The 112379-nt window shown below is 71.5% G+C and carries 102 protein-coding genes (2 of these 102 running past the window's edge); 39 read left to right on the forward strand and 63 right to left on the reverse strand.

Annotation, left to right across the window (positions count from 1 at the left end):
* Positions 1-2298: the 5' portion of an ATP-dependent helicase gene (locus ACK8N7_RS11210; RefSeq protein WP_500442099.1), read on the reverse strand. The gene continues 1098 nt to the left of window position 1, outside the view; 2298 of the gene's 3396 nt are visible here — the first part of the coding sequence; its start codon is at positions 2296-2298; its stop codon lies beyond the left edge, outside the window.
* 232 nt (positions 2299-2530) lie between these two features.
* Positions 2531-2956: an MGMT family protein gene (locus ACK8N7_RS11215; protein ID WP_403209536.1), complete on the reverse strand. Its 426-nt coding sequence runs from the start codon at positions 2954-2956 to the stop codon at positions 2531-2533.
* Positions 2957-3177: 221 nt separating this feature from the next.
* On the opposite strand from ACK8N7_RS11215, the gene ACK8N7_RS11220 reads away from it, so the two are divergent.
* The 3 genes from ACK8N7_RS11220 (at position 3178) to ACK8N7_RS11230 (ending at position 9427) form a co-directional block, all read left to right on the forward strand.
* Positions 3178-6054, forward strand: a complete 2877-nt coding sequence (locus ACK8N7_RS11220) for a lysylphosphatidylglycerol synthase transmembrane domain-containing protein (protein WP_403209534.1) — start codon at positions 3178-3180, stop codon at positions 6052-6054.
* Between the two features lie 76 nt (positions 6055-6130).
* On the forward strand, positions 6131-7729 hold the full coding sequence (locus ACK8N7_RS11225) for an alpha/beta hydrolase (RefSeq protein WP_403209532.1): 1599 nt from the start codon (positions 6131-6133) through the stop codon (positions 7727-7729).
* A gap of 117 nt (positions 7730-7846) precedes the next feature.
* The gene (locus ACK8N7_RS11230; protein ID WP_403209530.1) at positions 7847-9427 is read left to right on the forward strand and encodes an alpha/beta hydrolase; all 1581 of its coding nucleotides are present in this window, start codon (positions 7847-7849) and stop codon (positions 9425-9427) included.
* A gap of 77 nt (positions 9428-9504) precedes the next feature.
* Here the strand turns inward: ACK8N7_RS11230 and moeZ are convergent, their stop codons facing one another.
* The 12 genes from moeZ to ACK8N7_RS11290 all read right to left on the reverse strand — a co-directional run bounded on the left by moeZ (position 9505) and on the right by ACK8N7_RS11290 (position 24546).
* Positions 9505-10683 (reverse strand): adenylyltransferase/sulfurtransferase MoeZ, encoded by a 1179-nt coding sequence (gene moeZ / locus ACK8N7_RS11235; RefSeq protein ID WP_015611204.1) that lies wholly within the window; start codon positions 10681-10683, stop codon positions 9505-9507.
* Positions 10684-10768: 85 nt separating this feature from the next.
* Positions 10769-11593, reverse strand: a complete 825-nt coding sequence (locus ACK8N7_RS11240) for a spherulation-specific family 4 protein (RefSeq protein WP_403209528.1) — start codon at positions 11591-11593, stop codon at positions 10769-10771.
* Positions 11581-12546 carry an NAD-dependent epimerase/dehydratase family protein gene (locus tag ACK8N7_RS11245; protein WP_031123076.1) on the reverse strand — a complete coding sequence of 322 codons (966 nt, stop codon included), beginning with the start codon at positions 12544-12546 and terminating at the stop codon, positions 11581-11583. The genes ACK8N7_RS11240 and ACK8N7_RS11245 overlap by 13 nt, the downstream gene beginning before the upstream one ends.
* 187 nt (positions 12547-12733) lie before the next feature.
* Positions 12734-14188, reverse strand: coding sequence for a hypothetical protein (locus ACK8N7_RS11250; protein WP_403209525.1), 1455 nt, complete (start codon positions 14186-14188; stop codon positions 12734-12736).
* Positions 14181-16115, reverse strand: coding sequence for a DUF3492 domain-containing protein (locus ACK8N7_RS11255; RefSeq protein ID WP_403209523.1), 1935 nt, complete (start codon positions 16113-16115; stop codon positions 14181-14183). Before ACK8N7_RS11255 ends, ACK8N7_RS11250 begins: the two co-directional genes overlap by 8 nt.
* A gap of 175 nt (positions 16116-16290) precedes the next feature.
* Positions 16291-17970, reverse strand: coding sequence for a dipeptide ABC transporter ATP-binding protein (locus ACK8N7_RS11260; RefSeq protein WP_403209521.1), 1680 nt, complete (start codon positions 17968-17970; stop codon positions 16291-16293).
* Entirely contained in the window at positions 17967-18956 is a 990-nt protein-coding gene (locus ACK8N7_RS11265; RefSeq protein WP_403209519.1) for an ABC transporter permease, read from the reverse strand. The genes ACK8N7_RS11260 and ACK8N7_RS11265 overlap by 4 nt, the downstream gene beginning before the upstream one ends.
* Positions 18953-19942: an ABC transporter permease gene (locus tag ACK8N7_RS11270; RefSeq protein WP_403209518.1), complete on the reverse strand. Its 990-nt coding sequence runs from the start codon at positions 19940-19942 to the stop codon at positions 18953-18955. The genes ACK8N7_RS11265 and ACK8N7_RS11270 overlap by 4 nt, the downstream gene beginning before the upstream one ends.
* Positions 19943-19944: 2 nt before the next feature.
* Complete coding sequence (locus ACK8N7_RS11275) at positions 19945-21669, reverse strand: ABC transporter substrate-binding protein (protein ID WP_500442103.1); 1725 nt, start codon at positions 21667-21669, stop codon at positions 19945-19947.
* 220 nt (positions 21670-21889) lie between these two features.
* Positions 21890-21985 (reverse strand): Ms4533A family Cys-rich leader peptide, encoded by a 96-nt coding sequence (locus ACK8N7_RS11280; protein WP_309544399.1) that lies wholly within the window; start codon positions 21983-21985, stop codon positions 21890-21892.
* A 78-nt stretch (positions 21986-22063) separates the two neighbouring features.
* The gene (locus tag ACK8N7_RS11285; RefSeq protein ID WP_500442104.1) at positions 22064-23572 is read right to left on the reverse strand and encodes a DUF3152 domain-containing protein; all 1509 of its coding nucleotides are present in this window, start codon (positions 23570-23572) and stop codon (positions 22064-22066) included.
* Positions 23573-23580: 8 nt separating this feature from the next.
* On the reverse strand, positions 23581-24546 hold the full coding sequence (locus ACK8N7_RS11290) for an alpha/beta fold hydrolase (protein ID WP_403209512.1): 966 nt from the start codon (positions 24544-24546) through the stop codon (positions 23581-23583).
* A 110-nt stretch (positions 24547-24656) separates the two neighbouring features.
* On the opposite strand from ACK8N7_RS11290, the gene ACK8N7_RS11295 reads away from it, so the two are divergent.
* The 4 genes from ACK8N7_RS11295 to ACK8N7_RS11310 all read left to right on the forward strand — a co-directional run bounded on the left by ACK8N7_RS11295 (position 24657) and on the right by ACK8N7_RS11310 (position 26577).
* Positions 24657-24872 (forward strand): Rv3202a family protein, encoded by a 216-nt coding sequence (locus tag ACK8N7_RS11295; protein WP_403209510.1) that lies wholly within the window; start codon positions 24657-24659, stop codon positions 24870-24872.
* A gap of 167 nt (positions 24873-25039) precedes the next feature.
* Positions 25040-25681 carry a TetR/AcrR family transcriptional regulator gene (locus ACK8N7_RS11300; RefSeq protein WP_403209508.1) on the forward strand — a complete coding sequence of 214 codons (642 nt, stop codon included), beginning with the start codon at positions 25040-25042 and terminating at the stop codon, positions 25679-25681.
* Positions 25682-25821: 140 nt separating this feature from the next.
* Positions 25822-26049, forward strand: a complete 228-nt coding sequence (locus ACK8N7_RS11305; protein ID WP_015611191.1) for a DUF3107 domain-containing protein — start codon at positions 25822-25824, stop codon at positions 26047-26049.
* A gap of 255 nt (positions 26050-26304) precedes the next feature.
* Positions 26305-26577, forward strand: coding sequence for a hypothetical protein (locus ACK8N7_RS11310; protein WP_403209506.1), 273 nt, complete (start codon positions 26305-26307; stop codon positions 26575-26577).
* A 14-nt stretch (positions 26578-26591) separates the two neighbouring features.
* Here the strand turns inward: ACK8N7_RS11310 and ACK8N7_RS11315 are convergent, their stop codons facing one another.
* Positions 26592-27338 (reverse strand): ferritin-like fold-containing protein, encoded by a 747-nt coding sequence (locus tag ACK8N7_RS11315; protein WP_500442106.1) that lies wholly within the window; start codon positions 27336-27338, stop codon positions 26592-26594.
* A gap of 450 nt (positions 27339-27788) precedes the next feature.
* Between ACK8N7_RS11315 and ACK8N7_RS11320 the strand changes: the two genes are divergently transcribed.
* On the forward strand, positions 27789-30008 hold the full coding sequence (locus ACK8N7_RS11320) for a DEAD/DEAH box helicase (RefSeq protein WP_403209502.1): 2220 nt from the start codon (positions 27789-27791) through the stop codon (positions 30006-30008).
* A gap of 137 nt (positions 30009-30145) precedes the next feature.
* Positions 30146-31003, forward strand: a complete 858-nt coding sequence (locus ACK8N7_RS11325; protein ID WP_500442108.1) for an alpha/beta fold hydrolase — start codon at positions 30146-30148, stop codon at positions 31001-31003.
* A gap of 64 nt (positions 31004-31067) precedes the next feature.
* Here ACK8N7_RS11325 and ACK8N7_RS11330 read toward each other — a convergent pair whose 3' ends face one another.
* A complete protein-coding gene (locus ACK8N7_RS11330; protein WP_403209498.1) occupies positions 31068-31979 on the reverse strand; it encodes an NYN domain-containing protein in 912 nt (303 codons plus the stop codon).
* Positions 31980-32186: 207 nt separating this feature from the next.
* Between ACK8N7_RS11330 and ACK8N7_RS11335 the strand changes: the two genes are divergently transcribed.
* Positions 32187-32339, forward strand: a complete 153-nt coding sequence (locus tag ACK8N7_RS11335; RefSeq protein WP_015611185.1) for a DUF8834 family protein — start codon at positions 32187-32189, stop codon at positions 32337-32339.
* Positions 32340-32453: 114 nt separating this feature from the next.
* Here ACK8N7_RS11335 and ACK8N7_RS11340 read toward each other — a convergent pair whose 3' ends face one another.
* The 3 genes from ACK8N7_RS11340 to ACK8N7_RS11350 form a co-directional block, all read right to left on the reverse strand.
* A complete protein-coding gene (locus ACK8N7_RS11340) occupies positions 32454-33059 on the reverse strand; it encodes a MarC family protein (protein ID WP_015611184.1) in 606 nt (201 codons plus the stop codon).
* A gap of 128 nt (positions 33060-33187) precedes the next feature.
* A complete protein-coding gene (locus ACK8N7_RS11345; protein ID WP_403209496.1) occupies positions 33188-34054 on the reverse strand; it encodes a PHP domain-containing protein in 867 nt (288 codons plus the stop codon).
* Between the two features lie 159 nt (positions 34055-34213).
* On the reverse strand, positions 34214-34891 hold the full coding sequence (locus ACK8N7_RS11350; protein WP_403209494.1) for a DUF6758 family protein: 678 nt from the start codon (positions 34889-34891) through the stop codon (positions 34214-34216).
* Positions 34892-35050: 159 nt separating this feature from the next.
* Between ACK8N7_RS11350 and ACK8N7_RS11355 the strand changes: the two genes are divergently transcribed.
* Positions 35051-36313: an MFS transporter gene (locus tag ACK8N7_RS11355; RefSeq protein WP_403209492.1), complete on the forward strand. Its 1263-nt coding sequence runs from the start codon at positions 35051-35053 to the stop codon at positions 36311-36313.
* A 17-nt stretch (positions 36314-36330) separates the two neighbouring features.
* On the opposite strand, the gene ACK8N7_RS11360 is transcribed toward ACK8N7_RS11355, so the two are convergent.
* Positions 36331-36915, reverse strand: coding sequence for a suppressor of fused domain protein (locus ACK8N7_RS11360; protein WP_403209490.1), 585 nt, complete (start codon positions 36913-36915; stop codon positions 36331-36333).
* 456 nt (positions 36916-37371) lie between these two features.
* Between ACK8N7_RS11360 and ACK8N7_RS11365 the strand changes: the two genes are divergently transcribed.
* Entirely contained in the window at positions 37372-38499 is a 1128-nt protein-coding gene (locus ACK8N7_RS11365) for a magnesium and cobalt transport protein CorA (protein ID WP_403209488.1), read from the forward strand.
* A 64-nt stretch (positions 38500-38563) separates the two neighbouring features.
* Positions 38564-39085: a hypothetical protein gene (locus ACK8N7_RS11370; protein WP_403209486.1), complete on the forward strand. Its 522-nt coding sequence runs from the start codon at positions 38564-38566 to the stop codon at positions 39083-39085.
* A 9-nt stretch (positions 39086-39094) separates the two neighbouring features.
* Here the strand turns inward: ACK8N7_RS11370 and ACK8N7_RS11375 are convergent, their stop codons facing one another.
* Positions 39095-39856: a hypothetical protein gene (locus tag ACK8N7_RS11375; RefSeq protein WP_403209484.1), complete on the reverse strand. Its 762-nt coding sequence runs from the start codon at positions 39854-39856 to the stop codon at positions 39095-39097.
* A gap of 163 nt (positions 39857-40019) precedes the next feature.
* Here ACK8N7_RS11375 and ACK8N7_RS11380 point away from each other — a divergent pair, with 163 nt between their 5' ends.
* Genes ACK8N7_RS11380 through ACK8N7_RS11390 form a run of 3 tightly spaced genes read left to right on the forward strand, consistent with a single transcriptional unit; the run spans position 40020 to position 43024 of the window.
* Positions 40020-41297, forward strand: coding sequence for a magnesium transporter MgtE N-terminal domain-containing protein (locus tag ACK8N7_RS11380; RefSeq protein WP_403209482.1), 1278 nt, complete (start codon positions 40020-40022; stop codon positions 41295-41297).
* Positions 41284-41847 (forward strand): DUF1003 domain-containing protein, encoded by a 564-nt coding sequence (locus ACK8N7_RS11385; protein WP_403209480.1) that lies wholly within the window; start codon positions 41284-41286, stop codon positions 41845-41847. The genes ACK8N7_RS11380 and ACK8N7_RS11385 overlap by 14 nt, the downstream gene beginning before the upstream one ends.
* Before the next feature lie 43 nt (positions 41848-41890).
* On the forward strand, positions 41891-43024 hold the full coding sequence (locus ACK8N7_RS11390; RefSeq protein ID WP_403209478.1) for an Mrp/NBP35 family ATP-binding protein: 1134 nt from the start codon (positions 41891-41893) through the stop codon (positions 43022-43024).
* 72 nt (positions 43025-43096) lie between these two features.
* Here the strand turns inward: ACK8N7_RS11390 and ACK8N7_RS11395 are convergent, their stop codons facing one another.
* The 5 genes from ACK8N7_RS11395 to sigE all read right to left on the reverse strand — a co-directional run bounded on the left by ACK8N7_RS11395 (position 43097) and on the right by sigE (position 48190).
* Positions 43097-43762 (reverse strand): hypothetical protein, encoded by a 666-nt coding sequence (locus ACK8N7_RS11395; protein ID WP_403209476.1) that lies wholly within the window; start codon positions 43760-43762, stop codon positions 43097-43099.
* A 125-nt stretch (positions 43763-43887) separates the two neighbouring features.
* A complete protein-coding gene (locus ACK8N7_RS11400) occupies positions 43888-44385 on the reverse strand; it encodes a sec-independent translocase (protein WP_015611172.1) in 498 nt (165 codons plus the stop codon).
* 126 nt (positions 44386-44511) lie between these two features.
* Complete coding sequence (locus ACK8N7_RS11405) at positions 44512-46245, reverse strand: S1C family serine protease (protein ID WP_500442115.1); 1734 nt, start codon at positions 46243-46245, stop codon at positions 44512-44514.
* A gap of 122 nt (positions 46246-46367) precedes the next feature.
* On the reverse strand, positions 46368-47435 hold the full coding sequence (locus ACK8N7_RS11410) for an anti-sigma factor family protein (protein ID WP_403209470.1): 1068 nt from the start codon (positions 47433-47435) through the stop codon (positions 46368-46370).
* Entirely contained in the window at positions 47432-48190 is a 759-nt protein-coding gene (sigE, locus tag ACK8N7_RS11415; RefSeq protein WP_380961552.1) for an RNA polymerase sigma factor SigE, read from the reverse strand. The genes ACK8N7_RS11410 and sigE overlap by 4 nt, the downstream gene beginning before the upstream one ends.
* A gap of 177 nt (positions 48191-48367) precedes the next feature.
* On the opposite strand from sigE, the gene ACK8N7_RS11420 reads away from it, so the two are divergent.
* The gene (locus tag ACK8N7_RS11420; protein ID WP_403209468.1) at positions 48368-49042 is read left to right on the forward strand and encodes an O-methyltransferase; all 675 of its coding nucleotides are present in this window, start codon (positions 48368-48370) and stop codon (positions 49040-49042) included.
* Between the two features lie 80 nt (positions 49043-49122).
* Here the strand turns inward: ACK8N7_RS11420 and ACK8N7_RS11425 are convergent, their stop codons facing one another.
* A complete protein-coding gene (locus ACK8N7_RS11425) occupies positions 49123-49290 on the reverse strand; it encodes a DUF3117 domain-containing protein (RefSeq protein ID WP_003966491.1) in 168 nt (55 codons plus the stop codon).
* 317 nt (positions 49291-49607) lie between these two features.
* Between ACK8N7_RS11425 and chcB the strand changes: the two genes are divergently transcribed.
* Positions 49608-50420 carry a 2-cyclohexenylcarbonyl CoA isomerase gene (gene chcB / locus ACK8N7_RS11430; protein ID WP_403209466.1) on the forward strand — a complete coding sequence of 271 codons (813 nt, stop codon included), beginning with the start codon at positions 49608-49610 and terminating at the stop codon, positions 50418-50420.
* 9 nt (positions 50421-50429) lie between these two features.
* Here the strand turns inward: chcB and ACK8N7_RS11435 are convergent, their stop codons facing one another.
* Entirely contained in the window at positions 50430-51026 is a 597-nt protein-coding gene (locus ACK8N7_RS11435) for a DNA-3-methyladenine glycosylase I (RefSeq protein ID WP_403209464.1), read from the reverse strand.
* Entirely contained in the window at positions 51023-51475 is a 453-nt protein-coding gene (locus ACK8N7_RS11440; protein ID WP_051821857.1) for a cell division protein DivIVA, read from the reverse strand. Before ACK8N7_RS11440 ends, ACK8N7_RS11435 begins: the two co-directional genes overlap by 4 nt.
* Before the next feature lie 64 nt (positions 51476-51539).
* Here ACK8N7_RS11440 and folP point away from each other — a divergent pair, with 64 nt between their 5' ends.
* Positions 51540-52412 (forward strand): dihydropteroate synthase, encoded by an 873-nt coding sequence (folP, locus tag ACK8N7_RS11445; RefSeq protein ID WP_403209462.1) that lies wholly within the window; start codon positions 51540-51542, stop codon positions 52410-52412.
* A 76-nt stretch (positions 52413-52488) separates the two neighbouring features.
* On the opposite strand, the gene ACK8N7_RS11450 is transcribed toward folP, so the two are convergent.
* A complete protein-coding gene (locus ACK8N7_RS11450; protein WP_403209460.1) occupies positions 52489-53274 on the reverse strand; it encodes an LOG family protein in 786 nt (261 codons plus the stop codon).
* Positions 53275-53394: 120 nt separating this feature from the next.
* A complete protein-coding gene (gene dapE / locus ACK8N7_RS11455) occupies positions 53395-54474 on the reverse strand; it encodes a succinyl-diaminopimelate desuccinylase (protein WP_500442119.1) in 1080 nt (359 codons plus the stop codon).
* 131 nt (positions 54475-54605) lie between these two features.
* On the opposite strand from dapE, the gene ACK8N7_RS11460 reads away from it, so the two are divergent.
* Both ACK8N7_RS11460 and ACK8N7_RS11465 read left to right on the forward strand, forming a co-directional pair.
* Entirely contained in the window at positions 54606-55526 is a 921-nt protein-coding gene (locus ACK8N7_RS11460; RefSeq protein ID WP_500442121.1) for a hypothetical protein, read from the forward strand.
* A 286-nt stretch (positions 55527-55812) separates the two neighbouring features.
* Entirely contained in the window at positions 55813-56250 is a 438-nt protein-coding gene (locus ACK8N7_RS11465) for an ATP-binding protein (protein WP_403209454.1), read from the forward strand.
* A 73-nt stretch (positions 56251-56323) separates the two neighbouring features.
* Here ACK8N7_RS11465 and dapC read toward each other — a convergent pair whose 3' ends face one another.
* Together dapC and fdxA are read right to left on the reverse strand one after the other, a co-directional pair.
* Complete coding sequence (gene dapC / locus ACK8N7_RS11470) at positions 56324-57418, reverse strand: succinyldiaminopimelate transaminase (RefSeq protein ID WP_403209452.1); 1095 nt, start codon at positions 57416-57418, stop codon at positions 56324-56326.
* Positions 57419-57533: 115 nt separating this feature from the next.
* Positions 57534-57854, reverse strand: a complete 321-nt coding sequence (gene fdxA, locus ACK8N7_RS11475; RefSeq protein WP_403209450.1) for a ferredoxin — start codon at positions 57852-57854, stop codon at positions 57534-57536.
* A 117-nt stretch (positions 57855-57971) separates the two neighbouring features.
* On the opposite strand from fdxA, the gene ACK8N7_RS11480 reads away from it, so the two are divergent.
* The 3 genes from ACK8N7_RS11480 (at position 57972) to ACK8N7_RS11490 (ending at position 60782) form a co-directional block, all read left to right on the forward strand.
* Positions 57972-58973 carry a GNAT family N-acetyltransferase gene (locus ACK8N7_RS11480; protein ID WP_500442123.1) on the forward strand — a complete coding sequence of 334 codons (1002 nt, stop codon included), beginning with the start codon at positions 57972-57974 and terminating at the stop codon, positions 58971-58973.
* Between the two features lie 71 nt (positions 58974-59044).
* Positions 59045-59926, forward strand: coding sequence for a transglutaminase-like and tetratricopeptide repeat-containing protein (locus ACK8N7_RS11485; RefSeq protein ID WP_403209446.1), 882 nt, complete (start codon positions 59045-59047; stop codon positions 59924-59926).
* A gap of 250 nt (positions 59927-60176) precedes the next feature.
* Positions 60177-60782, forward strand: a complete 606-nt coding sequence (locus ACK8N7_RS11490; RefSeq protein WP_403209444.1) for a LuxR C-terminal-related transcriptional regulator — start codon at positions 60177-60179, stop codon at positions 60780-60782.
* Here ACK8N7_RS11490 and ACK8N7_RS11495 read toward each other — a convergent pair.
* From ACK8N7_RS11495 to ACK8N7_RS11515, 5 genes are all read right to left on the reverse strand, one after another.
* Entirely contained in the window at positions 60751-62580 is a 1830-nt protein-coding gene (locus tag ACK8N7_RS11495) for an ATP-binding cassette domain-containing protein (protein WP_500442126.1), read from the reverse strand. The two genes, ACK8N7_RS11490 and ACK8N7_RS11495, sit on opposite strands and share 32 nt — an antisense overlap.
* A complete protein-coding gene (locus ACK8N7_RS11500) occupies positions 62577-64361 on the reverse strand; it encodes an ABC transporter ATP-binding protein (protein WP_403209440.1) in 1785 nt (594 codons plus the stop codon). Before ACK8N7_RS11500 ends, ACK8N7_RS11495 begins: the two co-directional genes overlap by 4 nt.
* Before the next feature lie 135 nt (positions 64362-64496).
* Entirely contained in the window at positions 64497-64628 is a 132-nt protein-coding gene (locus tag ACK8N7_RS11505; RefSeq protein WP_031123116.1) for a SapB/AmfS family lanthipeptide, read from the reverse strand.
* Positions 64629-64697: 69 nt separating this feature from the next.
* On the reverse strand, positions 64698-67331 hold the full coding sequence (gene lanKC, locus ACK8N7_RS11510) for a class III lanthionine synthetase LanKC (protein ID WP_500442128.1): 2634 nt from the start codon (positions 67329-67331) through the stop codon (positions 64698-64700).
* A 165-nt stretch (positions 67332-67496) separates the two neighbouring features.
* Positions 67497-68474 (reverse strand): ArsR/SmtB family transcription factor, encoded by a 978-nt coding sequence (locus ACK8N7_RS11515; RefSeq protein WP_500442130.1) that lies wholly within the window; start codon positions 68472-68474, stop codon positions 67497-67499.
* An 85-nt stretch (positions 68475-68559) separates the two neighbouring features.
* Here ACK8N7_RS11515 and ACK8N7_RS11520 point away from each other — a divergent pair, with 85 nt between their 5' ends.
* Both ACK8N7_RS11520 and ACK8N7_RS11525 read left to right on the forward strand, forming a co-directional pair.
* A complete protein-coding gene (locus ACK8N7_RS11520; protein ID WP_500442132.1) occupies positions 68560-69795 on the forward strand; it encodes an MFS transporter in 1236 nt (411 codons plus the stop codon).
* 83 nt (positions 69796-69878) lie between these two features.
* Positions 69879-70448 (forward strand): sugar O-acetyltransferase, encoded by a 570-nt coding sequence (locus tag ACK8N7_RS11525; RefSeq protein ID WP_403210066.1) that lies wholly within the window; start codon positions 69879-69881, stop codon positions 70446-70448.
* Between the two features lie 114 nt (positions 70449-70562).
* On the opposite strand, the gene ACK8N7_RS11530 is transcribed toward ACK8N7_RS11525, so the two are convergent.
* On the reverse strand, positions 70563-71087 hold the full coding sequence (locus tag ACK8N7_RS11530; protein WP_403209432.1) for a DUF4265 domain-containing protein: 525 nt from the start codon (positions 71085-71087) through the stop codon (positions 70563-70565).
* 322 nt (positions 71088-71409) lie between these two features.
* Between ACK8N7_RS11530 and ACK8N7_RS11535 the strand changes: the two genes are divergently transcribed.
* Positions 71410-73206, forward strand: coding sequence for a pectate lyase-like domain-containing protein (locus ACK8N7_RS11535; RefSeq protein ID WP_500442134.1), 1797 nt, complete (start codon positions 71410-71412; stop codon positions 73204-73206).
* Positions 73207-73280: 74 nt separating this feature from the next.
* Here the strand turns inward: ACK8N7_RS11535 and ACK8N7_RS11540 are convergent, their stop codons facing one another.
* From ACK8N7_RS11540 to ACK8N7_RS11570, 7 genes are all read right to left on the reverse strand, one after another.
* On the reverse strand, positions 73281-74072 hold the full coding sequence (locus ACK8N7_RS11540) for a GNAT family N-acetyltransferase (RefSeq protein ID WP_500442136.1): 792 nt from the start codon (positions 74070-74072) through the stop codon (positions 73281-73283).
* Between the two features lie 105 nt (positions 74073-74177).
* The gene (locus tag ACK8N7_RS11545; protein WP_500442138.1) at positions 74178-74516 is read right to left on the reverse strand and encodes an XRE family transcriptional regulator; all 339 of its coding nucleotides are present in this window, start codon (positions 74514-74516) and stop codon (positions 74178-74180) included.
* A 6-nt stretch (positions 74517-74522) separates the two neighbouring features.
* A complete protein-coding gene (locus ACK8N7_RS11550; RefSeq protein WP_500442140.1) occupies positions 74523-74861 on the reverse strand; it encodes a type II toxin-antitoxin system RelE/ParE family toxin in 339 nt (112 codons plus the stop codon).
* Positions 74862-75030: 169 nt separating this feature from the next.
* Complete coding sequence (locus tag ACK8N7_RS11555) at positions 75031-77235, reverse strand: hypothetical protein (protein WP_500442141.1); 2205 nt, start codon at positions 77233-77235, stop codon at positions 75031-75033.
* Positions 77236-77410: 175 nt separating this feature from the next.
* Positions 77411-77905: a DUF6113 family protein gene (locus tag ACK8N7_RS11560; RefSeq protein WP_500442143.1), complete on the reverse strand. Its 495-nt coding sequence runs from the start codon at positions 77903-77905 to the stop codon at positions 77411-77413.
* Entirely contained in the window at positions 77902-78897 is a 996-nt protein-coding gene (mshB, locus tag ACK8N7_RS11565; RefSeq protein ID WP_500442145.1) for an N-acetyl-1-D-myo-inositol-2-amino-2-deoxy-alpha-D-glucopyranoside deacetylase, read from the reverse strand. Before mshB ends, ACK8N7_RS11560 begins: the two co-directional genes overlap by 4 nt.
* Before the next feature lie 119 nt (positions 78898-79016).
* Positions 79017-79211 (reverse strand): hypothetical protein, encoded by a 195-nt coding sequence (locus tag ACK8N7_RS11570; protein WP_015611142.1) that lies wholly within the window; start codon positions 79209-79211, stop codon positions 79017-79019.
* Between the two features lie 171 nt (positions 79212-79382).
* Between ACK8N7_RS11570 and ACK8N7_RS11575 the strand changes: the two genes are divergently transcribed.
* The gene (locus tag ACK8N7_RS11575) at positions 79383-81509 is read left to right on the forward strand and encodes a S9 family peptidase (RefSeq protein ID WP_500442147.1); all 2127 of its coding nucleotides are present in this window, start codon (positions 79383-79385) and stop codon (positions 81507-81509) included.
* Positions 81510-81664: 155 nt separating this feature from the next.
* Here the strand turns inward: ACK8N7_RS11575 and ACK8N7_RS11580 are convergent, their stop codons facing one another.
* The 13 genes from ACK8N7_RS11580 to ACK8N7_RS11640 form a co-directional block, all read right to left on the reverse strand.
* Positions 81665-82900 (reverse strand): ABC transporter ATP-binding protein, encoded by a 1236-nt coding sequence (locus tag ACK8N7_RS11580; protein ID WP_500442149.1) that lies wholly within the window; start codon positions 82898-82900, stop codon positions 81665-81667.
* A complete protein-coding gene (locus ACK8N7_RS11585) occupies positions 82890-83867 on the reverse strand; it encodes an ABC transporter ATP-binding protein (RefSeq protein WP_403209412.1) in 978 nt (325 codons plus the stop codon). The genes ACK8N7_RS11580 and ACK8N7_RS11585 overlap by 11 nt, the downstream gene beginning before the upstream one ends.
* Before the next feature lie 13 nt (positions 83868-83880).
* Positions 83881-84858: an ABC transporter permease gene (locus ACK8N7_RS11590; protein ID WP_403209410.1), complete on the reverse strand. Its 978-nt coding sequence runs from the start codon at positions 84856-84858 to the stop codon at positions 83881-83883.
* Positions 84851-85774 (reverse strand): ABC transporter permease, encoded by a 924-nt coding sequence (locus tag ACK8N7_RS11595; RefSeq protein WP_015611137.1) that lies wholly within the window; start codon positions 85772-85774, stop codon positions 84851-84853. The genes ACK8N7_RS11590 and ACK8N7_RS11595 overlap by 8 nt, the downstream gene beginning before the upstream one ends.
* Before the next feature lie 153 nt (positions 85775-85927).
* The gene (locus ACK8N7_RS11600) at positions 85928-87559 is read right to left on the reverse strand and encodes a peptide ABC transporter substrate-binding protein (RefSeq protein ID WP_403209408.1); all 1632 of its coding nucleotides are present in this window, start codon (positions 87557-87559) and stop codon (positions 85928-85930) included.
* A gap of 176 nt (positions 87560-87735) precedes the next feature.
* Positions 87736-88878, reverse strand: a complete 1143-nt coding sequence (locus ACK8N7_RS11605) for an ABC transporter ATP-binding protein (protein WP_500442152.1) — start codon at positions 88876-88878, stop codon at positions 87736-87738.
* Positions 88871-89929 carry an ABC transporter ATP-binding protein gene (locus ACK8N7_RS11610; protein WP_403209406.1) on the reverse strand — a complete coding sequence of 353 codons (1059 nt, stop codon included), beginning with the start codon at positions 89927-89929 and terminating at the stop codon, positions 88871-88873. Before ACK8N7_RS11610 ends, ACK8N7_RS11605 begins: the two co-directional genes overlap by 8 nt.
* A gap of 11 nt (positions 89930-89940) precedes the next feature.
* Entirely contained in the window at positions 89941-90900 is a 960-nt protein-coding gene (locus ACK8N7_RS11615; RefSeq protein WP_403209404.1) for an ABC transporter permease, read from the reverse strand.
* On the reverse strand, positions 90893-91819 hold the full coding sequence (locus tag ACK8N7_RS11620; RefSeq protein ID WP_015611132.1) for an ABC transporter permease: 927 nt from the start codon (positions 91817-91819) through the stop codon (positions 90893-90895). Before ACK8N7_RS11620 ends, ACK8N7_RS11615 begins: the two co-directional genes overlap by 8 nt.
* Positions 91820-91911: 92 nt before the next feature.
* Complete coding sequence (locus ACK8N7_RS11625; protein WP_403209402.1) at positions 91912-93534, reverse strand: peptide ABC transporter substrate-binding protein; 1623 nt, start codon at positions 93532-93534, stop codon at positions 91912-91914.
* A 505-nt stretch (positions 93535-94039) separates the two neighbouring features.
* Positions 94040-94408 carry an SH3 domain-containing protein gene (locus tag ACK8N7_RS11630; RefSeq protein ID WP_403209400.1) on the reverse strand — a complete coding sequence of 123 codons (369 nt, stop codon included), beginning with the start codon at positions 94406-94408 and terminating at the stop codon, positions 94040-94042.
* A 229-nt stretch (positions 94409-94637) separates the two neighbouring features.
* Complete coding sequence (gene typA, locus ACK8N7_RS11635; protein ID WP_403209398.1) at positions 94638-96509, reverse strand: translational GTPase TypA; 1872 nt, start codon at positions 96507-96509, stop codon at positions 94638-94640.
* Between the two features lie 357 nt (positions 96510-96866).
* Positions 96867-99326 carry an ABC transporter family substrate-binding protein gene (locus ACK8N7_RS11640; RefSeq protein WP_500442156.1) on the reverse strand — a complete coding sequence of 820 codons (2460 nt, stop codon included), beginning with the start codon at positions 99324-99326 and terminating at the stop codon, positions 96867-96869.
* A 389-nt stretch (positions 99327-99715) separates the two neighbouring features.
* Here ACK8N7_RS11640 and ACK8N7_RS11645 point away from each other — a divergent pair, with 389 nt between their 5' ends.
* Both ACK8N7_RS11645 and ACK8N7_RS11650 read left to right on the forward strand, forming a co-directional pair.
* The gene (locus ACK8N7_RS11645) at positions 99716-100786 is read left to right on the forward strand and encodes a LacI family DNA-binding transcriptional regulator (RefSeq protein WP_403209394.1); all 1071 of its coding nucleotides are present in this window, start codon (positions 99716-99718) and stop codon (positions 100784-100786) included.
* 16 nt (positions 100787-100802) lie between these two features.
* Complete coding sequence (locus tag ACK8N7_RS11650) at positions 100803-101264, forward strand: PaaI family thioesterase (protein WP_500442158.1); 462 nt, start codon at positions 100803-100805, stop codon at positions 101262-101264.
* 145 nt (positions 101265-101409) lie between these two features.
* Here the strand turns inward: ACK8N7_RS11650 and ACK8N7_RS11655 are convergent, their stop codons facing one another.
* Complete coding sequence (locus ACK8N7_RS11655; RefSeq protein WP_500442159.1) at positions 101410-102420, reverse strand: acetylxylan esterase; 1011 nt, start codon at positions 102418-102420, stop codon at positions 101410-101412.
* Positions 102421-102773: 353 nt separating this feature from the next.
* On the opposite strand from ACK8N7_RS11655, the gene ACK8N7_RS11660 reads away from it, so the two are divergent.
* The 5 genes from ACK8N7_RS11660 (at position 102774) to ACK8N7_RS11680 (ending at position 108829) form a co-directional block, all read left to right on the forward strand.
* Positions 102774-104018, forward strand: coding sequence for a sugar ABC transporter substrate-binding protein (locus tag ACK8N7_RS11660; RefSeq protein ID WP_500442161.1), 1245 nt, complete (start codon positions 102774-102776; stop codon positions 104016-104018).
* Between the two features lie 2 nt (positions 104019-104020).
* Complete coding sequence (locus ACK8N7_RS11665; protein WP_403209386.1) at positions 104021-104992, forward strand: carbohydrate ABC transporter permease; 972 nt, start codon at positions 104021-104023, stop codon at positions 104990-104992.
* Entirely contained in the window at positions 104989-105870 is an 882-nt protein-coding gene (locus tag ACK8N7_RS11670; RefSeq protein WP_500442163.1) for a carbohydrate ABC transporter permease, read from the forward strand. The genes ACK8N7_RS11665 and ACK8N7_RS11670 overlap by 4 nt, the downstream gene beginning before the upstream one ends.
* A gap of 101 nt (positions 105871-105971) precedes the next feature.
* On the forward strand, positions 105972-107177 hold the full coding sequence (locus tag ACK8N7_RS11675; protein WP_403209382.1) for a glycoside hydrolase family 1 protein: 1206 nt from the start codon (positions 105972-105974) through the stop codon (positions 107175-107177).
* 188 nt (positions 107178-107365) lie between these two features.
* Positions 107366-108829: a glucoamylase family protein gene (locus ACK8N7_RS11680; RefSeq protein WP_500442165.1), complete on the forward strand. Its 1464-nt coding sequence runs from the start codon at positions 107366-107368 to the stop codon at positions 108827-108829.
* 87 nt (positions 108830-108916) lie between these two features.
* Here ACK8N7_RS11680 and ACK8N7_RS11685 read toward each other — a convergent pair whose 3' ends face one another.
* The gene (locus ACK8N7_RS11685; protein WP_403209379.1) at positions 108917-109246 is read right to left on the reverse strand and encodes a DUF3027 domain-containing protein; all 330 of its coding nucleotides are present in this window, start codon (positions 109244-109246) and stop codon (positions 108917-108919) included.
* Positions 109236-109622 carry a hypothetical protein gene (locus tag ACK8N7_RS11690; protein WP_403209377.1) on the reverse strand — a complete coding sequence of 129 codons (387 nt, stop codon included), beginning with the start codon at positions 109620-109622 and terminating at the stop codon, positions 109236-109238. Before ACK8N7_RS11690 ends, ACK8N7_RS11685 begins: the two co-directional genes overlap by 11 nt.
* A gap of 155 nt (positions 109623-109777) precedes the next feature.
* Here ACK8N7_RS11690 and ACK8N7_RS11695 point away from each other — a divergent pair, with 155 nt between their 5' ends.
* The 4 genes from ACK8N7_RS11695 to ACK8N7_RS11710 all read left to right on the forward strand — a co-directional run bounded on the left by ACK8N7_RS11695 (position 109778) and on the right by ACK8N7_RS11710 (position 111994).
* The gene (locus ACK8N7_RS11695) at positions 109778-109984 is read left to right on the forward strand and encodes a hypothetical protein (RefSeq protein WP_403209375.1); all 207 of its coding nucleotides are present in this window, start codon (positions 109778-109780) and stop codon (positions 109982-109984) included.
* A 263-nt stretch (positions 109985-110247) separates the two neighbouring features.
* On the forward strand, positions 110248-110517 hold the full coding sequence (locus tag ACK8N7_RS11700) for a hypothetical protein (protein ID WP_403209373.1): 270 nt from the start codon (positions 110248-110250) through the stop codon (positions 110515-110517).
* The gene (locus tag ACK8N7_RS11705; RefSeq protein ID WP_403209371.1) at positions 110510-111133 is read left to right on the forward strand and encodes a DUF6879 family protein; all 624 of its coding nucleotides are present in this window, start codon (positions 110510-110512) and stop codon (positions 111131-111133) included. Before ACK8N7_RS11700 ends, ACK8N7_RS11705 begins: the two co-directional genes overlap by 8 nt.
* A 9-nt stretch (positions 111134-111142) precedes the next feature.
* Positions 111143-111994, forward strand: coding sequence for a methionyl-tRNA formyltransferase (locus tag ACK8N7_RS11710; RefSeq protein ID WP_500442168.1), 852 nt, complete (start codon positions 111143-111145; stop codon positions 111992-111994).
* A 22-nt stretch (positions 111995-112016) separates the two neighbouring features.
* Here ACK8N7_RS11710 and ACK8N7_RS11715 read toward each other — a convergent pair whose 3' ends face one another.
* Positions 112017-112379 carry the final stretch of a tetratricopeptide repeat protein gene (locus ACK8N7_RS11715; RefSeq protein ID WP_403209368.1) on the reverse strand. It continues 1794 nt past the right edge of the window, so the window shows 363 of its 2157 coding nt (coding positions 1795-2157); its start codon lies beyond the right edge, outside the window; it ends in the stop codon at positions 112017-112019.

Below are 112379 nucleotides of genomic sequence, written 5' to 3' on the forward strand. Positions count from 1 at the left end.
GTCGGCGGGGGCCTTCACGGCGGTGACGACCAGGCGCTCGCGGGCGCGGGTGGCGGCGACGTAGAAGAGGCGGCGCTCCTCGGCGAGCAGGGCGCCGGGCGTGAGGGGTTCGGCGAGCCCGTCGCGGCCGATCCGGTCCGCCTCCAGGAGGGAGCCCCGGCGGCGCAGGTCGGGCCAGAGCCCTTCCTGGACCCCGGCGACGACGACGAGCCGCCACTCCAGGCCCTTGGAGCGGTGGGCGGTCATCAGGCGTACGGCGTCGGGGCGGGCGGTCCGCCGCGAGAGGGTGTCGGCGGCGATGTCCTGGGCGTCGACCTCCTCCAGGAAGTTGAGCGCCCCGCGTCCGCCGGTGCGCTCCTCGGCGCGCGCGGCGGTGTCGAAGAGGGCGCACACCGCGTCGAGGTCGCGGTCGGCGTTGCGCCCGCCCGCCCCTCCGCGCAGCGCGGCCCGCTCCAGCCTGGCCGGCCAGGGGGTGCCGTTCCACAGGGCCCACAGGGCCTCCTCGGCAGTGGAGCCGCCCTCCAGCAGCTCGCGCGCCTTGCGCAGGAGCGCGCCGAGGCGCTGTGCGCCATGGGCGAACGCAGGATCGTGGGTGGCGAGGCGTTCGGGCTCGGCAAGGGCGCGGGCCAGCAGCTCGTCGGAGGGGGCGGGGACCCGGATTCCGGCGGCGCGCTCCTCGTCGCGCAGGGCCCGGCCGAGGCGGCGCAGGTCGGCGGCGTCCATGGAGCCGAGGGGGGAGGTGAGGAGGGTGAGGGCGGTCTCGGTGTCGAGCCAGGGGGCGGGCCCTTCCTGCGGCCGGTCCTCCGCCTCTGCCTCTGCCTCTTGCGCTTCCGTCCCCGCTTCTGCTTGCGGTTCTGCTTCTGCGGGACGGTGGTGCAGTGCGGCCGTCGCCACCGTCCGCAGGGCCGTCAGCAGCGGGGCGACGGCCGGTTCGTGGCGGAGGGGGAGGTCGTTGCCGTCGACCTCCAGAGGAACGCCGGCGGAGGTGAGGGCGCGGCGGACGGCGGGCAGCGAGCGGCCTCCGGCCCGTACCAGCACGGCCATCTCCCGCCACGGAACCCCGTCCTCCAGGTGGGCGCGGCGCAGCAGGTCCGCGATGTTCTCCAGCTCCGTGGAGGCGGTCGGGTAGGTGTACGTCTCCACCCGGCCGCCCTCCCGGACGGCGTGCAGCTCGCGGTGGGCGCGGACGGTGTCGGCGGGCAGCCGGGTCAGCGGCATCCGGCGGGTGAGCAGCCGGGTCGCGGCGAGCAGCTCGGAGCCGGAGCGGCGCGAGGTGGTGAGGACGCCCACGGGGGCGGGGGTTCCGTCTCCCCGCCGGAAGGTGTCGGGGAATTCGAGGATGCCGTTCACATCGGCGCCCCGGAAGGTGTAGATCGACTGGTCCGGGTCGCCGAAGGCCACCAGCGTCCGGCCGCCGCCCGCGTCCGCCCCGCGCCCCCGGTTCCCCGCCAGCGCGTGCAGCAGGCGCACCTGCGCCGGGTCGGTGTCCTGGTACTCGTCGACGTACACGGCGTCGTACGCCCCGGCCAGCTGCGCGGAGACCTCGGGGCGCTCGGCGAGCAGGACCGCGCGGTGCACCAGCTCGGCGTAGTCCAGGACGCCCTGGGCGTCGAGGATGTCGAGGTACTCGGCGAGGAACTGGGCCGCCGCCGTCCAGTCCGGGCGGCCGGTGCGGCGGGCGAAGGCGGCGAGCGCGTCCGGGCCGAGGCCCAGTTCGCGGCTGCGGGCGAGCACGGCCCGCACCTCGTCGGCGAAGCCGCGGGTGGTCAGGCAGGCGCGCAGTTCGTCGGGCCAGCCGACATGGTCCAGGCCCGCCTTCTCCAGGTCGAGCTGGCCCGCGAGGAGTTCGCGGACGGTGACGTCCTGCTCGGGCCCGGAGAGCAGCCGCAGCGGATCGGCGAAGAGGTCGGCGTCCTGGTGGGCGCGGACCAGGGCGTAGCAGTAGGAGTGGAAGGTGGTGGCCTGCGGGCCGCGCGCCGCGCCGAGCCGGGCCGCCATCCGGTCGCGCAGTTCGACGGCGGCTTTGCGGCTGAAGGTGAGGACGAGGATGCGGGCGGGGTCGGCGCCCGCGTTCACCCGGGCCGCCACGGACTCCACGAGCGTGGTGGTCTTGCCGGTGCCGGGGCCCGCGAGGACGAGCAGCGGTCCCGCGACGTGATCAACCACAGCGCGCTGGCCTGCGTCCAGGAGAGGAGGCTCCACCGAACCGGGCGGGGTGCGCACCAGGCGGTACGCGCCCGTGGTCCGCGGCCGTGACTCACGGTGCGGACTGTGCCGGGTGGAAGAGGAGGAGCTCACGTGGATCGCCGGTCCTGGTGGGTTTACGGGTCGTACAGGTCATACGGGTACAGGTCATACGCGTCATACGGGTCACGGAGACCGAGCAGGTCATGAGGGACGAGGAGAGGGGGCGCGCGTGGAGCGCGTTGACGACGCTACGCCAGCGGGGGCGCCGGAGGCGGCGGGTGCGCTGCGTCTCTCGTCACGCGCTCGGCCGCGCCCTGCCGGAGGCGGGCGCCTGCGTCGGCCGTCAGGTGTGAGTTTCCTCGCCCTGATCGCCGGTGGGACCGCCATCACCGCCTCCGCTCCCCCTCCCGTCCCAGCGCGCGTTGCGCATGTCGAGCCGCGGAAGGTGCCCGTCCGCCCGGCGCGAAGCCTCCCGCAGCGGGGTGCCCTCCGCGCGGTAGTGGTCCAGCGCCCGCAGCTCGTGGCCCGGGAGCAGTGCCCCGTCCGCCCGCACGACCCGCCACCACGGCACGGCGGAGCCGTACAGCGCCATGACCCGGCCGACCTGCCGGGGGCCGCCGTCGCCCAGCCACTCCGCGACATCGCCGTACGTCATGACCCGGCCCGGCGGGATCAGGTCGGCGACGTCGAGGACCCGCTCCGCGTACTCCGGCAGCTCGGCCGCCGGGGCGGCACCGGGCCCGCCCCCGCCCGTCTCGTCCTGGCTCATCCGTCCCATCCTGCCGTACGCCACCGACAGCGCGGCCGGAACGGTATCGGTACGGACACCGAGCGTGCGCGCAGGTGCAAAGGGGCGTATGTTGCGCATCCCTCGCCCGTGCGACGCACCCTGATGCCCCCCTCCGTCTCCGGGCCGTGCCACCATCATCCGGGCGGTGACCGGTGATACGAGATCACGAAGACGAACCAGAGGCGACGAAGGAGCAGGGCGTGCAGCCACCGAAGGCGGCGGACGCCTCCGATGCCGGAGAGCGCCCGTCGAGTGCGCCGGAGCGCGCTGAGAGTGCGCCGGAGCCTGCCGGTGAGGTGCGGGCCGACGGTCCCACCGCCACCACCAGCGGTCACCTGACCGGCTCCACGCTCGCCTCCGCCGAGGCCGCCCTGACCGACCGGGTCTCCGGTGACGAGCCGCTGCTCCCCGCCCGGGTGCACCGCCCCTCCGACCTGATGCGGCTGCTCATCGGCGTCGCCGCGATCGCCGTGCTGTTCGCGATCGCCGCGTTCGCCCAGGGCACCACCACCGGCCTCGAGGACGACATCTCCAAGGGCACCGAGCAGGCGCCCGATCTGCTGATCAAGATGGCCGGTCTGGTCTCCAGCATCGCTGTGCTGCTCGTACCGGTCGCCTTCGCCATCGAGCGCCTGATCAAGCGTGACGGGCTGCGCATCGCCGACGGCGTGCTCGCCGCCGTCCTCGCCCACGGCGTCACCCTCGCCACCGACCTCTGGGTCTCCCGGTCCGCGCCCGGCACCATCCAGGAGGCGCTGACCCAGCCGCAGCCGGGCGCCGGGCTGACCGACCCGGTGCACGGCTACCTCGCCCCGGTGATCGCGTACATGACCGCGGTCGGGATGGCGAGACGGCCGCGCTGGCGGGTCGTGCTCTGGGCGGTGCTGCTGCTCGACGCGTTCGCGATGCTCGTCGGCGGGTACACCACCCCCTTCTCGATCATCCTGACCGTCCTGATCGGCTGGACCGTGGCGTACGGAACGCTGTACGCGGTCGGCTCCCCGAACGTCCGCCCCACCGGCCAGCATCTGATGGCGGGTCTGCGGCACGTGGGCTTTCGGCCGGTCGCCGCGATGCGCACCGAGGACGCCCCCGACAACGACAACACCGACCAGAACGACCGGGGCCGGCGGTATCTGGTCACCCTGGAGGACGGGCCGCCGCTGGACGTGACGGTCGTCGACCGGGAGCAGCAGGCCCAGGGGTTCTTCTACCGGGCCTGGCGCCGGCTGACGCTGCGCGGGATCACCCAGCGGCGCTCGATCCAGTCACTGCGGCAGGCGCTGGAGCAGGAGGCGCTGCTCGCGTACGCGGCGATCGCCGCCGGGGCCAACGCGCCCAAGCTGATCGCCACCTCCGAGCTCGGCCCGGACGCGGTGATGCTCGTCTACGAGCACATCGGCGGCCGGTCGCTGGACCAGATGGAGGACGAGGAGATCACCGACGACCTGGTGCGCAGCGCCTGGCGCCAGGTGAAGGCCCTGCAGTCGCGCCGGATCGCGCACCGCAGGCTGACCGGTGACGCGCTGCTGGTGGATCGTTCCGGCAAGGCGTTCGTGACGGACCTGCGCGGCGGTGAGATCGCCGCCGGTGACCTGGTGCTGCGGATGGACGTGGCGCAGCTGCTGACCACCCTGGGGCTGCGGGTGGGGGCCGAGCGTTCCGTCTCCGGCGCCCTGGCCGTGCTCGGGCCGGACGCCGTCGCGGACTGTCTGCCGCTGCTCCAGCCGATCGCGCTGAGCCGCTCCACCCGGGCGACGCTGCGCCGGCTCGCGCGGGAGCGTTCGCAGCAGGAGCGCGATGCGGTGCTGGAGGCCTCACGGGCGGCCAAGGAGGCGCGGGCCCAGGACGCGGCGGAGGCCGCCGCGGAGCGCACGCCGGAGCACGAGGCGGATCGGACGTCCCTGCGGAAGCCGGACGACACGTCCGACCGGACGTCCGAGCCCAAGGCCGGTCAGCGGGCCGGGCACAAGGCCGAGCGCAAGTCGCTGCGGACCGAGAAGCAGGCCGAGAAGCAGGCCGAGAAGCGTGCCGTGGACGATGCGCTGGAGGAGGCCAGGGAGGGGGATCTGCTGGCCCAGATCCGCCGCCAGGTGCTGCTGATCCGGCCGCAGGCACCGGTCGAGCCGGTCCGCCTGGAGCGGATCAAGCCCCGTACCCTCTTCAGCTTCATCGCCGGGGCCATCGCCGCGTACTTCCTGATCTCCCAGGTCACCCAGGCCGACTTCGGGGTGCTCGTGGAGCAGGCGGAGTGGGGCTGGGTGGCCGCGGCGCTCGGCTTCTCGGCGCTCAGTTACGTGGCGGCGGCGATGAGCCTGCTGGGCTTCGTGCCCGAGCGGGTGCCGTTCCGCAAGACCGTGCTGGCGCAGGTGGCCGGTTCGTTCGTGAAGATCGTCGCCCCGGCCGCCATCGGAGGCGTGGCGCTCAATACCCGCTTCCTGCAGCGCGCCGGAGTGCGCCCCGGTCTGGCCGTGGCGAGCGTCGGGGCCTCCCAGCTCTTCGGGCTGGGCTGTCACATCCTGCTGCTGGGTCTGTTCGGCTATCTCACCGGCACGGAGAAGACCCCGGACTCGCTCACCCCCTCCCGTACGGTGATCGCAGGTCTGCTGACGGTCGCGGTGCTGGTGCTGGTGGTGACGGCCATTCCGTTCCTGCGGAAGTTCGTGGTGACGCGGGTGCGCTCCCTGTTCGCCGGGGTCGTGCCGCGCATGCTGGACGTGGTGCAGCGGCCGCAGAAGCTGGTCACCGGGATCGGCGGGATGCTCCTGCTGACCGGCCTGTTCGTGCTCTGCCTGGACGCGTCGATCCGGGCGTTCAGCGGCCCGGACGTGACCCAGCTGAGCTACGCGAGCATCGCGGTGGTCTTCCTCGCGGGCAACGCGATCGGCTCCGCGGCGCCCACCCCGGGCGGGATGGGCGCGGTCGAGGGCGCCCTGACGCTGGGCCTGATCGCGGTCGGGCTGCCGATGGAGGTCGCGGCGCCCGCGGTGCTGCTGTACCGCGTGATGACGCTGTGGCTGCCGGTGCTGCCAGGGTGGATCTGCTTCAACCAGCTGACCCGGAAGGGCGAGCTGTAGGCATCCGGCAGGGCGCACCACCCGCATGGACCGCGCCCCAGCGCGCTCCCCGCCGCCCCGCCGCACGATGGAACGCATGAGGACTTCCCCCGCTCTGCGTGCCGCCGCCCTCGCCGCCACCGCCACGGTGCTCCTGCCCCTGGCCGGCTGCTCGGACGGCGACGACTCGGGCGGAGAGGGCTCGACGCCCACCGGGGCCTCCACCGCCTCCCCCACCGCCACCTCGAAGGAGCTGGCGTCGCAGAAGCTGGACTGGTCTCCCTGCCCGGCGCCGAACGTGGCGCAGGGCGGTGGTGAGTCGCCGTCACCGCTGCCCGGCGGCGCGGTCTGGGAGTGCTCCTTCATGGACGTACCGCTGGATTACGCGGAGCCGGACGGCCGGACGATCGAGCTGGCCCTGATCCGGGGCAAGGCCAAGGACCAGAAGCGGCGGATCGGGTCGCTCCTGTTCAACTTCGGCGGGCCCGGCGCGTCCGGTGTCGCGACCCTGCCGGCCTTCGGCGCGGACTACGACAAGCTCCGCACCCGGTACGACCTGGTGAGCTTCGACCCGCGCGGGGTGGGGCGCAGCGAGGGCGTGGAGTGCGCGGACGACGCCCAGCTGGACGCCCTCTACCAGGAGGACTCCACACCCGACGACGCGGTGGAGGAGAAGGAGTTCGTCCAGGGCCAGAAGGACTTCATCGCCACGTGCAAGAAGAACTCGGGCCCCGAACTCCCCTATGTGGGCACGCCGAACGCCGCCCGCGACATGGACCTGATGCGCTCGGTGCTCGGCGACGACAAGCTGCACTACTTCGGCATCTCCTACGGCACCGAGCTCGGCGGCGTCTACGCCCACCTCTTCCCGGACAAGGTCGGCCGGGCGGTCTTCGACGCGGTGGTCGACCCCACGAAGGACGCCGAGCAGTCCTCCCTCGGCCAGGCCCAGGGGTTCCAGCTCGCCTTCGACAACTTCACGAAGGACTGCGCGGACCGCGGTGACACGTGCGCCCTGCCCGGCGCCACCGGCGAGGAGGTCGAGGAGTGGATCGCCGACTTGCTGGCGAAGCTGGAGAAGGAGCCGGTCGACGGGCTCGGCGACCGGGTCCTGACCCAGACGCTGGCCACCACCGGCATCGCCTCCGCGCTCTACTCCAAGGAGACCTGGCCGCTGCTGGAGCAGGGGCTGGACGAGGCCGACGGCGGTGAAGGCGCCCTGCTGCTCGCCCTGGCCGACTCGCTGAACGGCCGCTCCGACGACGGGCGGTACGACAACTCCAACGCCGCCAACATCGCGATCAACTGTGCCGACAACAAGCAGCGCTTCAGCCTGGAGCAGACGAAGGCGGCCCTGCCCGCCTTCCGCAAGGCGTCACCGATGTTCGGGGAGTACCTGGGCTGGGGCCTGATGGGCTGCACCGGCTGGCCGGTCGCGGGCGCCTGGGTGACCCCGGACGTCAGCGCCCCCGGCTCCGCGCCGATCCTGGTCATCGGCAACACCGGTGACCCGGCGACCCCGTACGCGGGCGCGAAGGCCATGGTGGAGAAACTCGGCAAGGGAGTGGGCGTCGAGCTGACGTACAAGGGCGAGGGCCACGGCGCGTACAACAGTAAGAACACGTGCGTGCAGGGGGCCGTCGACGGCTATCTCCTGAACGGTACGGTGCCGAAGTCCGGCACCGTCTGCGAGTGATCCCTTCTTGTGACCCAGCTCCCGACGCCCTGTCAGAGGCGCCGATTAGCATGGCGGAACATCACAAGTGCCCGACGCATACCACCGGCTTCGGGCCACGGGGAGGGAAGCCGGATCATGCGTGCGCACCGACGGGCCGTACGGGCGGGAGCGGGTCTGCTGGCGGCGGGGCTGCTCGCCGGCTGCGGCCTGCTGTCCACGGAGCCAGAACCTTCCGCGACCGCGGACGGCCGCCCCGGTGAAGTGTCCGCCTCGCCCTCGCCGGACCTGAAGGAGACGCCGAAGACCCCGCCCCTGCCCGCCGCCCTGACCTCCCAGCGCCCCGACTGGCAGCGCTGCGAGGCCCCGCGCGGCGGCAGCGCACCCGGCTCCGCCTGGCGCTGTACGAGCGTCGAAGTGCCCCTGGACTACGCGAAGCCGTCCGGCGAGACCATCTCCATCGCGCTGATCCGCAAGCAGGCCCGCGACACGGACCGCCGGATCGGCTCGATGCTGTTCAACTTCGGCGGCCCGGGCGGTTCGGGCGTGGACATACTGCCGCGCGCGGCCTCCTCGTACGGGAAGCTCAACTCCCGCTACGACCTCGTGGGCTTCGATCCGCGCGGGGTGGCGGCCAGCTCCGGGGTGAACTGCCGCACCGACGAGGAACAGGAACAGGCAGCCCGGAGCGTCGACCTGACCCCGGACACCGCGACCGAGGAGGCGGCGTTCGTCAAGGACGGCGCGGACTTCGGCGCGGGCTGCCAGCGCCGGTCGGGCAAGGTCCTCCCGCACGTCGGCACGTCCGACGCGGCCCGCGACCTGGACCTGATCCGCCAGGTGCTCGGCGACGGCAAGCTGTCGTATTTCGGCTTCTCCTACGGTACGGAGCTGGGCGGGACGTACGCGCACCTCTTCCCGCAGAACGTGGGGCGCACCGTGCTGGACGCGGTGGTCGACCCCACGGCCGACGGCATCGGGCACGCCCGCAACCAGGCGACGGGCTTCCAGCGGGCACTGGAGAACTACCTCAAGGACCGCGGCCAGGACCCGAAGGCGGGCTCGGAGCGCATCGCCCGGCTGCTGGTCCGGATCGACAGGAAGCCGCTGCCGACCGCATCGGGCCGTGAGCTGACCGAGTCCCTCGCCATCACCGGCATCGTCACCCCGCTCTACTCGAAGTCCGGCTGGCCCACGCTGACGGCCGCTCTGGACGAGGCGGAGAACAAGGGCACGGGCGACGGCCTCCTCCGGCTCGCCGACTCGTACAACGGGCGGGACGAGCAGGGGCGGTACGACACCCAGAGCCACTCCCAGCGGGCCATCTCCTGCGCCGACTCCAAGGCCCGCCCCACGGTGGACGAGGCCCGCGCGCTGCTGCCGGAGTTCCGCAGGCTCTCCCCCGTGTTCGGGCCGTTCCTGGCCTGGGACACGGCGGGCTGGTGCGCCCAGTGGCCGGTCGACGGGGAGCACGAGACGCCGGAGACCAGTGCACCGGGCGCGGGCCCGATCCTGGTCATCGGGACGACAGGCGACCCGGCCACCCCGTACGAGGGCGCGCAGCGGATGGCGGACGAGCTGGGCAAGGGCGTCGGCATCATGCTGACCAACAAGGGCGAGGGGCACGGGGCTTACGGCCAGGGCGACTGTGTGACCTCGACGGTGGACGACTACTTCCTGGACGGGAAGGTTCCGGAGGACGGCACGACCTGCTCGTAACCGGGCCCCGTGCATGGAGAAGGGGCCGGTCCACACCAGGTGGACCGGCCCCTTCTCCGTATGTACTGCGCGGGGTTCTAGTAGATCGGCTTCTCGGGCTCGATCTGGTTGACCCAGCCGATCACGCCGCCGCCGACGTGCACCGAGTCGGCGAAGCCCGCCGACTTGAGGACCGCGAGGACCTCGGCGCTGCGGACGCCCGTCTTGCAGTGCAGGACGATACGGCGGTCCTGCGGGAGGTCCTGGAGGGCGTTGCCCATGAGGAACTCGTTCTTCGGGATCAGCTTCGCGCCGGGGATCGAGACGATCTCGTACTCGTTCGGCTCGCGGACGTCGATGATCTCGATCTTCTCGTCCGCGTCGATCCACTCCTTGAGCTGCTTGGGAGTGATCGTGGAGCCGGCCGCCGCCTCCTGGGCCTCCTCGGACACGACGCCGCAGAAGGCCTCGTAGTCGATGAGCTCGGTGACGGTCGGGTTCTCGCCGCAGACCGCGCAGTCGGGGTCCTTGCGGACCTTGACCTGGCGGTACTGCATCTCCAGGGCGTCGTAGATCATCAGGCGGCCGACCAGCGGGTCACCGATGCCGGCGAGCAGCTTGATCGCCTCGGTCACCTGGATCGAGCCGACCGATGCGCACAGGACACCCAGCACGCCGCCCTCGGCGCAGGAGGGGACCATGCCCGGCGGCGGGGGCTCCGGGTAGAGGCAGCGGTAGCAGGGGCCGTGCTCGGACCAGAACACGGAGGCCTGGCCGTCGAAGCGGTAGATGGAGCCCCACACGTACGGCTTGTTCAGCAGCACCGCCGCGTCGTTGACCAGATAGCGGGTGGCGAAGTTGTCCGTGCCGTCCACGATCAGGTCGTACTGCGCGAAGATCTCCTTCACGTTCTCGGCTTCGAGCCGCTCTTCGTGAAGGACCACGTTGACGTACGGGTTGATGCCCAGCACGGAGTCCTTGGCGGACTGCGCCTTGGACCGGCCGATGTCGGCCTGGCTGTGGATGATCTGGCGCTGCAGGTTCGACTCGTCGACCTCGTCGAACTCCACGATGCCCAGCGTGCCGACACCGGCCGCGGCCAGGTACATCAGGGCCGGCGAGCCGAGACCGCCGGCGCCCACACAGAGCACCTTGGCGTTCTTCAGGCGCTTCTGCCCGTCCATCCCGACATCCGGGATGATCAGGTGGCGGGAGTACCTGCGGACCTCGTCGACGGTGAGCTCAGCAGCTGGCTCGACCAGGGGTGGCAGCGACACAGGAACCTCAACAATGCAGGTGGTCGGATTTTACGTACTTCGACTACGTACGGTTGTTCTTCCGGTAACACTGCCACGCCCGCTCTCATTCCGAGATACCGGGTCCGATCCGCGAGACGATTTCGTCCCAGTACCTGGGCAGCGCCGCGAATGGATCGGTTTGTCCGCTCCGTCCGTCCCGGTCCGTGAAGAAGATCGTCCCGGCGCCCTGCCAGCGGGCGATGCGCATCGCCTCGACGAGATGGGTGCGTGGCACCCCGTGGACGAAGTGCGCGAACCGCTCCGGCGGGTAGTCCGCCGTCCACTCGGCCACCTGTGACCAGCGGTAGTCGGTCCACGGGCCCTGGAAGGTGACCAGTTGGTCGGCCGCCTCCGCATAGCCGGGATGCGGGTGGACGCCGTGGCCCAGGACCAGGCGGCCGCCGTCGTCCGCGCTGTCGCTCTCCGCCAGCAGGGCGTGGAGTGTGCCGGTGAGACGGCGGACGGCGGGCAGTTCCGCCCGCTCGGCGGGGCAGCGGGCCAGATAGAAGCCGCCGACCCGGTACCAGTCGATGAAGGCCCGGGCGTCGGAGATCAGCTCGTCGAACGGCCGCCCGCCGTAGCCCAGATCGAGGTGGCCCAGGAGCCGGCCGCCGCAGGCGCGTACGGAGTCGTCCGGGGCCTCGCCGTGCAGGGCACGCTCCCGGGCGTTGCGGAGTCTGCCCGCGGCCTCCAGGCAGTGCGGGTCGGGCCGGGTGCCGGGGCCGTCCGCGATGTTCAGGACGGCCCAGTGCAGCGGGGTGCCGGGGCGGACCAGCTCGGCCCACTCGGCGGGGGCGAGCAGCGGGTGGGCGTAGCCGGGGACGCCGAAGCCGAACTGTTCGCCGCCCGCGGTCCTGCGGGCGTCGGCGGGGGCGGTCAGATACGGCATGCCGCCTCCATCCAGATGTCCGCGAGGGACTCCTCCAGGTTGATCCGGGGGCGCCAGCCGAGCCGGTCCCGCGCGGTGCGGACGTCGGCCTGCTGCCAGGCCCCGCAGCCGTCCGGGTAGGGGGACGGGGTGGCGGAAAGGTGCTCCATCACCGATTCGGCGGAGGTGCGCGGGGCGCCGATCGGCAGGCGCGCGGGGGGCGTGTCCAACTCGTGGAGTGCGCCCGCGTACCCGGCGACTCTCGCGAGTACGGCGGCGGCGTCGCGGAGGCGGACGGCGCGCCCGGTGCCGATGTTGACGACACCCTGGGCGGCGGAGAGCGAGGCGGCGTGGACGGCCCGCGCCACATCCCGTACGTCGACGAAGTCCCGCTGCACGCCGAGGCCGCTGAGCTTGAGCTCACCGTCGCCGGACTGCATGGCCCGGCGCATCGCCTCGGCGAGCCGGCCGAGCGGGGAGCCGGCCGGGGTGCCGGGGCCGACGGGCGAGAAGACCCGGAGCACGACGGCGTCGAGGCCGGAGCCCAGTACCAGTTCGGTGGCGGCGAGCTTGCTGACACCGTACGGGCCGCCGGGGCGCGGGATGGCGTCCTCGGCGGTGGAGGAGCCGGGCTGCGAGGGGCCGTACTCGGAGGCGCAGCCGACCTGGACGAGCCGGGCGCCGCAGCCGCTGCGGCGCAGGGCCTCGCAGACGGTGGCGACGGCGACGGTGTTGTGGCGGGTGAGGTCCCGGGCGCCGCCGCGGGTGGCGCCCGCGCAGTTGACGACGACTCCGGGGTGGACGGCGTCCAGGAAGCGGGTGAGGGCTCCCGGGCTGCCGCCCGCGAGGTCGAACCGGACGTCGGCGTCGTCGCCGCGGCCGAGGGCCGTGAGGTGGACAGCGGGGTCGGCGAGCAGACGGTCGGCGACGAAGCGGCCGAGGAATCCGTTGGCTCCGAGCAGCAGCACCCTCATCGCGCACCGCCTCGGTGCCGACGGCGGGCTGCCGGTGCGGGGGACTGGGGGGTCATGGCGGGTTACTCCTTGGTCGGTCAGTCGGTCAGTCGGTTCGTGCGGTGTCGGACAGGGCCCGCGGCGTCGGCTCCGCGGGATTTGTGCGGTGGTGGGTGGTGCGGTGGTGGGTGGTACGTCGGTGGGGCGGTCACGCCCTGGTGTGGGTGTGGGCGGAAGCCCGGGAGAGGGCGGCGGAGGCGTGGAGCAGGAGCCCCAGGGCCGCCGCGCCGCAGGCGAGGGCGGGTACGGCTCCGGGGCCGCCCGCCGCGACGAGGGCGTGCACGGGCCGGGCCAGCGGTTCGAGGCCGGGCAGCCGTCCGGCGAGGACGAGCGCGGGGGCGGCGGCCTCCACGGCGCAGGCGGCGGCGAGCGCGACGGTGCCCGGCTCGGGCAGTCCGTGCGCGGCGAGCAGCCGGGCCAGGAAGAACAGGACCCCGAGGGCGGCGGCGGAGACCGGCGTCCCCGTGCCGCCGAGGCCGAGGTCGGCCAGGAACAGCAGGGGCAGCAGAGCGCAGAGGAAGAGGACGACGGCGGCCAGGAGCAGGGGGCGCACTCCCGCGCCGAACTCCTCCAGTGCGCGGCTGCCGGTGAGTTTGCGGTGGGCCTGGACGGTGAAGAAGTGCGCGCACCAGGCTGCCGGGGCGACGGCCGCGGTGAGCCCGAGCAGCGGGGCGGGTGCGGCCTCCCACGGGCCGTCCGGGCCGCCGCTGACGACCTGGGCGATCAGCCCCTCGCCCCAGACCGCGAAGCTCAGGAGCCAGCAGGCGTACATCCCGGCGCGCCCCGCTCCTTCGGGGGCGCGCAGCGGGCCCCGGCCCAGGCAGAGCCGGAGCGCAAGGCACGCCAGAAGTGCGCCGGTGACGCTCACGGTGGCCCGCGCTCCCCCGCCGAGCGCCCCTTCGGTGACCAGGAGCAGCCCGGCGGTGGCGAGGCAGGCGGCGCCGGGCAGCAGCGCGAGCAGCGTCCACCCGGCGCGGGCCTCGGTGTCGGGCCCGGGGGGCGGGGGCGCGGCCACGGCGGACCCGGCGGGCCGGGCCGGGGTGCGGGCGTACAGCTCCTCGGCGAGCGCGAACACGTCCCGGTGGCGGTAGCGGGCGGCGGTGCGGTCGGTGAGGCCGTGGGCCTCAAGACCGGCGGCGATCTCCAGCGGGCTCACGGCCCGTTCGCACAGGTCGCGGTGGTGGTGCATCAGGGACTTCACCGGGTCGGCGGGGCCCCGGCGCGCGGGGGTGGCGGGCCTGCGCTGCGGCGCGCGCGCCGGGATCTCGGCGGGGCGGTCGGGGAGGGGGGTGGCGGACGCGGAGGCTCCGGCGGGTGCGACGGACCGGGCTGCCCCGGAGGCTCCGGAGGGCACGGAGGCTCCGGACGCGACGGACCCGGCGGACGTGGAGGTTCCGGACCCGGCGGACGCGGAGGCTCCGGCGGACCCGGAGACCCCGGACCCGCCGGACCCAGCAACCGCGACCCCGACGAGAGGTGCTTCCGCCGGCCCGGGGTCACCCGAGGGCGCGGCGGGGGCCGGAGCGGCAGGCGCGGTGGTGGCTTCCGGACAGGGCATCGGGTGGTCTTCTCCGTGGTCGGGGCGGATCGGGTGGTCACGCATCGCCGTCCCCCGGTCCGCAGACGCACGCGGGCTCCCGGGCCGGCCCGGACCGGCGGGCGGCAACGGGCTCCGGGGCCTGACTCAGGGCCGGGGCCGGGCCGGGCCCCGGGGCAGGCTCGCGATGCGGGGAGCGGCCCGGCTGCCCGGCGGCCACCGGCTCCAGCTCCCCGGCGCACTCCGCCCCCGCCCCCTGCGGCTCCGCCCCGGCGGCCCAGCTGGGCGACCGGGCTCCGGTGGCCGGAGGCTGCGGCTGGGTCCAGTGGCCCAGCAGCCGGGCCTCCGCAGGGGTGGCGAAGAGCAGGGGCTCGCCGTCGGCGTCCACCGCGTCGGCCTCCCGGCGCACCGGGGCGTGCGAGATCAGCTCCAGGTAAATGCCGCGAAATGCCGCGAGGTTCTGTTCGACGGTGAAGAGTTCGACCGCGCGGGCCCGCGCCGCCGCTCCCAGCCGCGCCCGGCGCTCGGGGTCGCGCAGCAGCGCGATACAGGCGTCCGCGAGCGCCCTGGGGTTGCGCGGGGGCACCACCAGGCCGGTGCCGCCGATGACTTCGACGACGGCTCCCACGTCCGTGGAGACCGTGGCCCGGCCGCAGAACATCGACTCGACGAGGCTGATCGGGAAGCCTTCGACCACGCTGGAGAGCACGATCACACCGCCCGCCGCGTACGCCTCGGCGAGGTCGGGGACCTCGGGGCCGCCGATCTCCTCGAAGGTGACCGGGCTGACGCCCTCGGCATGGGCGCCGGTGGCCTCGTCGGGGAAGAGCTGGGCGGCCAGCGCCCGGCAGTGCGCGAGGTACGTGGTGGCCTCGTCGCCCTCGGCCGGGGCGCCGAAGATCCGCAGCCGGGCGTCCGGCTCGGCGCGGCGGACCTCGGCGAAGGCGTGCAGCAGGGCGATCAGGTCCTTGGCGGGCTCGATCCGGCCGACCCAGACCAGGGTGTCCGGGCCGCCCTCGTCGTCGTCCTCGCCGACCGGGGAGAAGCGTTCGGCTGCCATGCCCGGGTAGACGGTGCGCTGCTCGGCCGGGTCGGCGCCGCACCGCTGCTGCCAGCGGCGGACGTGGGTGTTGCCGGCGGTGACGATCGCGGCCTGCCGGTAGACCTCGGCGGCCAGTTGGGCGTGGAAGTTGGCGAGGAGGGCGCGCACGGGGGCGCCGAAGGGCGCGTCGGGCGCGGAGAGGTAGTGCGTACGGAGCTGCACGCCGTGCTCGGTGACCAGGAGCGGCACCCCGAAGAAGCGTTTGGCCAGCAGTCCCGGGAGCGCGGCCGCCCCGCCGGAGGCGGCGTGGCAGAGGTCGACCGCGCCGAGGCTCTCCTGGTCGTACCAGTCGAGGGAGAGGGGGCGCAGGACGCGCTCCAGCTCGGCGGCGAAGGCGAGGTGGTCCACGACGGTGGCGCTCTGCACGGTCCGGCCGGTGCCACGGGCGCGGGAGGCGGCCTCCAGGATCCGGACGGTGGTCTCGGAGCGCAGGGCGAGGTGGAGTCCGCCGCGCTCCCGGGCCAGCTCGGCCAGACCGTAGAGCCCCTCGGTGAACAGCTCCGCGCCGGGCCCGTCGCCGGTGGCCGGGTCCGGGCCCGCGTCCTCGGTGGCGCAGATCGCGGTGGCGAGGGCGGTGAGGTGGCCGGCGAAGCGCCTGCGGTCGCGCCGCCCGAAGGAGACGCCTCCACCGGTCACCAGCCTGGCGAGCAGGCGGGGTTCACCGCTGCCACGCAGGGTGCCGTCCTCGGGGGTCCAGAGCGGCGCGGTGCGCACCCGGCTGACGTGGTGCGGCAGTCTGACCCAGCCCTGGTCCTCCTGATGGGCGGAGCGGCTCAGCGCGAAGAGGTCGAACTCGTGCTGCGGCAGGCCGCGCACCAGTCGGTCGCACCAGAGTCTGGACTCACCGGTCGCATACGGATAACCACCGTCGGTGAGCAGTCCGATCCGCATGAGTACACCCCCGATCTCCCTTGTGGGCGGCCGCCGTTGGAACGGCGACTCGCAGCGGGACGACCGTAAGCGGATACGCCGGTGGCGCGACGGACCACCGAAAGGGGTGAACCGTCGTAACTTTCCCGGCCGGGTCGCGTTCCGTCGCGATAAGGCGGTCGGTTGTTACGGAGGGTCAGGCTGCGGCCAGCTCCTTGCGGGCCGCCCGGCGGGCCGCCCGGCGGGCCGCCGCGAGCCCGGGGTCGAGCGCCGGAACGGCCGCCAGCAGCTGCTTCGTGTACGGGTCGCGGGGGTCTCCGTACACCTCGTCGGCGCTGCCCTGTTCGACGATCAGGCCGCCGCGCATCACCGCGACCCGGTCACTGACCTGCCGGACCACGGCGAGGTCGTGGGCGATGAAGACCAGGCCGATCCCCAGCTCGCGCTGGAGTTCGGCGAGGAGCGCGACGACCTGGGCCTGGGTGGTGACGTCGAGCGCGGAGACCGGTTCGTCGCAGACGATGACCTTCGGCTCGGCGGCCAGGGCGCGGGCGATCCCGATGCGCTGGCGCTGTCCGCCGCTGAACTCGTGCGGGTAGCGCTCGAAGTGCGCCGGGTCGAGCCCGACGCGCTCCAGGAGTGCGCCCACCCGGTCCCGGATGCGCCCCTCGTCGCCCTCCCCCGCGGCCCGCAGCGGGTCGGCCACGGACTCACCGACCGAGCGGCGCGGGTTGAGCGAGGCGACGGGGTCCTGGAACACCATCTGGAGCTCGCGCCGGAAGGGCCGCAGATCCTTCTCCGACAGCGAGCCGATCTCCGTACCCCTGTAACGGAGCCGACCCGCAGTCGGGTCCAGCAGGCGCACCAGCATCCGGCCGAGCGTGGTCTTGCCGCTGCCGCTCTCCCCGACGATGCCGAGCGTCTGCCCGGCGTGCACGGTGAGCGAGACCCCGCCCACGGCGACGGCCTTCCCGCTCCCCCGGCCGAACTCGCGCCGCAGGCCGACGGCTTCGAGCAGGGGTACGGAGGCTTCCTGGGCACGCGGCGAGGGCACCGGCACCACCCGCCGGGTCTCCACCCTCGGCACCGCCGCCAGCAGCTCCTTCGTGTACGCCTCGCGCGGCGACCCGAGGACCCTGGCCACCGGCCCGCGCTCCACCTCGCGGCCCTCCCGCATGACGAGCACGTCGTCCACGCTCTCGGCGGCCACCCCTACGTCATGGGTGACCAGCAGCAGCCCCATGCCGGTCTCCTGGCGCAGGGTGTGCAGCAGGTCCAGGATCTGGGCCTGCACGGTCACGTCGAGCGCGGTCGTCGGCTCGTCCGCCACGATCAGCTGCGGCTCGCAGGCCAGCGCCATCGCGATGAGCGCCCGCTGCCGCATCCCGCCGGAGAACTCGTGCGGCCGCAGCCGGGAGCGGCGGGCCGCGTCCGGGATACCGACCCGGTCCAGCACCTCGACGGCCCGGGCGCGTGCCGCCTTGCGGGAGACGCGGTGGTGGACCCGGTGGACCTCGGCGATCTGGTCGCCCACCGGGTAGTACGGGTCGAGCGAGGAGAGCGGGTCCTGGAAGACCATGGCGGCCTTCGCGCCCCGCAGCGCCCGCAGCCCGGCGTCGTCGGCCGCGTTCACGTCCGTACCGGCGACCTCGACCGTGCCGCCGACCCGGGCGCCCGTCCCGCGGTGCAGGCCGAGCAGGGCGTAGGCGGAGGCGCTCTTGCCGGAGCCGGACTCCCCCACCACGGCGAGCGCGCCGCCCGCCTCCAGGGTGAAGGAGAGCCCGTCGACGGCCCGTACGGAACCGAAGTCGACGGTGAGACCGGCGACGCGCACCAAGGGTTCACGCGTTGTCTTCAGTAGGTCATGCGTTGTCATGAAAGGACCACCCGTCGGTCGGCCAGCGCGTACAGCACGTCGGCGAGGGCATTGGCGAGGACGACGAAGAAGCCGGTCACCAGCACCATGCCGACCACGACGGGCAGGTCGACGACCTTGACCGCGTGGACCAGCTCGCGGCCGATGCCCGGGATTCCGAAGAGGGATTCGGTGAGCACCGCGCCGCCGAACATCGTGCCGAAGTCCAGGGCGCTGAGCGCGATGACGGGCGCCACCGCGCCCCGGAGCGCGTGCCGGCCGATGATGGCCCGCTCCCCGACCCCGTACGCCCGGAAGGTGCGCACATGGTCCTCGGCGAGGGTCTCCAGCATGGCGCTGCGGGTGAGCCGCGCGTACTTGGCGGACTCGATCAGCGCCAGCGACACCCAGGGCAGCAGCAGCCCCCAGGCCCACTGTTCGGGGTCCTCGGCGAAGGGGACGTAACTGGGGGCGGGGAGCCACTGGAGGGTGGAGCAGAACACGATGATGAGCAGCAGCCCGATGACGAAGACGGGCGTGGCCGCGCCCGCCAGGGTCAGCCAGGTCAGTACGCGTTCGGTGAGGCGGCCGCGGCGCCAGGCGGAGAGCACGCCGGTGCCCACGCCGAGCAGCAGCCAGCCGGCGAAGGCGCCGATGACCAGCGAGCCGGTGACCGGGAGCTTGACCAGGATGAGCTGGGTGACCTGCTGGTCGGACTGGTAGGAGACGCCGAGGCAGGGCGCGGAGCAGTGCTCCACACCGGTTCCGGTGGAGAAGTCGCGCCCGGCGACGATGCCCTGGAGGAAGTGCCCGTACTGCACGTACAGCGGGTCGTTCAGCCGCAGCTGCTCGGTGACCTGGGCGACCTGGGCGGGTGAGCAGCGCGGGCCGCAGGCGATCTGGGCGACATCGCCGGGGGCGACGTAGAAGATCCCGTACAGGATGGCGGTCAGGGCGAACAGGACGAGGACGGCCCCGCCCAGCCGCCGGATCAGGAAGCCGGTCACGCCACGTCCTCCTTGGTCTGCTTCGTGCCCACGCGCAGCCGGGAGGCGGCGCGCGGGTCGAGTGCGGTGCGGACGCCCTCGCCGAGGACGGTGAGCGCGAGGACGGTGACGAAGAGCAGCCCGGCGGGGAGCAGCAGATACGTGGGGGCCGCCTGGTACCAGGTGTCGGCCTCGGTGAGCATCTGGCCCCAGGACGGGGTGGGCGGTTTGATGCCGACGCCGAGGAAGGAGAGGGCCGCCTCGACGATGATGTTGGAGGGGAAGGCCAGGGCGGCGTACGTGATCACGGGGGCGGCGAGCGAGGGCAGCAGCTCGCGGCGGGCGATGGACCACTTTCCGCGCCCGCTGAGCCGGGCCGCCGAGACGAAGTCGAGGGACTTCAGGGTGAGCGCCTGGGCCCGCACGATCTTCGACGTACCGGCCCAGTTGATGCCCCCGATGACCAGGGCGATCAGGACTGGCCGGGGAAAGGTCTCGGGGACGATCGCCAGGAGCGCCAGCGCGATGACCATGATCGGCAGGGCGACGTTGATGTCGGTGATCCGGCTGAGGAGCTGGTCGACCCGGCGGCTGCCGAGGGCGGCGGCCAGGCCGATGATCAGGCCGAGGGTGATCTGCAGGACGGTGGCGACGAGGGCGACGCCGAGGGAGACCCGGGCGCCGTACACGATCCGGGCGAACAGGTCGCGGCCGGTCTGCGGTTCGACGCCGAGCCAGTGGTCGGCGCTGATGCCGCCGAAGGGGCCGATGGGGACACCGCCGGCCGCCGAGTCGACGAGGTCGGGGTGGTAGGTGTTCGGGTCCTGGCCCGCCAGCGCGGTGAGCAGCGGCGCGGCGAGGGCGACCAGGACGAGCAGGAGGACGACGAGGGCCGCGGCGGAGGCCGCGCGCTGGGCGCGCAGCCTCCGCCAGAACAGCCGGGCCCCGGAGGCGGGGGCGACGGCCGGCGCCGCTCCCGCCTCCTTGACCAGCAGGGCTTCCGACACGGCTACTTGACCGCGACCTGGGAGACGTCGAGGACGCCGGTCCAGTCGCTGATGACGGTGTTCTTGACGTCCTGGCCGTACAGCCGCTTGTAGACGGGGTGGAACAGCGGCACGGTCAGCGCCTTCTCACCGATCTTCTTGTCGAGCGCGCCCCAGCGGGTGGCGGCGGCCTTCAGGTCGGTCAGCTTGTTGATCTCGTCGATCTCCTTGTTGACCTCGGGGTCGTTCAGGAAACCGGTGTTGAAGTTGGCGCCGCCCTCGACGATCTGCCGGCCGTCGAAGATCGGGGCGAGGAAGGGACCGCCGGAGGGCCAGTCGGCGCCCCAGTGGGCCAGGAAGAAGCCGGGCTCCTTCTTGGCGTCGTGGATGGTGTCGGAGTAGTCGTTGCTCTCCAGGCCCTGGAGCTCGACGGTGATGCCGGCCTTCTTGAGGGCGGCCTGGATCGCGGTGGCGATCTCCGGGCTGGTCTCGAAGTCCTTGTCGTTGGAGTGGGTGAGGGTGACGGTCAGGCCCTTGGCGTACCCGGCCTCCTTCAGCAGCTCCTGCGCCTTCGCCGCGTCACCGGTCTTCCCGGCCGGGAAGTGGTCGTAGGGCGTGTGGCCGAAGGAGTCCCGCTCGGGGAGGAAGGTGGTGGCGGGCTCGGCGAGCGAGGAGCCGCCGGCCGCGTTGACGATGGAGGAGCGGTCGATGGCGTACGAGACCGCCTGGCGCACCTTCGGATCGTCGAAGGGCTTCACCTTCGGGTTGAAGGCGATGTAGTTGGTGTAGCCGAAGTGGCCGGTGCCGACCCGGGCGGCGAGCTTCTTGTCGCTGCTGACCTTGGCGAGTTCGGCCGGGCCGAGGTTGGTGTCGGTGGTGACGGCGGCCGCGTCGGGCCCCTGGGAGGCGGAGAGCCGCTGGTTGATGACGGCGGAGTCGAGGCCGGAGCGGACGTCGATCCGGTCGGGGTAGGCCTTGCGCTCCTCGTCGGTCGTGGCCGACCAGTGCGGGTTGCGCTCCAGGACGAGGCGCTCGCCGTCGTTCTCGTTGGTGACGACCTTGTACGGGCCCGAGGAGACGGGGTGCTCCTCGTACTTGGTGCCGGTGTCCTTGGCCTTGGGCACCGGGGTGGTCTGGGTCTGCGTCGCCAGGTAGGGGAACTCGCCCTCGGGCTTGTTCAGCCGGAAGACGATCGTCCTGTCGTCGGGCACCTCGATGGAGTCGAGGCCCTTCTTGTCCTTGTACGGGCCCTGGTAGTCGGCCCCGCCGATGAGCCAGTCCCGCAGGTAGGGGGCGCCGCCGGAGAGTTCGGGGGCGAAGGAGCGCTCGATGCCGTACTTGATGTCGGCCGAGGTGATCGCGGTGCCGTCCTCGTACTTCAGGCCGTCCTTGAGGGTGTACGTCCACACCGTGGCGTCCGCGTTGGGCTTGCCCAGGTCGGTGGCGAGGTCGGGGACGACCTGCGCGCCCTCGGCGCCGTCCTCACGGTTGCGGGTGGTGAGGGTGCGGAAGACGAGGGAGGGGATGTTGCCGCCGCCGGAGGTGTAGAGCCGGGCGGGGTCGAAGTCCTGCTGGGTGTTGCTGTTCAGGACGGTGAGGGTGCCGCCCTTCTGCGGCTTGCCCTCGGCCCCGGAGCCGCTGTCGCCGCCCTTGCTGTCCTCGGGACCGCAGGCCGCGGCACCCGCGGCCAGGACGAGGGTGACGGTGGCCGCTGCCACGCGGCGCGATATGACGGACGGTTGACGCATCGGAAAATGACCTCTCGGAATGCTGCGGTGCATGAAGCGGGAAAGGGGAAATCCACGCAGGCGACAGCGGGAGAGGGCCCTGACTCAAGGAATCAGGCCGAATAAGAGAAAATGCCGCGCCTGCGGACGGAGTACGTCCGGGCGCGGCAGTCGAGGGGCCACCGGAGCCGGTCAGGGGCTCACGGAAAGAAAAAGGGGCCGACGCGCGCTCGGACAGGCGTCAGCGACAGAGAATGTCGGCTACGCAGTGCCCGGTCACGCCGAGAAGCGCCAGCTCAAGGGCGGCGATCTCGGAAGGTGCGGGGCTGCGTGACATGCCGAGAAATATGAACGACCGCCTTGACCGCTGTCAAAGCGGAACAAGACGGCCGTCTCGGTATGCGGACACCCTTCGTCAACTACCGGGGTGCACCCAAGGGTTGGGTTTGCACTTGATGCCCTCGATGTCCAGGGATTTGGTCTGCTGCTGCATCACCGGGGCCAGGGCGCCGGGCGTGCGGCAGCTCACATGGTTGTACCCGAGCCGGTGGCCGACCTCGTGGTTGATGAGCATCTGGCGGTAGGCCAGCAGCTTCTCCGGGCCGAACGTGGCGGAACCCTGCGCCCAGCGATAAGCATTGATCATCACGCGGTCGGTCGAGGCGGAATCGCACGAGACATTGTCGATCGTCGTGTCCAGTCCGGATTTGGCACACCAGTCACCGGTCGTCCCGGGGCTGGCGAGCGTGATGACGAAGTCCGGTTTACCGGAGGAGATACGCTCGAAGGTCATCGCACCGTTGTGCGCCCAACTCCGGTCGTCGTTCAGCGTCTTCTGGACGGCTTCGGCGAAAAGACCGGCGTCGAGGGAGAGGCCCTTCTCGACATCGATCCGATAGCGGTGCTTCTGCCCCTCGCCGGGCGCCTTCGCCAGTCCGGGAACAGCCTCGAACTTCCCGGTCGCCTTCAGGTCCGCGGCGAGCGGGACGGGCTGCGCCATCCGCTCGGCGTACGAGAGTGGCTTGACCTCGGGGGGCTTCGACGCGGGCTGCTCCGGGGTCGGCCGGGCGTCGGAGCGCGAGGCGCCCTCACTGCCGTCCCGGTCGACGCCGGCCGCCCGTGCCGCCGCGGCTCCCCGGTCGGCGGAGTCCTCAGCGACCTGTCCGGCCACCACGACCGCGAGCACGGTCGTCACCGCGGCCGCGGCGATCCCGGTGAAGGTCCGCCCCTTGCCGCCCTTGCCGCCCTTGGCGCCCTTGGCGTCGCGGCGTTCGGCGGGCTCCCCGTCCAGGGCCTCGTCCGGCTCCACCGGGGGTCCGGCGGCCCCGGCGTCCGAGCGGGCGTCGGGTGTACCGGCCGGGGCGGGGGCATCGGCGTCGAACGCGTCGACGAACTCCCGGCGCGGGCCCGGCATCGCCCCGGGGTCGGCGGCCGGCTGACGCGCCGTCCGCCCGTCGGCCGCGCGCTGCGCGGCCCGCTGGGCGGACACCTGGCGCGCCACGGCCTGCTCGCGGGCGGCGTCCTGGTCCGGACGGCCCGGAGCGCCGTCCGGCTGCGCGTACGGCGGGCCGCCGGGGGCGGCGTACGGCGACGACTGCCCGGCGGCAGCCCCGTAACGCGACTGCGCTGCGGGCCCAGCGGGCGCGTCGTGACGCGACTGTCCTGCGGCCCCGCCCGGAGCGTCGTACCGGGGCTGCGGTCCGGTGCCCCACCCGCCGCCCGGCTCGCGCTGCTCGGGGTGGCCGCCCCGGACATGGGGGGCGTCCTGGAAGGGGGTGTGCCCGTCGGCGGGGGGTACGGGCGCCTGGCGCCTGCGCCAACCGCCGCCGGAGGCGGGCCGGGGTACGGCACGCGGGCCGCCCGGATCCACCGCTGCGGCGTCCGGGCGGGTGGCCCCGGTGCCCTTTCGGCTGTGTCGTCCCACGCCCCGGATCAGCTCCCGCCGCAATCGTCCAGCAGTTCCCGGAACGCCTGGGCGACCGCCTCCGGGTACTCCATCATCGCCACGTGCCCCGCGTCGGGCAGGGTCAGCAGCCGGGCGTCGCGGAAGGCCGCGGACGCCCTGCGTGCCATCCGGTACGAGACGAGCTGGTCCCGTCCGCCGTACACGAGCTGGGTCGGTGCGAGCACCCGCTCGGCCTGGCGCCACAGTCCGTGCTGGCCGCCCAGGGTGTACGCATCGACGATGCCCCGGGCCGAACGCGTCATCGCGTCCCAGAAGTACGGCAGCTCCAGCCGGCGCTCCATCTCGGCCACCGCATGGCGGAAGGCTTCGTCGGAGATCCGTGCCGGATCGCCGTAACAGAGTGCCATGACTCCGCGCGTCCGCTGCTCCGCCGTCCAGTCCTTCGTGAGCCGGGCGAACAGTGGAGCGACCCCCGGCATCGCCAGCAGCCCGGTCGGTACGGCGGGCCGCTGCACCCGCCACTCGGGCAGCGCGGGCGAGATCAGGGTGAGGGTGCGCACCAGGTCGGGGCGGACGGCGGCGACCCGGGTGGCGACCGCGCCGCCCAGTGAATTGCCGAACAGATGAACGGGTCCACGTTCACCCGCGTCCAGCAGCCGGATCACCGCACGGGCGTGCCCGGTGATCGAGTAGTTGCCGTCGTCCGGCGGCGGCGAGTCACCGAATCCGGGCAGGTCGACGGCGTCGCTGTCGACCACGTCCGCCAGCAGCGGCATCAGCGCCGACCAGTTCTGCGAGGACCCGCCGAGCCCGTGCACGAAGAGCGCCGGGGGCAGCCCCGTACGGTCGGCGGGCCGGGAACGGACGGTCAGCGTGAGCCCCGGGAGCGCCACGGAGCGCAGCCGCTCCCCCTCGGCGACCCGGACGGCGCTGACCGTGGGAGCCATCGCGGCGGCGATGGCCTGAGTACCCGGCAGCTCGGTCGAAGACATGCGGCAATGTTACGAGACGATCACGCACCAGTTCATGTGTTCGCGGTCACAGGCCGCATCGCGGGGCAGGAGTGTTGCTCCTACGCTTCAAGGGAAGGAAGGGAGCCACCATGACGGTCGACCCGAGCGACCCGGACACCTTCGACCACGCCGACCCGGACGAACCGGGTCCGGAGGCGCCGGAGGCGGACGCCGCCGAGCAGCGGACGGACATCCGGCCGGAGGAGGACGAATCGGTGGAGAGCGTCGACCCGACCACCGCGAACGAGGCCGATGTGGCGGAACAGCGCAGGGTGATCCCCCTGGATGAGGACGATTACCGGTAGAACGCCCCGCTTTGCTCCCGACCTGGGGGAACTGTGGCTTCCGAAGCCGTCCGGTCCGTGAAATTCTGCGTCCGCGCCGCGCGCACCGGGGTTACCCAAAAGTACGATGGCTGTACGGCGCAGCGTGTACGGATCGGCTGTGCTGGAACACACATTTGGGAGGCGGCGTGAGCGCCATCGAGCAGACAGAGGCAGCGCGCCCGCGGGGCACGCGCCTTCCCCGCCGCGCCCGACGCAATCAGCTGCTGGGCGCCGCGCAGGAGGTCTTTGTCGCACAGGGCTACCACTCCGCCGCGATGGACGACATCGCCGAGCGGGCCGGTGTGAGCAAGCCGGTGCTCTATCAGCACTTCCCCGGGAAGCTGGAGCTCTACCTGGCCCTTCTCGACCAGCACTGCGAGTCGCTGCTCCAGGCCGTGGTCACGGCGCTGGCGTCGACCACGGACAACAAGCTGCGCGTCGAGGCGACGATGGACGCCTACTTCGCATACGTGGAGGACGAGGGCGGCGCCTTCCGGCTGGTCTTCGAGTCCGACCTGACCAACGAGCCCGCCGTGCGCGAGCGGGTCGACCGGGTCTCCCTCCAGTGCGCCGAGGCGATCTCCGACGTGATCGCCGGGGACACGGGCCTGTCCAAGGACGAGTCCATGCTCCTCGCTGTGGGGCTGGGCGGCGTGTCGCAGGTGGTGGCGCGCTACTGGCTCTCCAGCGGCTCCAGCATCCCGCGCGACACGGCGGTGCAGCTGCTCACCTCGCTGGCCTGGCGGGGCATCGCGGGCTTCCCGCTGTACGGCGCCGAGCAGAACTGACGCCCCGGCCGGCCGGCGCAGCGCACCGTGTTCGCTGCGGGCGTTGCCGGTCGGGCCGTGAGGCGTGCTCCCACCGGGCTAATGTGGCTGCGTACGGCGCGGTTCGCCGCGCAGGGACTGACCGTCGGAGGGACATAGCCGTGGAGGTCAAGATCGGGGTGCAGCACACGCCCCGCGAGATCGTTCTGGAGAGCGGGCTTTCCGCCGAGGACGTCGAGAGCGCGGTCGCCGCTGCACTGGGCGGCAAGGCGGAGCTGCTGAGCCTCACGGACGACAAGGGCCGCAGGGTCCTGGTGCCGGCCGACCGGATCGCCTACGTGGAGATCGGCGAGCCCAGCACCCGGCGTGTGGGGTTCGGCGCGCTGTAGTCCACGGACGCGACAGCTCACAGGAGCGGCCCGGCGGGATGTCCCGCCGGGCCGCTCCTGTGTGTCCAGGTGTACGGCTCCCGTACGCCGTGGCGCTCGGTGTGCCCCCTGGGACCGCTGCCGTTACGAAGTGGGCGCGCGTGCCGTACCCGTAAGGGTTCCCCGGCTCGGGGAAGGGTTGTACGGCGTGGGCCGGGGGTAGTACCGCCTACGACCGATTTGCCCGCCCCGCACACCCCCGCGAGGTGATCCTTAGTGATCTGGGAATCCTTCGGCGCCGCCGTGCTCGGACTCGCCCTGTCCTGGGCGGCCGTCCGCTCACTGGCCGACCGGCTCCCCTCCGCCCGTGCTGTTTATCTCACCGGCGCGCTGGGGGCACTGTTCGGAGCGTTCCTCACACATTCGGCGCTGGGCCCCGGCCACGGCGTGGCGACCCTGATCGGCGCCGTCTCCGTCGGGGCGGTGACGCTGTCGCTGCTGATCCGTCCACGCGGCCGCCGCCTCGCGAGGTCGGCGGCGGCCCAGTAGCCCGTGGTCAGGTGTTACGCGGCCAGCCCGAGCGCGGCCATGCGCTTGGTGTGGGCCTCGGTGATCCGGGAGAACATCCGGCCCACCTCCGCCAGGTCGAAGCCGTCCGCGACGCCGCCCACCAGCATCGTCGAGAGCGCGTCGCGGTCGGCGACCACCCGCTGGGCCTGCGACAGCGCCTCGCCCATCAGCCGGCGGGCCCAGAGCGCGAGCCGCCCGCCGAGCCGGGGGTCGGCCTCGATCGCGGCGCGCACCTTCTCCACCGCGAAGTTCCCGTGGCCCGTGTCGTCGAGCACGGCGAGGACCAGGGAGCGGGTGTCGGTGTCGAGCCGGGCCGCGACCTCCCGGTAGAAATCGCTGGCGATCGAGTCACCCACGTATGCCTTGACCAGGCCTTCCAGCCAGTCCGACGGGGCCGTCTGGCGGTGGAAGTCGTCGAGCGCCTTGGCGAAGGGCTCCATCGCGGCGGTCGGGTCCTCGTCGACGGCCTCGAGCCGGTCGGACAGCTGCTCGAAGTGGTGGAACTCAGCGGCGGCCATCTTCGCCAGCTCCGCCTTGTCCCCGAGCGTCGGCGCGAGTTTCGCGTCCTCGGCGAGGCGCTCGAAGGCGGCCAGCTCGCCGTAGGCGAGGGCGCCCAGCAGGTCCACGACCGCGGCCCGGTACTGCGGCTCGACGGAGGCGGTGGCCCAGTCCTGGGCGGCGATTCCGGTCGCTGCGGGCGCTTCTTCGGGGTGTTCAGTGGCGTTGTCAGGCGTCTCCATGAACCGCACAATAGCCCGCCCGACGAGGGGCGGAAGGGCCCGGCGAGGAGCGGACATCACACCGTTCCGACGAATTCGTCCAACACACATGCGCGAATCCGGGGTACAGTGGTATTGCGCTTACTGAGCATTTCCTGTGCCAGGGGCGCGTCCCTTGAATGAGGATGCCCGGTCGGTGGCCCGATCGGCTCCGACCCGACAGCCCTCCACGCGGTGCGTACGACACGTACGACTGCAGCTGAGGGGCCCCCTCAGCGGCACGAGCGCTCGAGCGACGGCAGTGGTCCCGCGCCACCCGGCCCATCCACGGCCGGATGACCAACCCCGGCACGGTACGACCCCCAGCGTTCGCCTCGGACCGCGTCTCACAGAAGAGGCAGCACCCTGACTACGTTCCGAGACCTCGGTATTCTTTCCGAGACGGCCGAAGCCCTTGAGGCGGTCGGCATCATGTCCCCCTTCCCCATCCAGGAGATGACGCTCCCCGTAGCGCTCTCCGGCTCCGACGTCATCGGCCAGGCCAAGACCGGCACCGGCAAGACGCTCGGCTTCGGACTCCCCCTCCTGGAGCGCGTGACCGTCCCCGCCGATGTCGAGGCGGGCCGCGCCACGCCCGAGCAGCTGACCGACGCGCCGCAGGCGCTCGTCGTCGTCCCGACCCGTGAGCTGTGCCAGCAGGTCACCAACGACCTGCTGACCGCCGGCAAGGTCCGTAACGTCCGCGTTCTCGCGATCTACGGCGGCCGGGCCTACGAGCCCCAGGTCGAGGCCCTCAAGAAGGGCGTCGACGTGATCGTCGGCACCCCGGGCCGTCTCCTGGACCTGGCGGGCCAGCGCAAGCTCGACCTCTCCCACATCCGCGGGCTCGTCCTCGACGAGGCCGACGAGATGCTGGACCTGGGCTTCCTGCCCGACGTCGAGCGCATCATCACGATGCTGCCGCCCAAGCGCCAGACGATGCTGTTCTCGGCCACCATGCCCGGTGCCGTCATCAGCCTCGCCCGCCGCTACATGTCGCAGCCGACGCACATCAACGCCACCTCGCCGGACGACGAGGGCACGACCGTCAAGAACACCGCGCAGTACGTGTACCGCGCGCACAACATGGACAAGCCGGAGATGCTCTCCCGCATCCTCCAGGCCGACGGCCGCGGGCTCGCGATGATCTTCTGTCGCACGAAGCGGACGGCCGCCGACATCGCCGAGCAGCTGGAGAAGCGCGGCTTCGCCTCCGGCGCGGTCCACGGCGACCTCGGCCAGGGCGCCCGCGAGCAGGCGCTGCGCGCCTTCCGCAACGGCAAGGTCGACGTCCTCGTCTGCACCGATGTCGCCGCGCGCGGCATCGACGTCGAGGGTGTGACCCACGTCATCAACTACCAGTCGCCGGAGGACGAGAAGACCTACCTCCACCGCATCGGCCGCACCGGCCGCGCGGGCGCCAAGGGCATCGCGATCACGCTGGTCGACTGGGACGACATCCCGCGCTGGCAGCTGATCAACAAGGCGCTGGACCTGAAGTTCCCGGACCCGCCGGAGACGTACTCCACCTCGCCGCACCTCTTCGAGGAGCTCGGTATCCCGGCGGGCACCAAGGGTGTCCTGCCGCGTGGCGAGCGGACCCGTGCCGGTCTGCGCGCGGAGGAGGTCGAGGACCTCGGCGAGACCGGCGGCCGCGGCCGCAAGTCCGCCGCCGCCCCCGCTCCGGCCCGTGAGGAGCGCGAGCCCCGTACGCGTACGCCGCGTCAGCGCCGCCGCACCCGTGGCGGGTCCACGGAGGAGGGCACCGCGACGGTCCCCGCGCCCGCCAAGGAGGCCACCCCGGTCACCCCGGCCGGCGACGAGGCCCCCGAGGGTCCCCGCACGCCGCGCCGTCGTCGCCGTACGCGGCTCACCGCGGCCGAGACCGTGACCGAGGCGGCCGTGGCGGTCGCCGAGGCTCCGGCTCCGGCTCCGGCCGTCGAGACCGCCGCCCCTGTCGTGGCCGAGGCCGCTGCCCCGGTCGTGGCCGAGGTCGTCGTGGAGGCCGAGCCGGTCGCGGAGGCCAAGCCGCGCCGCCGTCGCAGCCGTGCCGCGGTGAAGCCGGTGGCCGAGCCGATGGCGCAGGTTCCTGCCGCCGCCGCTCCGGTCGAGGCCGGGTTCCAGACCGTGGCGGTCGCCGCGGGCATCGCGGAGCCGGTCGCCGAGCCGGTCGCGACCAGGCCGCGCCGCCGCACCCGGATCGTGAAGCCTGCCGACGAGGTGGACTTCCAGATCGCCCCGGCCTCCGAGCCGGAGCCGGATGCGAAGTCCCGCCGTCGCCCGGCGCGCACCACGAGCCGCCCGAAGGCGGAGTCGAAGCCCAAGGCGGAGACCGGGCCGAAGGCCGATGCCGGTACGAAGGCGGAGTCGACGCCCAAGGCCGAGTCGAAGCCGAAGAGGGCGTCGAGGGCGAAGGCCGCGGCCCCCGTCGAGGCCGTCGCGCCGGAGGCTCCGGCCGCCGCCGAGGCGGAGACCGAGGCCAAGCCGCGCCGCCGCCGGGCGACCCGCAGCGTCACCTCGACCGCGGTCCAGGAGGCCGCTGTGGTCTCCGAGGCCGAGGCCGTGGTGAGCGAGGCCGCCGCCGAGGCCAAGCCGCGCCGCCGCCGCGCCACCCGCGCCGCGGGCAAGGCGACGGCGACCACCGAGAGCTGACAGCCCGCTCCACCTACGGCCCCGGCCCCCGCATCTGCGGGGGCCGGGGCCGTTCCGCTGCCCGGTGACGGTTCGGCAACGGCTGCTCGGCCTGCCCCGTGGCGCCCCGGGCCCGGCGGCGGGGATAGCCTCGCCCCATGAGCCGCCCGCCCACCTTCGCCCCGCCCCCCTGCGCCACCCGACGCGTCCTGCGTACCGAGCGCGGGGACTTCGCCGTCCTGGACGCCGTACCGGCCGGGCCCGCCCGTGCCACCACCCTGCTGCTGCCCGGGTACACCGGCAGCAAGGAGGACTTCATCGCCCTGCTCGAACCGCTCTGCGCGGCCGGGTACCGCGTGGTCTCCGTCGACGGGCGCGGACAGTACGAATCCGCGGGGACGGACCGTCAGGAGTCTTACGCTCAAGGGGAGTTGGCCCGCGATGTGCTCGCCCAGGCGGCGGCGCTGACCGAGGGTGGCGGAAAGCTGCACCTGCTCGGGCACTCGCTGGGCGGCCAGATCTCCCGCGCGGCCGTCCTGCTGGACGCCACCCCGTTCCGCTCGCTGACGCTGATGTCCTCCGGCCCCGCCGAGGTCGTCGCCGCCCAGCGGGACAAGGTGAAGATGCTGGGCGACGCGCTGTCCGTGCTCTCCATGGACGAGGTGTGGGAGGCGATGCGGGCCCTGGACCCGCCGCAGGACGCGGACACCGGCGACGGCGAGGACATGCGCCGGCGCTGGCTGCGCCACCGGCCGGCGCAGCTGATCGCCACCGGCGCCCAGCTGCGCACCGAACCGGACCGGGTGGACGAGCTGGCCGCCCTCCATCTGCCCGTCCACGTCCTGTCCGGCGAGCGCGACGACGTATGGCCGGTGGAGCAGTTCGACGCGATGGCCCGGCGCCTCGGTGCGCGCCGCACCACGATCGCCGGGGCCGAGCACTCCCCCAACACCGCCCGCCCGCACGAGACGGCCGAGGCGCTCGCCGCGTTCTGGGACAGCGTGAACGGGGCCTGAACCGCCACCGACGGCCCCCCCGCAGCACCTCGTGCGGCAGGGCCCGGTCCCGTACCGCAGTGGCTCAGTACTGCGACTGCAGGTGCTGCCAGAACCCGTCGCGCAGCGCCCGGCGCAGATGCGCGTGGCCGCGCAGCGAGTGCTGGAGCAGACGTTCGGCCTCGACCAGCAGGTCCTGGTCGACGGAGCCCGGCAGGTAGGGGTGGCCGGGCAGCAGGTCGGCGAGGGATTCTCGGCCGCGGGCGGCGAGCCAGGCGGCGGCGATCTGGGCGCCGACGAAGCGGACGTCCTCCCGTGAGGGGGCCGGGGTGTCGTCCTCGTACGTCGTGACCGGGCGGCGGGTGACGTAGGGGCGGCAGAAGTCGAGTTCGAAGGTGCGCTGACTGTCGACCTCCCAGAGCAGCGGTTCGGCCTGGTTGCGGCCCTCGGCGGCCTCGATGCCCCAGAGGTGGACGCGCGCCCCGTAGCCCTGCGCCGCCTCGACCGCCGAGACCAGGTCCTCGTCGCCGCCGATGAGGGCCGCGTCGCTGATGGCTCGGTGCCGGGCGAGCGATTCGAGGTCGGTGCGGATGAGGGAGTCGACGCCCTTCTGCTGGTTGTTGGCGTTGAGGTTGCCGAGCCGCACCTTGACGTCGGGGAGTTCGGCGATGGCCTGCTGTTCGGTGGTGTGGATGCGGCGCCTGGCCCCGTCGTACCAGTAGACGCGCAGCAGCCGGCTGTCCGCGAAGATCGTGCGGGCCCGGTCGATGAAGGCCTCGATCAGCCCCTCGGCGTCGAGATCGAAGGAGCGCCGGTCCTCGGTGCCGGTGACGAGCAGCCCGGCCGCGGCGTACACGTAGCCCGCGTCCACGAAGATGGCGTGCGTCGAGGGGGTCTTGGAGACCTCGACGAGCATGCGCTGGAGCAGCTCGTTGGTGCGGTCCAGGCGCTCGGCGATATCGGCCTGGCGGGGAAGCTGCGGGTCGGCCGCGCTCATGCGAACCTCATGGTCTGTGTATGGGTGGCTACCGACGGGTACTTAGGCATCCAAAAAATTTCCTTAGCGTAGGGAATGTTTGTACCGGGCAAGCCGTTGTAACACTCGTGGAACGCGAGGGAAGCCTCGCGTTCCTATCCTTGCGGGTAGGTCACATCGCCCGTACCAGTAGTTCTCCAGCAGGAGGATCAGACGAAGGGAAGCCATATGCGCTTCGAGATCATGCGACTCGACGACGTCGACGGTACCGCCGTGGACAGCACCGTCGTGGACGCCGCCTCCGTCAACCGGATCGTGCAGCAGGCCGCAGCCATGGGCCAGCGCATCTACATCCGGCCCGCCGAAAGCTCGGCTTCGTAACGCTCCATAGGCTTCTGACGCCTGATTACGCATTGCGCCGCTAAAGACGAAGCGCCCCCGCACGGATGGTCCGTGCGGGGGCGCTGTGGTGTCCGGAGGGCACCCGTGCGGGGCTCAGGAGTTCTGGACGACCTGGGTGACGCCGTTGATGATCTGCTGGACGGCGATGGCCGACAGCATCATTCCGGCGAGCCGGGTCACCAGGACCACCCCGCCGTCCTTGATGATCCGGATGATCACCAGCGAGTAGCGCATCGCCAGCCAGAGCACCACGTGCATGGCCACGATCGCGGACCACACGGAGAGCTGACCGCCGAAGCCGTCGGCGTGCTGCACGGCCAGGATGACCGAGACGATCGCGCCGGGACCGGCCAGCAGCGGCATTCCCAGCGGTACGAGCGCCACATTGACGTCCTTGGTCTGCGTCGGCTCGTCCGTCTTGCCGGTGAGCAGATCCAGCGCGATGAGCAGCAGCAGGAGCCCGCCCGCGATCATCAGGGCGGGCACGGAGACATGCAGGTAGTCGAGGATCTGCTGGCCGAGCAGACCGAAGACGGCGATCACACCGAAGGCGACCGCGACGGCCTGGAGCGCCATCCTGCGCTGGACCTTGGCAGGGCGGCCCGCGGTGAGGGCCAGGAAGATCGGGGTGATCCCGGGCGGATCCATAATCACGAAAAGGGTGAGAAAAAGGGATCCGAAGACAGCGACGTCGAACACAGTGAGCCTTGCGAGAGAAGAGCGGGCGGTACGGGGGTGCGCGGGCCCGGTGGGCGGCCGTCGGCGTACGACGGCCGGGAAAAGGGCGCACGAGGAGTGGGACGTGGTGCGGTGGGAGAGGGTGGGCCCTAGCGGCGGCCGGCTCCACCGGCGCCCGGCACCGGGAAGGCTCCCGTGGCGCGCCGGGTGATCTCGCCGTAGATCTCGGGGTCGGTGGTGTACTCGCCGAGCGCTACGGTTTTTCGGCTGCCGTGGTAGTCGCTGGAGCCGGTGGGCAGGAGCTCCAGCTCCCGGGCGAGGCCGCGCAGCCGGACCCGGGTGGGCCCGTCGTGGTCCATGTGGTCGATCTCGATGCCGTCGAGACCCGCTGCGGCGAGCGCGGCGATCGTGGGCTCGGGGACCACCTCACCGCGTTTCGAGGCGGCCGGGTGGGCGAAGACGGTGACTCCGCCGGCCGCCTTGACGAGCCGGACCGCCTCGAAGGGGTCGAACTCGCGCTTCTCGGCATAGGCCCGGCCGCCGTTGCCCAGCCAGTCGGGCGTGAAGGCGTCGGAGACGGTGGGTACGACCCCGAGTTCGACGAGGGCGGCGGCGACGTGCGGGCGGCCGACCGAGCCGTCCCCGGCGATGCGGGCGACCTGCTCCCAGGTGATGGGCACGTCGAGGGCGCGGAGCTTGCGGACCATCTCCTGGGCGCGGGGCGCCCGGTCGTCGCGGACGAGTTCCCGGGCGCGCTCCAGCTCGGCGTCGGCGGGGTCGAAGAGGTACGCCAGCATGTGCATGCCCACGCCGTCGACGCGGCAGGAGAGCTCGGCGCCGGTGACGAGGGTGAGCCCTTCGGGCAGCGCGTCGATGGCCTGTCTGTGGCCGCCGACGGTGTCGTGGTCGGTGAGCGCGACGACGTCCAGGCCCGCGGCGGCGGCGTTGGCGACCAGCTCGGCGGGGGTGTCCGTACCGTCCGATGCGGTGGAGTGGGTGTGCAGGTCGATACGCACGACGCTTTACTCCAGGGCTCGCGGGCGGACGGGGGACCGCTCAAGGATAACCGCCGCACACCCGGCCCCCGGCCGCGCTCACCCCCGGCCCGCACGGGCCACCCCCGGCCCGCGTGGGGCTGTCCCCGGCCCGCGCGGGCTGCCCCCGACCCTCGTGGACTACCGCCGGCCCGGCCCCTGTCGCGGCGGCGTCTCCGGGGCGGCGAGCAGGCGCGGGGTGAGCGCGCCGCACGGGACGAGGTCCACCTCTCCCCCTGCGTCGCGCAGATCGGTCAGCACCAGCTCGTCGTACATCAGCAGCCCCGACTGCTCGGGCCACAGGATCGCCCAGAGCCAGAGGCCGCGCGCCTCGCCCGCGAAGACCGCCCGGTCCTCCGGGGCGTTCCTGACGTGCCAGAGCGGGGTGGGGCGGCCGGCGGCGTGCACCTTGGCGTCGGGGGCGGAGTCGACGTTCAGGTGGTGGCCGGGGTCGGGGCCGTCGATTCCGGCGTACCGGGCGCCGAGTCCGACGCCGAGCTCCTCGGCGACCAGGAGCAGCTCACCCATGCCCCCCAGCGGTCCGGGACCCGAACAGGCGACCACGGTCGCGCGTCCGCCGCTGCGGTCGTCGCCCGCACCGGCCACGCCGGTGAAGAGCCAGCCCACGGGGAGCGGCCAGGGCATCCAGACGGGCACCTGCGAGCGGTGCACCACGACGCCGAGGGCCTCGACGCTCGGCGGGACGACCGGCTGCACGGGGTGCACCTGGCCGTGCACGGCGCACTGCCAGGCGTCGACGAAGAGGCCGGGCGCCCTGACCCGGCCACCGCACTTCGGGCAACTGGGTTCGCCCCTCATAGGGCCCAACCGTCCTCCCCGCCGGTCGCCCCGTCAAGGACGATCACCCGTCCGCAGCGTGGCCGCCACCCCGGAAAGTAGATGTAGTTTGCATTTATTAGATCGCCTAACTTATTCTGTGCATAACGCATCGATCCGGAGGAGAGAAGGAGTCGGCCTATGCAAGGAGCCACGCAAGGAGCCAGCCAAGGAGAGGACCCGTTCGACGAAGGGTCGACGGCGACCGGCATCCTGCACCAGCCCAAGGCCGTCTGGGCCACCGCGGGCGCCTCGGTGGTCGCCTTCATGGGGATCGGCCTGGTGGACCCGATCCTGCCGTCCATCGCCCAGGGGCTGGACGCCACACCCAGTCAGGTGTCGCTGCTGTTCACCTCGTACTTCCTGGTCACCGCCGTCGCGATGCTCGTCACCGGCTTCGTCTCCAGCCGCATCGGCGGCCGCAGGACCCTGCTCGCCGGCCTCGCGCTCGTCGTCGTCTTCGCCGCGCTCTCGGGCACCTCGTCCTCCGTCGCCGAACTGGTCGGCTTCCGGGCGGGCTGGGGCCTGGGCAACGCCCTCTTCGTCTCCACCGCGCTCGCGGTGATCGTCGGAGCGGCGGCGGGCGGCAGCTCCGCCGCGATCCTGCTGTACGAGTCGGCGCTCGGCCTCGGCATGGCGTGCGGGCCGCTGCTCGGCGCCCTGCTCGGGAACGCCAGCTGGCGCTATCCGTTCTTCGGCACGGCGGCGCTGATGGCGATCGGCTTCCTCTGCATCGCCGCGTTCCTCAAGGAGCAGCCGAAGCCCGCCCGCAAAACCTCACTGCTCGACCCGGTGAAGGCGCTCGGCCACGGCGGCCTGGCCTCGGTCGCGGCCTCGGCCTTCTTCTACAACTACGCGTTCTTCACGATCCTGGCCTTCACACCGTTCGTGCTGGACATGACCCCGTACAAGTCCGGCGCGGTCTTCTTCGCCTGGGGCCTGCTGCTCGCGGTCTTCTCCGTGCTCGTCGCCCCGCGTCTCCAGCGCCGCTTCGGCTCGCTCAAGGTGCTCGGGGCCTCGCTGGTGCTGCTCGCCGTCGACCTGCTGGTCCTCGGTTACGGCAGCCACGGCACGGCGATCGCCGCCACGATCGTCTCCGGTGCCTTCATCGGCATGAACAACACCGTCTTCACGGAGCTGGCACTCGGCGTCTCGGACGCGCCGCGCCCGGTGGCGAGCGCCGGGTACAACTTCGTCCGCTGGTTCGCCGCGGCGGCCGCCCCCTTCCTCGCCCCGAAGATCGAGGAGTGGAGCGACGTCCACATCCCGTTCGTGGTGGCCGCGCTCGCCGCCCTCGCCGGAGCGGCCGTCGTGGGCGTACGGCGGACGGCGCTGACCCACGAGGCCGAGGAGCTGGAGCCGGTCCACGCCTTGGAGGACGGTGTGACGGTCTTCGCCGACTGACCTTCGTACGGGCGGGTTCAGTCCAGCGGCACGGACGTGCGCAGCGGGTCGCGCAGGTCCGTACCGTGCGTGAGCCACCGCTCCTGGAGCTCCTGCGCCCCGCGCACCCGCTTCCAGGCGGCCTCGTTGTGGGTCATCGGCAGCAGCGGCAGGAAGCGGACCGGGTCCATCGGCTCGTCCAGCTCCAGGTCCTCCACGAGGCCCCCGGACTCCGCCACCAGCACCGAGGTGAAGGGCGCGCCCTTCCAGAGCGGATCGCCCAGGTCCAGCGAGGCCCCCGGCGCCACGATGAGCCCCTCGACCTGCGGGGAGGCGGCCAGCACGGCGAGGGGGCGCAGCACCTGGTCGGTGTCGGCGAGCCCCACCCGTACCGACAGGACCAGCTCGGCGCGGGGGCCTTTCACCGGGTCGGCGAGCGGTGAGGTGGGGTCGGCCATCGGCTGCCCGGACATGCCGAGCGTGGCGTAGCGCACCACATCGCCGTCGAGGAAGCGGAGCACCTCGATACGGTCCGTGCCGAGGAACGTCACATCGGCGCGGGCGTCCGGTTCCCCGAGGGCCGAGCGGAGCCGGGCTTCGACCAGAGCGAGAATTTCTGCCATCCGGCGAGCATAGAGTGCGCATGGAGTGGGCAAAGTAAGGGATTCGGCCTGGGTCGGCTGATAGCCTGGCCGCCGGTCGGGACAGCGCGCAGAAGCGTCGCTCTCTTTGTCCCGACGACACGTCGTCCCCCACGGGGGACCGGCCGGAGGAGGTGGGGACTGCTATGGATCCAAGTCGACCGTGCAGTACCGATCACTCTTCCGCGTACCGCCCCTCTTGCTGAACTCCCCGTTGAACTGACGACTCGCCGGCCATCCCCGATGGCCCGTGGACAGCCGTTCGCACCGCGGAAGAGCTCCAGGAATCCGCGGAAGAGTCTCTCGTTCTTTTGCCTGTCTGTTGCGAACGCCGTCATCGCGCCCGCGCGGTGGAGCCCGCTTTGCGGACGTGAGCGCACGTCCCCATTCCGGGCTGTTCCACGCCCTCGCCGACGGCCCTCCGTGAAGGAGCCAGCCATGTCGATGATCCGTGACCTGCGCGCCGCCGTGCGCCCGTCCCTGCGTCCATCTCTCCGTAAGAACAGCGCCCCCTACAGCGGGTACGACACCACCCGCGACCCCTCCGCCTCCAGCGCCGTCGTCGACTGCGCGGTCTACCGCGACGGCAGCCGCCTGGAGGGAACTTCGGCCCCGACCCCGCACGAGGCGATGCTTCAGGTGCGCGAGGAGGGCGGCTTCGCCTGGATCGGCCTGCACGAGCCGACGGAGGAGGAATTCGCGGGCATCGCCCGGGAGTTCGGACTCCACCCGCTCGCCGTGGAGGACGCCGTCCACGCCCACCAGCGGCCCAAGCTGGAGCGGTACGACGACACGCTGTTCACGGTCTTCAAGACGATCCACTACGTGGAGCACGCCGAGCTGACCGCGACCAGCGAGGTCGTGGAGACCGGCGAGGTGATGTGCTTCACCGGCCGGGACTTCGTCATCACCGTCCGGCACGGCGGGCAGGGCTCCCTGCGCGCCCTGCGCCACCGTCTCCAGGACGATCCGGAGCTCCTCGCCAAGGGCCCGTCCGCCGTGCTGCACGCCATCGCGGACCATGTCGTCGACGGGTACATCGCGGTGGCGGAGGCGGTGCAGGACGACATCGACGAGGTGGAGATCGATGTCTTCTCCACCCCCGCGAAGGGCGGCCGGCGCGGTTCGGACGCGGGGCGGATCTATCAGCTCAAGCGTGAGGTGCTGGAGTTCAAGCGAGCCGTCTCGCCGCTGCTGCGGCCCATGCAGCTGCTGAGCGAGCGGCCGATGCGGCTGATCGACCCGGACATCCAGAAGTACTTCCGGGACGTCGCCGACCACCTCGCCCGGGTCCAGGAGGAGGTTCTCGGCTTCGACGAGCTGCTGAACTCGATCCTCCAGGCCAATCTGGCGCAGGCGACCGTCACCCAGAACGAGGACATGCGCAAGATCACCTCCTGGGCGGCGATCATCGCCGTGCCCACGATGATCTGCGGGGTCTACGGCATGAACTTCGACTACATGCCGGAGCTGGAGTGGAGGTACGGCTATCCGCTGGTGCTGGGCGTCATCGGAGTGGTCTGTTTCTCCATCCACCGCATCCTGAAGCGCAACGGCTGGCTCTGAGCCGCACGGGGACGGGCGGGCACGGGGACGGGCGGGCGCGGACCGGCTGGGTAAGCTCCCGCCCATGACTGACGCTGCCGGTGCGCTGCTGGAGAGGGCCCTCGTCGAGGAGGCCACTAAGAAGTCCGGCCTCATCTGGGTCCGCTCCACCGGAGCCGCCCGGGCCGTGTGGCACGTCTGGCACGAGGGCGCGGCCCACCTCGTCGGGGACGGCCCCGGCGAGCAGCCGCTGCCCGCGGGGCTCACCGGAGGCGGCCGCGCCGAGGTCACCGTACGCAGCAAGGACAAGGGCGGCCGGATCGTCGCCTGGACGGCGGGGGTACGGGTGCTGGCGCCGCACTCCGAGGAGTGGGAGGCGGCCGTCGCCGAGCTGAAGGGCAAGCGGCTGAACGCGCCGGACGCCGAGGTGATGACGGAGCGCTGGGCGAAGGAGTGCACGGTGGTGCGCCTGACGCCCGCGGCGGTCAGCACGGACCTGCCGGACACCTCACTGGCCGCGGCCCCGCTGCCGACCGGGGCGACCACGCGGCAGCCCGCACCGGCCGCGCTGCCCCGGCTGCTGCTGAAGCGGCGCCGGGGGCGCTGAGGAGGCCGCTCAGCCGGAGGACTTGGGGAGCTTGCCGCCGTAGTCGACGGTGTCGTCGTCCTGCGGGGCCTCCAGCGGGACGGCGCGCCCCCAGTCGGCCAGGGTGACGGTGCCTCCGCCGCCGCCGCGGGCCACCCGTACCGGGTACGGCTTGCCCTCCAGGGAGACGTCGAGCGCCCCGCCCTCGCCCTTGCCGCCCAGGAGCTGGATGGTGCGGTGGCCGGTGACCGTGTCCCTGGCGCCCTTGTTCAGCGTGCCGTGCAACGTCAGCAGGCCGTCGAGCAGGACCTTCTTGTCGGTGAAGCCGCGCAGCTGGCGGTAGCTGGGGTCGTCCTGGGGAACCTTCACGTACTTGCCGCCCAGCTTCTCGGCGGCCTCCTGGTCGGAGGAGCCCGCCTTGCCACCCTCCTCGTGGATCCAGAAGTCGGCGTCGGCCTTGATGAAGAGCTCGTCCTCGACCCGCAGCAGCACGAAGCTCCGCTTCTTGGAGGAGACCGACCCCGTGCCGCCCCTGTCGCTGAGCTTCATGTTCAGCATGTAGGTGCCGCCCTTGCTCACCAGGGTGCCCGCCAGCCGTACGCCGTCGGCGCTGTCGGCCGCCGCCCTGGCCTTGTTGTCGATCTGCTCCGCCGAGAGTTTCCCGACGCCGTTGGTCCCCTTGTCCGGGTCCTCGCCCGCGCAGGCGGTGAGGGCCGCGACGAGCCCGCCGCAGAGCACGACTGCGAGGGCGGTCCGGCGATGATTCCGGACGGCCGGGGCAAAAGAGGTCACGGGCGTACTGCCTCTCAACTGCGATCGGGGGGCAGAGCGCAGCGTACCCGGGGTCCGCGCACCGCCCGGCAGCCAGCCGTACGGACGGGTCCGCCGGGGCGCTCCACCACGGCAACGGCTAGCCTGATCATGGCGTACGGCGGCACGGAGAAGGAGGCGGAGCATGGCGGCAGGAGCCCCTCGGGTCTTCGTCTCGCATCTCTCCGGGGTGCCGGTGTTCGACCCGAACGGGGACCAGGTCGGCCGGGTCCGCGATCTGGTGGCGATGTTGCGGGTCGGCGGACGGCCGCCGCGCATCCTGGGTCTTGTCGTCGAGGTGGTCAGCCGGCGGCGGATCTTCCTGCCGATGACCCGGGTGACGGGCGTCGAGTCGGGCCAGGTCATCACGACCGGCGTGGTCAACATGCGGCGCTTCGAGCAGCGGCCCACCGAACGGCTCGTCCTCGGCGAGTTCCTCGACCGCCGGGTGCGGCTGGTGGAGAGCGATGAGGAGGTCACCGTCCTGGACGTGGCGATCCAGCAGCTGCCGGCCCGCCGGGACTGGGAGATCGACAAGTACTTCGTCCGTAAGGGGCGCGGCGGGGCGCTGCGCCGCAAGGGCGAGACGTTGACGGTGGAGTGGTCGGCGGTCAGCGGCTTCTCGCTGGAGGAGCACGGGCAGGGCGCCGAGAACCTGGTCGCCACCTTCGAACGGCTGCGCCCCGCCGATGTCGCCAACGCCCTGCACCACCTCTCCCCCAAGCGCCGGGTCGAGGTGGCCTCCGCACTCGACGACGACCGGCTCGCCGACGTCCTGGAGGAGCTGCCCGAGGACGACCAGGTGGAGATCCTCGGCAAGCTCAAGGAGGAGCGGGCCGCCGACGTCCTGGAGGCGATGGACCCGGACGACGCGGCCGACCTGCTCTCGGAGCTGCCCGAGGAGGACAAGGAGCGGCTGCTGACCCTGATGCGGCCGGACGACGCCGCCGATGTGCGCCGCCTGATGGCGTACGAGGAGCGGACCGCGGGCGGTCTGATGACGACCGAGCCGATCGTGCTCCGCCCGGACGCCACGGTGGCCGACGCGCTCGCCCGGGTCCGGCAGGCCGACCTCTCCCCCGCGCTCGCCGCACAGGTGTACGTATGCCGCTCCCCCGACGAGACGCCGACCGGCAAGTACCTGGGCACCGTGCACTTCCAGCGGCTGCTGCGCGATCCGCCGTTCACCCTGGTCAGCTCGATCGTCGACAGCGACCTGGTGCCGCTGCCCCCGGACACCCCGCTGCCGACCGTGACCAGCTATCTGGCCGCGTACAACCTGGTCTCGGCGCCCGTCGTGGACGAGAGCGGCTCCCTGCTGGGTGCGGTGACCGTGGACGACGTCCTGGACCACCTGCTGCCCGAGGACTGGCGCGAGACCGACTTCCACGGCGAGGGGGGCATCCGCCATGGCCGAACGTGAGGAGCGGACGAAGACCGCCTCGACGGGCTCCTCCGGCCTGATGCGCCCGCCGCGCACCCGGCTCGACCAGCCGAAGTCGCCGCGGCGCAGGCTGCTGCCGGAGTACGACCCGGAGGCGTTCGGCCGGTTCTCCGAGCGGATCGCGCGGTTCCTGGGGACCGGGCGGTTCATCGTCTGGATGACGCTGATCATCATCGTCTGGGTGCTGTGGAACATCTACGCGCCCAAGGATCTGCGGTGGGACGAGTACCCGTTCATCTTCCTGACCCTGATGCTCTCGCTCCAGGCCTCGTACGCGGCCCCGCTGATCCTGCTGGCCCAGAACCGGCAGGACGACCGGGACCGGGTCACCCACGAGCAGGACCGCAAGCAGAACGAGCGCTCCATCGCCGACACCGAGTACCTCAGCCGGGAGATCGCGGCGCTGCGGATGGGCCTCGGCGAGGTCGCCACCCGGGACTGGATCCGCTCGGAGCTCCAGGACATGGTGAGGGACATGGAGGACCGGCAGATCCTCCTCACGTCCGAGAGTGACGAAGGCGACCGCTGACGCGCTACCCGCCCGTAGGGCCGCGCGCCGTAACATCGTCGGTATGGCTACGGAAGACGCGGTGCGTGAAGCACTGGCGACAGTGAACGACCCGGAGATCCACCGCCCGATCACCGAGCTGGGCATGGTGAAATCGGTCGAGATCGATCCTGACGGTGTAGTCGCTGTCACGGTGTATCTCACGGTCTCCGGCTGCCCGATGCGCGACACGATCACCAGGAACGTGACGGAGGCGGTATCCCGCGTCGAGGGCGTCTCCCGCGTGGAGGTCACCCTCGATGTCATGAGCGACGAGCAGCGCAAGGAGCTGGCGAGCTCGTTGCGCGGCGGGACCGCCGAGCGGGAGGTGCCCTTCGCCAAGCCCGGCTCGCTGACCCGGGTGTACGCGGTCGCCTCCGGCAAGGGCGGCGTCGGGAAGTCCTCGGTGACGGTGAACCTCGCGGCGGCGATGGCGGCCGACGGGCTGAAGGTGGGCGTCGTGGACGCGGACATCTACGGGCACAGCGTGCCCCGGATGCTCGGCGCGGACGGCAAGCCCACCCAGGTCGAGAACATGATCATGCCGCCGTCCGCACACGGCGTGAAGGTCATCTCCATCGGCATGTTCACCCCGGGCAACGCGCCCGTGGTGTGGCGCGGCCCGATGCTGCACCGGGCGCTCCAGCAGTTCCTCGCCGATGTGTACTGGGGCGACCTGGACGTCCTGCTGCTCGACCTGCCGCCGGGCACCGGTGACATCGCGATCTCCGTGGCGCAGCTCGTGCCGAACGCGGAGATCCTGGTCGTCACGACCCCGCAGCAGGCGGCGGCCGAGGTGGCCGAGCGGGCCGGTTCCATCGCCGTGCAGACCCACCAGAAGATCGTCGGCGTCGTGGAGAACATGTCGGGCATGCCGTGCCCGCACTGCGACGAGATGGTCGACGTCTTCGGCTCGGGCGGCGGCGCCCGGGTCGCGGAGGGGCTGACGCGGACGGTCGGCGCGGAGGTGCCGGTGCTCGGCTCGATCCCGATCGACCTGCGGCTGCGCGAGGGCGGCGACGAGGGCAAGCCGGTGGTCCTGTCCGACCCGGACTCCCCGGCCGGCAAGGCGCTGCGTGCGATCGCGGAGAAGCTGGGGGGCCGCCGGCGGGGCCTGTCGGGCATGTCGCTGGGGATCACCCCGCGCAACAAGTTCTGAGCTCCGCCGACGCTTTTTCGTCCTCGATCGCCGGACGGGCTGGTTCTGCCAGCCCGTCCGGACGAGTCGGGCCTACTCGTAGGCCGCGATGTCCTTGATCACCGCGAACCCCAGACCGTACGCGCTCATACCCCGCCCGTACGCGCCGATGTGCACGCCCTCGTGCGCCGACCCGGCCAGCACCCAGCCGAACTCGGACTCCCGGTAGTGGAACTCCACCGGAACCCCGTCCACCGGCAGGGAGAGCGTCGACCAGGGCGCGGAGCCGAGGTCGTCGGCGAGGGTGAACGCCGTCTCGGTCTGCTGGTCCAGCCAGTCGTCGCGCAGGGCGTGGTCCATCTGCGGCGGCCACGTGTACGCCAGCAGGCCCGAGCCGGCCAGCCAGGCCGCCGAGGAGACCGTGGTGGCGTCCAGCACCCCCGTACCGTCACCGCTGCGTCTCACGGGGCTGGCGGCGACCGTGATGACGGCCGCGAAGCGTTCCTTCTCGGCCGCGGCCCCGTCCGTCTTCACCGAGGGCTCGTCGCCGTGACCGGTGGAGCCGTGCTGCACCGTGCCGTCCGCCGCCGTGCCGACCTGCATCAGCCAGCGCGGGCCGGTGAAGGCCTCGTCCAGCCCGTACCAGGGGAAGGGGGCTTCCAGGTAGCCGTCGACGGTACGCCGCCGGGCCGCCGGCACCTCCTCCGCCGTGACCGTGCCAGGGGCACCGTCCGTATCCACCCGACTCGTCGTCTCCATCTGAGCGGCCGCCTCCTCGATCAGTTCCGATCCGGAGCGGCCCGCCCCCCGCGGGCGTGGGCGTCCTCGCAACCGGACAGATGGAGAATAGCCATACCGTCCGGACGAGTCGGGATCGACTGGCGTCAGGTGGCGTCCGCGTCGAACGGCGGCCGCTCGCTCTGCGCCTGCTGCGGAGCCTTCTTCAGCAGGTCAGGGGTGGTGTCGCCGGTCTTGGTGAGGCTGGGCGAGGTGCCGGTGCCCGACGCGCCCGCAGAGCCGTTCGCCGCACTGTTGGCGGAATCCGGTGCCGGCGTGCGGCCGTTGACCGCGTCGGTGACGTCGGAGATCTCCTTGCGCAGGTCGAAGCTCTCGCGGATCTCCTTCAGCCCCAGGTCGTCGTTGCCGTCCATGAGCTGCTTGCGGACGAACGTCTTGGGGTTGAGGTCCTCGAACTCGAAGTCCTTGAACTGCGGGCCCAGCTCGGAGCGGATGTCGTCCTTGGCGCTGTCCGAGAACTCACGGATCTTGCGGATGGTGCGCGTGACGTCCTGGATGAGCTTGGGCAGCTTGTCGGGGCCGAAGACGAGCACGGCCAGCACCCCGAGCGTCAGCAGCTCCAGTGCGCCTATGTCATTGAACACCTAGCTGCTCCTCGTGTTCTCCGCCTGATCCCGACTTCTGCGTCTGGTCCCGGCCAGGTGGGACGAGTGCCCGGACCGTTCAACGGTACCTGGCCAACCTGTCCGGGCGGTACCTTGCCGTGTCGCTCATGTGCCGCTCGCCGAGCCGAGCGTCAACGTGACGGACAGCTCCTTGCCACCACGGGTCAGCCGCAGCTCCAGCCGGTCGCCCGGCCGGTGGGCGCGGATCTTCACGATCAGCTCCTCCCCGCTGTGCACCCGCTGGCCCTGGACCTCGGTGATCACGTCGCCGGATCTGATGCCCGCCTTGGCCGCGGGACCGTCCTTGGTGACCGCGGGGCCGTCGTCGGGGCCCTTCGTGCCGACCTTGGCCCCGTCGCCGGTGTACTTCATGTCCAGCGTGACGCCGATCACCGGGTGGGTCGCCCGGCCGGTGCTGATCAGCTCCTCGGCGACCCTCTTGCCCTGGTTGATCGGTATCGCGAAGCCGAGGCCGATGGAGCCGGACTGGCCGCCGCGCTCGGTCCCCTTGCCGCTGTCGGCGGCGCGGATGGCGCTGTTGATGCCGATGACATGGGCCTGGGTGTCGACCAGCGGGCCGCCGGAGTTGCCGGGGTTGATCGGGGCGTCGGTCTGGAGGGCGTCGACATAGCTGATGTCGCTGCCGTCGCCCTTCTCGCCGCCCGCGGTGATCGGCCGCTGCTTGGCGCTGATGATGCCGGAGGTGACCGTGTTGGACAGGTCGAAGGGGGCGCCGATGGCCACCACCGGGTCGCCCACCTGGACGTTGTCGGAGTTGCCCAGCGGCAGGGGCTTGAGGCCCGAGACGCCCTTGACCCTGACGACGGCGAGGTCGTAACCGCTGTCCTTGCCGACAAGTTCGGCGGCGGCCGTCTCACCGCTGCTGAACGTCACGGTGATGTCCCCGCTGGATCCTGCCGGGGCGACGACGTGGTTGTTGGTGAGGATGTGGCCCCGGGCGTCGAGGACGAAGCCGGTGCCGGTGCCGGACTCGGCGGTGCCGCTGACGTGCAGGGTGACGACGCTGGGCAGGGCGCTGGCGGCGATGCCCGCGACGCTCTCGGGCGCCCGGTCGCCGTTGTCGTGACTCGCCTGGGGCAGCTCGACGGTGGTCAGACCGCCGGTGCGCTCGATGTACGCGCCGACCCCGCCGCCGATACCGCTGGCGACCAAGGTCAGCAGCAGCACTCCGGCGAAGGCCCCGCCCCGGCGGTTCTTCCGGCTCCCCGGCTCGGTGCCGGCCGGTGGTCCCGCCTGGGTCAGCGGCTGCCCCGGCGCATCCCACGGGTCGTACTGGACCCACTGCGAGGACGGGGGCCGCTGCTCCCCCGGTCCCGCCGGGGGGACACCGGCCCCGTGCGTCGTCGCGAACGGCGGCCGCTCCGGAGCGCCCTGCGGCGGTACGGGGGCGGGGTGCGGGGGCTGCGGCGATGGCTGCGGCGGTACGGGGGTGGCCTGGGGCTCCACCGGGGAGGGCTGCGGTGGCAGGGGTGCGGCCTGGGGCGGTACGGGGGTGCCGTGGGCCGGGGTCGGCCGCTGGACCGGTGGCGCGGGCGCCCACGGTCCGGGGCCGCCGTACGGCGGGGTGCTGTACTCGTCGGGCTCGTGCAGGGGCGGCCCGGACGGGAGGGACGGCTGCGCCTCTCGGCCTTCCGGCTCCTGGGTTCCCGGCTCCCGGCCTTCCGGCGCCTGGTTCTCCGGCGCCTGAGTTTCAGGTGCCTGGCTCTCCGGCGCCCGGTTTTCCGGCTCCTGGTTCTCCGGCCCGGAGCGGCTCGGCCGCCCCTCGGCGGGGCGGCTCCACCACTTCGCCTGCGGCCCGGTGGGCTTCCCGTCGTCCATGCTCTCCCCGCAACTGGCCTCTGCACGCCCCACAGAGGCGTCCCTCCCCGGAATTCAACCAGGTTTGCGAATCCCCGCGCAGGGTCCCGTCCCGGTTCGGCCGGCGTTCGGCCGGGACCCGGTCAGCGCCGGGGCGGGAGCGGGCTCGCCAGGTCGTTGGTCGGCGTCGGCCGGCCCGGGTCCGAGGAGGCCGGTGGCGTGAGCGCCTTCGCCGTCGAACCGCCGCCCAGCACCGTCGCGAGCAGCGGGGTGGAACCGCCGGTCGGACGTATCAGCGGCGGCACGGACACGTTCAGCACGGGGAACGTGAAGGGGTGTCCGCCCAGGGGGGAGCTGGAGAAGAGCGGCGGGGCCGTCGTCTGCGCCCGGGGCGACAGGGGCGGCTTCACCCCCGGGGCGACAGCTGCCGGTGGGGCGGAGAGCAGGGGCGAGGGCCGGTGCCCGCCGGTCGACGACACATCGGCCGCCGACCGGTTGACGGCCAGGCGGTCGCCGCCCACCGACTGGGCGCCGCCGCGGCGGCTGACCGCCTCGGTGGATCCCCCGGCGCGGGTCTCGGCGTCGAGCGGGGTCACGCTGTTCCCGCTGCCCTCGGCGCGCAGGAGGGGGTCGGGGCCGGAGTCCAGCGGCAGGGTGCCGCCGAGCGCGATGGCCGCCAGGGAGACCGCACCGGCCGCGGCGAAGGCGAAACGCCGCCCGCGCCACGGCGAACGCTCGGCGTCCCGGGCCACTTCGTGGAAACGGAAGGCGGCCCCGGAGCCGCCGGGCAGGACGGTGGTGGAGCCGTGGGCCGCGGGGAGATAGCCGAAGTCGTCCAGCGGGGAGGAGGGTGCGGCGGGGTCGCGGCGGGTGGAGCCGGAGGACCGCAGCGGGGGGAAGAACTCGTCGGCGAACGGCCCGCCGGAGCCGAACGGCCTGCCTCCACCGGTGCCGTCGCCGCCAGGACCCCCGGGAAGGCCCTGCAGGCGGGCCAGGAACCCCTCGGAGGGCGAGGGTGCGGCGGACATCGCGAAGGCGCTCTTGAGGCGCCGCTGGGCGTCGGCCTCGACCTTGCACCTGGCGCAGGTGGCCAGATGGGCGAGGACCCGCTCACGGGCGTCGTGGTTGAGCTCGCCGTCGACCAGCGCGGCGAGCCGGTCCCCCAGATGCGCTTCGGCCGGGGTGGGACCGGTGGGACCTGTGCCGCTCACGCCGTTCCGCCCTCCCCTGCCAGGACCGCGTCCGCCAGGGAGCGCTGCTCGGCGCGGGCTTCGGGCGAACGGTGCTTGAGCGCCTTGCGCAGGTGCGAGCGGCCGCGGTGGATGCGGCTGCGCACGGTGCCGAGCTTCACGCCGAGGGTCGCGGCGATCTCCTCGTAGCTGAGGCCCTCGATGTCGCAGAGGACCACGGCCGCACGGAATTCGGGCGCGAGGGTGTCCAGCGCCTGCTGCACGTCGGCGTCGAAGTGGGTGTCGTTGAAGACCTGCTGCGGGGACGGCTCCCGGCTGGGCAGCCGCTCGGCCGCGTCGTCGCCGAGCGAGTCGAAGCGGATCCGCTGCTTGCGCCGGACCATGTCCAGGAAGAGATTGGTGGTGATGCGGTGCAGCCAGCCCTCGAACGTGCCGGGCGTGTACGTCGACAGCGAGCGGAAGACTCTGACGAAGACTTCCTGGGTGAGGTCCTCGGCGTCGTGCTGGTTACCCGTCAGCCGGTAGGCAAGGCGGTACACGCGACCGCTGTGCGTGCTGACGATCTCTTCCCATGAGGGCGGGGTCCACGCCTGATCCGCATCGGAGGCGAAGGTCGCGGTCGGTGCGGAGTCTTCGGAAGAACGGTCAGCAATGTTGGTCACGGATTTCGGCTCACCGGCCGACCTGAGAAGGCGCCGCAGCACCCCTCCCCGATCCACAGGCGCAGCCGCACCTCCCCTATCGGCTCTGGTGGTGTCCAGTGGAGCCCCTACCATAGCCACCTCGCCCGTTAGCTCCGGATAAGCCTTTTCCCTGCTGGGGCCGGGCGCCGCCCGGGACTTCCTCGCAGCTCACCGGTCCGATCCGCGGGCCGGGGCGCTGCGCTTTCCCCACTCCTTGCACAACGCCCGGTCCCATCTGCGGGTTCCCGGGTCCAGCGGATACAGTCACCGTTGCGCCAACTACGGGGACAGGAGAGGGTCATTACCGCCAACCGGCAGACGAGCTGGGGCCTCGCCGACGCCTTTGTCGCCGAGGACGAAGCTCTGCACCGGGCCCGGGAACGGGCCCGCGAGCTGGGGCTGCGCTCGGTGTCACCGGGCACCGGCGCCGCGCTGCGCCTGCTGGCCGGGGCCGCGGATGCCAAGGCTGTGGCGGAGATCGGCACGGGCACGGGCGTGTCCGGCATCTATCTGCTGCACGGGATGCGGCCGGACGGCGTGCTGACGACGGTCGACCCGGAACCCGAGCGCCAGCAGTTCGCCAGGGAGGCGTTCCGCGAGGCGGGCTTCGCCTCCAACCGGGCCCGCTTCATCCCCGGCCGCGCGCTGGACGTCCTGCCCCGGCTCGCGGACGGCGGATACGACCTCGTCTTCTGCGACGGCGACCGGCTGGAGAGCCTCGACTGCCTCGCTGAATCGTTGCGCCTGCTGCGCCCGGGCGGCCTGGTCTGCTTCGAGGGCGTCTTCGCGGACGGCCGCACGGTCGACTCCGCCGCCCAGCCGGCCGAGGTGCTGCGGCTGCGGGAGCTGCTGCGCGCGGTGCGCGAGAGCCAGGAGCTGATGCCGACCCTGCTGCCGGTCGGCGACGGGCTGCTCTGCGCGGTCCGGCGCTCCCGGACCCCGTAGAGCCCGAAGAGCCTGGAGACGCACCACTGCCCGGTACGGGATCCGTACCGGGCAGTGGTGCAGGTGATGGGCGTTCCGCGTCAGCCGACGACCTTCTTCAGCGCGTCGCCGAGGGCATCGGCCTCGTCCGGAGTCAGCTCGACAACAAGCCGACCGCCGCCTTCGAGCGGAACGCGCATGACGATGCCCCGCCCCTCCTTTGTCACCTCGAGCGGGCCGTCGCCCGTCCGCGGCTTCATGGCCGCCATGCTCGTTCCCCTTCCTGAAACCAGCTCATCGCAACCGGCGGCCCCATGACAGGCGCTGCCTCACCGGCATCGAACACATTGCTTCTTCACCATTATCCCGCATCAACGACCCCGATGACCAACATCGCTCTGCATCGCTTGCGCAACGCGCTCTCTCAAAACCACCCAATTCGGCGATCCGGCTGCGATACTGCGCCGCCCTGGACCCCCAGGTGAGAGCCAATTGTTAGACGCAGGTCACATCTACACCCCGCCCCGCGTCGGCCATGCTTGCCTCCAGTGGCAACGATGCCCGAGCAGTGAGGGGATGGACCGCAATGGCCGACGAGCCGGCGAACACCGTGCTGTACGACGTGAGCGAGGGTCTCGCGACGATCACGATCAACCGACCCGACGCGATGAACGCCATGAACACCGCGGCGAAGGTCGCGCTCCGGGACTCCCTGCGGGACGCGGCCGCGGACCCGGCGGTACGGGCGGTTCTGCTCACGGCCACCGGGCGCGCCTTCTGCGTCGGCCAGGACCTCAAGGAGCACGTCGCCACGCTGGCGGCGACCCGTGAGTCGGGCGGCGGGAACGCGCTGAGCACCGTGCGGGAGCACTACAACCCGATCGTGCGGGCGATCACCGAGATGGCCAAGCCGGTGGTCGCCGGGGTGAACGGCGTCGCGGCCGGGGCCGGGTTCGGTTTCGCCCTGGCGGCCGACTACCGGGTGGTCTCCGACACGGCCTCCTTCAACACCTCCTTCGCGGGTGTCGCACTCACCGCGGACTCGGGCGTGTCCTGGACGCTGCCGCGGCTGATCGGCCCGAGCCGCGCCGCCGATCTGCTGTTCTTCCCGCGCTCGATCTCCGCGCAGGACGCACTGGAGCTGGGCCTCGTCAACCGCGTGGTCCCGGCGGCCGAGCTGGCCGAGCAGGCCGCCGCGGTGGCCCGCACCCTGGCGGACGGCCCCACGGTGGCGTACGCGGCGCTGAAGGAGTCGATGGCGTACGGCGCCGGGCACACGCTCGCTCAGGCCCTGGAGAAGGAGGACGAACTCCAGACCCGGGCGGGCGCGTCGCAGGACCACGTCATCGCGGTGGAGGCGTTCCTCGCGAAGGAGAAGCCCGTCTACCTGGGGAAGTAGCCGGTCACCCTACGGAGCTACGGGGGCGCCACCGCGGGCCACACAGTCCGCGAGGTGGTCGTCGACGAGGCCGCAGGCCTGCATCAGCGCATAGGCGGTGGTCGGGCCGACGAAGCGGATCGAACGCTTCTTCAGCTCCTTGGCGAGCGCGGTGGACTCCGGGGTGACGGCGGGGACGTCGCCCAGCCCTCCCGGGGCGGGGCGGCCGGCCGGGTCGGGGGCGTAGGACCAGATCAGCTCGTCCAGCTCCCCGGCCGGCCAGTCGGCGAGCACCTTCGCGTTGGCGAGGGTGGCGTCGACCTTGGCCCGGTTGCGGATGATGCCCGGGTCGGCGAGGAGCCGCTCCCGGTCGGTGTCGGTGAACTTCGCGACCTCGGCGATGCGGAATCCGGCGAACGCCGTACGGAAGGTCTCGCGGCGGCGCAGGATCGTCAGCCAGGACAGGCCTGACTGGAACGCCTCCAGGCAGAGCCGCTCGAACAGGGCGTCGTCCCCGTGGACCGGGCGGCCCCACTCGGTGTCGTGGTAGGCGAGGTAGTCCTCGGTGGACAGGCCCCACGGGCAGCGCAGCCTGCCGTCGGGGGCGGCCACGGCTCCGCCGCTCATCGTGCGTCGTCCTCGCCGCGGGCCGGGCCGTGGCCCTGGTCGCCAGGCTCGGCGGGCCGGTCCCCCGGCTGCTTGAACAGGTCGGTCCCCGTCGTCACCGCGGACGCCTGCACCCCGGCCAGGGCGGACTCCAGCTCCGCGATCCGGGCGTCCCGCTCGGCCAGCTCCGCGCCGAGCCGGGACAGCGCCTCGTCGACATCGGCCATCCGGTAGCCACGGGCGGCCATCGGCAGGCGCAGCGCCTCGACGTCCGCCCGGCCGACCGGGCGGGTGGCGGGCAGGGGGTCGGTGAACCGCTCGGGGGTGACGTCCTGGAGCACGGGGCTCCCGCCACCGCCGACCACCGCGAGGGTGACCGCCGTGACGACCACGACCATCGTGAGCAGCAAGAACCAGAACACGCGCATCTCCCCGGGGGCGGAAACCTCGTCCGGCTCCGATCGTGCCATGCGGCACGGACAGTCGGGGCCGGACGTTAGGGTCGCAGGCGGGCTATCGAGGAGGAAACACGGGATGCGAAGCGGTGCACTCAGGCTGGGGCGGCGGGAATTCGGGCCGCACGAGCCGGTGATCATGGCGATCGTGAACCGGACCCCGGACTCCTTCTACGACCAGGGCGCCACGTTCCAGGACGAACCGGCGCTCGCCCGGGTCGAGCAGGCGGTGGCCGAGGGCGCCGCGATCATCGACATCGGCGGGGTGAAGGCCGGCCCCGGCGAGGAGGTGAGCGCCGAGGAGGAGGCGCGCCGCACGGTCGGGTTCGTCGCCGAGGTCCGCCGCCGCCACCCGGACGTGGTGATCAGTGTGGACACCTGGCGGCACGATGTGGGCGAGGCGGTCTGCGAGGCCGGGGCGGACGTGCTGAACGACGCGTGGGGCGGGGTCGACCCGAAGCTGGCGGAGGTCGCCGCGCGGTACGGGGCGGGGCTTGTGTGCACGCACGCGGGGGGCGCGGAGCCGCGGACGCGGCCGCACCGGATCGCGTACGACGACGTCATGGCGGACATCCTGCGGGTGACGGTGGGGCTTGCGGAGCGGGCGGTGGGGCTCGGGGTGCGGGCGGACGGGATCATGATCGATCCGGGCCATGACTTCGGGAAGAACACCCGGCACTCTCTTGAGGCGACGCGTCGCCTTGAGGAGATGGCGGAGACGGGGTGGCCGGTGCTGGTCTCGCTGTCCAACAAGGACTTCGTGGGAGAGACGCTGGACCGGCCGGTGAAGGAGCGGGTCATCGGCACGCTGGCGACGACGGCGGTGTCGGCGTGGCTGGGGGCGCGGGTGTACCGGGTGCATGAGGTGGCGGAGACGCGGCAGGTCCTGGACATGGTGGCGTCGATCGCGGGGCACCGGGCTCCGGCGGTGGCGCGGCGGGGGCTGGCGTAGGTGAGGTGGGGCGGCGCCCGGAGCCGTCCCACCCCAACAGCTGAAGAGTCCTCAATCGCCGGACGGGCTCAATTGGCTACCGTCCGACCTCCTTCGTCACCAGCGTCACCGCTTCGTCCACGTCGTCCGTCACGTGGAACAGCAGCAGGTCCTTCTCCGAGGCCTTGCCCTGGGCCACCACCGTTTCGCGCAGCCAGTCGATCAGGCCGCCCCAGTAGGCGGTGCCGAAGAGGACGATCGGGAAGCGGGTGACCTTGCCGGTCTGGACGAGGGTGAGCGCCTCGAAGAGTTCGTCCAGGGTGCCGAGGCCGCCGGGCAGGACCACGAAGCCCTGTGCGTACTTCACGAACATCGTCTTGCGGACGAAGAAGTAGCGGAAGTTGACGCCGATGTCGACGTGCGGGTTCAGCCCCGACTCGAAGGGCAGCTCGATGCCCAGGCCGACCGAGACGCCCTTCGCCTCCCGGGCGCCCTTGTTGGCGGCCTCCATCGCGCCGGGGCCACCACCGGTGATCACCGCGAAGCCCGCGTCCACCAGCGCCTTGCCGATCTGGACGCCGGCCTCGTACTCCGGCGATCCGGCCGGGGTGCGGGCCGAGCCGAAGACGCTGATCGCGCTCGGCAGTTCGGCGAGCGCGCCGAAGCCCTCCACGAACTCCGACTGGATGCGCATCACCCGCCACGGGTCGGTGTGCACCCACTCGGAGTCGCCCTCGGAGTCCAGCAGCCGCTGATCGGTCGTGCCGGGCTGGACCTGCTCCCTGCGGCGCAGTACCGGACCCAGCCACTGTTCCTCGGGGGCCACCGCGCCCTCGGGGACCTCCGCACCTTCAGGGATTCGTGCGTCCTCGGCGTTGACCATGTTCCGCTCCCTCCACCGGCCTGTGTCGTCCTGGGCCGGGCTGTGTCGTGCTGCGTCCGGCCAGCGTAGATCGGCGGAGGTTACGTACGGGGGAATGCCGTGCGTCGGGCGGTCGGGCGCTCAGGCGGTGAGCCAGGAGCGGAGCCGGTCCTCGCAGTGGGTGATCTTCTCGACCACCACGTGCTCGTCGCGCTTGTGGGCGTAGATCGGGTCGCCGGGGCCGTAGTTCACCGCGGGGACGCCGAGGCCGCCGAAGCGGGAGACGTCCGTCCAGCCGAACTTGGGCCGGGCCGTGCCGCCGACCGCTTCCATGAACGCCTTGGCGGCGGGGTGGGAGAGGCCGGGCATGGCGGCGCCGGAGTGGTCGTCGATGACGATCCCGGCCACCCCGCAGTCGGCGAAGACCTCGCGGACGTGGGCGATGGCCTCCTCCTCGGTGCGGTCGGGGGCGTAGCGGTAGTTGACAACGACGGTGCAGGCGTCCGGGATGACGTTGGTGGCGACGCCGCCCTCGATGCCGACGGCGTTGAGCCCCTCGTGGTACTCAAGGCCGTCGATCACCGGGCGGCGGGGCTCGTACGCGGCCAGCTTCGCCAGGATCGGGGCGGCGGCGTGGACGGCGTTGGACCCCATCCAGCTGCGCGCGGAGTGCGCCCGCTCGCCCGCCGTACGCAGGTGGACCCGGAGCGTGCCCTGGCAGCCGCCCTCGACCTCGCCGTCGGAGGGCTCCAGGAGGACGGCGAAGTCTCCGGCGAGCCAGTCGGGGTGGGCGTCGGCGATGTGGCCGAGGCCGTTGAGGTGGGCGGCGACCTCTTCGTTGTCGTAGAAGATGAAGGTCAGGTCGCGGTTGGGTTCGGGGACCGTCGCGGCGATCCTGAGCTGGACGGCGACGCCGGCCTTCATGTCGGTGGTCCCGCAGCCCCAGAGGATGCCGTCCGCGTCGAGGCGGGAGGGGACGTTGCCGGCGATCGGCACGGTGTCGATGTGCCCGGCGAGGACGACACGCTCGGCGCGGCCGAGGTTCGTGCGGGCGACGACGTTGTTGCCGTGCCGGTCGACGGTCAGATGGGGCAGGGAGCGCAGCGCTGTCTCGATCGCGTCGGCGAGTGCCTTCTCCTCCCCGCTGACCGAGGGGAAGTCGACGAGCCGGGCGGTGAGCGCCGGGCCGTCCAGGGTCAGGTCAAGCGTGCTGTCGGACATGGCCACGACCCTAGAGGACGGGGCGTACGGGCATGGTCATGACCCTGGAGGACGGGGCGCAGGGGCATGGTCACACCCCTGGAGGGCCGGGGTATCGGCCCCCGGTCGTACCCTCCAGTACGGTGGGGCCCGTGCCCCGGACAGCCAGCCCCGCCCGCCGCCGTCGCAGCCGCCTCCTCCGCTACGCGGCCGCCTTCGCCGTGCTCGCCGCGCTGGGCGGTTATCTGGCCGTGCAGTACGACTCCTCCACCACCGAGTCCGCGCCGCGCTGTGTGGTCCGGGCCGCCGACGGGGACCACACCTACGAGATGAGCCTGCACCAGGCGGCGAACGCGGCGACGATCTCCGCCGTGGGCACCACCCGCGGGATGCCGGAGCGGGCGGTGACTATCGCGATCGCGACGGCGATCCAGGAGTCCACGCTCCGCAACATCGACCACGGGGACCGCGACTCGGTCGGCCTGTTCCAGCAGCGGCCCTCGCAGGGCTGGGGCACCGTGGCGCAGATCATGGACCCGGTGTACTCGTCCGGGGAGTTCTACGACCACCTCGCCGAGGTACCGGGCTACTCGCGGCTCCCGCTGACCGTGGCGGCGCAGCGCGTGCAGCGCAGCGGCTTCCCGCAGGCGTACGCGAAGCACGAGCCGGACGCCGCGCTGCTGGCCTCCGCGCTGACCGGGCGCGAGCCCGCCTCGCTGAACTGCACGCCGTCGGCGAAGACGGCGGAGGGCCCGGGGGACGCGGCGCAGGTGCGGGCCGAGCTGATCCGCACCTTCGGCAAGGACGTCCTGCCGGAGACGAAGGCGGCGGGCGCGTCGGCGGCCGCCACCGTGTCGGTGCCCGTGCCGGCGACGGCCCGGGCGAAGGCGGAGGGCGCGCCGCAGCGCGGCTGGGAGCTGGCGCACTGGGCGGTGGCGCACTCCGAGGAGCTGCGGATCGAGCGCGTGAGCTATGCCGACCGGGTCTGGGACGCCGGTTCGGGCTGGCGGACGGAACGTACGAAGGATAAGGAACCGGACACGACGGCCGTCGGGATCCGGGTCGCTCAGTAGTACGGCCCGTCACCCGTTCGGACCCTTGGGGCTGCCGCTCCGGGCCCCTGGGCCGCCGTTTCGGATTTTCGTTCATGCCGCACCGATTCCCTTGCCGCCCAAGGGAAGTGACGGTTCATCGAACGGCTCCGGAATGCTTTGTTTGCCCGGGTTCCTCCACTGCGGATTATCGGACGCATTGCTCACTCTTTACCTTCGTCCGCCGCAACTTTCCCTCCCCTCGGACCTGTTGTCAGTGCGTCCGGCTCACCGGACCGAATCACTGACATCCCGTCGAAGGAGCACCATGTCCCTCCCCCTGACCCGTCGGATCGCTCGTGCCGCGCTGCTGATCGCCGCAGGTGCAGCCCCCGTGGTCGGTGCGGCCGGCGCCGCAGGTGCCGCAGAGCTCCCGCAGACCCCGGACCTCGGCGGTCTGACCGCGCTGGACGGTGCCGGTCTCGGCAACACCGTGGACAGCGCCGCTCAGCAGGGCACCAAGGCCGCCGGTGACACCGGCGGCCGCCTCGTCGGCACCGCCCTTCCGGCCGCGGGCAAGACCGCCGGCCAGACCGCCAAGGTGGCCGCCCCGGCCGTCCAGGAGACCGCGGGCCAGACCGCGGGCAGCGCGGGCGAGGCCGTCGGCGGCGTCGCCGGTGCCGCCGGTGGCGGCCTGCCGACCGATGCTCTCGCGGGCGGCCTGCCCACCGGTGGTCTGCCGCTGAACGGTCTGCCGATCGGCTGACCCACCGCCGTACGGCACACATGCGAGAGGGCCCGGGGAGTGCGCACTCCCCGGGCCCTCTCGTACGCCCGTATCAGGACAGGCGCTTGACCGCCGCCGCCACCCGCTCGTCGGTCGCGGTGAACGCCACCCGGACGAAGCGCTCGCCCGCCGGGCCGTAGAAGTCGCCGGGCGCCACCAGGATGCCCAGCTCCGCGAGGTAGGCCACGGTCTCCCAGCACGGCTCGTCACGGGTCGCCCAGAGGTAGAGGCTCGCCTCGCTGTGCTCGATCCGGAAGCCGTGCGCCTCCAGGGCGGCGCGCAGGGCCAGGCGCCGGTCCGCGTACCGGGCGCGCTGCTCGGCCACGTGCACGTCGTCACCGAGGGCGGCGACGGCGGCGGCCTGCACGGGGGCGGGCGTCATCATCCCGCCGTGCTTGCGGATCAGCAGCAGCTCGCCGAGGACGGCCGCGTCGCCCGCGATGAAGGCGGCCCGGTAGCCGGCCAGGTTGGAGCGCTTGGAGAGCGAGTGGACGGCGACGATCCCGTCGTAGTGACCGCCGCAGACGTCCGGGTGGAGCACCGAGACCGGCTCGGCGTCCCAGCCGAGCTCCAGGTAGCACTCGTCGCTGAAGACCAGCACCCCGTGCTCGCGCGCCCACGCCACGATCCGGGTGAGCTCGTCCTTGGGGAGCACCTTCCCGGTCGGGTTGGAGGGCGAGTTGAGCCACAGGAGCTTCAGCCCCGCCGGGTCCAGCTCGGTCGGGTCGTCGTAGACGACGGGCTCCGCACCGCAGAGCCGGGCGCCGACCTCGTACGTCGGGTAGGCGAGCCGCGGGTAGGCGACCTTGTCGCCCGCGCCGAGCCCGAGCTGCGTCGGCAGCCACGCCACCAGCTCCTTGGAGCCGACGACCGGCAGCACGTTGGCGTGGGTCACCCCGACCGCGCCGAGGCGCCCCTCCACCCAGCCGGTGAGCGCGTCGCGCAGGGCCTCGGTCCCCCACACCGTCGGATAGCCGGGGCTGTCGGCGGCGGCGGTGAGCGCCCGCCGGATCACCTCGGGCACCGGGTCCACCGGCGTACCGACGGAGAGGTCCACGATGCCGTCCGGATGGGCCTGGGCCGTCGTCTTGTACGGCGTGAGCCTGTCCCAGGGGAAGACCGGGAGGCGGGAGGAGACTGCGGACACGGGTCTCTGCTTTCTCGGGTTTCTCGGGCCGTTCCCGGCCGTACGGGGAAACGCCTCGGCCCCGCACGGTGACAAGCCGTACGGGACCGGGCTGCGCACTTGGTGCCGCTGCCGCTTACTGGTTCTGCGGCGGCAGTCCGGCGACGAACGCGTGGTCGCGCTCGATGAGACCGAGCTTCGAAGCACCACCCGGGGAGCCGAGGTCGTCGAAGAACTCGACGTTCGCCTTGTAGTAGTCCTTCCACTCCTCCGGAGTGTCGTCCTCGTAGAAGATGGCCTCGACCGGGCAGACCGGCTCACAGGCTCCGCAGTCGACGCATTCGTCCGGGTGGATGTACAAGGATCGCCGGCCCTCGTAGATGCAGTCGACGGGGCACTCTTCGATGCAGGCCTTGTCCTTCACGTCGACACAAGGCTGCGCGATGACGTAGGTCACGCTGTCGTTCCTCCTCGGTAGGGCGTTGGCTCTCGCGCGGGAGCGCGGCGTCGTCGATGCCCGCCCCTAGTATCTCCGTTCTCGGGCACGATCCGAACAGGAGGGGCGGACAGAGCTGTGGAATTCACCATGGGCGGACGGCTGGAAGTCCGCATCACACCGGCTGACGTGGGCAAACGGGTCTCCGTCCGAAGGCGCCCCGAGGGGGACGGCGCAGGCGCGGAGTTCACGGACACGGTCGGTGTTCTCACATCATGGAACGACGGTGTGGTCTCGATCACACGAAAGAGCGGGGAGTCCGTCCACATCGTGGAATCCTCCCTGGTCGCGGGCAAGGTCGTCCCCGCCGCCCCGGCCCGCCGGCGGGGCCCGGCGGCCTCCTTCCGGGAGCTGGCCGCCGTCACCGCCCGCGCCTGGCAGCCGCTGGAGAGCGAACCCCTGGGCGACTGGCGGCTGCGCGCCGCCGGAGGCTTCACCCGGCGCGCCAACTCCGCGCTGCCGCTCGGCGATCCGGGCCTGCCGCTCGGCGAGGCGTTCGGGCGGGTCGAGCGCTGGTACCAGGAGCGGGGCCTGCCCGCGTACATCCAGACGGCGACCGGGGCCGAGGGAACGCAGGAGGCCCTCTGTGCGGAGCTGGAACGGCACGGGTGGCGGCGCGAGGTCTCGGCCGAGGTGCGGATCGCCGCGCTGGCGCCGGTCGGTGACCTGGACGCTGACATCACGGCGGTGCGGCTGACCCGCGAGCCGGACGAGGCCTGGCTCTCGCGCTACCAGCGCTTCTCCACCCCCGGCCCCCATGTGCTGCGGGTACTGGGCAGCGGTCCCTCCGTGTGGTTCGCCACGGTGGCGGGCGAGGCCGGCGGGGAGGCGCCCGCGGCGATCGGCCGGTGCGTGGTGGACGGGAGGTGGGCGGGGTTCATGGCCGTCGAGGTCGCCCCCGAGCAGCGGCGGCGCGGGCTGGCCACCTCGGTGATGGCGGCCCTGGCCCGCCGGGCCCTGGACGAGGGCGCTTCGGCGGCCTGGCTCCAGGTGGAGGAGGACAATGAAGGGGCGCGGGCCCTGTACGACGGCATGGGTTTCGCGGCGCACCACCGCTACCACCACTTCCGGCCCGCCTGACGAGGCCCGGAGCGGGGAGCCGGGCGGGGGCAGGGCACGGCAGCAGGGACGAGCAGGGACATGGGTCGCATATGAGCGCGCAGGATTCCGGTACGGCCGACCGCCGGCGGCAGTTCGCCGAGGAGGCCCGGTCCGAACGGCCGGATCTGGCACTGCTCTGTCTGCTGCTGGGCGCGGAGGCGGGCCCGGTCGGCCCCGACGAACCGCGCCCGGTCCGGCCGGACGAGGTCTCCCCCGACCCGTACGGGGTCGACGCGGCGCAGATCGAACTGGACCGGCTCGCCGGACTGCTGCCGTACGGCTCCCGCTCCCCCGCCGCGTGGGCCTCGGCGCTGTCGGAACTGCTGGGCGAGCGGTTCGAGTTCAGCGGCTCGTCGGCCGACTACCAGCGGCTGGAGTCCTCGCTCCTCCAGCAGGTGCTGCGGCGTCGCCGGGGGCTGCCGATCCTGCTCTCGGTGGTCTGGATCGAGGTCGCCCGGCGGGCCGGCGCCCCGGTGTACGGGGTGGCGCTGCCCGGCCACTTCGTGGTGGGTTTCGGTGACCCCGCGCAGCCGGTGCTCGTCGATCCGTTCGCCGGGGGCGCGCCGTTGACCGGCGAGGACGCCGATCTCCTGGTCGCCGGGGCGACGGGGGCGCGGCTGGAGCCGTCCATGCTGACGCCCGCGCGGCCGCTGGAGATCGTGCTGCGCATCCTCAACAACATCAGGGCCTGGGCCACCGCCCGCCCCGAGCGCACGGATGTGGCCCTCTGGGCGGTGGAGCTCTCGCTGCTCCTGCCCTCGCACCCGGCGCGGCTGCGCTACGAGCGGGCCCAGCTCCTGGTCCAGCGCGGGGAGTTCCAGCGCGGGGCTGCGGAGATGGAGGAGTACGCGGAGGTGCTCGACACCATCGAGCCGACGACCGCCGAGTCGGTCCGCCGGAAGGCCCGGGCGGCCCGCGCCCTGCTGAACTGAAACGGCCCACGCACAGCTGCGCTACAGGGGAATCCGGCCGCATTCAGCCGTTCCGCCACCCGATGCGCTCCCGCTGTACATCCGAACGCCCCCATCCGCGCCCATCAGGCACGGGAATCCGCCAATTCGTCGGCGTGCCCGAATGCTCATGCGCTCCACTGGAGACCCGTCACCCGACGCGCACACGCCATCGCATTCTGCGATACGCCTGTAGTGCGCGCGCCAGGAGAGAAATGCCGAGGGCAGCCTGATGACAACCGTTCTGCTGGTCCACACCGTGCCCCTGTGGCGCGCTTCGCTGGCCTCCCTGCTCGGTGCGGGGCAGGGAATAGAGGTACGGACCGCCGACCGGGGCGCGATACGTTCGGCGCTCGCCGGAACAGGGCCCGATGTGCTCCTCACCGACCTCGACTGTCCGGATGCCCTGGACGTCCTGGAGGAGGTGAGGTCGCTGGCCGGACCGCACGGCAGGCGCTGTCCACTGGCCGTGCTCACCTGCAGCGACCGGCCGCGGGGGCTGCGCCGGGCCTATGAGGCGGGCGCCCGCGGCTATATCGACAAGTACCGCCCGGTGAACGATCTCTCCGAGGTCATGCACAAGCTGGCCGACGGCGGGCGGCATATCGACGAGTCACTTGCCTTCAGCCTGTTGCAGGTGGCCGACATGCCCTTATCTCCCAGGGAATTGGGCGTGCTCGCCCTCGCCGAGGGCGGGGAAACCGTCTCGGGTATCGCGCAGCGGCTGCACCTGACCCCGGGGACGGTCCGCAATTACCTGGCCGCCGCCATTCGGAAATCCGGTGCGCGCAATCGGGTGGACGCCATCAGAAGAGCGAAGGAGGCGGGCTGGATTTGAGCCCGTTCCCGTGGGGCCGGCCGTCCGGGCCGCCGCTCTCGCGGGGCTCTTCGTCCGGTTCCCAGAGTCCGGCCAGGTCCCGGTAGAGGGCCGAGGTGCGCAGCAGCTCCGCGGAGGTGCCGCAGCAGGTGCGGGACCCGTCCATCACGAGGATCCGGTCGGCCCGCCGGGCCGAGCTGAGCCGGTGGGCGACGACCACCAGGGCGCCCGGCAGGGCGGCGAACGCGAGCTCGGCGCGGGTCTCGGCGGCCGGGTCGAGCCGGCTGGTGGCCTCGTCGAGCACGATGAGCGGCGGGGCGGCCACATAGGCCCGGCCGAGGGCGACGAGCTGGCGTTCACCCTGGGAGAGCCGGTCCGGGTCCAGGGGTGCGTCGAGGGAGCCGAGCCGGGAGAGCAGGGGGTCCAGGCCGAGCGCGTCGATCATGGCGGCGAGGTCACGGTCGCCCGCGGCGGGGCGGAGGTAGCGGAGGTTGTCCCGCAGTGAGCCGGTGAACACGTAGGCGTGCTGGGGCAGCAGGACGCGTACGGAGGTGGCGTCGGCCGGGCGCACCGGCCGCCCGTGCCAGCGCACCGCGCCTGCCGTGGGCCGCTCCACCCCTGCGATGACGGCGGCGAGCGTCGACTTGCCGCTCCCGCTCGGCCCGACGACCGCGAGGTGCTCGCCGGGGGCGACGGTGAGGGAGAGCCGGTCCAGGACGGGGTGCGCGGCCGGTCCGTACGCGAAGGTGACCGCCCGGAGTTCGGCCACGGGCGCGTTGCCTCGTACAGGTGGCACGGAGGGCAGCCGGTCGTCGGCGGCGGGCGGTGGCGGCGCGTCCGTGAACCGGTCCAGGACCACCAGCAGGCGGCCGCCGACGGTGGAGAGCATGGTCATCAGCGCCTGGACGGCCGGGGCCAGCGCCTGGGTGAGGTAGGTGAGCGCGCCCACCAGTGCGCCGGGTGTGAGGCCGTTGCGCAGCAGCCAGGGGGCGCCGAGCAGCAGCAGGAGCGGCGGGAACCGGCCGCAGACCGCGAGCGCCACCACGCGTACGCCGGACCAGCGGGCCAGCGAACGGGCCGCGCGGACCTGGTCGTCGGCCAGGGCCCGGGACTCCGCCACCGTGCGGTCGGCGGCCCCGGCGGCGGCGATGTCCCGCAGATCGGCGGCGGTCCGGCCCGCGTGGGCGGCGTACGCCTCGTCGGCGGTGAGGTAGTCGCGCTGACGGGCGGCCATCGGCAGCAGGGTGGCCAGGAACAGGGCGGCGCCCAGGATCAGCGGGGGCAGCACGATCAGCAGGAGCCTCGGCTCCAGGGCCAGCAGCCCGGCCACGGCCCCGGCCACCGTGAAGACGAACGACCGGAGGGTCAGGACGAGTCCGGCCCAGCCGTCCCGGGCGATCTCACTCTGATGGGTGACCTGGGAGAGGGAGCGGGCGGTGGTGTCGGCGGGGTGCGCGAGGGCGTCTGCGAGCGCCCGGGAGACCGCGCGCCGCACGAGCCCGTCGCGCAGCGGCTCCACCAGGTCGGCGAGGTGTCCGAAGACCCCGCGGGTGGCGAGCTGGGCGGGGAGCACGGCCACGGCGGCGACCGCCAGCCAGAGGAGGCCGGTGAGCGGGCGTCCGGCGATGAAGCCGTGGTCGAGTGCCCGGGCCACGCCGTACCCGCCGAGGAAGGTCTGGACGAACTCCAGCAGGGACCAGCCGGCCAGCCGCAGGACGGTTCCGGTGCGGGCCCGGAGGAAGGGGCGGGCGTCCCGCGTGACCCGGGTGAGGGCGCCGTCGCGGCGGCTGTCGGCCTTGGCCGGTCGGGGTGGCGTCACCGGGCCTCCGCTCCGCGCATCGCTTCGGCGCGTGGTCGTGGTGGCGTCCCGGAGGTGTCCGGCGGGTCGGGTGCGCCGGCCACCTCCGTACGGAACACCGCCCGGTACTCCGGGTCCGCCCAGAGCTCCTCGTGAGGGCCCGTCGCCCGGACGCGGCCGCCCTCCAGCCAGAGGACCCGGTCCGCCCGCGCGGCCGAGGAGAGCCGGTGGGCCACGATCACGCGGGTGGAGTGCCCGGCCCGCTCGTCGAGTGCGCGCCTGACGTGGTGCTCGGTGACGGTGTCGAGGCCCGAGAGGGCGTCGTCCAGGATCAGCAGCCGCCCGGGGTGGGCGAACGCGCGGGCCAGGCCGAGGCGTTGGCGTTCGCCGCCGGAGAGCGGGGCGTCGGTGAGCGGGGTGGCGTAGCCGTACGGGAGGAGCCCGACGAACCCGTCGGCCCGGGCGGCCCGGGCCCCGTCGCGTACCGCCTCGGGCCCGGCGGTCCACGGCCCGAAGGCGATGGTGTCCTCGACCGTGGTGCCGGGCAGGGCGGGGCGGGCGAAGGCGTAGGCGACCTCGGGACGGAGGAGGGAGGGGTCCATGGCGGTCAGCGGCACGCCGTCGAGGAGCACGGTTCCGGTGTCCGGGTCGAGGAGCCGTCCGGCGACCGCCGCGAACACCGACTTGCCGGAGCCGGAGCGGCCGACGACGGCCAGGGACGTGCCGCCGGGGACGGTCAGGTGGACGCCGGTGAGCAGGGGCTGCCCGTCCTGTACGACGCCGACGTCGCGGAGTTCGAGGTGGCCGGGGCGGCCGGGGACCGGGCCGAGCCCCTCGTGCGGCAGCGGGTCCAGGGTGAGCAGCGGGTCCAGGGTGCGGGCGGCGGCGCGGCTGCGGGCCAGGGCGCCGAGCGCTCCGGTGAGGGCGCCGATGCCGACGGCGAGGCCCGCGTACCGGGAGGCGGCGACCAGGTCGCCGACGCCGATCGCGCCCGCGCCGAGCCGGAGACCGGCGACAGCGAGGACCAGCAGCATGAGGAGCGGCAGCAGCAGGGCGCTCTGGCCGGCGGCACGCCCGTACACGGTCCAGGTGCGCCGGCCGTGGTCCGCCAGGGCGCCGAGCGGTTCGAGGATGCGGTGGTACTCGCGGGCTCCGGTGCGGGCGGCGCGGATGGTGTCGGCGCCGTCGAGGGCCTCGGTGAGGCGGTGGGCGATGACCGACTGGGCACGCTGGTAGTCGGCTCCGGCATCGGCGGTGCGGCGGGTGAAGGTGTGCAGCAGGGCGACGAGCAGGGGTGCGCCTAGGAGGAAGGCGGCCGCCGTCCAGGGGTCGATGAGGAAGAGGCCCGCGACCGCGCCGACGGGGAGCAGGACACCCGCGACGGCCCCGGCGGCGGTGACCGGTGCGGCGGCCGCGTCGGCGGTGCGGGCGGTGAGCCGGGCGGTGAGGTCGCCGGTCGGTACGGCGAGGGCGCTGCGGGGTTCGGCCGCCAGGACCCGGGCGGTCGTGCGGGTGCGCAGATGGGCGGTGAGCCGGGCGGTGGTGCTGGTGCCGAGCACGGCCGCGCCCGCGTCGAACCCGGTCTCGGCGAGGGTCAGTGCGGCGCAGAGCAGCAGCCCCGACCAGGGTACGGGCCCGCCGTCGATGAGCCCGTCGACGGTGTGGCCGAGGGCTGCGGGCAGGGCGAGGGCGGCGAGCGCGCCGCCGGTGGAGCAGAGGAACAGGGCCAGGAGGGCGGCCGGGTGGCGCCGGGCGAGCCGCCGGGTGCCGGACGCCGCCGCGGGGCGGGGTTTCAGCCGCACGTGGTCTTCCTTTCCGGACCCGCGTCGATCGGTACGGACAGACGCCGCCGGTCCCGGGCGGACGAACCGCGCGGGACCGGCGGACGGGCCGCCCGGTCCGCCGGTGAGATCACCGGCGGAGCGGGCGGCGAGGCGTCACGGGGTGCAGAGGACCACGCTCAGCGAGCTGAACTCACAGACCAGCAGCGAGACCTGGCTGCCCGTGGCGAGCTCACCGAAGGACTCCTCGGCCGGGGTCTCCATCGCCTGAAGGTCAAGAAGCGCCATGATGGTGTTTCCTTTCTGGGACGGTAACCGGAACCCGTTGCTCCGGCTGGATGTTGAGCGGTTGTGCTGTTACGACCCCTGAAGGAGCCGGTCCGTGGGGCCGCTCGCGCGGCCGGGGTGCGCCGCGTGCTGAGCGGCGGTGAGGAAAGGAAGTGTGGTGGGCGGGCCCAGCGCGCTGCCCAGGGCGAGCAGGCAGCCGGCGGTCCCGGTGGCCAGGTCCATCGACAGCCGCATCAACTGCTCGCCGGGGAAGGCCAGTTCACCTTCGTACGCGAGTGCGTGGCTGGACAGCAGGCGGGTATGGAGGCGGATGGCCCCGTCCCGGGTCTCCTCGTCGCACAGGGGTGTGGCCGCCAGGTGCAGGAGGAGTCCGGCCGAGCCGCGCAGCAGTCCGGGCTGGACGTAGAAGGCGGAGAGCGCGGCCGGGAGCAGGGCGCGGCCCGCGGCCTCCAGCCCGGGGTCGGGGCGGTGGGCCAGGTAGGCGTCGATGACGGCCGCGATTCCGGCGCTGCCCGCTCCGAGGTAGGGCATCAGCCGCTTGCCCTCGACGACGAGGAGTTCACCGTCGTCGCCCGCCCGGCACCGGTCCAGGTCGCGCCGCAGGGCGACGGCCGCCAGGTCGAGCAGGGCGGTGTCCCCGGTGGTCTCGTACCGGCGCACCAGCAGCAGGGCGATCCCGCTCGCGCCGTGGAGGAGTCCGGTCCGGGGCGACGGCGGGCCGTCCACGAGGGCCCGGACGGCGAGGGCGGTGCAGCGGCCCGCCGCGGCGGCCAGCGCCGGGCTCTCGGCGGCGGAGGCGGTGCGGGCCAGGTCGTCCAGGGCGAGGCCGATGCCGGCGTAACCGCTGTGCAGGTCCGCCGTCAGCCCCTCCAGGGGCTGGTCGAGGACGATCCGGGTGAGGTCGGCGGCCTCAGCGGTGCGGCCGATCCGGTTCAGGGCCCAGGCGATGCCGGTGAGCCCGTCGTAGAACCCGAGCGGAGAGCCGGAGGCCGGGTCCTTGGCCTGCCGCAGCAGCCACTCCTCGGCCGGCTCGCATCGCGGGGCGCCCGTCTCGTGCAGGGCGTAGAGCACTCCGGCGGCGCCGTACGCGAAGGACTGGCCGCCGGTGGCCGTGGCGAACTGGGCTATGTCGCCCGGGAAACATCGATCGTCGCGGTCGGGCGTACAGGAGGCGGCGATGGCTCGGGCCATCGAGTCGCGGGCGGCAGGCCAGTCGCCGGGCGCGGGCGGCGGTGAAGCAGGAGGAACGGGCGTGAGCGTCCCCGGGGCGGGCTCACCCGCACCCCGCTGGATCTCCTCCACGGCCGGGCGCAGGCTCTCCCCGGCGACCGGGAAGATGCGCGCGATGTCCCGGGCGAGACCGGCGGCCTTCGTGCGGTCGATGCCGAAGAGCGTGGTGAGCGGCAGGTACAGGGCGAGGCGCAGACAGGCCAGCGCGTACCGGTCGATGTCGGTGCCGCGCCGGTCGGGCGGGGCCACGAAGGCCGGGTTGGCGACGATCTGGCGGCGCCGGTCCCCGGCCTGGGAGGCGGCCTCGAAGTCGAGCAGGGCGATCCGGGAGGTCTCCTCGTCGACCATGACGTTGCTCATGTGCAGGTCGCTGATGACCACGCCCCGGGCGTGCACGGCCTCGACGGCGCGCTCGACCTTCCCGTACAACTCCTCGGCCCACGCCGCGTGTTCGGCGAGCAGCTCCGGGGACGGGTTCTGCCGGGCGAGCGGGAAGCGGCGGGCGAAGACGGTGTTGAGGGTGGCGCCCGGCAGGTACTGGAGGACCAGGAAGTGGTGGCCGCCGACCTCGAACGCGTCGTGCACGGCCGGTACGCAGTCCAGTCCGGCCAACTGCTTCAGCGCGGTCCGTTCCCGCTCCAGCCGGGCGACGGCGTCGGCCCCGTCGGCGGCGAGCCCGGCGTAGGGGCGGGCCTCCTTGAGGACGACCTGCTCGCCGGTGCGGGTGTCGCGGCCGAGGTAGACCCCGCCGCCGTTGGAGAAGTGGAGCGCCTTCTCGACGGTGTACGGCACATCGCCGAGGCCGACGGCGGCACGGGCTTCGAGGTGCGGTTGCAGGAAGTCCGGCGGGGTCACCCAGGCGGGTATCCGGAAGGCCGGGCCCCGGTCGTCGGGGACGAGGCGGCCCCGCGGGTCGGCGACGGCGGGCACGGGCCGCCCGTCGGGGCCCGTACAGAAGCGGGCGGCGAACGCCCCGTACCGTGTGTGCACCGGACCGTTCCCGCACCGCAGGTCGCTGAGGATGTACGGGCCGTGCTCGCCCTCCAGCAGCTTCATCAGCGCGGTGCACACCTCGGGGAACGTGTCCTCCGTGTGCGGGTAGACGGTGATGAACTTGCCGCTCCCCGCCCGGTCCGCGTACTTGGCGTTGCGCAGGTTCAGCAGGCCGGGGGACGGTACGCACTTGAAGGGCAGCCGGTGGGCCAGACAGTGCTCGGCGACCCTCTCCAGCACCGATGCGGCGTTGTCGGCGGCGGCCGATATGTGGATCTTCCAGCCCTGGGCCGGCAGCCGGAGCCCGTCGGGGCTGAAGGAGAGCCAGTCACCGCGCCGGGAGCGGGTCCACCCCTGGGGTGCGGCGCCACGGACCGGTGCGTAGAACGAACCGTCCTCGGCGCCGTCCTGGAGGGAACGGTGGGGTGCGTCGTAGAAGCGGCGGTCCGCCTGGCAGTACGCGGCGTACTCCGGATTCACGACATTCCCCTCGCTCGGTCTTTGCTGGCGAGAGAGAAATTGTCACAACGATGAGCATTGCCAATAGTCACCGATGTCACGACTCATACATGCGCGCGATCCATGCGGACCGCACCGCCTTTCGGTGACTTGCCTGCTGCGGGCAGGGGCGCGCGCGGGGCGCGTTCAGCCCGCCGCGCGCAACAGCCCGTCCCCGGCGGCCGTCCGGAAATAGAGCACGGACCGGCCGTCCCTGCGACGGCGTACCAGCCCCGCGTCGAGCAGGACCCGCAGGTGACGGCCGACCGATCCCAGCCCCTGCCCGGTCAGCGCGACCAGCTGGGTGGTGCTCAGCGGGGAGGCCAGGAGGACCAGGACCCCGGCCCGCGCCGGGCCGATCAGCGCTCCCAGCGCCTGCGGTACGGGGGCACGCCCGGTGTCGGCGAGCGCGCCCGAGCACGGGTACACCACGCCGTAGCGGTGCGGGATGTCCCAGCAGACCCAGCCCACGTCGGCGGTGACGGGGGTGAACACCAGCTGTGCGCCGCCCAGTTCGCGCGGCGGGTTGTCGTACGTGTTGATCTGGAGCCGGCTCTCCCCCAGCCACCGCATCCCCGGCCGCATCCCGTCGATCGCCTCCGCCCAGCCGCCCCGGCTCAACTGGGCGGCCCGGGCGATCACATCGGCCTCCAGGACCCGGCGCCGGGCGGGCCACTCCGGCCCCACCGTGTGCGTCCACACCCACTCCAGGACGTCGGCGCTCCGCCGCGCCAGGTCGTCCCGGTCCAGCGCCGCGGGCAGCGGTCCGCGCAGGCTCTCGGCGAGGTCGGCGCGGGCCCGGTCCGGCGGCGTCGCCCGGACCCGCTCCAGCTCCTGGACGAAGGTGGCGGCCGGCCGGCCGGCGGGCGGGGGGACGGGGGTGGGGGTGAGGAAGTCGGCGCTCCAGCGGGGTGCGAGGGCGGTGCGGATGATCCGGGCGGAGAGCGGGTCGTCGGACCGGAGCCGCCGGTAGGCGGGCAGCCACCGCTCCAGCCAGGCGCGCTCGCGCGGATGCGCGGAGACGGCCCGTTCCAGGGTGCTCAGGCTCGCCAGGGTCTCCGCCAGCGGGGAGACCACGAAACGGCTGTCCGCGAGTGTGTCCGCACTGATCTGCCACCAGCCCATGGCCGCCCCCGGATGCCGTACGTGGAAGTTTCGCCTCTCCGCGAAAGAGTAACGAGCCGGCGGAGCGTCCTCGCACACTCCGCTGATGCGCACCTACCGCGAACTCTTCCGCACCCCGGAGTTCCTCCCGTTCTTCACGACCGTCTCCGTGCAGGTGGCGGCGCAGACCGCGACCGGCCTCGCCCTCGGCACCCTCGTGTACGCGTCGACCGGCTCACCGCTGCTGTCGGCGCTGGCCATGTTCGGCCCGTCCCTGGCCCAGGTCGCCGGGGCCCTCACCCTGCTGTCGGCGGCGGACCGGCTGCCGCCGCGCGCCACGCTGACCGGCCTGGCCCTGCTGTTCGCGCTCGGCACCGGCGTACAGGCGGTCCCGGGGCTGCCTCTGTGGGCCGCCTTCGCGGTCCTGCTGGGGCTCGGGGTGGCGTCCTCGCTGGGCGGCGGTGTGCGGTACGGGTTGCTCAACGAGATCCTTCCGCAGCGGGGCTTCCTGCTCGGCCGCTCCGTGCTCAACATGTCGGTGGGCACCATGCAGATCGTCGGTTTCGCGGTGGGCGGGGTGCTGGTGACCGCTCTCTCGGCGCGCGGCACCCTGCTGGTCGGCGCGGCCCTGTACGTCGTCGCGGCCGCCCTCGCCCGCTTCGGCCTCACCGCCCGGCCGCCCCGCTCCACCGGCCGGGCCTCGGTCGGGGAGACCTGGCGGACCAACGCGCTGCTGTGGTCGTCCGCGCCCCGCCGCTCCGTCTACCTCGCCCTGTGGGTGCCCAACGGGCTGGTGGTGGGGTGCGAGTCCCTGTACATCGCCTACGCGCCCGGGCACGCCGGGCTCCTCTTCGCCTGCGGGGCCCTGGGGATGCTGACCGGGGACGCGCTGGTCGGCCGGTTCGTGCCGGGGCGGTGGCGCGCCCGGCTCGGCAGTCCGCTGCGGCTGCTGCTGGCCGCCCCGTACCTGGTGTTCGCCCTGAACCCCGGGCTGCCCGTGGCGGTGGTGGCGGTGGTCCTGGCGAGCGTCGGCTTCAGCGCGAGCCTGCTGCTCCAGGAACGGCTGATGGCCCTGACCCCGCAGGAGCTGAGCGGTCACGCCCTGGGGCTGAGCTCCTCGGGGATGCTCGCGATGCAGGGCGTGGGCGCGGCCGTCGCCGGCTCCGTCGCCCAGCTGACCTCACCCGCGACCGGGATGGCGGCGGTCGCGGCGCTCTCGCTGGCGGTGACGGTGGCCCTGGCGCCGGGGCTGCGGGTGGGACGTGGGCGGGAAGCGGCAGGCAGACTGCATGAGGAAGGATCACCCCGTTCGACGGAATCGAAGGAGACGACGACCTCGTGACCAGCCAGGACAGCCCGGCCACCCGCTCGCAGGACGCCCCCACGACGGGCCCGGGGAAGAGGGGGAGCAGTCAGCGGGAGGCCATGCTCGCGGGCGAGCTCTACCTCGCCGACGACCCGGAGATCGCGGCGGACGCCCTGCGCTCGGCGCTCCTGAACGAGACCTTCAACGCCACGTCGGCCGCTGACCCCGAGGCCCGCCGCACGGCACTGGCCGAGCTGCTGGGCGAGGTGGGCGAGGGCACCGAGATCCGCCCGCCGCTGCGGGTGGACTACGGGCACCGGATCACCGTGGGCCCGCGCACGTTCGTCAACTTCGGGGCGGTGTTCCTGGACGTCGCCCGCATCACGATCGGCGCCGACGTCCAGATGGGCCCGAACGTCCAGCTCCTCACCCCGACCCACCCCATCGACCCGGAGCCTCGCCGCGCCAAGTGGGAGGCCGCGCAGCCGATCACGATCGGGGACAACGTGTGGCTGGGCGGCGGGGTGATCGTCTGCCCGGGGGTGAGCATCGGGGAGAACACGGTGGTGGGCGCGGGGGCGGTGGTCACGAAGGACCTGCCGGCGAATGTGGTCGCGGTGGGGAATCCGGCCCGGGTGATCCGGAGGATCGGGGAGGCGGGGACGGAGACGGGGCCCGCGACCCCGTAACCGTAACCGCAGGCTCTTGGAGCGGGCCGGATCAGCGACCGGGGCCCGGCCTGCTCCCCCTCGGTCCACGCTCGGCCCCCATCGGTCCCGCGCGTTACGCCCGGACGCCACGCCTCACGCCGCCCGCCACGCATCCGTGGCGCACGAGACCTCGAAGTGCCACCACCCCTCGTCCCGGCCACGGGCGAGCAGCGCCTTGATGCCCCGGAGGTCCGCCCCGCCCGGCACGGTGAAGGCGACCAGCGGAAAGTCCGCGCTGAAGACCTCGCCGCCCAGCCCGAAGGGCGCGAACCGCTCGTGCACGGCGTGGGCGTCCCGCCCGAGGGGGCCGTCCGGCACGGAGAGCACCCGGACGGTGCAGTTCCCCGAATCGGCCACCCGCCCGGTGGACCAGTGCACGCCGTCCGCGTCCGTCGTGAACCGTACGGTCTCGCCCTCGGCGACGCCGTCCTGGAGGAAGGGCACGTTGTCGACCCGGGCGGTGTCGGCGCTCAGCCGGGTCGCCCACAACCCCTCGGTGTCGTACGGCAGCCAGTCCTCACGCGGCACGAAGCGGAACCAGACCTTGATCTGCCGGCCGACGTCACGGGGCGGGCGCTCGTCACGGGGCGGGCGCTGCGGACCGGCGGGCGAGCTCATGGCCCCATGGTCCCCCCTGCGCCGCACGCCCGCTCGTCCGGCCCCGGCAGCGGCACACCGCCACGCCTCCCGGTCGGGACATCAGCCTCTGAAGCCGGCCGGCGCCCGCAACTGGACACGAAATCGGTCAATCGCCGCACCGCTGAAGCCAGTTGTTGCGATCCGGCCCCTCCCACGAGACACATCACGCACAACTCTTGACGCGTACAGGCCCATCGGGGAAACATCACCGTAACGAGAGAGCGCTCTCTCGCTTCTCCCCACGGGCGCTCTCCCGCCCGTCCGTCGTGCACACGTACCACGACCCAGGAGACGTACCTTCATGCATGCTCCCCCCACCGCACCACGCTCCGCACCGCGCAGGCACCGCCGGTCCAAGGCCCTCGGATTCGCCGCGCTCGCCGTATCGCTGCTCATGGCCGTCCCCACCGCCCAGACAGCGTTCGGCGAAGAGTCCCAGCCGGTCCAGGCCGTCCCCGGCGGCGGTGACCTCGGACCGAACGTCCATGTCTTCGATCCCTCCACGCCCGACATCCAGGGCAAGGTCGACGAGATCTTCAAGAAGCAGGAGTCCGCGCAGTTCGGCCTCGACCGCTACGCGCTGATGTTCAAGCCGGGCACGTACGACAACATCAACGCGCAGATCGGGTTCTACACCTCGATCGCGGGCCTCGGGCTCAACCCGAACGACACCACGTTCAACGGTGACGTGACCGTCGACGCGGGCTGGTTCGACGGGAACGCCACGCAGAACTTCTGGCGTTCGGCGGAGAACCTGACGCTCAACCCGGTGAGCGGCACCAACCGCTGGGCGGTCTCCCAGGCCGCGCCCTTCCGCCGGATGCACGTCAAGGGCGGGCTCAACCTCGCGCCCGACGGATACGGCTGGGCCAGCGGCGGCTACATCGCGGACAGCAAGATCGACGGCCAGGTCGGCCCGTACTCCCAGCAGCAGTGGTACACCCGCGACAGCTCGGTGGGCGGCTGGGGCAACGGCGTCTGGAACATGACGTTCTCGGGCGTCGAGGGCGCACCGGCCAACAGCTTCCCGGAGCCGCCGTACACCACGCTCGACACGACCCCCGTCTCGCGCGAGAAGCCGTTCCTCTACCTCGACGGTGCCGACTACAAGGTCTTCGTCCCGGAGAAGCGCGAGAACGCCCGCGGCACGTCCTGGGCCAACGGCACACCGGCGGGCGAGTCGATCCCGCTGGACCAGTTCTACGTCGTGAAGGAGGGGGCGGACGCGGCCACCATCAACGCGGCCGTCGAGCAGGGTCTGCACCTCCTCTTCACGCCCGGCGTCTACCACATCGACGAGACGATCAACATCGACCGCCCCGACACGGTGGCCCTCGGCATCGGCCTCGCGACGATCATCCCGGACAACGGGGTGACCGCGATCAAGGTCGGTGACGTGGACGGCGTCAAGCTCGCCGGCCTCCTGGTCGACGCGGGTCCGGTGAACTCCGAGACGCTGATCGAGGTCGGCCCCGAGAACGCCTCGGCGGACCACTCGGCCAACCCCACCTCCCTGCAGGACGTGTTCGTCCGGATCGGTGGCGCGGGCCCCGGCAAGGCGACCACCAGCATCGTGGTGAACAGCGACGACACGATCATCGACCACACCTGGGTGTGGCGCGCCGACCACGGTGAGGGCTGGGGCTGGGAGACCAACCGGGCCGACTACGGCGTCCGCGTCAACGGCGACGACGTCCTGGCGACCGGGCTGTTCGTGGAGCACTTCAACAAGTACGACGTGGAGTGGTACGGCGAGCGCGGCCGGACGATCTTCTTCCAGAACGAGAAGGCGTACGACGCACCCAACCAGGCGGCGATCCAGAACGGCGACACCAAGGGCTACGCGGCCTACCGGGTCGACGATTCGGTCGAGCAGCACGAGGGCTGGGGCATGGGCAGCTACTGCTACTACAACGTCGACCCGACGATCATCCAGGAACACGGCTTCAAGGCACCGGTGAAGCCCGGCGTGAAGTTCCACAGCCTGATCGTGGTCTCCCTGGGCGGCAACGGCCAGTACGAGCACGTGATCAACGACGTGGGATCCCCCACCTCGGGCCCGGACACGATCCCGTCCCAGGTGGTCAACTTCCCGTAATACGGGACTTGTACGGGAGCGGGGTCCGGCTGCTGTTGAGCGCCGGGCCCCGCTCCGCTGTCGTGCGGGGGCCCTCAGGTCCTCCCGTACCGGATGGTGTGATCGGCGAACTCCAGCGCCATCTCGGTGGTGACGGTGGGACGGGTGCGGCTGATGGTGCGCAGGAAGTCCTCGGTGGTGGGGTACGCGCGGGTTCCGGTGTCCAGGGTGCGCTCGAAGACGGCCTGGGCGAAGGTGCTCTTGCCGGTGCCCGGCGGGCCGAACAGGACGACGGCCCGCGGCGGTTCGACACCGTGCTCGTCGGCGGCCTCGGGATTGGCCAGCGGCAGGACGAGCCGCCGCTCCACGAGCTGTTTCGCCTCCGCCATCCCGGCGAGCCGCTCCCAGAGCCCGGCCGGCGGCACGGTCGCGCCGAGCGAGGCGAGTACGGCGGACCCCTCGGCGGTCACGGACTGGACCTTCTCGTAGTAGGTCAGCCCGCGGTGCCCGCGGAACCCGGAGTTCACGAGCGCGGCGGCCCCCGTCTCGTCCTCCGGCAGCACCGCCGCGACCAGCACCGCCCCCGCCGCCCGCATCCGCTGCTCCAGCGCGGAGAGCAGCGCGGTGCCGAGCCCGAGATTGCGCCAGGCCGGATGCGGGGCCACCCGCAGCACCCAGGCCCGGTCCCCGTCCACCCGCCCCACGGCGGCCCCCACGAGATGCCCGTCGGCCACGGCGACGACGCCGTGATTCGCCCCCTGGAGCGCGGCGACCACTTCGGAGAGCCGGAAGACGGCGGGCTCCCCGCTGGTACGACTCTCCCCGTCGAGGCGCACGACGCCTTCAAGATCCTCGGACACGAGGTCCCGCACATGCCACACGGCCATGATCCGGCCCTGCCCAGCCTTCGACGTTCCCCGTCCTGACTTCCATCATCGGCCCGGCGGGGGCGGGGCGCCGCTCGGCGGGGCAGACCCACGGGACGAGTCAGGTCACCCCAGGACGAGGGTTTCGTCTCCGAAGTCGGCCACAAGTTTCAACTGTCCCCCCAGAGCGGCGACGTACGCGGCCAGCGTCTCGACCTCGGAGCGGTTGATCGCGCCCTTCTCTATGGCCGACACGCGCCCTTGAGTGACACCGAGAACCTTTGCCACTGCCGCTTGCGTCATCTGCTGGCGTTTGCGTACCTCGGCGAGCCGGTGCGCCCTCACCTCGGACAGCAGCAGGGCGGTGCGCCGCTCGACCTCAGCGGTCTCATCGGCGGAGAAGTCGAATTCACCCTTGAGATCGTCCCAGTCGACGGCGTCGGCCGCCTTTGGCCCAGCACCCATGGCTCCTCATTCCCTCTCGTCCCTGTACGCCTCGTAGGCGTCTTCCGCCGCCTTGATCGCCGTCCGGTACCACCCGGACCAACTGCCGGATTTGTCGCCGCCCACCAGGATTACCGCGTTGCGCGCAGGGTCGAACACGAACAGAATCCGCACCTCGCCGGAGCCCGATGAACCGGGCCGCAGTTCCTTGAGGTTCGAGAGAGTCGATCCCGTGATGCGATCGACGAGCGGCCGGCCGAGGGCAGGCCCTTCGACCTGGAGGAGATTGATGGCGGCTGTGACCTGGACGAGCGTGTCCCGGTCATGCTGACGCAGGTCATGTGACCAACTCCCCGCCGGCTCCACAGCGATGATCTTGAACTGTGTTCACTCTCCGGCCATCCAGAACATCATCCCTGCATGATATCACTCAGCTGTAGTATTTCCGAGCGGCCGGGGGAAGAGGCGTCGGAAACGGGCGCAGCCCCCGCCCGGGGGGTCCGGGTGGGGGCTGCGAGGCGGGCGGGCGGGCGGCTCAGCCCTCGCCGGTCAGGTCGATGGTGACCGTGCGTTCCGCCGGGGTCTTCCCGGCCAGGGCCGTCTTCATGGCCTGCGCCACGTCGTCCGGGCCGACCTGGTGTTCCTTGCCGTCGGCCTTGACCGCCATGACGCCGTCGAAGACGCCGTCCAGGAGGGTGTCGATCGCCTTCTTGTCGTAGACGTCGACCAGCCGGCCGTCGACGGCCTTCATGGACAGGATCTGCGGGAGCGACCGCGCCGGGCCGAACTGGATCTGCTTCGGGCCCGCCTTGATGGTGATCAGGTCGGACATCGCGGGCTCGGCGAACTCCTTCATCGCCCGGGTCAGTTCGGCCTGGGTGATGGTGGGCTCCCTGGTGGCGACGGGCAGTTCGACCACCCGAGCCTGTCCGGTCTGGACCTGGGCGCGGTAGGCGTCGCGGACGGAGATCAGCGACTGGCCGACGTCCAGGGTCTTGCCGGGCTTGCCCGGCACCGCGATCGCCTTGTTCGGCTCGAAGCGGATCGTGCCGTCCTGGGCCGAGCCGGCGACGCCCGCCAGGTCGGTCAGTGCGACGCCGAGCTTCTCCTCGTCGACCGGGATCACCGGGTCGGCGGTGCGCGCCCCGCCGAAGAGCGAGCCGATCACCGAGACCGGGTTGTAGTCGCTGCCCGCGGCACCGCGCACGGTCTCCTGGCTGTCCAGGGTGAGACCGGCCTTTTCCGGGTCCAGCTTCTGCTCCTTGCCGTCCACGGAGAGCGTCAGCGGCGCCTGGGAGCGCTCGCCGAGGGCGGCGTCCAGCTTGACGACCGCCTCCTCCTTCGTGCCTCCGCCGATGTCGACGCCGAGCACCGTGGTGCCCTTGGGGACCTCGGAGTGGTTCAGCAGGAGTCCGGCGCCGTAGGCGATGCCGAGCAGCACGATCGCGGCCACGCCGAGGAGGGCCAGCTTGGAGCGGCCCTTCTTCGCGGGAGCGGGGGCCGGAGCGGGCTTCGGTGCCGGGCGGGCGGCTTCGGTGCCGGGCGCGGGCACGCCCGTGGCGCCGGGGCCGCCCGGGAAGGGGCCACCGGGGCCACCGGGGCCGCCGGGGCCACCGGGGCCACCGGGGCCGCCAGGGCCGCCGGGGCCGCCGGGGCCGCTGAAGCCCCCGGGGCCGCCGGTCACGTCCGGCCTGCCCGGGAACGTCGAGCGGGGCTCGCTGGGCACCACGGGGATGCCGGAGGTCAGCGTGGAGCCCGAGACGTGGCCGGACTCGGGCCCCGGGGACTGCGGCGTCAGGATCGCGGTGTCGTCGGAGAGCCGGGGCGGTACGCCGCCGGTGCCCGGGACCATCGGGCCGGGGCCGCCGAGGCCCGGGACGCCGTCGAGGTTGGGGGTCAGCGACGAGGTGCCGGTGGCCGGGCCCGTGGTGGGGCCGGCCGGGCCGGGCGTGCGGACCCCGGGGTCGGGGGTGGAGCGCGGGCCCGCGCCGGGGGGCTCCGTGCTGTAGGCGTCCAGGGCGCTGCCGGAGCCGGGGGCGCCGGGCCCCGGAGCGGCGTCCGAGAAGTACGGCAGGTCGGGGCGGGGCCGGCCGGCGTCGTCGGGCGCACCGTGCGGGCCCGACGTGCCGGGGCCGGGGCCCGCGCCAGGAGCGCCCGCGCCGAGCGGACCCGGGCCACCGGAACCCGTACCAGGCGCACCACCGGAACCGGGCGCACCGCCCGTACCGGAACCCGGTGCGGGTGCCGCGTTCTTGCGCGGGGCGAACCAGTCGCTGCCGCTCTTCGCCCTGGACGGTTCGTCGGCCGGGGACGGGTCGGCGAACCCGCCGCCGTCCCGGGCCTGCGAGGGGGAAGAGGCCGGTCCGCCGGACGTGCCGGTTCCGCCCGGCGCGCCGCCTGCCAGGCCCGAGGGCGCGGGCGGTGGCGTGCCGGGGCGCGGCGTGCTGCCGGTGCGCTCCGCGTCGGGGCGCCCGGCGGCGATGTCGCTCTCGGCCATCGGCGTACGCATCACGACCGGCGGGATGGGACGCGACCCGGGGATGTTGATCCGGATACGCGTCGTCAGCGTCGTCTCGGTCTTCGGCTCTTCGGGCCGGGGCGGATCGACGGATTCCGGGGTCTCGTCCGAGCCGGCCGGCGACGGATACTGGCGGGATCCGTACGGCGGCGTACCCGATGGGTACGCGGCTCCACCGCGCCCCTGAGGCCCGGAGGACGAACTGTCAGTTTCACGACTCAAAGCAGGTTCTCCCGATTGGCTCCGCCGCCCGTACTTCCCCCATGCCGCAGGCCAGGGGACGGCTCGGCGCGCGCACCACCATACTGGCCGCCGCCGTCGGACACTCCGCGACCGGGGGAAACCTCCACCTCGGCATCACACCTGTGGGGGGCATTCCGGGCACGGACTTAGCACTTCAGATACCGGACCGGCCACTACGGGTGGCTGATTGCGGCACTTTGGAGGTGGTGGCGCACATCACAGCGACGGCTGTCCCGCCGAGCATGAAGAGCACCAGGCCGAGTTCGTCGCCGAAGACGTAGTCGCCTTCCGGCCGGCCGGACAACAGGACGAACACCGTGACGAACCAGCCGACCGCCGGGGCGAGCGCGCCGATCTGGGTCCCGGCCAGGATGCGGCCGCCGTAGAAGAGGCCCGCCGAGCCCGCCAGGGCGATGATCAACCCGCCCGGGAACCAGGCCGCTTGGACAAGTGTCCCGGCGAGCGCGACGAGGGCCCCGAGCACCGCGAGCCCGAAGTAGCCCGCGATCCGGGCCGGGTTCGGGCGGGCGGTGAAGCCGGTGCCTTCGGGCACCCTGGGCGGCGCGTTGGATCGTGGTGCGCTGCTGCGCGGTGCGTCGGAGCGCGGTGCGCGGGCGCGGTCGCGGCCCTTGCCGGGGTTCCCGCTCATGCGCCCTCCCCCCATGCGGAACCCGGGCGGGCTCCGGAAACGGAACCCGGCCCGGTGCCCGAAGCGGAACCGGAAGCCACACCCCGTACAGCCTCTTGGAGACCCTCAGCCTCCGGGAGACCCGCGAACAGGTCGTCCTCCCGCGCTCCCCCGCCGGCCCCCGCGACGCCGCGCACCAGCTGGTAGTACTCCGTCGTCAGCAGCGGCTGGCCCAAGTCGTTGGAGAGGGCGAAGAAGGGCCCGTCCAGCGCGATCTGGGTCGCATGGGCGCGCATCGCCGCCGCCTTCGCCCCGGCGTACGCCGATCCGTCGATCTCCGCGGTGATCTCGTCGCCGTCGACCACGCCGGGGACGTCGTCCACCGCCGCGATGCCCGGGAAGGCGTCGGGGGCCGTCGTGCGGAGGCGGTCGAAGGCGGCCTCGGCCACGGCCCGCTCCACCCGGTTCCAGTAGACCTTGGCGATGGCGTGCGGGGCGCCGGTGCCGTACGCCGGGTCGGCGGCCAGGTCGGCGGCGCGCATCGCGACCCGGTGGGCCTGGATGTGGTCGGGGTGGCCGTAGCCGCCGTCGGGGTCGTAGGTGACCAGGACCTGGGGGCGGACCTCCCGGATCACCTCCACGAGGGGGGCGGCGGCCTCGTCCACCGGGGCGGCCCAGAAGGCGCCGGGGCGCTCGTTCTGTTCGGTGCCCATCATCCCGGAGTCCCGGAACCGGCCCGCGCCGCCGAGGAAGCGGTGGTCGGTGACGCCGAGCTCCTTCATCGCCGCGGCGAGTTCGCCGGTGCGGTGCGGGCCGAGGACGTCGTCCCGGTCGGCGGCGAGCCGGGCGAGGGCGGGCGGGATGACCTCGCCCTCCTCGCCGAGCGTGCACGTCACCAGCGTGACGTGGGCGCCCTCGGCCGCATACCTGGCCATGGTGGCGCCGTTGTTGATCGACTCGTCGTCCGGGTGCGCGTGCACCAGCAGCAGACGGCGGGCGGGGAGGTCCTTCATGGGGACCACCCTACGAGCCCGGCGGCCCCCGGTGTCCCCCGCTCCCCGCCTACGGCGTCAACCGCGGGCGTACCCGGCCGGAAAGCGGGTACACGCGGTCGGAAGGCGATTGCACACGGTCAGAACTTGATGCTTCCGATCATCCCCGCCACGTTGGACGTCAGGTCCGAGATGGTCGGCGCGACCGACGAACTCGCGATGTAGAACCCCAGCAGCATGCAGACCACCGCGTGTCCGCCCTTCAGTCCGGATTTCCGGATCAGCAGGAAGACGATGATCGCCAGCAGCACCACCGCCGAAATCGAGAGCGCCACGGCGGTTCACCTCCATGAGTACGGTTCGGGACGGGGACACGGGGATACACAGAGCCGATGGGTTCTTACCCACCGAGCGCTACGGATCATAACTATCCGTGCCAACGCATTGATCGGGGCACAGCAGCACGAGGGGCGCACGGACCGCCGCGCGAGGCTAAGTTCGAGGCCATGACCTCACCGAAGCTGTCCTTTCCCCGCCAGCACGCACGGACCCAGCGGTTCACTCTCGGCGCACCGCGCGCCTTCACCGTCTCACCGGACGAGACGCGAGTGATCTTCCTGCGCTCCACTTCGGGCACCGACCGGACCAACCGCCTGTGGGTGCTCGACCCGGCCTCCGGACAGGAGCGTCTCGTCGCCGATCCCGAGGCGCTGCTGGGGGGTTCGGCGGAGCGGCTGTCGCCGCAGGAGCGGGCGCGGCGCGAGCGGACCCGGGAGGGGTCGGCCGGAATTGTGTCCTACGCGGTGGACACGGCGGCCGAGCTGGCCGTGTTCGCCCTGTCCGGAAAGGTGTACGTGGCCGAACTGCGGGCCGGTACGGCGCGGGCGCTGCCGGTGCCGGGCCCGGTGATCGACCCGCGGCCCTCCCCCGACGGGCGCCGCATCGCGTACGTCTCCAAGGGCGCGCTGCGGGTCGTGGGCGCCGAGGGCGACGGTGACCGGGCGCTGGCGGAGCCCGAGGACGCCCATGTCACCTACGGTCTGGCCGAGTTCGTAGCGGCCGAGGAGATGCAGCGCTTCCGGGGCTTCTGGTGGTCGCCCGATTCGGACCGGCTCCTGGTCGCGCGGGCCGACGACAGCCCCGTACAGCGGTGGTGGATCGCCGATCCCGCGCACCCGGACCGCAAGCCGGCCGAGGTCGCCTACCCGGCGGCGGGGACGCCCAACGCCGAGGTGCGGCTCTTCGTGATGGACCTGGAGGAGGCCCGTACGGAGGTGGTCTGGGACCGGGCGGCGTTCCCGTACCTGGCCCAGGTCCACTGGTCCTCCGCGGGTGCCCCGCTGCTGCTCGTGCAGGCCCGTGACCAGCGCAGTCAGCGGTATCTGGCGGTGGACCCGGCGTCCGGTGAGACCCGGATCGTCCATGTGGACGAGGACCCGGTGTGGCTGGATCTGTTCGGCGGGGTGCCCGCGTGGGCGCCGGACGGTCGGCTCGTGCGGATCGCGGACGAGGGCGGCGCGCGGGTGCTGGCCGTCGGTGACCGGCCGTTGACCGGGGCGCAGTTGCACATCCAGGCGGTGCTGGACATCGGGGAGTCGGACATTCTCGTCTCCGCCGTCGCGGGCGAGGAGGCGGCGGCTCCGGAGACCGGCGAGAGCCATGTGTACCGGGTCAACGAGCTGGGAATCGAGCGGATTTCCGAAGGGGTGGGTGTGCACTCCGCGGTCCGCTCGGGCGATCTGACCGTGCTGGTCTCGGCCACCCCGGACGAGCCGGGATCGGCCGCCTGGGTCGTCCGGGACGGCAAGCGGCTGGTCCGGATCGCGAACCACTCCCAGGAGCCGGTGGTCTCGGCACGGGTCACTCTCACCGAGGGGGGCGCACGGCGGATTCCGTGCGCCGTGCTGCTTCCGTCGGACTACCAGGAGTCGGACGGTCCGCTTCCGGTACTGATGGATCCGTACGGCGGGCCGCACGGCCGCCGGGTCGTCGCCGCCCACAACGCGTACCTCACCTCGCAGTGGTTCGCGGACCAGGGGTTCGCGGTGATCGTGGCGGACGGACGCGGCGCGCCGGGCCGCTCGCCCGCCTGGGAGAAGGCCGTACGGGACGATTTCGTCCTCACCCTGGATGACCAGATCGAAGCCCTGCACGCGCTCTCCGAGCGGTTCCCGCTGGATCTGGACCGGGTCGCCATCCGGGGCTGGTCGTACGGGGGTTACCTCTCCGGCCTCGCGGTGCTGCGCCGCCCGGACGTCTTCCACGCGGCGGTGGTGGGCGCCCCGGTGACGGACTGGCGGCTCTACGACACCCACTACACCGAGCGCTATCTCGGCGACCCGGCCGCGCAGCCCGAGGTGTACGCGTACAACGCCCTGATGACCGACGACGGGCTCTCCCACGCGGCCGAGCAGGCGCGGCCCATGATGATCGTCCACGGGCTCGCGGACGACAACGTGGTGGTCGCGCACGCGCTGCGGCTCTCCTCGGCGCTGCTGGCGGCCGGGCGGCCGCACGAGGTGCTGCCGCTGAGCGGGGTGACGCACATGACGCCTCAGGAGCAGGTCGCGGAGAACCTGCTGCTGCTCCAGGTGGACTTCCTCAAGCGGTCGCTGGGGCTGTCCGGCGCCTGAACAGGCAACCGGCCGGAGCGACAAGACGACGCTCCGGCCGGTCCACGGCACCCGCACGGCCGTACGCTGTTCAGCATGGAACGTTCGTATATCGGTGTGGCGACGGTGAAGTTGCCTGCTTGTTAACGAATCCGATGCCGATTTACGGTGTTACCTCACGGTGTTTCACCGTCCGGCTCCCCCGGCTCCCCCACGTCCTCCACCGGCCGGCCACGCGTCGTCGTACCCGGCGCCTCCACGTCCGGCCCCGGCGTACGCCCCGGGGTCTCCAGCTCCCCCTCCAGCGGCACCACACGCTTCTCCTCCGCGAAGTGGCACGCCGAGTCGTGCCGGGCCGGGGTGTCGACCAGACGGAACTCCGCCGGGACGGCCAGCAGCGGCACCTCCAGCTCGCAGCGCTCCTGCGCCTTCCAGCAGCGGGTGCGGAACCGGCAGCCCGAGGGGATGTTCGCGGGCGAGGGCACATCGCCGTGGAGGATGATCCGCTCCCGGTGCTCGCGGGCCATCGGGTCGGGCACGGGGACGGCGGAGAGCAGCGCCTGTGTGTACGGGTGGGTGGGGTGGTCGTAGATCTCCGCGTCGGAACCGATCTCCACGATCCGGCCGAGGTACATCACGCCGACCCGGTCGGAGATGTGCCGGACGATGGAGAGGTCGTGCGCGATGAAGACGAAGCTGAGGCTGAACTCCGCCTGGAGCCGGTCCAGCAGGTTGACGACCTGGGCCTGTACGGAGACGTCGAGCGCGGAGACCGGTTCGTCGGCGACGATGATCTCCGGGTTGAGGGCGAGGCCGCGGGCGATGCCGATGCGCTGGCGCTGACCGCCGGAGAACTGGTGCGGATAGCGGTTGATGTACTCCGGGTTGAGCCCGACGACGTCCAGCAGGTCCTGCACCCGCTGCCGGCGGCTGCCCTTGGGGGCGACCTCGGGGTGGATCTCGTACGGCTCCCCGATGATGTCGCCGACCGTCATCCGCGGGTTGAGCGAGGTGTACGGGTCCTGGAACACCATCTGGATGTTGCGCCGCACCGCCTTCAGCGCCCGGCCGGAGAGCTTGGAGATGTCCTCGCCCTTGTAGCGGATGGCGCCGGCGGTGGGCCGCTCCAGGTGGACGAGCATCCGCGCGACGGTCGACTTGCCGCAGCCGGACTCCCCCACGATGCCGAGCGTCTCGCCCGCGTGGAGGTCGAAGTCGACGCCGTCGACCGCCCGGACCGCGCCGATCTGCCGCTTGAAGAGGATGCCCTGGGTCAGCGGGTAGTGCTTGGCGAGGTCGCGGACCTCCAGGATCGGCTCGCCCTCGGCGTACGGCCTGCCGCCTTCCCGCGCCTTGGACAGCAGGGTGGAACCCGCAGCGCCCCCTTCGGTCCCCTCGCGGTCAGCGTGCATCGAGCGTCTCCTTCCAGAAGTGGCAGGCGCTCCGGCGCTGCTCGTCCACCTCGTAGAGCGGCGGCACATCGGTGCGGCACACGTCCTGCGCCATCGGGCAGCGGGGGTTGAACGCGCAGCCGGGCGGGATGTGCAGCAGGTTGGGCGGCAGGCCCTTGATCGCGTAGAGCTCCTGCCCCTTCTGGTCCAGGCGCGGGATCGACTGGAGGAGGCCCCTGGTGTACGGGTGGGCGGGCGCCTTGTAGATCTCGTGGACGGGGGCGGTCTCCACGATCCGGCCCGCGTACATCACCGCGATCTTGTCGGCCACGTCCGCGACGACGCCGAGGTCGTGGGTGATCAGGATGAGCCCCATGTTCAGCTCGCGCTGGAGTTCGGCGAGCAGGTCCATGACCTGGGCCTGGACGGTGACGTCGAGGGCGGTGGTGGGCTCGTCGGCGATGATCAGGGACGGTTCCAGGGCCATCGCCATGGCGATCATGATGCGCTGGCGCATACCGCCGGAGAACTGGTGGGGGTAGTTGCCGACCCGCTCCTTGGCGGCGGGGATGCGGACCCGGTCCATCAGCTCGACCGACCTGGCCCGTGCGTCCTTGCGGGACATGCCGCGGTGGACGACGAACATCTCGCCGAGCTGCTGGCCGACGGTGAGGACCGGGTTCAGGGACGACAGCGCGTCCTGGAAGATCATGGCCATCTCCTGGCCGCGGATCTTCCTCCGCTCCTCCGGCTTGAGCTTCAGCAGGTCCTGGCCCTTGAAGAGGATCTCGCCGCCGGTGATCTTCCCGGGCGGCATGTCGAGGATGCCCATGACCGCCTGCGCGGTGACGGACTTGCCGGAGCCGGACTCGCCGAGGACGGCGAGCGTCTCGCCCTCGGCCACCGAGTAGTTGACCCCGTTGACGGCCTTGGCCACCCCCTCGCGGGTGTGGAACTCCACGTGCAGATCGCGCACTTCGAGCAACATGGCAACCGGCTCCTCAGCGCAGCTTGGGGTCGAGGGCGTCGCGTACCGCGTCGCCGAGCATGATGAAGGCGAGCACGGTGACCGCCAGTGCTCCGGCGGGCCAGAGCAGCATGTGCGGGGCGTTGCGGATGTAGTTGGAGGCCGCGGAGATGTCGATGCCCCACGAGACGGCCGGGTCCTTCAGGCCGACCCCGAGGTAGGAGAGGGTCGCCTCCAGCGAGATGTACGTGCCGAGCGCGATGGTCGCCACGACGATGACGGGGGCGATGGCGTTCGGGGTGATGTGACGCAGCAGCATCCGGGAGTTGGAGGCGCCGAGCGCGCGGGCCGCCTGGACGTAGTCGTTCTGCTTGGCGGTGATCACCGAACCACGGGCGATACGGGCGATCTGCGGCCAGCCGAGCAGGATGATGAAACCGACGACGGGCCAGACGGTGGAGCTGGTGACGACGGAGAGGAAGACCAGGCCGCCGAGGATGACGGGGATGCCGAAGAAGACGTCGGTGACGCGGGAGAGGATCGAGTCCCACCAGCCGCCGAAGAAGCCCGCGAGGCCTCCGAGGACACTGCCGAGCAGGGCGACGCCGAGGGTGGCGCAGACGCCGACGGTCACCGAGGTGCGGGTGCCGTAGACGACCCGGGTGTAGACGTCGCGGCCCTGCGGGTCGAAGCCGAAGGGGTGGCCGGGCTCGGAGCCCTTCTGGGCGTCGTCCAGGTTGGCCTGGAGCGGGTCGCCGCTCGCGATGAGCGAGGGCCAGATCGAGATGACCACCAGGAAGAGGATGACCAGCGCGGAGATGATGAAGACCGGGTTGCGCCGCAGGTCGCGCCAGGCGTCAGACCAGAGGCTGCGCGGCTTGCCGGCCGGTCCGGTGCCCTCGGGGCCGCCCGGGGTCTTCTCCAGGCTGGCGCCCTCCTCCATGGCGAGGTCCGTCGCGCCGCCGGCGCCCGCCTGGGAGATCGCTTCGTCCGGGGTCTGCGGCTCAGGCATAGCGGATCCTCGGGTCGAGTACGGCGTACAGGAGGTCGACGATCAGGTTGGCCGCCAGGAAGACGAGGACCAGGATGGTGACGAATCCGACGACGGTCTGGGAGTTCTGGCGCAGGATGCCCTGATAGAGCTGGTAGCCGACCCCGTGGATGTTGAAGATCCGCTCGGTGACGATGGCTCCGCCCATCAGGGCGCCCACGTCGGTGCCGATGAAGGTGACGACGGGGATCAGCGAGTTGCGCAGCAGGTGCCGGACGACGACCCGGCGCCGGGGCAGGCCCTTGGCGACGGCGGTGCGTACGTAGTCGGCGCGGGCGTTCTCCGCGATCGAGGCCCGGGTGAGCCGGGTGACGTAGGCGAGCGAGACCGAGGCGAGGACGAGGCCGGGGACGAGCAGTTCGTCGATGGTGGGGTCCGGGGAGACCGAGGGCTTGATGATGCCCCACTTGACGCCGAGCAGGAGCTGCAGCAGCAGACCGGTGACGAAGGTCGGGATGGCGATGACGACCAGGGTCAGGATGAGGACCGTGGTGTCGACGGGGCGGCCGCGCCGCAGGCCGGTGACCACACCGAGGCTGATGCCGATGACGACCTCGAAGACGATCGCGACGACGGTCAGCCGGATCGTGATGGGGAAGGCGGTGGCCATCAGCTCGGTGACCTTCTGCCCGTTGAACGCGGTGCCGAAGTCGCCGGTGAAGAGGTTCCCCATGTAGGTGAGGTATTGCTGCCAGACCGGCTTGTCGAGGCCGAACTCGGAGCGCAGCTGGGCGGCGGTGGCCGGATCGCACTGGCGGTCGCCGCAGAGGCCCGCGATGGGGTCGCCCATCACGTTCACCATGAGGAAGATCAACAGCGTGGTGCCGAAGAAGACGGGGATCATCTGCAGCAGCCGCCGGATCACATAACGTCCCATGAGGGGCTCCGGGGGTCGGGGCGAACGGGCGGACGGGCGGACGGGCTGGGGCCGGAGCGCGTGTCGGGCGCCCCGGCCCCCGGCCTCAGCGGGTCACGTGGCCGTGGTCTCCGTGCAGGGGGGTCGCATGGCCGTGGTCTCCGTACGGACGGGTCAGTTGACCGTGATCTCCGTGTAGACCGGCACGCTGAACGGGTTCAGAGCGACGTTGTCGACCCGCTCCGAGTAGCCGGCGCTGCCGTTCTGGTACCAGAGCGGGATGGACGGCATCTGCTCGACGAGGACCTTCTCCGCGTCCTGGAACGTGGTGATGGCCTTCGCCTTGTCGGTCTCGGCGTTCGCCTTGTCGACCAGGTCGTCGAAGTCCTGGTTGGTCCACTTGCCGTCGTTGGACGGGGCGTTGGTGTAGTACAGCGGCTGCAGGAAGTTCTGGATCAGCGGGTAGTCCATCTGCCAGCCCGCGCGCCAGGGGCCCGTCATCTTCTGGGTGGAGACCTGGTTGCGGAAGTCGGCGAAGGTGCCGACCGCGCCGCCGACGCAGGCCTGGTTGTTACCCATGACGTTGTTGATGCTGTTGCAGACGGCGTCGACCCACTCCTTGTGGGAGCCGGTGTCCGCGTTGTACGAGATCTTCAGCTGGCCGCCGGGGATGCCGCCGCCCTCGTCGATCAGCTTCTTGGCCTCGGCCTTGTTGTACGTGCACTCCTTGCCGCAGAGCCCTTCCTTGAAGCCGCCGTCCTCGCCGAGGACCGGGGAGGTCCAGTCGGATGCGGGGGTGCGGGTCTTCTGGAAGATCTGGTCGGTGATCTGCGCCCGGTTGATCGCCATGGAGAGGCCCTGGCGGACCTTGCGGGCGTTGTCGGTGTCCCATTCGTCGTCGTAGAACGGGAAGGAGAGGGTCTGGATGATGCCGGCGGGGGTGTTGATGTACCGGTCCCCGAGGTCCTGCTCGACGTTCCTGAGCTGGGAGGCGGGCACGTCGTCGACGAGGTCGAGGTTGCCCGAGGTCAGGGAGGTGTAGGCGGTGTTGTTGTCGGTGAAGACCTTGAGGTCGACCCCGCCGTTCTTCGCCTTGTCGTCGCCCGGGTAGTCGTCCCACTTGCGCAGGTTCATCGAGGAGCCCTTGGCGTACGACTCGATGGTGTACGGGCCGTTGCCGATGGGCTTGGAGAGCCAGGCGTCGTGGTCGTCGTAGAACGCCTTGGGCAGCGGTACGAAGGCGGAGTAGCCGAGGGTGTCGGGCCAGAGCGAGAACTTCTGGCTGAGCTTGGCGGTGAAGGTCAGGTTGTCGACGACCTTGAGGCCCGAGAGGGTTTCGGCGGAGGCCGAGCCGGACTCGGGGTGGACCTTGTCGTACCCCTCGATGTACTGGAAGAAGTAGGCGTTCTTCTGGTTGTTCTTCAGCGCCGCGCCGTAGTTCCAGGCGTCCACGAAGGACTTGGCGGTGACCTTCTCGCCGTTGGAGAAGGTCCAGCCGTCCTTCAGCTTGATCGTGAAGTTCTGGGCGTCGCTGGAGTCGATGGACTCGGCAAGCATGTTCTGCGCCTCGCCGGTCTTCGGGTCGTACCGGATGAGTCCCCGGAAGACCATGTCGAGGACCTTGCCGCCCTGCACCTCGTTGGTGTTCGCGGGCTCCAGCGGGTTCTGCGGGTCGCCCCAGGAGGAGCTGACGATCCCGTCGGCGCCGCTGCCGCCGCTGTCGTCGCCTCCGCCGCCGCAGGCCGTCGCTGCCAGGGCGACGGCCACCGCACATGCGGCCCACTTGGCCCGTGTGGCTCCGCGCATGAAGTGCCTCCTAGAGTCATCGAGTAGCTCAATGCCTCATATCACCCCATACCGCCACGCATCGCATGCTGGCTTACCCCGTACGTGCACGGGGGCGACCGGACGCGACGATGCCCGGCCCCCTTGCCGGGGGACCGGGCATCTGACGTACTGCTACGTACTGCTACCGGAAGCGGTCACGCCGCGTGAACGACGTTCTTCTCCTCGGCGAAGTGGCACGCCGACTCGTGCGCGGCCGGGGTACCCGACGCCACGAAGCGCTCGGGGATCGCCAGCAGCGGCATCTCCGTGGAGCAGCGCTCCTCCGCCTTCCAGCACCGGGTGCGGAAGCGGCAGCCCGAGGGCGGGTTCGCCGGTGACGGAACGTCACCGGTGAGGATGATCCGCTCACGGCCCTCACGCGCCGACGGGTCCGGCACCGGCACCGCGGAGAGCAGCGCCTGGGTGTACGGGTGCGTCGGGTGGTCGTAGATCTGCGCGTCCGTACCGATCTCGGCCATCTTGCCGAGGTACATCACGCCGACCCGGTCCGAGATGTGCCGGACGATGGAGAGGTCGTGCGCGATGAAGAGGTAGGAGAGGTTGAACTCGTCCTGGAGCTTCTCCATCAGGTTGATGACCTGCGCCTGCACCGACACGTCGAGCGCGGAGACCGGCTCGTCGCAGATGATGATCTCCGGGTTGAGCGCGAGGCCGCGGGCGATGCCGATGCGCTGGCGCTGACCGCCGGAGAACTGGTGCGGGTACCGGTTGATGTACTCCGGGTTCAGGCCCACGACGTCCAGCAGGTCCTGCACCTTCTGGCGACGGCTGCCCTTCGGAGCCACCTCGGGGTGGATCTCGAACGGCTCCCCGATGATGTCGCCGACCGTCATCCGCGGGTTCAGCGAGGTGTAGGGGTCCTGGAACACCATCTGGATGTTGCGCCGCACCGCCTTCAGCGCCCGGCCGGACAGCTTGGTGATGTCCTGGCCCTTGTAGAAGACCTCGCCGGCGGTCGCCTTCTCCAGCATCATGAGCAGCTTGGCGACGGTGGACTTGCCACAGCCGGACTCGCCCACGATGCCGAGCGTCTCGCCCTGGAAGAGATCGAAGGAGATCCCGTCCACGGCCTTGACCGCGCCGACCTGCTTCTTGAACAGGATGCCCTGGGTCAGCGGGAAGTGCTTGACCAGGTTGCGCACCTGGAGGATCGGCTCGCCCCGCTCGACCGGCGCCTCGATGGCGGCGACGGCCTCCTCGACGGTGGCGGCGTCGACCGTCTCCACCTCGGTGACGTTAGGGGTGGCGTCCACGGACTCCCTGTCGAGCTCAGCCATGGATCGTCTCCTTCCAGAAGTGGCACGCGCTTCCGCGGCCCGGCAGGTCGGTGCCGTCGCGCTCGGTGACCGGGTGCAGCAGCGGGATGTCCGTAGCGCAGATGTCCTGCGCCTTGGGGCAGCGCGGGTTGAACGCGCAGCCCGCCGGGATACGCGTCAGGTTGGGCGGCAGGCCCTTGATCGCGTAGAGCTCCTGGCCCTTCTGGTCCAGACGCGGGATCGAGTCGAGCAGACCGCGGGTGTAGGGGTGCGACGGGCGGCTGTAGAGCTCGTGCACCGGCGCGGTCTCCACGATCCGGCCCGCGTACATCACCGCGATCTTGTCCGCGACGTCGGCGACCACGCCGAGGTCGTGGGTGATCAGGATGAGGCCCATGTTGAACTCGCGCTGGAGCTCCGCGAGCAGGTCCATGACCTGGGCCTGCACGGTCACGTCGAGCGCGGTGGTCGGCTCGTCCGCGATGATCAGGTCGGGCTCCAGGGCGAGCGCCATCGCGATCATGATGCGCTGGCGCATACCGCCGGAGAACTGGTGCGGGTAGTCGTTGACCCGCTCCCTCGCCGCCGGGATGCGCACCCGGTCCATCAGCTCGATGGCCTTGAGCTTGGCGTCCTTCTTGGACATGCCCAGGTGCGCACGGAACATCTCGCCGAGCTGGTAGCCGACGGTCAGGACCGGGTTCAGCGAGGACAGGGCGTCCTGGAAGATCATCGCGACCTTGCGGCCCCGGATCTTGCGGCGCTCGTTCTCGGGCATGGTGAGCATGTCCTGGCCGCGGAAGAGGATCTCTCCCTGCGGGATACGGCCCGGAGGCATGTCCAGGATGCCCATGATCGCCTGGGCGGTCACGGACTTGCCGGAGCCCGACTCGCCGAGCACGGCCAGCGTCTCGCCGGCGTCGACGGTGTAGTTGACACCGTTGACCGCCTTGGCCACACCCTCGCGGGTGTGGAACTCGACGTGCAGGTCGCGGACTTCGAGCAGCGGGCCCTGGTAGTCCTCGTCGCTGCGGGGAGCGGGGACGTTCGCGGTTTTTTCCATGGTGGTCACGTACGCCTCCCTCAGCGCAGCTTGGGGTCGAGGGCGTCGCGGACCGCGTCGCCGAGCATGATGAACGCCAGCACGGTGATGCTGACGAAGCCGGCCGGGAAGAGCAGCGGGTGCAGCGACTCGCGGATCCGCCCCAGGGACTGGTTGATCATGACGCCCCAGGAGATGGTCGGCTCCTGGATGCCGACACCGAGGAAGCTGAGCGTCGCCTCGGCCGAGATGATCACGCCGAGCGAGATGGTCGCCAGCACGATCAGCGGGGTCAGCGCGTTCGGCAGCACGTGGCGGAACATCAGCCGGCCGGTGGAGGCGCCGAGCGAGCGGGCGGCGGTGACGTAGTCGGACTGCTTGGTCTGCATGGCGGTGGACCGCATGATGCGGGCCATGCTCATCCAGCCGAGCACCGTGAGCGCGGTGAGCACGCCCCAGATGCCGCCGATACGGAAGCCGTCGTCGTCGCGGAAGCTGTTGAGGATCACGATGGCGCCGACCAGGAACGGAATACCCATCACGATGTCGATGCCGCGGGAGATGACCGCGTCGATCCACCGGCCGTAGAAGCCGGATATCAGGCCCAGGAGCAGGGCGATGACCGCCGAGCCGAGGGTCGCGAGGACACCGACGGTGATCGAGGTGCGGGCACCGTGGATGGTCCGCGCGTAGACGTCGCAGCCACGGGCGTCGTAACCGAACCAGGCGTCGGCGCTGGGCTTCTGCAACGAGCGTCCGAGCTCGCACAGTTGCGGGTCGGCGCTGGCGAACAGGGTCGGGAACGCCGCCATGACGACCAGCACCAGGATGATGCCGGACGAGACCAGGAAGAGCGGCTTGCGCACGAGGTCGCGCACCGCGTCCTGGAGGAGACTGCGCGGCTTGGCGGCGTCGCGTACGGGAGCGGCCGGAGCTGCCGGTTCGGCCGTGGCCTCGTCGGCGGACCCCGGGGCGACGGAGGTCTTGGTTGCGTCACGCATAGCGAATCCTCGGGTCAAGCACGGCATAGAGCAGGTCCACGACGAGCGCCATCACCACGTAGACGACGACGAGCAGAGTGACGAAGCCGACCAGCGCCGGTCCGTCCTCGATCTGGATCGCCTTGAAGAGGTTGTAGCCGACACCGGGGATGTTGAAGATCCGCTCGGTGACGATGGCTCCGCCCATGAGGGATCCGAGGTCCGCGCCGAGGTAGGTGACCACCGGGATCAGCGAGTTCCTCAGGACGTGGATCCCGGTGATCCGGGACGGGGACAGGCCCTTCGCCTTCGCCGTACGCACGTAGTCCATGCGCAGGTTCTCCGCGACGGAGGCCCGCGCGAGGCGCGCGATGTAGGCGAGCGAGACAGAACCGAGCACCAGGCCGGGCAGAAGGTAGCTGTAGAACCCCTCGTTGGTCCCCGAGACGGGGAAGATGCCGGCCTTGACGCCCAGGAAGATCTGGCTGACCTGCCCGAGGACGAAGATCGGGATGGCGATGACGGTGAGCGTGGAGAGCAGGACAAGGTTGTCCAGGAACTTTCCGCGCCGCATGCCCGCCATGACACCGGCTGCGACACCGATGACCATTTCGAAGGCGAAGGCGATACCGGCGATGCGGAGGGTCTCCGGCCACGCGTCGGCGATCATCTCGCTGATGGGACGGGAGCCACTGAGGCTCGTCCCGAAATCTCCCTGGACCAGACCCGCGAGGTAGTAGCCGTAGCGGATCGGCAGGGGGTCGTCCAAGTGGTACTGCGCGGTCAGCGCAGCTCTGATGCCCTCCGGGACAGGTCGCTCTCCGTACAGGTTCTGTACAGGATCGCCGCCCATGGCGGTGACGAGAGCGAAGACCAGAAAGGTGGTCCCGATGATGACCGGGAGCATCTGGAGCAGCCGTCTTGCGACGTAGCGGCCCATGGTTCCTCCTCGTGGGAACGACGGGGGGCGGATTGGGTCCGCCCCCCGTCGTCAGGCCCTAATGTTCTTGACTGCGTCGTGCGAGACGCAGGTCAGGACTTCTCAACCTTGGTGAGTTCAACCTGGTTGAACAGGTTCATCTCCACGTTCTTCACGTTGGTCGAGTGACCGAAGTTGTTCTTGCCGAAGCGCAGCGGGATGACCGGCATGTCCTTGACGAGAACGTCCTCGGCCTCCTGCCACTTCTTGATGGCCTCGGCCTCGGTCTTGGCCTCGCGGCCCTCCTGGAGGAGGCGGTCGAAGTCCTTGTTGCTGTAGCCGTAGTAGTTCGAGGAACCACCGGTGCTGTACAGCGGGCCCAGGTAGTTCTCCATGGACGGGTAGTCCATGATCCAGCCCATGCGGAACATGCCGGAGAACTTCTTGTTCTCGACCTGCGTCAGCAGCTCGGCGAACTTCGGCACGGCCTGGCTCACGCACTCCAGACCCAGGTTCTTCTTGAGCTGGTCACACGTGGCGTTGATCCACTGCTCGTGACCACCATCGGCGTTGTGACCGATGTTGATCTTGTTGCCCTCGACGCCACCGGCTTCGGTGAAGAGCTTCTTGGCAGCGGCCGGGTCGAACTTGCAGGCCTCGCCACAGGTGTTCTCGCGGTAGCCGCCCACGACCGGGGAGACGAAGGAACGCGCGGAAGCCTGCGAGTCCTGGAAGACGACCTTGATGATCTCGTCGCGGTCGATGGCCATCGAGATGGCCTTGCGGATCCGCGGGTCGCTGTACTTCTTGTCGTACGTCGGGAAGGCCACGAACTGGAAGGTGGAGGCCGTCGACGTCTTGAAGCGCTCACCGAGCTCGCTCGGGGCGGTGCCCATGACCTCGGTCGGGATCTGGTCCACGATGTCGAGGTTGTTGGCGAGCAGGTCGTTGTACGCGGTGTTCTGGTCCTGGAAGATCCGGAACTCGACCGAGTCGACCTTGGGCTTCTCACCCAGCTTGTAGTCCTTGTAGGCCTTGACCTTCACGAACTTGTCGTGGTTCCACTTGCCGTCCATCTGGAACGGACCCTGGCCGATCGGGGCTTCCTCGTACGTCTTGATGTCGGTGAGCGCCGACGCCGGCATCGGGTAGAAGACCGTGTAGCCCAGGACCGACTTGTAGCCGGCGAACGGAGCCTTGAGGGTGATCTCGATGGTCTTGTCGTCGACGGCCTTGAGGCCCGAGAGCTCCTTGGCCTTCGGCTCGGCGGCCTTCTTCGGACCCTCTTCGCCGTCCGGGTCGACGGGGTTCATCTCGTCGTAGCCCGCGATGGTGCCGAAGAAGTAGTTGCCGTCAGCGGCGTTGGGGCCGTAGGCGCCCCAGTTCCAGGCGCCGACGTAGTCCTTGGCGGTGACGGGCTTGCCGTCGTGCCAGGTGGCGTCCTTGAGCTTGACGGTCCAGACCTTGTTGTCCGGGCTCTCGATGGACTCCGCGGCGGCCAGAACCGGCTGGTTCTTCGCGTCGAAGTCGACCAGCGGGGTGAACAGGCCCGACAGGACCTGCGAGCCACCGGACTCGGTGGTCGACTGCGGGACGAGGCGCTTGGGCTCGGCGATGTTCATGCTGAACCCGCCGCCGGCCTTGCTCTTGTCGCCTTCGTCGCTACCGCCACCGCCACAAGCGGTCGCGGCCAGGGCGACGACTATCGCGCACCCAACCATCTTGGAACCACGCATGGGTTCTCCTCCTCAAGAGTCCACTTTTGATCACTGCAAGAGGGGTCCTGGTACGTCGCCGACACCCCTGACGGCGATGAGCAGTAACCCCGAAGTGTGCTCGTGAGTCGGCGCTCCCCACAGCGCGTGACCCATTGACCCGAGCTCAATGGAGCCAACTATTGAGTACGGCCGAGCCGTAAACCACACTTAAAGGGTCTCGGTTTGACAACATCACCGACCCCCGGATGCCCGAAATCCGGACAAAGTGATCCTAGACAGACGACCGCGAAACGGACTGTTAACGCAACTTCCGGAGCACGATGGTCGCTATCCGGACATCGGAGCAGCAGCCGGACGCCCAAAAGGAGTTGCTGCCGGAGCGTGCTCATGCCGGTGACACTTCTCACGAAACAGGGGCGATAAACGACGAACGGCCCGGCCGTCGCGGTGAATCCACGACGGCCGGGCCGCATACGCGTTGACGGGCCGCCAACTTTCGGCCATCCGTTCCGGCGAGGGTTTATCAGCTGTACTGACAGGTCACGCTGGTGACCTGAGTGGTGTACTGCGTCGTCACGTAACGCGCGGCGCCCACCTGGCGCCGGCCGTTGCTGCCGGCGGCCTTGCCCCAGAACTGCTGGTTGTGGGAGTACGTGCCGACGATCGTGCGGTTGGTGCCCGGGCCGCTGCGGATGTTGATGCCGGCCGTGGTGGTCACCTTGTACTTGCACCACTTTTCAGCCGCAGGGGCCTTGGTGGCCGTCATGGCGGCCGGTGCGGCCGCCTGGGCGGTCGCGGCGGTGCCGCCCAGCACGACGGCGGCGGTCAGCGCGGAGGCCGCGACGGTACGGAAGCCGATGGTCATGGCGCGGTTGAAGGACTTGACGGTCATCTCGTGCCCCTACCCCTTGAGCGACATTGGCGTACTGCGTACGTGTCCGGCTCCAGGTCTCCGATAGTCGGAGGTCGATCTCCTGAAGCCGGACACCAGCCAATCGCACAGAGGTTCACTTCGGGGGCTCACGGTCCCGGCCTCGACCGGAACTCCCCATCCGGCAGGGGAGCAGCCCGTTCACGGCCCGGACGCCGTGCGGTGTCACAGCGCCCGGTACAGGGGTACGTCAGCGCTTGGCGCGGGAGGCGGTGCGGCCGCGCTCCTTCTGGTCCAGGACGACCTTGCGGATACGCACGGTCTCCGGGGTCACCTCGATGCACTCGTCGTCGCGGCAGAACTCCAGGGACTGCTCCAGGGAGAGCTTGCGCGCGGGCACCACGTTCTCGGTGGTGTCCGCGGAAGCCGCACGCATGTTGGTGAGCTTCTTCTCCTTGGTGATGTTCACGTCCATGTCGTCGGCGCGCGAGTTCTCGCCGATGATCATGCCCTCGTAGACCTCCGTGGTGGCCTCGGTGAAGATGACACCGCGCTCCTGGAGGTTGACCATCGCGAACGGCGTCACGACGCCCGCGCGGTCCGCGACGAGAGAACCGTTGTGACGGGTGCGCAGATCGCCGAACCAGGGCTCGTGGCCCTCGAACAGGGAGTGCGCGATGCCCGTACCGCGGGTCTGGGTCAGGAACTCCGTACGGAAGCCGATGAGGCCGCGGGACGGGACGATCCACTCCATGCGGACCCAGCCCGAACCGTGGTTCGTCATCGTCTCCATGCGGCCCTTACGGGTCGCCATGAGCTGCGTGATGGCGCCGAGGTGCTCCTCGGGCGAGTCGATGGTCATGCGCTCGATCGGCTCGTGCGTCTTGCCGTCGACCTGCTTGGTGACCACCTGGGGCTTGCCGACCGTCAGCTCGAAGCCCTCGCGGCGCATGGTCTCGATGAGGATGGCCAGGGCGAGCTCACCGCGGCCCTGCACCTCCCAGGCGTCCGGTCGCTCGGTCTCCAGGACACGGAGCGAGACGTTACCGACGAGCTCGCGGTCCAGACGGTCCTTGATCTGTCGGGCGGTGACCTTGTGGCCCTTGCCGCCCTTGCCGACGAGCGGCGAGGTGTTGGCACCGATGGTCATCGAGATGGCCGGCTCGTCGACCGTGATCAGCGGCAGCGCGATCGGGTTCTCGGGGTCGGCCAGGGTCTCGCCGATCATGATGTCCGGGATACCGGCGATGGCACAGATGTCGCCCGGGCCGGCCTTCTCGGCGGGCTTGCGGGTGAGCGCCTCGGTCATCAGCAGCTCGGTGATGCGGACGTTGGACATCGTGCCGTCACGCTTGATCCACGCGACGGTCTGGCCCTTGCGCAGCTCGCCCTGCTCGACACGGCAGAGCGCGATACGGCCGAGGAAGTTGTCGGCGTCCAGGTTGGTGACGTGCGCCTGCAGCGGGGCGTCGTCGTCGTACTCCGGGGCCGGGACGGCGGAGAGGATCGTGTTGAAGAAAGGCTCCAGGTTGGAGCTGTCCTGCGGGGCGGTGCCGTCCTCGGGCTTGGTCAGCGAGGCGACGCCGTCACGGGCGCAGGCGTAGACGATCGGGAACTCGATCTGGTCCTCGTCGGCGTCCAGGTCCAGGAAGAGGTCGTACGTCTCGTCGATGACCTCGGCGATCCGGGAGTCCGGGCGGTCCGTCTTGTTGATGCAGAGGATGACCGGCAGCCGGGCCGTCAGCGCCTTGCGCAGCACGAAGCGGGTCTGCGGGAGCGGGCCCTCGGACGCGTCGACGAGCAGCACGACCGCGTCCACCATCGACAGGCCGCGCTCGACCTCACCACCGAAGTCGGCGTGGCCGGGGGTGTCGATGATGTTGATCGTGATCGGGTCCCCACCCTCCTTGGGGTGGTACTTCACCGCCGTGTTCTTGGCGAGGATCGTGATGCCCTTCTCACGCTCCAGGTCGTTCGAGTCCATCATGCGATCGTCGAGGTGCTCGGCGGCGTGGGCGGCGAACGCTCCGGCCTGCTTGAGCATGGCGTCGACCAGCGTGGTCTTGCCGTGGTCGACGTGGGCGACGATGGCTACGTTACGGATGTCGTGGCGCGTGGGCATGGGTGGCTTGCGCTTCTCTCGGATCGTGGGATCAGGCGTCTCAGTCGGTCTTCGAGTCCTCGTACGCCCGCCGGGCGGCACGCCACGGCTCGTCCCATGGTACGGGCCTTGTGCGTGCCGGGCTTCCCGGGCCGATCCGCGAAAGCGGTCTTCCCGTGTGATTCAGCCGATATTCAGCTCATGTCAAGAAGCGACGGCGGCCGGTGGGAAGCCGCGTGGGGGGAGGGTGTGAGGAGGATCGAACGGCCCGGGTCAGGGCGGATACCACCTTGCCCGCCGTGGTGACGGCGGGCAAGGCTTTTGAGCAGCATCTGAGCTTGCGCAAACCGTTGACCTGCTGGTTCTTCCGCTGACCTGCTACTTCTTCCGGTCTGCGGGGGAACCTGCCGCTTGCCGGTCCGTGAACCCGATGTCCTGGTAACGGGGGGCCGCGAAGCCGAAGGCGCCGACGTTCGAGAGCTTCTTGTCCACCGCGACGAGCTGCGGGCGCTGGAAGAGCGGAATCGATCCGGCGGCAGCCCAGATCCGGGCGTCCGCCTGCTTCATCAGCTCCCGGGAAGCCTTCTCGTCGAGCTCGGCGACCGCCTGGTCGAAGAGCTGGTCGATGTGGTCGGTGCCGACCCGGGTGTAGTTCTGCTCGACGAGGAGCGAACCGTCGGTGGCCGGCTCCGGCTTGGCGTAGATCGGGCGTCCGTCGGTGGCCGGGTAGGCCGTGGCGGGCCAGGAGTAGAGCGCCAGGTCGTAGTCGCCGGAGGCGATGTGGTCCTTGAAGTAGCTCTCGTCGGGGACCTTGGTGATCTCCGTGCCGATCCCGATCTTCTCCAGCATCGCCGCGATCCGGTCGCCGACGCCGCGCAGCGACTGCGATCCGGGCCCGGAGGGGAGCACGAAGCGCAGGGTCAGCGTCTTGCCGTCCTTGCCGAGCGGTCCCTTGACCGAGGCGGGGGCGGGGGCGGCGGTGCCCATGGGGGCGTACGCGCCGGCCGCTCCACCGGGCTGCTTGTCCTGGGCGGCGACCTTGGCGGCAACGCTGTCCCCGCTCACGGCACCGGCCTGGCGGAGCAGGGCGATGCTCTGCGCGGCGGCGTCCCGGGACGGGGCGAGAACGTGGGTGGCGGCGGAGCGCGCGGGTCCGGCGCCCGGCTTGCCGTCCTGGCCGACGATGTAGAGGCCCTCGGCTCGGGAGGCCGCGCTCTCGTCGGAGCCGACGGCGGCCCGGTCGGCCTTCTCGGCGTCCTTGTCGGCCTTCTCCTCGGCCTTCTTCTCCGCCTTCTCCTCGGCCTCGGTCCTGTCGGCCTTCTTCTCGTCCGCCTCGGTCTTGTCGGCCTTCTCCGACTTCTCGGCCGTCTCGGCCGTCTCCGCCCCCTCCTTCTCCTCCTCCGCGCCCTCCTTCTTCTCCTCCGCGTCCTTCTTCTCCGCCTCGCTGCCCGCCTTGGTGTCCTTGGGCTTCTCCGCCGCACCGCCCTGGGTCCAGCCCGCGTCGGCCAGCAGGGCCTGGGCCTCCTTGGTGTTCTGGTCGCCGAGCGCCCCGCTGCCGTCCTTGTATCCGGGCTGTCCGGCGAGGGCCAGGTGGCTGCCGAGCGGCTTCGCCGGGAGGCCCAGCGGCTTCAGTACGGTCTCGGCGAGCTCCTGCCGGTCCAGGGCGCGGGCCACCGCCCGGCGCACCCGGTCGTCCGCGAGCGGCCCGGACTCGCCGTTCAGCGCGAGCTGGGTGTAGGCGGGCTCCAGGGACTTGCGTACGGCGTAGCCACGCAGGGCCTTCTGCTCCGCCCCGTACGCGACGACGGCCTTGCGGTTCGCCTCCCGGGCGGCCTGGGCGATCTCCGCCTGTTTCTCGTCGGACCCGTGCGCCAGGGCCCAGGAGCGCAGGGCGGCGGCGGGGGTGAGGGCGGCTCCGGGGCCATGAGTGAGCGGCTGGCCGTTGGAGCCGTCGCGGAGGGCGAGGGCGATGCGGTTGGCGGTGGCGGCGTCGATGTCGGTGACGTGCACGGTGCCGTCGGCGAGCGCCTTGGTGCGGTCCTTGGGGGCGACCACCCGGAAGACGAGGCTGTCCAGCTTGGCCTTCTCTCCCCACCAGCGGGGGCTGCGGACGAGGGTGACGGTCCCCTTCGCCTTGCTCACGCTCTTCAGCTGGAAGGGGCCCGCGGTGTTCTTCAGGGCGGTGCGCGCACCGTCGTTGAAGGTGTCCGGCGAGCCGGTGATCTCCTTCGGGTAGAGCGGTGAGAAGAGCGAGCGCCAGTCCGCGTACGGCTTGGCGAACGTGACCCTGACCTGGAGGTCGTCGGAGCCGCGCTCGATCTTCTCGATCCGCTCGTAGCCGGCGTTGCGGGCCGTCCAGAAGGCCGAGTCCTTGCCGCTGAGCGCCCGCCACTGGGCGACGAAGTCGGGCGCCCCGATCTCCCGGCCGTCGCTCCAGACCGCCTGCTGGTTGAGCTTGTAGAGCACGACCTGCTTCGGCTCGCGCTCGATGATCTTCGCGGACTCCAGGTAGTCCGGGTTGAGCTTCGGGTGCCCGGCCGCGTCCATCGGGAAGAGCGTGGGCAGCAGGGCCCCGGTGATCTTGGTGGTGGCGCTGTCGGCGTCCGCCTGGAAGGCGTTGAGGGTGGTGGGCATCGCGTCGACGGCCCAGTTCACCGTCGATCCGTCGGCGACCCGGTCGCGGGCGGCGGGGGCGATGTCCTGCGGGACCGCCCGGGAGGTCTCCTCGCTGTCGGAGCTGCAGCCCGCCAGCCCGGGGATCGTGAGCACCCCTGCCGTGAGGAGCGCGAGCGAGCGGCGCTTTCGTACCGTCCCGCGCGGGACGCCGACGTGGGACATGACTGATACCTCCGGGGCCGGCCCGGACCACCCCGTACCGGAATGGGCCGGATAGTGCGTGTTTGGTGGCATTTACAGTTGATCACACTGATTCCTTCCGTCCACTGAAAGCGCCTCCGCGCGGGAGGAGGCGCCGACACGGCCGACGGGAACCGCAAGCTCACCCGCCCGGAGGAACGTTTTGGCACGCCTCCGCCCCCGCCCCGACACCCCGGGCGGACCCGCCTTGCTCCCCCGGCGGCCCAGGATCTAGGGTGAATGCGCTTTCACGAGCCAGAGGGGACGGCAGCAGCCGCCCAGGAGTCAGCAGTCCGCGAGTCCGCCCCGGAGCCGGCACAGGCGCCGGACGGCCGCGCTGCGGAAGAAGAAGCGGACGGACGGTCGGTCGAGTGAGCGCCCCCACGGTGTACGACGTCGCCGAGCGGTCGGGCGTCTCCATTGCCACGGTCTCGCGGGTCTACCGGAACCCCGACTCCGTACGCGCCCAGACCCGCGAACGGGTCCTGGCGGCCGCCCGCGAGCTCGGTTACGTACCCAGCGGCAGCGCCCGGGGCCTGGCCAGCCGCACCACGGGCGTGCTCGGCCTCTGCTTCCCCGACTACGCCGACCCGGACGCCGAGAGTGCCGCCGCGCTCAACGACGCCGACGACGACCAGGCCGTCATGCTCTACTCCGACCAGATCATCCGGGGCATGGAACGGGCGGCGAGGCGCCACGGCTACGCCCTGCTCATCGCCGCCTCGCTGGACGGCGGGCCGGAGAGCCTGGTCGCCAAGGTCGCGGGAAGGGTCGACGGGTTCGCCGTACTGGCTCGGACCGTGCCGACCGAGGACCTGGAGGTGATATCGCGCCGGCTGCCCGTGGTGATGCTCGCCGGGCCGCGCGAGATCGACCACCTCGACCACATCGTGGTCGCCAACGCGGACGGCCAGCGCGCCCTGACCCGCCACCTCGTCGAGGACCACGGGCTGCGCCGCCTCGCCTTCGTCGGCGGCGAGGACGACTCACCGGACGCCCTCGCCCGCTTCCACGGCTTCCGGCAGGCGTGCCGGGAGGCCGGGCTCCCGGTCCCGTCCCGCCCCGACCTGAGCACCGGCACCCTGACGCAGGCCGAGGGCGCGCGGGCGGCGAACACGCTGCTGGACCGGTCGGAGGGGACGGGGGTCGAGCGGCCGGAGGCGATGCTGTTCGTCAACGACCAGATGGCGGTCGGGGCCCTCCAGGCGCTGGAACAGCGCGGGGTACGGGTGCCCGAGGACATCGCGGTGACCGGGTTCGACGGCATCCCGCTCAGCCGGATCGTCCGCCCGCCCCTGACGACGGTCCGGCAGCCGATCCGGCAACTGGGCGAGCAGGCGGTGGAGTTGCTGGTACAGCGGCTGGCCGACCCGGGCCGCGCCCCGGTCTCGCTGGAGCTGCCCGTCTCGGTGACGCGGCGGGCGAGCTGCGGCTGCGGCTGAGGAGGAGGGGAAGCGCATGGACGAGCACGCCGATCAGGAGCGTACGAGCCCCGCCACGGAGGCGCGGATCCGCGACAGCTTCGGCCGCCAGGGGCTGATGCGCCACCTCGGCGCCCGTATCACCGAGGTCGCGCCGGGCAGCGTCCACATCGTGCTGCCGAGCCGGCCCGAGGTGACCCAGCAGCACGGTTACGTCCACGCCGGCGCCACCAGCGCCATCGCGGACAGCGCGGGCGGCTATGCGGCCCTGACGCTGTTCACCGAGGACAGCGAGGTCCTCACGGTGGAGTACAAGATCAACCTCCTCGCGCCCGCCGCCGGCGACCATCTGGAAGCCGTGGGTACGGTCATCAAGTCCGGGCGCACGCTGACCGTGTGCGGGCTGGAGGTCTTCGGCGTCCAGGGGGACGGCAGGCGGAAGCTCGTGGCCAACGGGCAGCAGACACTGATCCGCGTGGACGCCCCGAAGCCGGCCTGACCGGCAGGCCCTGACCCGCCCCATGAGGCCCGGCCTGACCGCCACGTCCTGACCGGCCCCATGAGCCCGGCCTGACCGGCACGTCCTGACCCGCCCCATGAGGCCCGGCCTCACCGCCCCGGCCCTGATCCGGAGTAGCCCCCCCTCACCCGGAAGCCGTCAGCCGCTCCCCGAAGAACCGCGTCCGGTTCGCGTCCAGCTCCGCCGCCTCGGCCGTCATCCCCCGGTACGGGAAGTGCCCCGCGCTCAGCACCTGGAGCTCGCGCTCCCCGGCCAGCGCGTTGTATACGGCGAACTGCCCCGGCGGCGGCACCGACGGGTCGAACAGCGCCGCCGCGACCAGCGTCGGCAGCTCCAGCCGGGTGGCCGCCGTCGCCGCGTCGAAGTAGCGCAGTACGTCGGCGGCTTCGGGGTGCTCGCGGTGGTACGCCCGCACCGCCTCACCGCTGCCGGCGCAGGGCAGGGTCAGTCGGAGCGGGTGGTTGCCGAAGGTGGGGACGGTGAGCTGGGCGGCGCCGAAGCGGTCGTCCCAGGGCAGCGCGAGGGCCCCGAGCCCGCCGCCGAAGCTCTCCCCCAGGTAGCCGAGACGGGGACCACCGGAGTGACCCGCCCCCGCCAGCTCCGGGACAACTGCCGTGAGGGCCGAGGCGGCGCACCAGAGGTCGGCCACGCAGTCCCCGATGACGTACGACTCGCGGGAGCCGATCCCGTACAGGACATGCTCGGCGGCCAGGTCCGGGATGGAGTCGGCCCGGCCCCGCTCCCCCATCCCCCGTACGCAGGGCAGGATCGCGGCGGACCCGGGCAGCGGCGGCAGGTCCCGGCCCGGTTCCTGGCGGCCGCCGTACCCGTGGCCGACGACGAATCCGTACCGCACCGGCCCCTCGGCGGGCCGCGCGAGCCAGCCGCCGAGCCGGACGCCGCCCACGGAGGTGTACGTGATGCCGTGGATCCGTACGCCCTCGCGCTCCTCCTCCACCGGTCCGAGTACCGGCTGCGTGTCGACCGCGCGGGCTCGTGCGTACCGGTCGCGCCAGAACACCTCGAAGTCCGCGGGGGCGGGAGGGGCGGGGATGCGGAGCAGCTGCTCGGGGGCGGTGTAGCCGTAGGCCGGGTCGAACGGGAAGTCGTGGGCGAAGGCGACGGGTGAGGCCATGCGGCGAGGGTAGGCGCCGGTGGTCGCCGGGATCCGACGGGGGTGGACGCCGATTCGTCGCCGGGATCCGACGGGGGTGGACGCCGATTCGTCGCCGGGATCCGGCGAGGGTGGACGCCGGGCCGCCGCCGCGGCCCGACGGGCCGGGGGCGACGAATCGGTCACATCACCTGTTGTTCCACAAACGGCGTGATTACGGTGCGGGAGTGAGGCGCCCAGGTGTCCACCGCGTTGCACGAGTGTGACCCAGCACCCTCTTGCGGATTCCGGAACGCCTGGCGCAGAGTGATGTATGCGCTTACAGGCAGCGCATACATCGCGCAGCATCAGGATTGCTCAAGGAGGAGCCCTCCATGTCCCGCATCGCCAGAACCGCCCCCGCCGGCCTCGCACTCGCGCTCGCCGTCACCCTCTCCGCCTGCGGCTCCTCCGGCGGAGATGTCGCCGCGGACGAGAAGCAGACGCTCACCGTCTGGGCCATGGGCGCCGAGGGCGAGAAGCTCGCAGAGGTGGCGAAGGTCTACCAGAAGGCCAACCCGAACATCACCGTCAAGGTGACTCCGGTCGGCTGGGACGTGGCCCACCAGAAGCTCGTCTCGGCCGCCGCTGCGGGCACGCTGCCCGACGTGGCGCAGATGGGCGGGAGCTACATGGGCGAGTTCGCCGAGCTGGGCGTGCTGGAGCCGGTCGACACCAAGGTCTTCGACAAGAAGGACTTCTTCCCGGCGGGCTGGGAGCAGGGCGAGGTGGACGGCACCGCGTACGGCGTGCCGTGGTACGTCGACACCCGGGTCCTCTACTACCGCACGGACCTGGCCGAGAAGGCGGGCGTGACCAAGGCCCCGGCGAACTGGAAGGAGCTCCAGGCGCTGGCCACCGCGTACCAGGAGAAGGCCGGTACGAAGTGGGGGCTGTCGATCCAGCCCAGCGGCCTGGACACCGTGCAGAACTTCTACTCCTTCCTCTACTCGGCCGGCGGCGAGATCGTCGACGACAAGGGCGAGGCGGTCATCGACAGCCCGCAGGCCGTGAAGGCACTGAAGGAGTACGGCTCCTACTTCGACAAGGGCCTCTCCAACAAGTCCGTGCAGCCCGGCTACGACGTGGTCAAGGACTTCGGCAACGACCGGGTCCCGATGTTCTTCGGCGGACCCTGGCACGTGACCCTCCTGAACGAGGGCCAGCCCCAGATCAAGGGCAAGTGGGCCATCGCCAACGTTCCGGCGGACGCCTCCTCCACCTCGATGGCGGGCGGCTCCTCGCTGGTGGTCTCCAAGGACAGTGAGCACAAGGCCGCGGCGACGGAGTTCATCGAGTACCTCACCGACACCGAGGGCCAGGCCGACTGGTACGAGCGGACGAAGGACCTGCCCGCCAACACCTCCGCGTGGGAGTCCGGCACGCTCGCCGACGACGCCGACCTCCAGGTTTTCAAGAAGCAGATGGACACCGCCAAGTCCTCGCCGTCGCTGGCTCAGTGGACCGAGATCACCGACAAGGTCGACCAGGCCATCGCCAGGGTGACCCAGGGCAAGGCTTCCGCCGAGGACGCGCTCAAGCAGGCGCAGTCCGAGATCGAAGGTCTCGTGAAGCAGTAGCCATGAGCACCACGACCGAGAAGGCAGCCGCGCGGCAGGTACCGCAGCCACCGTCCCCCGCGGCACCCGGGGGCCGCCGGGGCCGCAAGCACTCGATGGGCGTGCAGAACGCGGCGGGCTGGCTGTTCTCCACCCCGTTCCTCGTCCTGTTCACCGTCTTCATGGCGTTCCCGATCCTCGCCACCCTGGTGATGAGCTTCACGGACTTCGGGCTGCGCAATGTGACGCGCCCGTGGGAAGCGAACTTCATCGGGTTCGAGAACTACGTCAAGCTCTTCGGCGACGAGAAGTTCCTCAAATCCCTCTTCAACACCGGGTACTTCGTGGTCGTCGGTGTCCCGCTGACCATCGCGATCGGGCTGGTCACCGCCGTCCTGCTGAACAACGGCATCGACCGGGCGCGGACGTTCTTCCGGGTCGGCTTCTACGCCCCGGTGGTCACCACCATCGTCGCGGTGGCCGTCGTCTGGCGGTTCGTGCTCGACCCGAGCGACGGCCTGATCGCCGGCCTCTTCTCCGAAGTGGGCTGGACGGCACCGGACTTCCTCGGCTCCGAGAAGCTGGCGATGCCGTCGCTGATCGTGATGGCGGTGTGGCGGAACGTCGGAACGGTGATGGTTCTCTTCATCGCGGGCCTCCAGGCCGTACCCACCGAGGTGCGGGAGGCGGCGAAGCTAGACGGGGCGAGCGTCTGGCAGGAGTTCCGGGGTATCACGGTGCCCCTGCTGCGGCCGACGCTGCTCTACGCCACGGTGATCACGACGATCGGCTACCTCAACGTGTTCGAGGAGCCGTTCGTGATGACGCAGGGCGGGCCGTCCGACTCGACCCTGACGGTCTCGCTGAACATGTACCGCGAGGGGTTCAACTTCTTCCACATGGGCTACGCGAGCGCCATGGCATACGTCCTGTTCGTGGTGATCATGGGCATCACGGTGCTCCAGCTCCGACTGCTGAAGGACAACACGAAATGAGCGCCAACAGCAGCAACGCACCGGTCAAGCCTCTGAAGGCCCGGGCGCCGAAGAACCGGAGCACCGGCCGCCCCCTGGCCTACGTCCTGCTCTCCCTCGGCCTGCTGGTCATGTCGGCGCCCTTCCTCTGGATGGCGATCTCCGCCTTCAAGACGCAGAGCGAACTGTCGGCCAGCCCGCCGGTGTGGATCCCCACCGAGTGGACCCTGGAGAACTTCCGGCAGCTGCTCGACAAGCTGGACCTGCCGCTGTACTTCATGAACTCGGTGATCGTGGCGGTCCTGGTGACCGTCTCGAACCTGGTCTTCTGCTCGATGCTCGGCTACGCCCTGGCCAAGCTGAACTTCGTCGGCCGCAACAAGCTCTTCGGTCTGGTGCTCGGCGCGCTGATGGTGCCCGGCAACCTGATGCTGCTGCCGCTGTTCGTGCTGATGAGCAAGCTCCAGCTGATCGACACTTACGCGGGCCTGGTGCTGCCGTTCGCCGCCGGGGCCTTCGGGGTCTTCCTGATGCGGCAGTTCATGCAGTCGATCCCGGACGAGCTGCTGGAGGCGGCCCGGATGGACGGGGCGAGCGAGTGGTACATCTTCTGGCGGATCGTGATGCCGCTGGTGAAGCCCGCCCTCGCGACGCTCTCGATCTTCACGTTCCTGGGCTCCTGGAACAACTTCGTCTGGCCGCTGATCGCGACCAACGACCCCGACAAGTACACGCTCCCGGTCGCGCTGGCGACCTTCGCCACGGACCCCAACAAGGCCGGCGGATCGAACGGGATGCTGATGGCCGGGGCGTTCCTGGTCGTGCTCCCGGTGCTGGTCCTCTTCATCGCCCTGCAGCGGCACTTCACGCAGGGCATCGCCACGGCGGGCATGAAGTAGCCCCGCCTTCGGGCCTGTTCACGTACGAGGCCGCCGCACCCCACCCCGTAACGGACGACGGCGGCCACACCCCTCACCACCCACCAGAAAGACATGTCGCGATGACGAACACCCCTGCTCCCGTCCCGTTCCCCGAGGGTTTCCTCTGGGGCGCCTCCACGGCCGCGCACCAGATCGAGGGCAACAACACCAACAGCGACTGGTGGATCAAGGAGCACAGCACCGGCACCCACATCCAGGAGCCGAGCCTGGACGCCTGCGACAGCTACCACCGCTGGCCCGAGGACATGGACCTGCTCGCCTCGCTGGGCTTCACCGACTACCGCTTCTCCATCGAGTGGGCCCGGATCGAACCGGTCGAGGGCTCTTTCTCGCGCGCCGAACTCGCCCACTACCGGCGGATGGTGGAGGGCGCGATCGCCCGCGGCCTGCGTCCGATGGTGACGCTGCACCACTTCACGGTGCCGCAGTGGTTCGAGGCGCGCGGCGGCTGGACGGCCGAGGGGGCGACGGAGCTGTTCGCCCGTTACGTGGCGGCCTGCGCGCCGGTCATCTCCGAAGGCGTACGGCACGTCTGCACGATCAACGAGCCGAACATGATCGCCGTGATGGCGGGCCAGGCCAAGCGCGGTGACATCGGCTTCCCGCCCGCCGGCCTGCCCACCCCCGACGACGAGACGACCCAGGCGGTCATCGCCGCCCACCACGCGGCCGTCAAGGAGGTCCGGGCCCTGGACGCGGGCATCCGGGTCGGCTGGACCATCGCCAACCAGGTCTACCAGGCGCTCCCCGGAGCGGAGGACGTCACCGCCGCCTACCGCCACCCGCGCGAGGACGTCTTCATCGAGGCGGCGCGCGGCGACGACTGGATCGGTGTGCAGTCCTACACCCGTACGCGGATCGGCCCGGACGGCCCGATCCCGGCGGCCGACGACGTCGAGCGGACCCTGACGCAGTGGGAGTACTACCCGAGCGCGGTCGGCGAGGCGCTGCGCCACACGGCCGAGGTGGTCGGAGACGTCCCCCTGATCGTGACGGAGAACGGCATCGCCACCGCCGACGACTCCCGCCGCGCGGACTACTACGCGGGCGCGCTGAACGAGGTCGCCTCCGCGCTGGAGGACGGCATCGACATCCAGGGCTACCTGGCGTGGAGCGCCCTGGACAACTACGAGTGGGGTTCCTTCAAGCCGACGTTCGGCCTGATCGCGGTCGACCTGGAGACCTTCGGGCGCACGGCCCGCCCGTCGGCGCAGTGGCTGGGCTCACTCGGCCGCACCCGCGAACTCCCGCGCACGGCAGCCTGATCCACCCCTGAGGCTGCCCCCGATACGGGGAGCCACCTGACGGCTCCCTCCGGCTCGGGAGCCGGCGGCACCTGACGACCGCCGGCTCCCGGGCCGCCCGCGCAGGACCGGCACGCCCGTCCCACGCACCCATCCGAGATCACGACTCATCTCATCCCCTCCCCCTTCTGCCACCAGGAGCCGGACCGATGGACCGTCGCACGTTTCTCACCGCCGCAGGGACCGGGGCCGCGGCCCTGTCGCTCGGAGCCGTAACCGCCCCGTCCGCGCATGCCGCCACCCCGGCCGACCCACGCCTCCTGCACCACTGGTTCCGCGACACGTACCGCTCGCTGACAGCGATGACGACGGACTTCGGCCTGGTCACCGACAAGATCGACCTGAGCGCCCCCGGAGCCCCCGCCCAGTCGGTCCAGACCTCGCCCACCAACATCGGCTGCGGCCTCTGGTCGACGGTGGCCGCGGCGGGTCTCGGGGTGATCGGCGAGGGAGCGATGCTCCGGTCCCTGACCCGTACGGTCGCGGCCGTGGAGAAGCTGGAGCGCCACCACGGCTTCTGGCTCAACTGGTATGACGCACAAGACGGTTCGGTGCTCACCGAATGGCCGGGTACGGGCGACCCGGTGCGCCCGTTCCTGTCCTCGGTGGACAACGCGTGGCTGGTGACGGGTCTACGGATAGCCGCCGACGCGGCACCGACGCTACGCGCCCGTATCGAACGCATCCTGGCGACGGCGGACTGGTCGTACTTCTACACGCCGTACGACCCGGCGGACCCGGTAGCGGGCCCCGGCCAGCTGCGCGGCGGAATCTGGACGGACACGGACGAACCCACCCCGCACCACTACGGGGCACTCAACACCGAACCACGCATGGCCAGTTACCTGGGCATAGCCGACGGATCGCTCCCAGGCGACCACTACTGGCACTTGCTGCGGACGATGCTGCCGGAACACGAGCAGGAGCAGAGCCCCGGCGGCGGATACGTCACGGTCGACGGCGTACGGGTATGGAACGGCCACTACACCCACCGCGGCCGCAAGGTGGTCCCCACCTGGGGCGGCTCGATGTTCGAGGCGCTGATGGTGCCGCTGTTCGTGCCGGAGCCGCAGTGGTCGCCGCGCGCGTGGGGCCTGACCCACCACCGCTACGTACGGGCACAGATCGACCACGGCCTGCGGGAGGCGGGGTACGGCTACTGGGGCTTCTCGCCCTCCAACGTTCCGGAGGGCGGATACCAGGAGTACGGGGTCGACGCCCTCGGCATGGCGGTCGACGGCTACGCCTCCAACACGGACCGCACGCACACGACCGACGGCGAACCGCTCCCCCCGCCCTCGGCGTTCACCAACGGAGTGGTCACCCCGCACGCCTCGTTCCTGGCCCTGCCGTACGCGGGCCGCGAGGCGGTGGCCAACCTGCGCGCCCTGGACCGGGACTTCGGCACCTACGAGGAGGGGCTCGGCTTCCGGGACTCGGTGAACGTGTCCACGGGCCGGGTCAGCGACTTCATGCTCGCCCTCGACCAGGGGATGGTCATCGCGGCACTGGCCCAGCAACTGCGCCCGGGCCTGCTCCAGCGCCCGTTCCGCACGGGCGGGTTCAGGGCTCGGGTGCGGCCGCTGCTGGAAAGGGAGCGGTTCTCGATCTGAGGCACTGATGCCCCGCCAACCTCAACTGGTGGGGCATCAGGTCCGCTCCGGCAACGATGGCCGGCAGCCCGTCAGCCAAGCAGACGATTACGCATCGTCAGGTACAGCCCAGCTTCCTGAATCCTCGAATTCCTCACAGCCATCATGCTCGAACCGAATAGTCCCATCGAAAGGCGACGCCGAGTTCGCACATGCACCGTAGTCCGATCCGAGTGCCCCGGAGAGCGGGATCCAGAAGCGGCACCCGCCACACTGTTCGTCGTACCAGGATTCCTGATACCCGGGATCGTCCGTGCGGCGATTCCTGTTCTCGACCCATCGAGAATGGATCTCGTCGAGTTCACCAGCTCTGCACAACGTGGCCCTTACCTCGCAACCCTTCCCTGCCCCGTTCGACGTGAGTCGACTAAAGATCATACGGGTAGAGCTGAACTTCGGGAGCGCGGAAGGAAATGAGACTCTCCACGAGAAGCTCCGACCTCCGATTCGTAATTTCAATCAGGAGGATGTCCGACCCCACTCTGATCTCTACAACCGAATCATCACCATCATCGAATCGGACGACTGAACCCACGATTAGGGCGGCAGGCGCTACCCCGGCGACCTCCGACAGAGAAGTAACACCCGCCGAGACCAGAGCCCATTCTGCGACCTCTTCTGGAACTTCGATCTCTACATCAAATTTCTCCAGGTGAGCGGGGTCCCGCCCCATCCAGCGGCCGGACACGACGCCAGACTCGCACCTGAACCGCACGATTCCCTGCGAAGGGTCCAAGACCTGCAGAACTTTCACTCTCATCATTTCACCCCCAAGGGAAGTTTCGCCGACGGCCTACCTCTGGAGGCTCCTGGCCTTTACCGACCGGCGCAGTGCTGACCTTGCCTTCCACCAGAGCCGAGGGGCGCTGGAGGTGCCACAGTTCGCGGGGACCTCATTGTCAGGCCAAGGTGGCCGGACCAGGACAGCTGGAAGCCTTCTACGCGTTCGACGATTCCCAGGTAGCGGTGGAAACCCTGACGGCCGAGGTGAACATCACGGCACCCAGCGAGGTCCACACCTACCTGAGGGCGTTCGCGGAGCTGTCCCGCATAACCGTTCACGAAGCGCCCGCACGCAGCCTCATGGCCAAGGCCATTGACTCCGCTCTCCCCTAGCCTTCGCGAGCCGTGCCCCTCAACCCACGATGGACCGTACGGTGTGGCCCCTCACCGAGCACGCCCATACGGCGCCGGACCCGGCACGGGTGGCGTGCAGCCCGACGTGGTGGTCGGGGCAGAGCGGCCGGACGAGGCGGTCCCGGTCAGCGAGAAGGCACTGCAACCCTCCACGGCCTGTGCCGGCGTGGCTGAAAGTCGCGGACCGGCCTTGTCTCAGGTGTGATCTCCGTTACCTTTGGCGAGATCGACTGGAGGACCGCATGACTCGAGGCTGGGAAGCCGACCCCACGTCACCCCTGGTGCGTCGCCTGGGCAGATCGCCCGCGGAGCTCGGGACCACGGGGGGCGAGCAAGGGTGCCCGGACATCTGGGAGTTGGAGAACGGTGACATCGCCGTCGTAGGCCTTGATCTGACCGACTCCTACCTGACGCGCCTGCCCCCGGGGCTCGCTGTCGGCCCGGACGAGCGGATCGTCGTCATCCCCCGCCGGACGGCCGCCGCGGCGAAGGCGGACCTCCCCGATGCGTAGCCCAAAGCCTGACGGCCCCGGACGGCGTCTCGAACTCGACGACTACATGGAGGACTTCGGCCGCTACTTCTGGGATTGCGGTCCTGAGGGATTCTGGAAGCTCGAACGCCAGCAGACCTTCCAGGAACCCGGGGTGGAGAGCTGGGAAGCGTTCCACCGCGGGAACTGGGGAGAGGCTCTTTCCCTGCTTGAGGGACAGCGGGGGCATTACGAGTCGTACTTCCGGCGCATCAGCGGATGCGGGTTCGCACTCCACCGCGTCCGCTGCGTGGAGGAGCCCCTCTCCCCGTACCTCCAGTGGGAACTGCACCTGCTGCGTCTGAAGGCGGAGTACGGAGAGCGGACCCGCGTGCTCCGCAAGGACACGTTCCGCCGCTACGAGGCGCGCGGAACGCTGCCGGAGATCGTCGTCCTCGGTTCCTCGGTGATGTACGAGGTGCTCTATGACGACGAGGGGAAGCTCGCCGGCGGCATCCGCTTCGACGACCCGCATGACATCTCCGACGCTCGACTGGCGATCCAGGAGATGCATGAGTACGGCGAGCCTCTGGGCGACTTCTTCAGTGAGCGCGTCGCCCCGCTGCCTCCTCCGGATGTGGCCCGGGAGCAGGTGTAGAGGCCGCATATGCGCATCATCCTGATCTCCTACTCCGCGCAGGGGTTCGCTCTCCTGCATGACGTCTGCGCGCAGGCAGGGCACACTCCCGTCGCCTATCTGCACGCGCGGTCACTGCTTCCGGGCGGGCCGGTGCGCAGCGGTGCGGGAGATGTCGTGGGAGAGATCGTCGACGCGTTGCCGGACGGAATGGATCTCCTGATCCCTGGCCGGAAGAGCATGCTGCCGCACATCATCGAGGGGTACGGGGCCGATCTCATCGTCTGCTACGGCTTTCCCTGGAAGCTGCCTCCGGCGGTCCTCCGGGCGACGAGACGGGGTGCCATCAATGTGCACACGTCGATGCTGCCGAAGTACCGAGGCCCTATTCCGGTCAACTGGGCCATCAGGAACGGCGACAGGGAGATCGGTGTCAGCGTCCACTGGATGGAGAGCACATTCGACTCCGGAGGGATCCTGGCCCAGGAGGCGGGGATCACGCTCGGCGACGATGTCGTCCCCCGCTTGCTGTGGGAAGAGGTCGACCGGTACATCGAGCGGCTTCTGCCTCTCGCGCTCTCACGGGCCGTCGCCGGTTCCCCCGGCATTCCGCAGGAGGAGGCGTCCGCCACGTACGCGGGGTGGATGGAGCCCGAGTTCTCGCGGATCGAGTGGAGTTCCGGCAGGGAGGACGTCCACAACCAGGTGCGTGCCTTCAGGTTCGGCAGTTCGGGAAGGTCCGGTCCGGTGGCCGTGGTGGACGGCCACCGGCTGCGGGTTCTGCGGACCTCACTGGCGCCGGCGAACGGAGTCGAGGTGATGTGCGGGGACGGGCCGGTGTGGATCACCGAGTCCGTACCGGTGGCGGACTCCGACGCCTGAACCGGCGCCGGAGCCCCGCCCGTCACACCGCGTCGGGTGGTGCCGCCTCGGCCAGGGAACGCCGGTAGCGCGCGAGCTTCTCCCGGATCGCCGTCGTCCATGGGTGCTCAGGACCGAGTACCCGCTCGCGCCATTCCCTGACGGCCTCCGCCTGCTCGATCGCCTCCCGGTACTCACCGACCGCGTGGAGGACATTGCTCAGCAGGCTTCGCGCAGCCAACGTGATCGGGTACTCCGTTCCGAAGCGCCGCTCGTGTGCCGCCAGCGCGCGGCGGGCCGACGGCAGTGCTTCGGAGTGCTGTCCGGTGTTGAGCAGAGCTCCCGCGCAGTTGAGCTCTGCCGACAGTGTGATCGCGTGATCTGCCCCGAGTTCACGGCGGCAGTC

Source organism: Streptomyces griseobrunneus (assembly GCF_046713465.1).
Lineage (GTDB): Bacteria > Actinomycetota > Actinomycetes > Streptomycetales > Streptomycetaceae > Streptomyces > Streptomyces microflavus.

What these genes read in the sequence shown, in the direction of transcription:
- ACK8N7_RS11590 (WP_403209410.1), bottom strand. Translation starts at nt 84,858, where the DNA reads ATGCCTGAGCCGCAGACCCCGGACGAAGCGATCTCCCAGGCGGGCGCC.
- ACK8N7_RS11230 (WP_403209530.1), top strand. Translation starts at nt 7,847, where the DNA reads ATGCGTGCGCACCGACGGGCCGTACGGGCGGGAGCGGGTCTGCTGGCG.
- ACK8N7_RS11405 (WP_500442115.1), bottom strand. Translation starts at nt 46,245, where the DNA reads ATGGACGACGGGAAGCCCACCGGGCCGCAGGCGAAGTGGTGGAGCCGC.
- ACK8N7_RS11435 (WP_403209464.1), bottom strand. Translation starts at nt 51,026, where the DNA reads ATGAGCGGCGGAGCCGTGGCCGCCCCCGACGGCAGGCTGCGCTGCCCG.
- ACK8N7_RS11655 (WP_500442159.1), bottom strand. Translation starts at nt 102,420, where the DNA reads ATGGCCTCACCCGTCGCCTTCGCCCACGACTTCCCGTTCGACCCGGCC.
- sigE (WP_380961552.1), bottom strand. Translation starts at nt 48,190, where the DNA reads ATGGTAGGGGCTCCACTGGACACCACCAGAGCCGATAGGGGAGGTGCG.
- ACK8N7_RS11665 (WP_403209386.1), top strand. Translation starts at nt 104,021, where the DNA reads ATGAGCACCACGACCGAGAAGGCAGCCGCGCGGCAGGTACCGCAGCCA.
- ACK8N7_RS11275 (WP_500442103.1), bottom strand. Translation starts at nt 21,669, where the DNA reads ATGCGTCAACCGTCCGTCATATCGCGCCGCGTGGCAGCGGCCACCGTC.
- ACK8N7_RS11440 (WP_051821857.1), bottom strand. Translation starts at nt 51,475, where the DNA reads ATGGCACGATCGGAGCCGGACGAGGTTTCCGCCCCCGGGGAGATGCGC.
- ACK8N7_RS11660 (WP_500442161.1), top strand. Translation starts at nt 102,774, where the DNA reads ATGTCCCGCATCGCCAGAACCGCCCCCGCCGGCCTCGCACTCGCGCTC.
- ACK8N7_RS11525 (WP_403210066.1), top strand. Translation starts at nt 69,879, where the DNA reads ATGCTCGCGGGCGAGCTCTACCTCGCCGACGACCCGGAGATCGCGGCG.
- ACK8N7_RS11390 (WP_403209478.1), top strand. Translation starts at nt 41,891, where the DNA reads ATGGCTACGGAAGACGCGGTGCGTGAAGCACTGGCGACAGTGAACGAC.
- ACK8N7_RS11585 (WP_403209412.1), bottom strand. Translation starts at nt 83,867, where the DNA reads ATGTTGCTCGAAGTGCGCGATCTGCACGTGGAGTTCCACACCCGCGAG.
- ACK8N7_RS11530 (WP_403209432.1), bottom strand. Translation starts at nt 71,087, where the DNA reads ATGAGCTCGCCCGCCGGTCCGCAGCGCCCGCCCCGTGACGAGCGCCCG.
- ACK8N7_RS11450 (WP_403209460.1), bottom strand. Translation starts at nt 53,274, where the DNA reads ATGGTCAACGCCGAGGACGCACGAATCCCTGAAGGTGCGGAGGTCCCC.
- ACK8N7_RS11395 (WP_403209476.1), bottom strand. Translation starts at nt 43,762, where the DNA reads ATGGAGACGACGAGTCGGGTGGATACGGACGGTGCCCCTGGCACGGTC.
- ACK8N7_RS11575 (WP_500442147.1), top strand. Translation starts at nt 79,383, where the DNA reads ATGACCTCACCGAAGCTGTCCTTTCCCCGCCAGCACGCACGGACCCAG.
- ACK8N7_RS11680 (WP_500442165.1), top strand. Translation starts at nt 107,366, where the DNA reads ATGGACCGTCGCACGTTTCTCACCGCCGCAGGGACCGGGGCCGCGGCC.
- ACK8N7_RS11535 (WP_500442134.1), top strand. Translation starts at nt 71,410, where the DNA reads ATGCATGCTCCCCCCACCGCACCACGCTCCGCACCGCGCAGGCACCGC.
- ACK8N7_RS11560 (WP_500442143.1), bottom strand. Translation starts at nt 77,905, where the DNA reads ATGAGCGGGAACCCCGGCAAGGGCCGCGACCGCGCCCGCGCACCGCGC.
- ACK8N7_RS11505 (WP_031123116.1), bottom strand. Translation starts at nt 64,628, where the DNA reads ATGGCGCTTCTTGACCTTCAGGCGATGGAGACCCCGGCCGAGGAGTCC.
- ACK8N7_RS11700 (WP_403209373.1), top strand. Translation starts at nt 110,248, where the DNA reads ATGACTCGAGGCTGGGAAGCCGACCCCACGTCACCCCTGGTGCGTCGC.
- ACK8N7_RS11380 (WP_403209482.1), top strand. Translation starts at nt 40,020, where the DNA reads ATGGCGGCAGGAGCCCCTCGGGTCTTCGTCTCGCATCTCTCCGGGGTG.
- ACK8N7_RS11520 (WP_500442132.1), top strand. Translation starts at nt 68,560, where the DNA reads ATGCGCACCTACCGCGAACTCTTCCGCACCCCGGAGTTCCTCCCGTTC.
- ACK8N7_RS11540 (WP_500442136.1), bottom strand. Translation starts at nt 74,072, where the DNA reads ATGGCCGTGTGGCATGTGCGGGACCTCGTGTCCGAGGATCTTGAAGGC.
- ACK8N7_RS11330 (WP_403209498.1), bottom strand. Translation starts at nt 31,979, where the DNA reads ATGAGCGCGGCCGACCCGCAGCTTCCCCGCCAGGCCGATATCGCCGAG.
- ACK8N7_RS11600 (WP_403209408.1), bottom strand. Translation starts at nt 87,559, where the DNA reads ATGCGCGGAGCCACACGGGCCAAGTGGGCCGCATGTGCGGTGGCCGTC.
- ACK8N7_RS11615 (WP_403209404.1), bottom strand. Translation starts at nt 90,900, where the DNA reads ATGCGTGACGCAACCAAGACCTCCGTCGCCCCGGGGTCCGCCGACGAG.
- ACK8N7_RS11685 (WP_403209379.1), bottom strand. Translation starts at nt 109,246, where the DNA reads ATGATCTTTAGTCGACTCACGTCGAACGGGGCAGGGAAGGGTTGCGAG.
- folP (WP_403209462.1), top strand. Translation starts at nt 51,540, where the DNA reads ATGCGAAGCGGTGCACTCAGGCTGGGGCGGCGGGAATTCGGGCCGCAC.
- ACK8N7_RS11320 (WP_403209502.1), top strand. Translation starts at nt 27,789, where the DNA reads ATGTCCCCCTTCCCCATCCAGGAGATGACGCTCCCCGTAGCGCTCTCC.
- ACK8N7_RS11485 (WP_403209446.1), top strand. Translation starts at nt 59,045, where the DNA reads ATGAGCGCGCAGGATTCCGGTACGGCCGACCGCCGGCGGCAGTTCGCC.
- ACK8N7_RS11225 (WP_403209532.1), top strand. Translation starts at nt 6,131, where the DNA reads ATGAGGACTTCCCCCGCTCTGCGTGCCGCCGCCCTCGCCGCCACCGCC.
- mshB (WP_500442145.1), bottom strand. Translation starts at nt 78,897, where the DNA reads ATGAAGGACCTCCCCGCCCGCCGTCTGCTGCTGGTGCACGCGCACCCG.
- ACK8N7_RS11465 (WP_403209454.1), top strand. Translation starts at nt 55,813, where the DNA reads ATGTCCCTCCCCCTGACCCGTCGGATCGCTCGTGCCGCGCTGCTGATC.
- ACK8N7_RS11630 (WP_403209400.1), bottom strand. Translation starts at nt 94,408, where the DNA reads ATGACCGTCAAGTCCTTCAACCGCGCCATGACCATCGGCTTCCGTACC.
- ACK8N7_RS11650 (WP_500442158.1), top strand. Translation starts at nt 100,803, where the DNA reads ATGGACGAGCACGCCGATCAGGAGCGTACGAGCCCCGCCACGGAGGCG.
- ACK8N7_RS11315 (WP_500442106.1), bottom strand. Translation starts at nt 27,338, where the DNA reads ATGGAGACGCCTGACAACGCCACTGAACACCCCGAAGAAGCGCCCGCA.
- ACK8N7_RS11670 (WP_500442163.1), top strand. Translation starts at nt 104,989, where the DNA reads ATGAGCGCCAACAGCAGCAACGCACCGGTCAAGCCTCTGAAGGCCCGG.
- ACK8N7_RS11215 (WP_403209536.1), bottom strand. Translation starts at nt 2,956, where the DNA reads ATGAGCCAGGACGAGACGGGCGGGGGCGGGCCCGGTGCCGCCCCGGCG.
- ACK8N7_RS11640 (WP_500442156.1), bottom strand. Translation starts at nt 99,326, where the DNA reads ATGTCCCACGTCGGCGTCCCGCGCGGGACGGTACGAAAGCGCCGCTCG.
- ACK8N7_RS11705 (WP_403209371.1), top strand. Translation starts at nt 110,510, where the DNA reads ATGCGTAGCCCAAAGCCTGACGGCCCCGGACGGCGTCTCGAACTCGAC.
- ACK8N7_RS11545 (WP_500442138.1), bottom strand. Translation starts at nt 74,516, where the DNA reads ATGGGTGCTGGGCCAAAGGCGGCCGACGCCGTCGACTGGGACGATCTC.
- ACK8N7_RS11325 (WP_500442108.1), top strand. Translation starts at nt 30,146, where the DNA reads ATGAGCCGCCCGCCCACCTTCGCCCCGCCCCCCTGCGCCACCCGACGC.
- ACK8N7_RS11250 (WP_403209525.1), bottom strand. Translation starts at nt 14,188, where the DNA reads ATGCGTGACCACCCGATCCGCCCCGACCACGGAGAAGACCACCCGATG.
- ACK8N7_RS11425 (WP_003966491.1), bottom strand. Translation starts at nt 49,290, where the DNA reads ATGGCGGCCATGAAGCCGCGGACGGGCGACGGCCCGCTCGAGGTGACA.
- ACK8N7_RS11335 (WP_015611185.1), top strand. Translation starts at nt 32,187, where the DNA reads ATGCGCTTCGAGATCATGCGACTCGACGACGTCGACGGTACCGCCGTG.
- ACK8N7_RS11355 (WP_403209492.1), top strand. Translation starts at nt 35,051, where the DNA reads ATGCAAGGAGCCACGCAAGGAGCCAGCCAAGGAGAGGACCCGTTCGAC.
- ACK8N7_RS11595 (WP_015611137.1), bottom strand. Translation starts at nt 85,774, where the DNA reads ATGGGACGTTATGTGATCCGGCGGCTGCTGCAGATGATCCCCGTCTTC.
- ACK8N7_RS11255 (WP_403209523.1), bottom strand. Translation starts at nt 16,115, where the DNA reads ATGCGGATCGGACTGCTCACCGACGGTGGTTATCCGTATGCGACCGGT.
- ACK8N7_RS11620 (WP_015611132.1), bottom strand. Translation starts at nt 91,819, where the DNA reads ATGGGCCGCTACGTCGCAAGACGGCTGCTCCAGATGCTCCCGGTCATC.
- ACK8N7_RS11515 (WP_500442130.1), bottom strand. Translation starts at nt 68,474, where the DNA reads ATGGGCTGGTGGCAGATCAGTGCGGACACACTCGCGGACAGCCGTTTC.
- ACK8N7_RS11240 (WP_403209528.1), bottom strand. Translation starts at nt 11,593, where the DNA reads ATGCCGTATCTGACCGCCCCCGCCGACGCCCGCAGGACCGCGGGCGGC.
- ACK8N7_RS11710 (WP_500442168.1), top strand. Translation starts at nt 111,143, where the DNA reads ATGCGCATCATCCTGATCTCCTACTCCGCGCAGGGGTTCGCTCTCCTG.
- chcB (WP_403209466.1), top strand. Translation starts at nt 49,608, where the DNA reads ATGGCCGACGAGCCGGCGAACACCGTGCTGTACGACGTGAGCGAGGGT.
- ACK8N7_RS11675 (WP_403209382.1), top strand. Translation starts at nt 105,972, where the DNA reads ATGACGAACACCCCTGCTCCCGTCCCGTTCCCCGAGGGTTTCCTCTGG.
- ACK8N7_RS11490 (WP_403209444.1), top strand. Translation starts at nt 60,177, where the DNA reads ATGACAACCGTTCTGCTGGTCCACACCGTGCCCCTGTGGCGCGCTTCG.
- ACK8N7_RS11350 (WP_403209494.1), bottom strand. Translation starts at nt 34,891, where the DNA reads ATGAGGGGCGAACCCAGTTGCCCGAAGTGCGGTGGCCGGGTCAGGGCG.
- ACK8N7_RS11365 (WP_403209488.1), top strand. Translation starts at nt 37,372, where the DNA reads ATGTCGATGATCCGTGACCTGCGCGCCGCCGTGCGCCCGTCCCTGCGT.
- ACK8N7_RS11580 (WP_500442149.1), bottom strand. Translation starts at nt 82,900, where the DNA reads ATGCACGCTGACCGCGAGGGGACCGAAGGGGGCGCTGCGGGTTCCACC.
- ACK8N7_RS11625 (WP_403209402.1), bottom strand. Translation starts at nt 93,534, where the DNA reads ATGCGTGGTTCCAAGATGGTTGGGTGCGCGATAGTCGTCGCCCTGGCC.
- ACK8N7_RS11605 (WP_500442152.1), bottom strand. Translation starts at nt 88,878, where the DNA reads ATGGCTGAGCTCGACAGGGAGTCCGTGGACGCCACCCCTAACGTCACC.
- dapE (WP_500442119.1), bottom strand. Translation starts at nt 54,474, where the DNA reads ATGTCCGACAGCACGCTTGACCTGACCCTGGACGGCCCGGCGCTCACC.
- ACK8N7_RS11370 (WP_403209486.1), top strand. Translation starts at nt 38,564, where the DNA reads ATGACTGACGCTGCCGGTGCGCTGCTGGAGAGGGCCCTCGTCGAGGAG.
- ACK8N7_RS11245 (WP_031123076.1), bottom strand. Translation starts at nt 12,546, where the DNA reads ATGAGGGTGCTGCTGCTCGGAGCCAACGGATTCCTCGGCCGCTTCGTC.
- ACK8N7_RS11260 (WP_403209521.1), bottom strand. Translation starts at nt 17,970, where the DNA reads ATGACAACGCATGACCTACTGAAGACAACGCGTGAACCCTTGGTGCGC.
- ACK8N7_RS11295 (WP_403209510.1), top strand. Translation starts at nt 24,657, where the DNA reads ATGACGGTCGACCCGAGCGACCCGGACACCTTCGACCACGCCGACCCG.
- typA (WP_403209398.1), bottom strand. Translation starts at nt 96,509, where the DNA reads ATGCCCACGCGCCACGACATCCGTAACGTAGCCATCGTCGCCCACGTC.
- ACK8N7_RS11290 (WP_403209512.1), bottom strand. Translation starts at nt 24,546, where the DNA reads ATGTCTTCGACCGAGCTGCCGGGTACTCAGGCCATCGCCGCCGCGATG.
- ACK8N7_RS11360 (WP_403209490.1), bottom strand. Translation starts at nt 36,915, where the DNA reads ATGGCAGAAATTCTCGCTCTGGTCGAAGCCCGGCTCCGCTCGGCCCTC.
- ACK8N7_RS11280 (WP_309544399.1), bottom strand. Translation starts at nt 21,985, where the DNA reads ATGTCACGCAGCCCCGCACCTTCCGAGATCGCCGCCCTTGAGCTGGCG.
- ACK8N7_RS11385 (WP_403209480.1), top strand. Translation starts at nt 41,284, where the DNA reads ATGGCCGAACGTGAGGAGCGGACGAAGACCGCCTCGACGGGCTCCTCC.